At 49.9% G+C, this 109,308-nt stretch carries 129 protein-coding genes and 3 tRNA genes (2 of these 132 running past the window's edge); 66 read left to right on the forward strand and 66 right to left on the reverse strand.

The genetic code is table 11. From position 1 onward, the window contains the following. The 4 genes in view from QXG22_05680 to QXG22_05695 are tightly spaced (at most 2 nt apart) and all read right to left on the reverse strand, a layout consistent with a single transcriptional unit that may run on beyond the window. Window positions 1-415, reverse strand: partial view of an FAD-binding oxidoreductase gene (locus tag QXG22_05680; GenBank protein MEM0359474.1) — the 5' end (the start) only. The gene continues 1,058 nt to the left of window position 1, outside the view; the window shows 415 of its 1,473 coding nt (coding positions 1-415); the start codon lies at window positions 413-415; its stop codon lies off the left edge, out of view. Then, a complete protein-coding gene (locus tag QXG22_05685) occupies window positions 412-1,008 on the reverse strand; it encodes an indolepyruvate oxidoreductase subunit beta (GenBank protein ID MEM0359475.1) in 597 nt (198 codons plus the stop codon). The genes QXG22_05680 and QXG22_05685 overlap by 4 nt, the downstream gene beginning before the upstream one ends. Beyond that, on the reverse strand, window positions 1,005-2,927 hold the full coding sequence (locus QXG22_05690; protein MEM0359476.1) for a thiamine pyrophosphate-dependent enzyme: 1,923 nt from the start codon (window positions 2,925-2,927) through the stop codon (window positions 1,005-1,007). The genes QXG22_05685 and QXG22_05690 overlap by 4 nt, the downstream gene beginning before the upstream one ends. Window positions 2,928-2,929: 2 nt before the next feature. Beyond that, window positions 2,930-3,982: a Coenzyme F420 hydrogenase/dehydrogenase, beta subunit C-terminal domain gene (locus QXG22_05695; protein ID MEM0359477.1), complete on the reverse strand. Its 1,053-nt coding sequence runs from the start codon at window positions 3,980-3,982 to the stop codon at window positions 2,930-2,932. Window positions 3,983-4,053: 71 nt separating this feature from the next. On the opposite strand from QXG22_05695, the gene QXG22_05700 reads away from it, so the two are divergent. Further along, a complete protein-coding gene (locus tag QXG22_05700) occupies window positions 4,054-5,088 on the forward strand; it encodes a mechanosensitive ion channel family protein (protein ID MEM0359478.1) in 1,035 nt (344 codons plus the stop codon). Window positions 5,089-5,094: 6 nt separating this feature from the next. Here the strand turns inward: QXG22_05700 and QXG22_05705 are convergent, their stop codons facing one another. The 5 genes from QXG22_05705 to QXG22_05725 form a co-directional block, all read right to left on the reverse strand. After that, window positions 5,095-6,150 carry a 4Fe-4S binding protein gene (locus QXG22_05705; GenBank protein MEM0359479.1) on the reverse strand — a complete coding sequence of 352 codons (1,056 nt, stop codon included), beginning with the start codon at window positions 6,148-6,150 and terminating at the stop codon, window positions 5,095-5,097. 32 nt (window positions 6,151-6,182) lie between these two features. Beyond that, a complete protein-coding gene (locus QXG22_05710) occupies window positions 6,183-7,004 on the reverse strand; it encodes an alpha/beta hydrolase (protein ID MEM0359480.1) in 822 nt (273 codons plus the stop codon). Between the two features lie 29 nt (window positions 7,005-7,033). Then, complete coding sequence (locus QXG22_05715) at window positions 7,034-7,951, reverse strand: amidohydrolase family protein (GenBank protein MEM0359481.1); 918 nt, start codon at window positions 7,949-7,951, stop codon at window positions 7,034-7,036. A 44-nt stretch (window positions 7,952-7,995) separates the two neighbouring features. Beyond that, complete coding sequence (locus tag QXG22_05720; GenBank protein ID MEM0359482.1) at window positions 7,996-9,210, reverse strand: anion transporter; 1,215 nt, start codon at window positions 9,208-9,210, stop codon at window positions 7,996-7,998. Window positions 9,211-9,306: 96 nt separating this feature from the next. Next, window positions 9,307-9,378 (reverse strand) — tRNA-Cys (locus QXG22_05725). Window positions 9,379-9,449: 71 nt separating this feature from the next. On the opposite strand from QXG22_05725, the gene QXG22_05730 reads away from it, so the two are divergent. From QXG22_05730 to QXG22_05740, 3 genes are read left to right on the forward strand one after another with little or no spacing between them, the layout of a single operon-like run. Continuing rightward, the gene (locus QXG22_05730) at window positions 9,450-9,719 is read left to right on the forward strand and encodes a TIGR04076 family protein (protein MEM0359483.1); all 270 of its coding nucleotides are present in this window, start codon (window positions 9,450-9,452) and stop codon (window positions 9,717-9,719) included. 9 nt (window positions 9,720-9,728) lie between these two features. Continuing rightward, complete coding sequence (locus tag QXG22_05735) at window positions 9,729-10,220, forward strand: CBS domain-containing protein (GenBank protein ID MEM0359484.1); 492 nt, start codon at window positions 9,729-9,731, stop codon at window positions 10,218-10,220. Window positions 10,221-10,250: 30 nt separating this feature from the next. Then, window positions 10,251-11,462, forward strand: a complete 1,212-nt coding sequence (locus QXG22_05740; protein MEM0359485.1) for a cation:proton antiporter — start codon at window positions 10,251-10,253, stop codon at window positions 11,460-11,462. A gap of 4 nt (window positions 11,463-11,466) precedes the next feature. Here QXG22_05740 and QXG22_05745 read toward each other — a convergent pair. Continuing rightward, window positions 11,467-11,539: transfer RNA gene (locus QXG22_05745), tRNA-Val, on the reverse strand. Between the two features lie 60 nt (window positions 11,540-11,599). Here QXG22_05745 and QXG22_05750 point away from each other — a divergent pair. The 5 genes from QXG22_05750 (at window position 11,600) to QXG22_05770 (ending at window position 17,451) form a co-directional block, all read left to right on the forward strand. Beyond that, window positions 11,600-13,462 carry a GNAT family N-acetyltransferase gene (locus QXG22_05750; GenBank protein MEM0359486.1) on the forward strand — a complete coding sequence of 621 codons (1,863 nt, stop codon included), beginning with the start codon at window positions 11,600-11,602 and terminating at the stop codon, window positions 13,460-13,462. A 113-nt stretch (window positions 13,463-13,575) separates the two neighbouring features. Continuing rightward, entirely contained in the window at window positions 13,576-14,076 is a 501-nt protein-coding gene (locus QXG22_05755; protein MEM0359487.1) for a hypothetical protein, read from the forward strand. 1 nt (window position 14,077) lies between these two features. Next, a complete protein-coding gene (locus tag QXG22_05760) occupies window positions 14,078-15,511 on the forward strand; it encodes an ABC transporter substrate-binding protein (protein MEM0359488.1) in 1,434 nt (477 codons plus the stop codon). Window positions 15,512-15,547: 36 nt separating this feature from the next. Beyond that, on the forward strand, window positions 15,548-16,420 hold the full coding sequence (locus tag QXG22_05765) for a branched-chain amino acid ABC transporter permease (protein ID MEM0359489.1): 873 nt from the start codon (window positions 15,548-15,550) through the stop codon (window positions 16,418-16,420). A 98-nt stretch (window positions 16,421-16,518) separates the two neighbouring features. Then, a complete protein-coding gene (locus QXG22_05770; GenBank protein ID MEM0359490.1) occupies window positions 16,519-17,451 on the forward strand; it encodes a hypothetical protein in 933 nt (310 codons plus the stop codon). Here QXG22_05770 and QXG22_05775 read toward each other — a convergent pair. The 5 genes from QXG22_05775 to QXG22_05795 are packed head-to-tail and all read right to left on the reverse strand — an operon-like array spanning window position 17,448 to window position 22,244. Next, window positions 17,448-18,185: an ABC transporter ATP-binding protein gene (locus tag QXG22_05775; GenBank protein MEM0359491.1), complete on the reverse strand. Its 738-nt coding sequence runs from the start codon at window positions 18,183-18,185 to the stop codon at window positions 17,448-17,450. The genes QXG22_05770 and QXG22_05775 overlap by 4 nt on opposite strands. 12 nt (window positions 18,186-18,197) lie before the next feature. Next, window positions 18,198-18,959 carry an ABC transporter ATP-binding protein gene (locus QXG22_05780; protein MEM0359492.1) on the reverse strand — a complete coding sequence of 254 codons (762 nt, stop codon included), beginning with the start codon at window positions 18,957-18,959 and terminating at the stop codon, window positions 18,198-18,200. Further along, window positions 18,956-20,647, reverse strand: a complete 1,692-nt coding sequence (locus QXG22_05785; GenBank protein MEM0359493.1) for a long-chain fatty acid--CoA ligase — start codon at window positions 20,645-20,647, stop codon at window positions 18,956-18,958. The genes QXG22_05780 and QXG22_05785 overlap by 4 nt, the downstream gene beginning before the upstream one ends. A 41-nt stretch (window positions 20,648-20,688) precedes the next feature. After that, on the reverse strand, window positions 20,689-21,657 hold the full coding sequence (mvk, locus tag QXG22_05790) for a mevalonate kinase (protein ID MEM0359494.1): 969 nt from the start codon (window positions 21,655-21,657) through the stop codon (window positions 20,689-20,691). Beyond that, window positions 21,654-22,244, reverse strand: a complete 591-nt coding sequence (locus QXG22_05795; GenBank protein ID MEM0359495.1) for a DUF998 domain-containing protein — start codon at window positions 22,242-22,244, stop codon at window positions 21,654-21,656. Before QXG22_05795 ends, mvk begins: the two co-directional genes overlap by 4 nt. Window positions 22,245-22,297: 53 nt before the next feature. Here QXG22_05795 and QXG22_05800 point away from each other — a divergent pair, with 53 nt between their 5' ends. From QXG22_05800 to QXG22_05810, 3 genes are read left to right on the forward strand one after another with little or no spacing between them, the layout of a single operon-like run. Beyond that, the gene (locus QXG22_05800; protein MEM0359496.1) at window positions 22,298-22,684 is read left to right on the forward strand and encodes a CBS domain-containing protein; all 387 of its coding nucleotides are present in this window, start codon (window positions 22,298-22,300) and stop codon (window positions 22,682-22,684) included. A gap of 9 nt (window positions 22,685-22,693) precedes the next feature. Next, window positions 22,694-22,885 carry a hypothetical protein gene (locus QXG22_05805; GenBank protein ID MEM0359497.1) on the forward strand — a complete coding sequence of 64 codons (192 nt, stop codon included), beginning with the start codon at window positions 22,694-22,696 and terminating at the stop codon, window positions 22,883-22,885. Between the two features lie 4 nt (window positions 22,886-22,889). Next, complete coding sequence (locus tag QXG22_05810; protein ID MEM0359498.1) at window positions 22,890-23,615, forward strand: 6-hydroxymethylpterin diphosphokinase MptE-like protein; 726 nt, start codon at window positions 22,890-22,892, stop codon at window positions 23,613-23,615. A 6-nt stretch (window positions 23,616-23,621) separates the two neighbouring features. On the opposite strand, the gene QXG22_05815 is transcribed toward QXG22_05810, so the two are convergent. The 15 genes from QXG22_05815 to QXG22_05885 all read right to left on the reverse strand — a co-directional run bounded on the left by QXG22_05815 (window position 23,622) and on the right by QXG22_05885 (window position 36,484). Further along, window positions 23,622-24,179 (reverse strand): acetate uptake transporter, encoded by a 558-nt coding sequence (locus tag QXG22_05815; protein MEM0359499.1) that lies wholly within the window; start codon window positions 24,177-24,179, stop codon window positions 23,622-23,624. Between the two features lie 98 nt (window positions 24,180-24,277). Then, on the reverse strand, window positions 24,278-24,481 hold the full coding sequence (locus tag QXG22_05820; GenBank protein ID MEM0359500.1) for a hypothetical protein: 204 nt from the start codon (window positions 24,479-24,481) through the stop codon (window positions 24,278-24,280). Between the two features lie 67 nt (window positions 24,482-24,548). Further along, window positions 24,549-24,779 carry a hypothetical protein gene (locus QXG22_05825; GenBank protein MEM0359501.1) on the reverse strand — a complete coding sequence of 77 codons (231 nt, stop codon included), beginning with the start codon at window positions 24,777-24,779 and terminating at the stop codon, window positions 24,549-24,551. A gap of 352 nt (window positions 24,780-25,131) precedes the next feature. Continuing rightward, on the reverse strand, window positions 25,132-25,596 hold the full coding sequence (locus QXG22_05830; GenBank protein ID MEM0359502.1) for a winged helix-turn-helix domain-containing protein: 465 nt from the start codon (window positions 25,594-25,596) through the stop codon (window positions 25,132-25,134). A 199-nt stretch (window positions 25,597-25,795) separates the two neighbouring features. Further along, the gene (locus QXG22_05835; GenBank protein MEM0359503.1) at window positions 25,796-27,406 is read right to left on the reverse strand and encodes a CTP synthase; all 1,611 of its coding nucleotides are present in this window, start codon (window positions 27,404-27,406) and stop codon (window positions 25,796-25,798) included. Further along, window positions 27,403-28,308: a dihydroorotate dehydrogenase gene (locus QXG22_05840; protein MEM0359504.1), complete on the reverse strand. Its 906-nt coding sequence runs from the start codon at window positions 28,306-28,308 to the stop codon at window positions 27,403-27,405. The genes QXG22_05835 and QXG22_05840 overlap by 4 nt, the downstream gene beginning before the upstream one ends. Continuing rightward, window positions 28,265-29,518: a dihydroorotase family protein gene (locus QXG22_05845; GenBank protein MEM0359505.1), complete on the reverse strand. Its 1,254-nt coding sequence runs from the start codon at window positions 29,516-29,518 to the stop codon at window positions 28,265-28,267. The genes QXG22_05840 and QXG22_05845 overlap by 44 nt, the downstream gene beginning before the upstream one ends. 56 nt (window positions 29,519-29,574) lie before the next feature. Next, window positions 29,575-30,378, reverse strand: coding sequence for a dihydroorotate dehydrogenase electron transfer subunit (locus QXG22_05850; protein ID MEM0359506.1), 804 nt, complete (start codon window positions 30,376-30,378; stop codon window positions 29,575-29,577). A 4-nt stretch (window positions 30,379-30,382) separates the two neighbouring features. Next, the gene (gene pyrI / locus QXG22_05855; GenBank protein ID MEM0359507.1) at window positions 30,383-30,859 is read right to left on the reverse strand and encodes an aspartate carbamoyltransferase regulatory subunit; all 477 of its coding nucleotides are present in this window, start codon (window positions 30,857-30,859) and stop codon (window positions 30,383-30,385) included. After that, window positions 30,859-31,764, reverse strand: coding sequence for an aspartate carbamoyltransferase (gene pyrB / locus QXG22_05860; GenBank protein ID MEM0359508.1), 906 nt, complete (start codon window positions 31,762-31,764; stop codon window positions 30,859-30,861). Before pyrB ends, pyrI begins: the two co-directional genes overlap by 1 nt. Then, window positions 31,757-32,365 (reverse strand): orotate phosphoribosyltransferase, encoded by a 609-nt coding sequence (pyrE, locus tag QXG22_05865; GenBank protein MEM0359509.1) that lies wholly within the window; start codon window positions 32,363-32,365, stop codon window positions 31,757-31,759. Before pyrE ends, pyrB begins: the two co-directional genes overlap by 8 nt. Beyond that, window positions 32,347-33,066, reverse strand: coding sequence for an orotidine-5'-phosphate decarboxylase (gene pyrF, locus QXG22_05870; protein ID MEM0359510.1), 720 nt, complete (start codon window positions 33,064-33,066; stop codon window positions 32,347-32,349). The genes pyrE and pyrF overlap by 19 nt, the downstream gene beginning before the upstream one ends. Window positions 33,067-33,102: 36 nt before the next feature. Further along, window positions 33,103-34,533 carry an amidase gene (locus QXG22_05875; GenBank protein ID MEM0359511.1) on the reverse strand — a complete coding sequence of 477 codons (1,431 nt, stop codon included), beginning with the start codon at window positions 34,531-34,533 and terminating at the stop codon, window positions 33,103-33,105. Beyond that, a complete protein-coding gene (gene tuf / locus QXG22_05880) occupies window positions 34,530-35,771 on the reverse strand; it encodes a translation elongation factor EF-1 subunit alpha (GenBank protein MEM0359512.1) in 1,242 nt (413 codons plus the stop codon). Before tuf ends, QXG22_05875 begins: the two co-directional genes overlap by 4 nt. 11 nt (window positions 35,772-35,782) lie before the next feature. Next, on the reverse strand, window positions 35,783-36,484 hold the full coding sequence (locus tag QXG22_05885) for a hypothetical protein (GenBank protein ID MEM0359513.1): 702 nt from the start codon (window positions 36,482-36,484) through the stop codon (window positions 35,783-35,785). 44 nt (window positions 36,485-36,528) lie between these two features. On the opposite strand from QXG22_05885, the gene QXG22_05890 reads away from it, so the two are divergent. The 3 genes from QXG22_05890 to QXG22_05900 are packed head-to-tail and all read left to right on the forward strand — an operon-like array spanning window position 36,529 to window position 38,419. Then, a complete protein-coding gene (locus QXG22_05890) occupies window positions 36,529-37,296 on the forward strand; it encodes a phosphopantothenate/pantothenate synthetase (protein MEM0359514.1) in 768 nt (255 codons plus the stop codon). A gap of 23 nt (window positions 37,297-37,319) precedes the next feature. Continuing rightward, window positions 37,320-38,162, forward strand: a complete 843-nt coding sequence (panB, locus tag QXG22_05895) for a 3-methyl-2-oxobutanoate hydroxymethyltransferase (GenBank protein ID MEM0359515.1) — start codon at window positions 37,320-37,322, stop codon at window positions 38,160-38,162. A gap of 50 nt (window positions 38,163-38,212) precedes the next feature. Next, window positions 38,213-38,419, forward strand: a complete 207-nt coding sequence (locus QXG22_05900) for an NFYB/HAP3 family transcription factor subunit (protein ID MEM0359516.1) — start codon at window positions 38,213-38,215, stop codon at window positions 38,417-38,419. A gap of 42 nt (window positions 38,420-38,461) precedes the next feature. Here QXG22_05900 and QXG22_05905 read toward each other — a convergent pair whose 3' ends face one another. Both QXG22_05905 and QXG22_05910 read right to left on the reverse strand, forming a co-directional pair. Continuing rightward, entirely contained in the window at window positions 38,462-39,058 is a 597-nt protein-coding gene (locus tag QXG22_05905) for a hypothetical protein (protein ID MEM0359517.1), read from the reverse strand. Further along, window positions 39,058-39,480 (reverse strand): hypothetical protein, encoded by a 423-nt coding sequence (locus QXG22_05910; GenBank protein ID MEM0359518.1) that lies wholly within the window; start codon window positions 39,478-39,480, stop codon window positions 39,058-39,060. The genes QXG22_05905 and QXG22_05910 overlap by 1 nt, the downstream gene beginning before the upstream one ends. A 192-nt stretch (window positions 39,481-39,672) precedes the next feature. Between QXG22_05910 and QXG22_05915 the strand changes: the two genes are divergently transcribed. Then, entirely contained in the window at window positions 39,673-40,692 is a 1,020-nt protein-coding gene (locus QXG22_05915; protein ID MEM0359519.1) for a hypothetical protein, read from the forward strand. Between the two features lie 27 nt (window positions 40,693-40,719). Here the strand turns inward: QXG22_05915 and twy1 are convergent, their stop codons facing one another. Next, the gene (twy1, locus tag QXG22_05920; GenBank protein ID MEM0359520.1) at window positions 40,720-41,649 is read right to left on the reverse strand and encodes a 4-demethylwyosine synthase TYW1; all 930 of its coding nucleotides are present in this window, start codon (window positions 41,647-41,649) and stop codon (window positions 40,720-40,722) included. After that, window positions 41,649-42,503: a nitrogenase cofactor biosynthesis protein NifB gene (gene nifB / locus QXG22_05925; GenBank protein ID MEM0359521.1), complete on the reverse strand. Its 855-nt coding sequence runs from the start codon at window positions 42,501-42,503 to the stop codon at window positions 41,649-41,651. Before nifB ends, twy1 begins: the two co-directional genes overlap by 1 nt. A gap of 53 nt (window positions 42,504-42,556) precedes the next feature. Between nifB and QXG22_05930 the strand changes: the two genes are divergently transcribed. Together QXG22_05930 and QXG22_05935 are read left to right on the forward strand one after the other, a co-directional pair. Then, window positions 42,557-43,399 (forward strand): class I SAM-dependent methyltransferase family protein, encoded by an 843-nt coding sequence (locus tag QXG22_05930; protein ID MEM0359522.1) that lies wholly within the window; start codon window positions 42,557-42,559, stop codon window positions 43,397-43,399. 60 nt (window positions 43,400-43,459) lie between these two features. Continuing rightward, on the forward strand, window positions 43,460-43,663 hold the full coding sequence (locus QXG22_05935; protein MEM0359523.1) for an NFYB/HAP3 family transcription factor subunit: 204 nt from the start codon (window positions 43,460-43,462) through the stop codon (window positions 43,661-43,663). Here QXG22_05935 and QXG22_05940 read toward each other — a convergent pair. Further along, window positions 43,660-44,016 carry a thermonuclease family protein gene (locus tag QXG22_05940; GenBank protein MEM0359524.1) on the reverse strand — a complete coding sequence of 119 codons (357 nt, stop codon included), beginning with the start codon at window positions 44,014-44,016 and terminating at the stop codon, window positions 43,660-43,662. The two genes, QXG22_05935 and QXG22_05940, sit on opposite strands and share 4 nt — an antisense overlap. 165 nt (window positions 44,017-44,181) lie before the next feature. Between QXG22_05940 and QXG22_05945 the strand changes: the two genes are divergently transcribed. From QXG22_05945 to thpR, 3 genes are read left to right on the forward strand one after another with little or no spacing between them, the layout of a single operon-like run. Continuing rightward, entirely contained in the window at window positions 44,182-45,183 is a 1,002-nt protein-coding gene (locus QXG22_05945) for a deoxyhypusine synthase (GenBank protein MEM0359525.1), read from the forward strand. Window positions 45,184-45,214: 31 nt separating this feature from the next. Then, on the forward strand, window positions 45,215-48,832 hold the full coding sequence (locus QXG22_05950; protein MEM0359526.1) for a CDC48 family AAA ATPase: 3,618 nt from the start codon (window positions 45,215-45,217) through the stop codon (window positions 48,830-48,832). Window positions 48,833-48,837: 5 nt separating this feature from the next. After that, a complete protein-coding gene (gene thpR, locus QXG22_05955) occupies window positions 48,838-49,392 on the forward strand; it encodes an RNA 2',3'-cyclic phosphodiesterase (protein ID MEM0359527.1) in 555 nt (184 codons plus the stop codon). An 8-nt stretch (window positions 49,393-49,400) separates the two neighbouring features. Here the strand turns inward: thpR and QXG22_05960 are convergent. The 5 genes from QXG22_05960 to QXG22_05980 all read right to left on the reverse strand — a co-directional run bounded on the left by QXG22_05960 (window position 49,401) and on the right by QXG22_05980 (window position 51,888). Then, window positions 49,401-49,478, reverse strand: a tRNA-Ile gene (locus tag QXG22_05960). A gap of 31 nt (window positions 49,479-49,509) precedes the next feature. Beyond that, on the reverse strand, window positions 49,510-50,415 hold the full coding sequence (rbsK, locus tag QXG22_05965) for a ribokinase (protein MEM0359528.1): 906 nt from the start codon (window positions 50,413-50,415) through the stop codon (window positions 49,510-49,512). After that, window positions 50,412-51,353, reverse strand: a complete 942-nt coding sequence (locus QXG22_05970) for a nucleoside hydrolase (GenBank protein ID MEM0359529.1) — start codon at window positions 51,351-51,353, stop codon at window positions 50,412-50,414. The genes rbsK and QXG22_05970 overlap by 4 nt, the downstream gene beginning before the upstream one ends. 9 nt (window positions 51,354-51,362) lie before the next feature. Beyond that, window positions 51,363-51,542 (reverse strand): hypothetical protein, encoded by a 180-nt coding sequence (locus tag QXG22_05975; GenBank protein MEM0359530.1) that lies wholly within the window; start codon window positions 51,540-51,542, stop codon window positions 51,363-51,365. Then, window positions 51,526-51,888: a DUF1616 domain-containing protein gene (locus QXG22_05980; GenBank protein ID MEM0359531.1), complete on the reverse strand. Its 363-nt coding sequence runs from the start codon at window positions 51,886-51,888 to the stop codon at window positions 51,526-51,528. The genes QXG22_05975 and QXG22_05980 overlap by 17 nt, the downstream gene beginning before the upstream one ends. A 54-nt stretch (window positions 51,889-51,942) precedes the next feature. Here QXG22_05980 and QXG22_05985 point away from each other — a divergent pair, with 54 nt between their 5' ends. Next, complete coding sequence (locus tag QXG22_05985) at window positions 51,943-53,136, forward strand: NAD(P)/FAD-dependent oxidoreductase (protein ID MEM0359532.1); 1,194 nt, start codon at window positions 51,943-51,945, stop codon at window positions 53,134-53,136. On the opposite strand, the gene argF is transcribed toward QXG22_05985, so the two are convergent. Genes argF through QXG22_06015 form a run of 6 tightly spaced genes read right to left on the reverse strand, consistent with a single transcriptional unit; the run spans window position 53,099 to window position 59,584 of the window. Beyond that, entirely contained in the window at window positions 53,099-54,037 is a 939-nt protein-coding gene (gene argF / locus QXG22_05990; protein ID MEM0359533.1) for an ornithine carbamoyltransferase, read from the reverse strand. The genes QXG22_05985 and argF overlap by 38 nt on opposite strands. Continuing rightward, complete coding sequence (locus tag QXG22_05995) at window positions 54,034-55,221, reverse strand: acetylornithine transaminase (GenBank protein ID MEM0359534.1); 1,188 nt, start codon at window positions 55,219-55,221, stop codon at window positions 54,034-54,036. The genes argF and QXG22_05995 overlap by 4 nt, the downstream gene beginning before the upstream one ends. A 1-nt stretch (window position 55,222) precedes the next feature. Beyond that, entirely contained in the window at window positions 55,223-56,131 is a 909-nt protein-coding gene (gene argB / locus QXG22_06000; protein ID MEM0359535.1) for an acetylglutamate kinase, read from the reverse strand. Window positions 56,132-56,158: 27 nt separating this feature from the next. Then, window positions 56,159-57,385 carry a bifunctional ornithine acetyltransferase/N-acetylglutamate synthase gene (gene argJ, locus QXG22_06005; protein MEM0359536.1) on the reverse strand — a complete coding sequence of 409 codons (1,227 nt, stop codon included), beginning with the start codon at window positions 57,383-57,385 and terminating at the stop codon, window positions 56,159-56,161. Between the two features lie 4 nt (window positions 57,386-57,389). Continuing rightward, complete coding sequence (gene argC, locus QXG22_06010; GenBank protein MEM0359537.1) at window positions 57,390-58,418, reverse strand: N-acetyl-gamma-glutamyl-phosphate reductase; 1,029 nt, start codon at window positions 58,416-58,418, stop codon at window positions 57,390-57,392. Then, complete coding sequence (locus QXG22_06015) at window positions 58,415-59,584, reverse strand: argininosuccinate synthase (protein MEM0359538.1); 1,170 nt, start codon at window positions 59,582-59,584, stop codon at window positions 58,415-58,417. Before QXG22_06015 ends, argC begins: the two co-directional genes overlap by 4 nt. A gap of 156 nt (window positions 59,585-59,740) precedes the next feature. On the opposite strand from QXG22_06015, the gene QXG22_06020 reads away from it, so the two are divergent. The 3 genes from QXG22_06020 to QXG22_06030 are packed head-to-tail and all read left to right on the forward strand — an operon-like array spanning window position 59,741 to window position 61,009. Then, window positions 59,741-60,031 (forward strand): MoaD/ThiS family protein, encoded by a 291-nt coding sequence (locus tag QXG22_06020; protein MEM0359539.1) that lies wholly within the window; start codon window positions 59,741-59,743, stop codon window positions 60,029-60,031. Further along, window positions 60,028-60,609 (forward strand): AAA family ATPase, encoded by a 582-nt coding sequence (locus QXG22_06025; GenBank protein ID MEM0359540.1) that lies wholly within the window; start codon window positions 60,028-60,030, stop codon window positions 60,607-60,609. Before QXG22_06020 ends, QXG22_06025 begins: the two co-directional genes overlap by 4 nt. After that, window positions 60,587-61,009: an RNA-binding domain-containing protein gene (locus QXG22_06030; GenBank protein ID MEM0359541.1), complete on the forward strand. Its 423-nt coding sequence runs from the start codon at window positions 60,587-60,589 to the stop codon at window positions 61,007-61,009. Before QXG22_06025 ends, QXG22_06030 begins: the two co-directional genes overlap by 23 nt. On the opposite strand, the gene QXG22_06035 is transcribed toward QXG22_06030, so the two are convergent. The 4 genes from QXG22_06035 to QXG22_06050 are packed head-to-tail and all read right to left on the reverse strand — an operon-like array spanning window position 61,006 to window position 64,241. Then, a complete protein-coding gene (locus QXG22_06035) occupies window positions 61,006-61,332 on the reverse strand; it encodes a hypothetical protein (GenBank protein ID MEM0359542.1) in 327 nt (108 codons plus the stop codon). The genes QXG22_06030 and QXG22_06035 overlap by 4 nt on opposite strands. Window positions 61,333-61,386: 54 nt before the next feature. Continuing rightward, entirely contained in the window at window positions 61,387-62,307 is a 921-nt protein-coding gene (rnz, locus tag QXG22_06040) for a ribonuclease Z (GenBank protein ID MEM0359543.1), read from the reverse strand. A 4-nt stretch (window positions 62,308-62,311) separates the two neighbouring features. Beyond that, window positions 62,312-63,331 (reverse strand): methyltransferase domain-containing protein, encoded by a 1,020-nt coding sequence (locus QXG22_06045; protein ID MEM0359544.1) that lies wholly within the window; start codon window positions 63,329-63,331, stop codon window positions 62,312-62,314. Between the two features lie 28 nt (window positions 63,332-63,359). Then, on the reverse strand, window positions 63,360-64,241 hold the full coding sequence (locus QXG22_06050; GenBank protein ID MEM0359545.1) for a ribose-phosphate diphosphokinase: 882 nt from the start codon (window positions 64,239-64,241) through the stop codon (window positions 63,360-63,362). Between the two features lie 55 nt (window positions 64,242-64,296). Between QXG22_06050 and QXG22_06055 the strand changes: the two genes are divergently transcribed. Continuing rightward, the gene (locus QXG22_06055) at window positions 64,297-65,382 is read left to right on the forward strand and encodes a radical SAM protein (GenBank protein MEM0359546.1); all 1,086 of its coding nucleotides are present in this window, start codon (window positions 64,297-64,299) and stop codon (window positions 65,380-65,382) included. A gap of 43 nt (window positions 65,383-65,425) precedes the next feature. Beyond that, window positions 65,426-66,652, forward strand: coding sequence for a TrkA C-terminal domain-containing protein (locus tag QXG22_06060; GenBank protein ID MEM0359547.1), 1,227 nt, complete (start codon window positions 65,426-65,428; stop codon window positions 66,650-66,652). Here QXG22_06060 and cgi121 read toward each other — a convergent pair. Continuing rightward, the gene (cgi121, locus tag QXG22_06065) at window positions 66,588-67,151 is read right to left on the reverse strand and encodes a KEOPS complex subunit Cgi121 (GenBank protein ID MEM0359548.1); all 564 of its coding nucleotides are present in this window, start codon (window positions 67,149-67,151) and stop codon (window positions 66,588-66,590) included. The genes QXG22_06060 and cgi121 overlap by 65 nt on opposite strands. Window positions 67,152-67,179: 28 nt before the next feature. On the opposite strand from cgi121, the gene QXG22_06070 reads away from it, so the two are divergent. The 25 genes from QXG22_06070 (at window position 67,180) to QXG22_06190 (ending at window position 86,779) form a co-directional block, all read left to right on the forward strand. Next, window positions 67,180-67,863 (forward strand): OB-fold nucleic acid binding domain-containing protein, encoded by a 684-nt coding sequence (locus QXG22_06070; GenBank protein ID MEM0359549.1) that lies wholly within the window; start codon window positions 67,180-67,182, stop codon window positions 67,861-67,863. Further along, the gene (locus tag QXG22_06075; protein ID MEM0359550.1) at window positions 67,864-68,271 is read left to right on the forward strand and encodes a translation initiation factor IF-2 subunit beta; all 408 of its coding nucleotides are present in this window, start codon (window positions 67,864-67,866) and stop codon (window positions 68,269-68,271) included. After that, a complete protein-coding gene (locus QXG22_06080; GenBank protein ID MEM0359551.1) occupies window positions 68,271-68,561 on the forward strand; it encodes a DUF424 family protein in 291 nt (96 codons plus the stop codon). The genes QXG22_06075 and QXG22_06080 overlap by 1 nt, the downstream gene beginning before the upstream one ends. A 33-nt stretch (window positions 68,562-68,594) precedes the next feature. Beyond that, window positions 68,595-70,280 (forward strand): biosynthetic-type acetolactate synthase large subunit, encoded by a 1,686-nt coding sequence (gene ilvB, locus QXG22_06085; GenBank protein ID MEM0359552.1) that lies wholly within the window; start codon window positions 68,595-68,597, stop codon window positions 70,278-70,280. 1 nt (window position 70,281) lies between these two features. Further along, window positions 70,282-70,788, forward strand: coding sequence for an acetolactate synthase small subunit (ilvN, locus tag QXG22_06090; protein ID MEM0359553.1), 507 nt, complete (start codon window positions 70,282-70,284; stop codon window positions 70,786-70,788). A 25-nt stretch (window positions 70,789-70,813) separates the two neighbouring features. Then, a complete protein-coding gene (ilvC, locus tag QXG22_06095; protein ID MEM0359554.1) occupies window positions 70,814-71,800 on the forward strand; it encodes a ketol-acid reductoisomerase in 987 nt (328 codons plus the stop codon). Between the two features lie 43 nt (window positions 71,801-71,843). Beyond that, the gene (gene ilvD / locus QXG22_06100; protein MEM0359555.1) at window positions 71,844-73,493 is read left to right on the forward strand and encodes a dihydroxy-acid dehydratase; all 1,650 of its coding nucleotides are present in this window, start codon (window positions 71,844-71,846) and stop codon (window positions 73,491-73,493) included. A 4-nt stretch (window positions 73,494-73,497) separates the two neighbouring features. Then, entirely contained in the window at window positions 73,498-74,745 is a 1,248-nt protein-coding gene (locus tag QXG22_06105) for a 3-isopropylmalate dehydratase large subunit (protein MEM0359556.1), read from the forward strand. Then, on the forward strand, window positions 74,742-75,227 hold the full coding sequence (locus QXG22_06110) for a 3-isopropylmalate dehydratase small subunit (protein ID MEM0359557.1): 486 nt from the start codon (window positions 74,742-74,744) through the stop codon (window positions 75,225-75,227). Before QXG22_06105 ends, QXG22_06110 begins: the two co-directional genes overlap by 4 nt. A gap of 38 nt (window positions 75,228-75,265) precedes the next feature. Next, window positions 75,266-76,396 (forward strand): 3-isopropylmalate dehydrogenase, encoded by a 1,131-nt coding sequence (locus QXG22_06115; protein ID MEM0359558.1) that lies wholly within the window; start codon window positions 75,266-75,268, stop codon window positions 76,394-76,396. After that, on the forward strand, window positions 76,389-77,894 hold the full coding sequence (gene argH, locus QXG22_06120) for an argininosuccinate lyase (GenBank protein ID MEM0359559.1): 1,506 nt from the start codon (window positions 76,389-76,391) through the stop codon (window positions 77,892-77,894). The genes QXG22_06115 and argH overlap by 8 nt, the downstream gene beginning before the upstream one ends. Window position 77,895: 1 nt before the next feature. Next, window positions 77,896-79,077: an argininosuccinate synthase gene (gene argG, locus QXG22_06125; GenBank protein ID MEM0359560.1), complete on the forward strand. Its 1,182-nt coding sequence runs from the start codon at window positions 77,896-77,898 to the stop codon at window positions 79,075-79,077. A gap of 24 nt (window positions 79,078-79,101) precedes the next feature. Next, a complete protein-coding gene (locus QXG22_06130) occupies window positions 79,102-80,004 on the forward strand; it encodes a hydroxyacid dehydrogenase (protein ID MEM0359561.1) in 903 nt (300 codons plus the stop codon). After that, window positions 80,001-80,429 carry a 50S ribosomal protein L15e gene (locus QXG22_06135; GenBank protein ID MEM0359562.1) on the forward strand — a complete coding sequence of 143 codons (429 nt, stop codon included), beginning with the start codon at window positions 80,001-80,003 and terminating at the stop codon, window positions 80,427-80,429. The genes QXG22_06130 and QXG22_06135 overlap by 4 nt, the downstream gene beginning before the upstream one ends. A 20-nt stretch (window positions 80,430-80,449) precedes the next feature. Continuing rightward, window positions 80,450-80,896 (forward strand): RNA-binding domain-containing protein, encoded by a 447-nt coding sequence (locus tag QXG22_06140; protein MEM0359563.1) that lies wholly within the window; start codon window positions 80,450-80,452, stop codon window positions 80,894-80,896. Window positions 80,897-81,215: 319 nt separating this feature from the next. Then, on the forward strand, window positions 81,216-81,938 hold the full coding sequence (gene psmA, locus QXG22_06145; protein ID MEM0359564.1) for an archaeal proteasome endopeptidase complex subunit alpha: 723 nt from the start codon (window positions 81,216-81,218) through the stop codon (window positions 81,936-81,938). A 10-nt stretch (window positions 81,939-81,948) separates the two neighbouring features. Further along, on the forward strand, window positions 81,949-82,641 hold the full coding sequence (locus QXG22_06150; protein ID MEM0359565.1) for a ribosome assembly factor SBDS: 693 nt from the start codon (window positions 81,949-81,951) through the stop codon (window positions 82,639-82,641). Further along, window positions 82,641-83,321: an exosome complex RNA-binding protein Rrp4 gene (gene rrp4, locus QXG22_06155; GenBank protein ID MEM0359566.1), complete on the forward strand. Its 681-nt coding sequence runs from the start codon at window positions 82,641-82,643 to the stop codon at window positions 83,319-83,321. Before QXG22_06150 ends, rrp4 begins: the two co-directional genes overlap by 1 nt. Further along, window positions 83,321-84,049, forward strand: coding sequence for an exosome complex exonuclease Rrp41 (gene rrp41 / locus QXG22_06160; protein ID MEM0359567.1), 729 nt, complete (start codon window positions 83,321-83,323; stop codon window positions 84,047-84,049). Before rrp4 ends, rrp41 begins: the two co-directional genes overlap by 1 nt. Beyond that, window positions 84,046-84,807 (forward strand): exosome complex protein Rrp42, encoded by a 762-nt coding sequence (rrp42, locus tag QXG22_06165; GenBank protein ID MEM0359568.1) that lies wholly within the window; start codon window positions 84,046-84,048, stop codon window positions 84,805-84,807. The genes rrp41 and rrp42 overlap by 4 nt, the downstream gene beginning before the upstream one ends. A gap of 4 nt (window positions 84,808-84,811) precedes the next feature. Beyond that, window positions 84,812-85,048 carry a 50S ribosomal protein L37Ae gene (gene rpl37A, locus QXG22_06170; protein ID MEM0359569.1) on the forward strand — a complete coding sequence of 79 codons (237 nt, stop codon included), beginning with the start codon at window positions 84,812-84,814 and terminating at the stop codon, window positions 85,046-85,048. A 4-nt stretch (window positions 85,049-85,052) separates the two neighbouring features. Then, a complete protein-coding gene (locus QXG22_06175) occupies window positions 85,053-85,184 on the forward strand; it encodes a DNA-directed RNA polymerase subunit P (GenBank protein MEM0359570.1) in 132 nt (43 codons plus the stop codon). Window positions 85,185-85,188: 4 nt separating this feature from the next. Next, the gene (locus tag QXG22_06180) at window positions 85,189-85,470 is read left to right on the forward strand and encodes a KEOPS complex subunit Pcc1 (protein ID MEM0359571.1); all 282 of its coding nucleotides are present in this window, start codon (window positions 85,189-85,191) and stop codon (window positions 85,468-85,470) included. Continuing rightward, window positions 85,446-85,802, forward strand: coding sequence for a prefoldin subunit beta (locus tag QXG22_06185; GenBank protein MEM0359572.1), 357 nt, complete (start codon window positions 85,446-85,448; stop codon window positions 85,800-85,802). Before QXG22_06180 ends, QXG22_06185 begins: the two co-directional genes overlap by 25 nt. Then, window positions 85,799-86,779, forward strand: coding sequence for a DHH family phosphoesterase (locus tag QXG22_06190; GenBank protein MEM0359573.1), 981 nt, complete (start codon window positions 85,799-85,801; stop codon window positions 86,777-86,779). Before QXG22_06185 ends, QXG22_06190 begins: the two co-directional genes overlap by 4 nt. On the opposite strand, the gene QXG22_06195 is transcribed toward QXG22_06190, so the two are convergent. After that, window positions 86,776-87,696, reverse strand: coding sequence for a branched-chain amino acid transaminase (locus QXG22_06195; protein ID MEM0359574.1), 921 nt, complete (start codon window positions 87,694-87,696; stop codon window positions 86,776-86,778). The two genes, QXG22_06190 and QXG22_06195, sit on opposite strands and share 4 nt — an antisense overlap. Before the next feature lie 89 nt (window positions 87,697-87,785). Here QXG22_06195 and QXG22_06200 point away from each other — a divergent pair, with 89 nt between their 5' ends. Then, window positions 87,786-88,466, forward strand: a complete 681-nt coding sequence (locus tag QXG22_06200) for a hypothetical protein (protein MEM0359575.1) — start codon at window positions 87,786-87,788, stop codon at window positions 88,464-88,466. Here the strand turns inward: QXG22_06200 and QXG22_06205 are convergent. Next, window positions 88,453-89,151, reverse strand: coding sequence for a nucleotidyltransferase family protein (locus QXG22_06205; protein ID MEM0359576.1), 699 nt, complete (start codon window positions 89,149-89,151; stop codon window positions 88,453-88,455). The genes QXG22_06200 and QXG22_06205 overlap by 14 nt on opposite strands. Window positions 89,152-89,201: 50 nt before the next feature. On the opposite strand from QXG22_06205, the gene QXG22_06210 reads away from it, so the two are divergent. After that, on the forward strand, window positions 89,202-89,765 hold the full coding sequence (locus tag QXG22_06210; GenBank protein ID MEM0359577.1) for a DJ-1/PfpI family protein: 564 nt from the start codon (window positions 89,202-89,204) through the stop codon (window positions 89,763-89,765). A 3-nt stretch (window positions 89,766-89,768) separates the two neighbouring features. Here the strand turns inward: QXG22_06210 and QXG22_06215 are convergent, their stop codons facing one another. Beyond that, window positions 89,769-90,701 carry a 3-keto-5-aminohexanoate cleavage protein gene (locus tag QXG22_06215; protein ID MEM0359578.1) on the reverse strand — a complete coding sequence of 311 codons (933 nt, stop codon included), beginning with the start codon at window positions 90,699-90,701 and terminating at the stop codon, window positions 89,769-89,771. A gap of 49 nt (window positions 90,702-90,750) precedes the next feature. Between QXG22_06215 and QXG22_06220 the strand changes: the two genes are divergently transcribed. Continuing rightward, window positions 90,751-91,470 (forward strand): enoyl-CoA hydratase/isomerase family protein, encoded by a 720-nt coding sequence (locus tag QXG22_06220; GenBank protein MEM0359579.1) that lies wholly within the window; start codon window positions 90,751-90,753, stop codon window positions 91,468-91,470. Here the strand turns inward: QXG22_06220 and QXG22_06225 are convergent. From QXG22_06225 to QXG22_06235, 3 genes are read right to left on the reverse strand one after another with little or no spacing between them, the layout of a single operon-like run. Continuing rightward, entirely contained in the window at window positions 91,460-92,845 is a 1,386-nt protein-coding gene (locus QXG22_06225; protein ID MEM0359580.1) for an ATP-grasp domain-containing protein, read from the reverse strand. The two genes, QXG22_06220 and QXG22_06225, sit on opposite strands and share 11 nt — an antisense overlap. A 1-nt stretch (window position 92,846) precedes the next feature. Next, window positions 92,847-93,569, reverse strand: coding sequence for a formyltransferase family protein (locus QXG22_06230; protein ID MEM0359581.1), 723 nt, complete (start codon window positions 93,567-93,569; stop codon window positions 92,847-92,849). A gap of 43 nt (window positions 93,570-93,612) precedes the next feature. Next, window positions 93,613-94,452 carry a presenilin family intramembrane aspartyl protease gene (locus QXG22_06235; GenBank protein MEM0359582.1) on the reverse strand — a complete coding sequence of 280 codons (840 nt, stop codon included), beginning with the start codon at window positions 94,450-94,452 and terminating at the stop codon, window positions 93,613-93,615. A gap of 59 nt (window positions 94,453-94,511) precedes the next feature. Between QXG22_06235 and QXG22_06240 the strand changes: the two genes are divergently transcribed. Continuing rightward, window positions 94,512-95,033, forward strand: coding sequence for a DUF2148 domain-containing protein (locus tag QXG22_06240; protein MEM0359583.1), 522 nt, complete (start codon window positions 94,512-94,514; stop codon window positions 95,031-95,033). 38 nt (window positions 95,034-95,071) lie between these two features. Continuing rightward, window positions 95,072-95,194: a hypothetical protein gene (locus QXG22_06245; protein MEM0359584.1), complete on the forward strand. Its 123-nt coding sequence runs from the start codon at window positions 95,072-95,074 to the stop codon at window positions 95,192-95,194. 1 nt (window position 95,195) lies between these two features. Here the strand turns inward: QXG22_06245 and nikR are convergent, their stop codons facing one another. After that, window positions 95,196-95,606, reverse strand: a complete 411-nt coding sequence (gene nikR / locus QXG22_06250) for a nickel-responsive transcriptional regulator NikR (GenBank protein MEM0359585.1) — start codon at window positions 95,604-95,606, stop codon at window positions 95,196-95,198. Between the two features lie 147 nt (window positions 95,607-95,753). Here nikR and QXG22_06255 point away from each other — a divergent pair, with 147 nt between their 5' ends. From QXG22_06255 to QXG22_06265, 3 genes are read left to right on the forward strand one after another with little or no spacing between them, the layout of a single operon-like run. Then, a complete protein-coding gene (locus QXG22_06255; GenBank protein ID MEM0359586.1) occupies window positions 95,754-96,551 on the forward strand; it encodes an AAA family ATPase in 798 nt (265 codons plus the stop codon). Beyond that, complete coding sequence (locus tag QXG22_06260) at window positions 96,548-96,970, forward strand: NUDIX hydrolase (GenBank protein MEM0359587.1); 423 nt, start codon at window positions 96,548-96,550, stop codon at window positions 96,968-96,970. Before QXG22_06255 ends, QXG22_06260 begins: the two co-directional genes overlap by 4 nt. Then, window positions 96,967-97,614: an MBL fold metallo-hydrolase gene (locus QXG22_06265; protein MEM0359588.1), complete on the forward strand. Its 648-nt coding sequence runs from the start codon at window positions 96,967-96,969 to the stop codon at window positions 97,612-97,614. Before QXG22_06260 ends, QXG22_06265 begins: the two co-directional genes overlap by 4 nt. Here QXG22_06265 and QXG22_06270 read toward each other — a convergent pair. Continuing rightward, window positions 97,611-98,771, reverse strand: coding sequence for a glycosyltransferase family 4 protein (locus QXG22_06270; GenBank protein MEM0359589.1), 1,161 nt, complete (start codon window positions 98,769-98,771; stop codon window positions 97,611-97,613). The genes QXG22_06265 and QXG22_06270 overlap by 4 nt on opposite strands. A 40-nt stretch (window positions 98,772-98,811) precedes the next feature. After that, a complete protein-coding gene (locus QXG22_06275) occupies window positions 98,812-100,062 on the reverse strand; it encodes a glycosyltransferase family 4 protein (GenBank protein MEM0359590.1) in 1,251 nt (416 codons plus the stop codon). A 96-nt stretch (window positions 100,063-100,158) separates the two neighbouring features. Here QXG22_06275 and QXG22_06280 point away from each other — a divergent pair, with 96 nt between their 5' ends. From QXG22_06280 to QXG22_06290, 3 genes are read left to right on the forward strand one after another with little or no spacing between them, the layout of a single operon-like run. Then, window positions 100,159-100,779, forward strand: a complete 621-nt coding sequence (locus tag QXG22_06280; GenBank protein ID MEM0359591.1) for a metal-dependent transcriptional regulator — start codon at window positions 100,159-100,161, stop codon at window positions 100,777-100,779. Between the two features lie 4 nt (window positions 100,780-100,783). Further along, window positions 100,784-102,694 (forward strand): ferrous iron transport protein B, encoded by a 1,911-nt coding sequence (gene feoB, locus QXG22_06285; protein MEM0359592.1) that lies wholly within the window; start codon window positions 100,784-100,786, stop codon window positions 102,692-102,694. A gap of 49 nt (window positions 102,695-102,743) precedes the next feature. Further along, the gene (locus QXG22_06290; protein ID MEM0359593.1) at window positions 102,744-102,923 is read left to right on the forward strand and encodes a 4Fe-4S binding protein; all 180 of its coding nucleotides are present in this window, start codon (window positions 102,744-102,746) and stop codon (window positions 102,921-102,923) included. Window positions 102,924-102,925: 2 nt separating this feature from the next. Here QXG22_06290 and QXG22_06295 read toward each other — a convergent pair whose 3' ends face one another. Together QXG22_06295 and QXG22_06300 are read right to left on the reverse strand one after the other, a co-directional pair. After that, window positions 102,926-103,972 (reverse strand): radical SAM protein, encoded by a 1,047-nt coding sequence (locus QXG22_06295; protein ID MEM0359594.1) that lies wholly within the window; start codon window positions 103,970-103,972, stop codon window positions 102,926-102,928. After that, on the reverse strand, window positions 103,969-104,712 hold the full coding sequence (locus tag QXG22_06300) for a hypothetical protein (protein MEM0359595.1): 744 nt from the start codon (window positions 104,710-104,712) through the stop codon (window positions 103,969-103,971). The genes QXG22_06295 and QXG22_06300 overlap by 4 nt, the downstream gene beginning before the upstream one ends. Window positions 104,713-104,773: 61 nt before the next feature. Here QXG22_06300 and QXG22_06305 point away from each other — a divergent pair, with 61 nt between their 5' ends. Continuing rightward, on the forward strand, window positions 104,774-105,820 hold the full coding sequence (locus tag QXG22_06305) for a M42 family metallopeptidase (GenBank protein MEM0359596.1): 1,047 nt from the start codon (window positions 104,774-104,776) through the stop codon (window positions 105,818-105,820). Here QXG22_06305 and QXG22_06310 read toward each other — a convergent pair. From QXG22_06310 to QXG22_06325, 4 genes are all read right to left on the reverse strand, one after another. Then, entirely contained in the window at window positions 105,817-106,299 is a 483-nt protein-coding gene (locus QXG22_06310) for a hypothetical protein (protein MEM0359597.1), read from the reverse strand. The genes QXG22_06305 and QXG22_06310 overlap by 4 nt on opposite strands. Before the next feature lie 52 nt (window positions 106,300-106,351). Continuing rightward, entirely contained in the window at window positions 106,352-106,699 is a 348-nt protein-coding gene (locus QXG22_06315) for a hypothetical protein (GenBank protein ID MEM0359598.1), read from the reverse strand. Between the two features lie 185 nt (window positions 106,700-106,884). Continuing rightward, entirely contained in the window at window positions 106,885-107,895 is a 1,011-nt protein-coding gene (locus QXG22_06320) for a DUF6114 domain-containing protein (GenBank protein ID MEM0359599.1), read from the reverse strand. 14 nt (window positions 107,896-107,909) lie between these two features. Further along, window positions 107,910-108,239 (reverse strand): hypothetical protein, encoded by a 330-nt coding sequence (locus QXG22_06325; protein ID MEM0359600.1) that lies wholly within the window; start codon window positions 108,237-108,239, stop codon window positions 107,910-107,912. 162 nt (window positions 108,240-108,401) lie between these two features. Here QXG22_06325 and QXG22_06330 point away from each other — a divergent pair, with 162 nt between their 5' ends. Both QXG22_06330 and QXG22_06335 read left to right on the forward strand, forming a co-directional pair. Continuing rightward, the gene (locus QXG22_06330) at window positions 108,402-109,163 is read left to right on the forward strand and encodes an HD domain-containing protein (GenBank protein ID MEM0359601.1); all 762 of its coding nucleotides are present in this window, start codon (window positions 108,402-108,404) and stop codon (window positions 109,161-109,163) included. A 3-nt stretch (window positions 109,164-109,166) separates the two neighbouring features. After that, a protein-coding gene (locus QXG22_06335) for an N-acyl homoserine lactonase family protein (protein MEM0359602.1) crosses the window boundary here: on the forward strand, window positions 109,167-109,308 show its 5' portion. It continues 596 nt past the right edge of the window; the window shows 142 of its 738 coding nt (coding positions 1-142); it begins with the start codon at window positions 109,167-109,169; the stop codon falls past the right edge of the window.

Raw genomic sequence — 109,308 nt, forward strand, 5'->3', positions numbered from 1 at the left:
AGTACCCCCTGCGTTCCAGCTCCCTGTTGAGTTCTGCATATGTGGTCCCTGGCCCCGTCACCACCATGCGGTCTTCCACCCTGGGTTCTATTCTGTTCATTTTCTTCAGGTCAAGCACGATGCCCCCTTCCACCGGAATGAGCTGTCCTGCTAGACTGGTCCCTGCTCCCCTAGGGATGATGGGAATCCGATGGAGGGAGGCGAACCTGAGGATCCTGGAAACTTGGGAGGTCTCTGAGGGTGTAACCACGGCATCGGGGAGGAACTTGAAGTGGGGAAAATAGTACTGTAAACCCCTCAGGAAATGATCGGCGGAGTAGGGAAGGAGATCCACCTCGTCCGTAAAAACATTTTCCTTTCCCACCATCCTCGCCAGTTCCCTTTCCAGTTCCCCTTTCCCTAGCCTAGGGGTCATTTCTTCCCCTCTGCCATCCCCAATTCCAGAGCCCTCAGGTTAGGGCTGTTCTCCCCGAAAAGCTCTACCACCACTTTCCTGAAACTCTCCGGCCGGAGGGGAAGCCATCCGGAGGTCGCCAGGCATCCTACCATCACCACGTTTTGCATTCTCGCATCCCCAGCCCTTTTGGCCAGTTCGGTGGCTTCCACAACCACGACTTCCCCAGAGAGTTCCCTTATGGCTTCCAAGACCTTCCCCACCTCTGGATACTTGGTTTGACCAGAAAGCACCTCAAGCGGGTAGACGGGCCTGGGGTTTACCATCACTTTTATGTTCGGATTGCCGTAAGTTCCCAAGGCCCTCAGGGTTTCCACGGGCTCGAAGCCCAACAGTATATCTCCTACCCCCTCGGGCATGAGGGGACTGTAGGCTCTCCTTTTGGAGAGTCTCAGATGACTCATCACCGGTCCTCCCCTTTGGGTGGCGCCGTAGGTTTCCCCCACGGAAACGTAAAAGCCTTCTTCCGTGGCGGCGGAGCCTATCAGGAGGGAGGCCAACAGGTTCCCCTGTCCTCCCACTCCCACCACCAAAACGTTTAAAGGGTCCTTCATTTTTCTTCCTCCACTACGATGGCTCCGGCAGGGCAGAGCTTTGCACAAAGGCCACAACCCGTGCAGAGGACTTCGTCTATTTTGGCTTTCCCCTTGGAGTAGTCCCAGATATTGGCGGGACAACCCAATACCCTGCTGCAAAAGGCCATACAACCACATTCTTCCCCTATACACTTTTCTTGGTCCACGTAGACCCTAGGCTTCCTTTTCTTCTTCTCACTCTCGGTGAGGGGGCAGGGGTGTCTAAACACCAGAACCCTTGGTCCCCTTTCCTTGAGCATCTCGTAGAAAGTTTTGGTGGCTTCGTCCACCTCGAAGGGATCGCATACCTTCACTTCCACCCCTATGCCCTTGCATAGTTCTTCCACCCTGATGGGAGGGGAAGGTTCTCCGGAAGCCGTTATCCCAGAGCCCGGGTGGGGTTGGTGCCCCGTCATTCCCGTGGTGGAATTGTCAAGTACTACGTGCAGGAGATTGGAAGAGTTCCATTTGGCATTGATGAGGGCTGGAATGCAAGCGTGGTAAAAGGTGGAATCCCCAGAAACGGAAACCACGGGTTTGTCGAAACCGAATCTCTCCAGCTTTCCAAAGCCGCAAGCCGTTCCTATTCCGGCCCCCATACAGTGGAGGGTTTGTTCTACCGAGAAACCCGTGGGAAGGAGCCCCATGCTATAACATCCTATGTCCCCCGTCACCACGGCTTCCCTCCCCTCCCATTTGAGGGCCCTCTTCATCACCCAGAAGGAAGCGCGGTGGGGACAGCCGGGACAAAAGGCCATGGAGCGCCCTGGCACATAACCACCCACCAGTTCCTCCGCCCTGCTCGCGTATTCGCTTGGTCGGGGAGAATAGCTCACACCCGTTAGCCCACTCAGGGCTCTCAGGACCAGCTCCGTGTTGAGCTCCCCCACGGCGGGAAGGTGCCCACTTTTCTTTCCGTAGAACTTGGGGGGTTTCAGCCCCCTCGAGGCAAACTCCGCCGCCAGCATTTTCACGTTTTGCTCCAGAAAGGGATCTATCTCCTCCACGAAGAGTACCTCCTGAGCAAGGCGGAGATGTTTGAAGAGGAGTTCCTCGGGTAGGGGCCAAGTGGTACCCAGTTTCAGGATCCCCACCGAGTCCTGTAGACCAAGTAGCTCCACCGCCTCCGCGGAGTAGGTGTAGGAGGGTCCGGAGGTGATGAGGAGAAGGTTGGGGTGTTCTGGTCCCTCATATTTGTTGAAGGGAGAGGTCTCGAACTTTTCACTTGCCGTTTTCATTTTTTGGTGGAGCATATCGTGGAACATGCAAGCGAAGGTGGAGCTTCCCGAAGTCCAAGGAGGGGGTGCTGTGAATTCCGGTTTTCTTCTTTCCCTGGAGAGGACTCCCAGTTCCACCACCCCCCTAGAATGGGAAAGCCTGGTAACGCTCCTCACCATGCAGATCAATCCCAGCTCTTCCGAAAGTTCGAAGGCCCATTTGGTCATTTCCTTGGCCTCTTGGGGGGTGGAGGGTTCGAGAAGGGGAACATCGGCCATTCTGGCGTAGTTCCTAGTGTCGAGTTCGGTGGTGGTGGAATGAGCGGCTGGATCATCCCCGGTTACGAGCACGAAGCCACCCTTTGTTCCCGAGAGGTTCACCGTCATGAGGAAATCAGAACATACATCGACTCCAAGGTTCTTCATGGCCGTGAGGGAACGGAGCCCCGTGGCGGCAGCTGCCCCGGCCACTTCGAGGGCCACCATCTCGTTCGTGGACCATTCCACATAGAGATCGAAATCCCTCGAGACCTCCAGCAGGGCTTCCACCACTTCTGAAGCCGGATTACCCGGATAGCCGGAGCATACCTGTACTCCAGCTTCGAGTGCTCCCCTTGCTATGGCTTCGTTACCACTGAGTAACATCCTCCTTCCGGGTTGATCCACCCCTATTCTCCCCATCGTCACCCTCCCCTCAGATAGGAAGCTCCCAGTTTCTCCCTTTCCTCCGCACTCCTCTTCCTCTTGGTAAGACTTGCCTCTTTCAGATGCTCCAATCTCTCCCCCTCAAGAGGTGCCGTTTCCACCTCTCCTTCCCTTCTCGCTTCCTCGAAGAATTCTATCCCCCCAGCACTCCTGAGGATCACGGTGTTCCACCCTTCCTCCCCCTCCACCATTCCCACCGAGAGATCGGCAAGTTCCGCTGTCATGTCGAAGCAAATCCTGCATGAGGGTGGAATGAAGCTCCTTATTTCCTCCAGCGGAAATTCTATCCTTCCATTCTCCGTTTCCGCTACGAAGAGGTTGGCAGGAGGGGGAGGAATATCGAACTTCCTTACCTTCCTTCCCCTCAGCTTTGCCATGAGGAATTCACCGGCTTTGTGGGAGAGGGCCCAGGTACAGAAAAGTCCTATCACGAGTTTGATCCTCGATACTTCCCATTCCCTCTCATAGACTTGAAGTTTTCTAAGAGCCAGCACCTGGCAGGGTGTCCCTACAAAGGCGATTCTCCCTCCTTCCCCTTTCCTCAATAACCTCACCACCTCACCTACCGATGGGGAAAGGAGATACCTCGATCCGGTGCAGGACAATACTTCCTCCTCCGTTTTGGCTATCCTTGGTTCGGGATAGATCCCATCGGGTGAGCCCGTGAGGATGATGGAATCCACTTTTCCTTTCTTGAGGGCGTAGAGAAGGAGGGAGGAAACGGTTCCACCGTATTGGGCCCTCTTCCTTATTCCTTCCCTCCCTGCCCTGGCTTTTAAAACGGAGGAATAGAAACCCAAGGAGGGATCCCCTTCCCCGGTCTCAAAAATCCTCTCTCTAAGATACTGCAAATCCACTTCTGTTCTGGGGCAGAAGGTATAACATCTTCCTTCCTCTTTGCCACAAAATTCTAGAATCACAGCCCTTCCCTCCACAGCGTTCAAGTAAGGACAAATGGAAGTACAAGCCCCACAGCCCGTACAGAGACCAGAAGAAAGGACTTTGGAATGGAGTTCCGAAGGTCCACCCATCCCTTTTCTGAGTTCTCCAAAAATTTAACCACTTCTCAAAGGGGTTTAAGCACGAAAACCAAAGAGAGGGGATGGGCCCCCTCGAATGGTGGTGGCTGAGGGTTCTGCTCATCTTTGGGTCTTTCATGCTAGGGGGATTGCTGTTCAGAAAGTTTCTGAACTCTTACCTGCGCAGGCTCATGGCCAAAACCAGGTTGATCGAGGTACTTCCAGCCGTCCTCGGAATCCCCCTCCTGATAGTTTTTGTGGTAGTGGGCCTCAACTTTGCCCTTCCTGAAGTCCCCTTTATACCCTCCGCAGTAAAGGAATATCTTCCTCTCCTCTTCTCCCTTCTCCTGATCCTCCTCGGTGCTGTAATCATAGTGAGGGTAGGGAGAATCCTTTTGGAACATTATTGGGCCCCCCATACCGAGACGAGGAGTCTCATACCCATCTTTTCCAGGATCCTGAAGGCCCTCGTCTATTTCGTGGCTTTCCTCCTCATCCTCCATATCCTGGGTGTCAACATCACAGCCCTGGTGGCCGGTCTCGGTATAGCGGGGGTGGCCGTAGCCTTTGCCCTTCAAGAAACCCTCTCACAGTTCTTTGCCGGGCTTTACCTAATGTCCGAAAGACCCATCAGGGTTGGAGATTTCGTGGAATTGGAAGGAGGGCAGCAAGGATACGTGGTGGATGTGGGATGGAGGAGTACCAAGATAAGGGAACTCCCCAACAACATCATCGTGGTCCCTAACTCCAAGCTGGCAGGGATGGTGGTGAAAAACTATTCTCTCCCCGAGCCGGAGATGGCCTGCCTGGTGAACGTGGGGGTGAGTTATGACAGCGACCTGGAGAAGGTAGAAAGGGTCACCATAGAGGTAGCCAAAAATACCATGAAGAAACTGGGCATGGAGTTCCAGGGTTTCGAGCCCTTCATCCGCTATACCTCCTTTGGGGAATTCAGCGTTAACTTCACGGTCGTCATGAGGGTAAGGGAGTTCACCGATAAGTATCTGCTCACCCACCAGTTCATCAAGGAGCTGCACAAAAGGTACAGAGAGGAGGGAATAGTGATACCCTTCCCCATAAGGACGGTCTATCTGCGGAACGGTAGGAAGGAGGATTAGTCCAAATCAACCCGGTGGGATGTGCTCGGGAGGTCTGACCAGCCTGAACTTCATCGCCCCTTTCTCGCACCCCACCACGCAAACCCCGCAGCCGAAGCATTTCTCGGGGATCACCCTGGCCTTGTACTTTTTGCTCCCCTCCGGCCTCACCAGTTCCACCGCCTCGAAGGGGCACCTCTCCAGACAGGTCTGGCAGCCGGTGCACCTCTCTTGGTCCACGTAGGCCTCGAACCTGCTCTTGGCGGTGAGCTTCTCGGGAGGGATCCCGCCGTACCTGTAGAAGTTGAAGAACTCGCAGCAGTCCGGACAGCAGTTGCAGATGGTGTTGATGGTGAGCTTGGAGTGGTTGGGCCCCATGTGCACCAGCCCATCCCTTTCCGCCTTCTCCAAAACCTTCAGGGCCTCCTCCTTGTTCAGGGACTTACCCGATCCTCTCTTCACCACGTACTCCGCCCCCCTATGAAATTGGGTGCAGTGCCAGACTTCCTTTTCTTTGGTATATTTGCAGGGTTCTCCCACTCCTTCCTTCACAAGCCTACAGGAGCAAGGTACCACCGCGAGGTGGGTTTGGGAATTGACGATTTGCACAATATCCTCACATGGTAGCACTCCCTCCATCCCTTTGATGGCACCGCTGGCCGGTATGACCCTCCAGATGGGTTCCAAGAAGATGGAACCGAGGAGCTCACCCATCCCCTTGTAAAATTCCTTCCTTCCGAAGTCATACCAGAGCTGGAAATATTTTTTGTCCTTTTCGAGGTCTAACTGTTGGGTAGCTAGGGTAGCATCGTGAAGTTGTACCAGATCCCTCGCAAACCTGAAGAAATCCCTTCTGTCGAAATCCTTCGGAAAAACAAGACCTTTCTTCCACAAGTCTTCGAGGATTTCCCTAACCTTTTCTTCGGGCATTCCTAATTTTTGTGATACTTCCTGAACACTTCCCGGAAGGGAGGCGGCCACCTTTGCCTGTTCTGGGGTCATTAGGTATTCCAAGATTTGTCGGAGAAGGGAGGACTCAGGAAAACCCAAACTCTCCATCAGGTACAGGAAAGGATCCTCCATTCTTTTTTCCTTCGTCGGTCACTATAAAAGGATTAAGAGGAGAGAAGGAACTTCAACACCGTATCAGTTACCTTTTCTATCTCTTCCTGAAGCTCGTGGGCGGAATGTTCGAAGTAGACCAGCTTGGAGTTGGGAATGCGTTTTGCCATAATTTCCGCATTTTCCGGCGGAATGTATTTGTCCTTTCTTCCCGCCAAGATGAGGGTAGGAACTTTTATCTGGGGGAGACGGTCGCAAGCGTCGAAGCTAAGGATGGCGCCTACCTGCCTCACGATACCTTCTGGGGGAGTGGGAGCTACCAAGATGAGATCAATAGCCACTTCCACGATCCCAGGATTTTCCCTCATGAATTCTTCCGTAAAGATGAAAGGTAGGAGCTTGGAGGCCACTTCTCTGTCCCATTTCCCTTTCTGTGAGAGAAGCTCCATAATTTGGGTGACCATTTGAGCAGCCTCCCCAGGAATGGGTACCGCTTTGGATCCACCGCAAAAGGTGGATGCTAGTACCAATTTCTCCACTTTTTTTGGATGGTTGATAGCAAGCTCCTGTGCGATCATCCCTCCCATGGAAATCCCCAAGACGTGGGCCTTTTCTATACCCAGGGCATCCATGAGACCAGCCGTATCATCCGCCATCATCTGAATGGTGTACTCCTCTTTATCCGAGAGATCGGTTCTACCTGCACCTCTATTGTCAAATGTAATCACTTTGAAGTGCTCGGATAACCTGGGTATGAAGTAAACCGGATCCCAACAATCGGCATTTCCCATAAAACCCATAATGAGTACAAGAGGAAAACCCTCTCCTCTGATGTCATAATACATGTGGATATCGCCAACCTTTATCCTAGGCACATTCTCTTTTCCTCCTAGGAAATAAAAAATTATCCCAATACCCTGGCAGCATTTCTTCCCAAGATAGCTTCAATTTCTTCCGAAGTAAACTCTATTCCAGCGGCTTTCACCTGTGGAGGCGGATTCCTGAATTTGTCCACCCATTGGGCTTCACTCAAGAGAGGTTTGGGAGTTAAGGGCCAGTCACTACCGAAGAGAATCCTGTCACTTCCCACCATGTCACAAATGGTCCTGAGAACCCGATAAAAGTAAACGGAAGGTTCGCAATAGTTTCCCCATGCTGCCGTGTCCATGTAAACGTTGGGTTTCATCATGGCCACGAACATAGCTTCTTCCCACCATCCGAATCCCATGTGGGCCATGATGATTTTCAATTCCGGAAAATCTGCGGCAACATCGTCCACATACACGGGACGAGCAAACCTGCTCAATAGGGGAGGGAGTTCAGTTCCCGTGTGGATGAGTACTGGGGCTCCATATTCCTCACATTTTCGGTAGAGGGGATAGCAAATGGGATCGTTGGGAAAGAAGCCAGAAGTGGGATGGAGCTTGAGCCCTCTCATCTCCCACTTTCCCAGTCCCTTCTCCAGGAGTTCCACGGCATTTTTTCTTCTAGGATCCACCCCCACGAAGGCAATGAAGCGGTCGGGATAATTTTTGGCGATTTCCGCGAAAAGGCGGTTCAGTTCCTCCACGGAAACTTTTGGTTCCCCCGTTCTCAGCCCCCAATCCAAGGGAAGGATAACGGCTTTTTCTATTCCAGCTTCATCCATTTCCACGAGCAGTTCCTCCGGTGGGGCATGCCAAAAGGTGGGCATAACGTTTTCCCAGATCTCTTCCAACTTCATACTCGGTATCATGTGATGAATGAGGGAGGCCAGTCCCTTCCAAAAACTTTCGGATAACCACTCCCTTTCCCATAGATGGGTATGGGCATCTATGATCATGGTCCTATCCTTCTTCTCGGACCATCCTTTAACCCTACTGGAACCTAGAGAATGGAGAGGAAAATCCAATAAATGAGCAAGTTGATAAGAGTAAGAGGTACTCCTATCCTCACGAACTCCCAGAAAGTAAGTGTCTCCCCCCTCTTTTCGGCATTTTGAATGATGATAACATTGCTAGCCGCCCCTAGAATGGAGAGATTTCCTGCAATGGTGCTCCCAGCCGCTAAGGCCACCAGTTCCTTAGAGGATGCTCCGGCATGCTTCAGCATAGGAAGGTAGAGCGCAACGAGGGGAACATTCGAAAGAAACTGACTGAGGAGAACACTTATGGTTAAGATGGCTGGAAGGGAGAGAAGGTTGAGGTTGGTTTCTGCAATTTTGTTTTGGAAAAACCCCGTGTTCCAAACGCTTTTCATAAGCACGAACATGGAGGCAAAGAAAACCAGCGTGTGCCAATCCACTGCTCGGAGGACCCTCCTTCTTTTCGGACCAACTATGAGGATAAAGAGAGCTGGAACCAAGGCGATGTATGTGAGTCTGAAATCGAGAGAGGGAATAAACGAAACTAAAAAAACTTTCGCTGCCACCATTGTTATTACTAGGAAGAGGGAGGTTTTGGAAGTCCTAGCCAGCCTCCAGTTCCTTATTCGACCACTTGAATGGGAAAGGGGAAAAGAATGAAATTCCTTCCTGTAAAAAGATTTGAGGAGGAGATAGGCCAAAAACAAGTTTAGAAGGGTGGGTAGAAGGAGATATTTGGAAAAGGTGAGGAAAGGTCCGGGTATTTCGCCCCTCACGGCTATTAGGAGATTCTGCGGGTTCCCGATAGGACTCGTTACGCTTCCTATGGTGACAGCGAAGGCGAGGGTAAGGAGCATGAGTTTGGGGGAAAGGTGGTGCTGGCGGGCCAGTAGGAGGACTACAGGAGTTCCAATAATGGCGAGAGTATCGTTCATGAGGAGGGCAGAAAGGAACCCCACACCAAACAAAATTAACAGGATGAGGGAATCTACCGATTTAGCTTTCGAGAATATTCTATAGGAGAGGTGGGAGAGATATCCGCTCTCTTCAAGAGCTCCGCCTATCACAAACATACCGAAGAGAAAAAGCATGACATCGGGATCTATGGATATGAGGGCGTCTATGGGTGAGATCTGCCCGGTGAACAAAACGGCTAGAGCCCCAAATAGCATGATCTGCCAAATCTGGAATCTCAGGTTTCCTATCTGTCTTATCGCAACGAGTATGAAGACGGCCACCAATATTGCCAGCGGAAGAGCCATGTTTGATCTCTGGAGAAGAAAATTCAGAGCTTAAAACTCGTTGTAGGTCGGAAATCCATTTTATTTTTTCGAAGCCGGGGGCCGGAATCGAACCGGCGTAAAGCGGGTCTGCAGCCCACCGCCTAACCACTAGGCTACCCCGGCTCTATCTCCTTTTATTTCCCCGATAAATCCTTATTCGGAACCTTTTTAGTTTATTCTTCCCCTGTTTCTCGATGTATAGGGTAATCCTAGAGGTAAAGGAAGTGAAGGGCTTCTGTTCAGCTGGATATAAGCCAGGTGATAGATTGGTTATCCAAGAACCCTCCATTCTTTCCAAGGAGAGTGCGGATGTATGCTTGTATACCATAGGAGCTTTTCTACCCTATTTGACAGCCCTTTACAGGGATACCCCAGAAGAAGATTGGATTAACTCAGTACAGGAACTTCAATGTCCCGACGTTCATAACACCGTGACCTTTAGGGTGATTAGGGAAAAACTCTAAGGCTTTAAGGTGGGTGCGGGAAGAAAGAAGGGCAATATGGGAAGAGTTAACCGTGGAATTCTCAACTCTCGAGTTCTCCAGGGCCTTAAAGTGAAAGAAGTAATGAATCGAAAACCACCTACCGTTTCACCCGATGCTTCTCTTGAGGAACTTTTCGATCGCCTTCTTACCCAGACTGAGGACTTCTTACTAGTCGTGGACAAAAGGAAAAGACTCTTGGGAGTCATTACAGAGAGCGATGTACTCCAAGCCCTCCATCCACATCTTCCTGGGATGGCAGTTGGCTCCCTGTGGAGAGAAACAAGAAAAACAATGGCTAGGAGTGCGAGGGAAATTATGACCACCAATCCCATAACGGCCACTCCTGAGATGACTCTTCAGCAAGCTCTGGACTTGATGCGTGCGCACAAGGTTCGTCGCCTGCCAGTGGTCAAGGGAAGTAAACTTGTAGGGCAGCTTTCTGTGAAAAATCTTTTGGAAGTTTGCAAGTTCGTGAGGTAGGTGTAGGGCTTGGAAGTGGAATTTTCTCGGATGCTCCTGTACCTATCCCTTTGTCTCCTCGCTGCCAAGGTTGGAGGTGCCGTGGCCCTTAGGCTTAGGCAACCCACCGTCTTTGGGGAGTTGTTAATGGGTATCCTCCTTGGACCTTCCGTGGCGGGATGGATTGCAAAGGAGGTATGGGGGAACAGCTGGTGTTTGGATCCACAAAGCCAGGAAGGGATGTTAATTCATTCTTTGGCCGAGGTGGGCATCCTCACCCTCATGTTTCTGGCAGGTCTTTCCATAGATCTTGACGAATTCAGGAAGGTGGAGAGACCTGCCATTACAGTGGCGACTTTGGGAGTAATAGTAGCCTTTTTTTTCGGCTTTACTTTAGCCTTTGTCTACGGTTGGTCTTGGAAGGAGGCAGCCTTTGCCGGCGGTATTTTGGTAGCCACTAGTGTGGGAATCACGGTGAGGTCCCTGCTCGATCTCCATCGTCTCAGCACGAGGGCTGGAATGGTAATAGTGGGGGCGGCAGTCATAGACGACATCTTCGGCATCATCATCCTCAGCCTCCTCGTGGGTCTGGTATATGGAGGTATCTCGATTCTGGGGTTCTTCGAATCCCTAGCCCTCATAGTCGCTTTCTTTATTCTAGTGTTAGTGGGGGGGATGAGGGTAGGGCCCAAGATCCTCGACCGTGTTAGTCACTGGAGGGTAGAAGAAGCCACCCTTTCCGTGGGGATGGCCTTGGCTTTTTTGATAGCGGCTTTGGCGGAGACGGTGAATGTGGCAGCTATTACTGGGGCCTTTCTTATGGGACTCGTATTGAGCCGATCCACGGCAGTTGGATCTTTAAAAGAAAAGGTATCTGTTGTTGGTTACGGTTTCCTCATTCCCCTCTTTTTCGTAGACACGGGCATAAGAACAGATTTGGGAGCCTTGAGGGGATTGGGTTTTCTGGCCCTCCTCTTCCTGGTGATTTCGGTGGTGAGTAAAATCATGGGGTGTGGATTGGGGGGTTTGTTGGGGGGATTGGGGATGAAGGACTCCCTGAGGGTAGGGGTGGGGATGATACCGAGGGCAGAAGTAGCCCTCATCATAGCAGCCATAGGAAGGAGGGCAGGAGTGGTAGGGGGAAGCCTTTTTTCCCTTACGGTTTTGATGGTTCTTTTCACCACTCTCCTTACCCCACCGCTTTTGAAATGGGTCTTCTCTGAGCAGGGTGGAAAGGGACACTTAAAGAAATCGAGTGATTGAATAGTGGGCCCGCTGGGATTCGAACCCAGGATCTGCGGTGTGTGAGACCGCCGTCATAGCCGCTAGACCACGGGCCCATAAAAATTACCATTTCCCTTCCATAAAGCATTTACCGAAATTACATCCAGAGAAAAAGGATGGAGGAGTGGAGGAGAAAATATCCGGAAAAGTTTGTTCCCGAAGAGGAAATTTTTAGAAGAATACGCCGTGGAAGTAGAATCTTCGTGGGTACTGGGTGTGGTGAGCCCCAGCACCTCCTTACCTCCTTTGTGAAATGGGTGGAAGCCCACCCCAAGGCCCTTTTTGGGGCTGAGATTTTTCAAGTATGGTCTCTGGGAGTCTCCGCCTACACGGAACCAAAGTTCAAGGACAACTTTAGGGCCAACACTTTTTTTGTGGGTCCAAACACACGAAAGGCGGTAAACGAAGGTGAAGCCGATTATACCCCTATCTTTCTATCACAAGTGCCCAGGCTTCTTAGAGAAGGTATGGTCCCCTTGGATGTGGCTTTAATACAAACCTCTCCACCAGATTCCCACGGGTACTTGAGCTTGGGTATTAGTGTGGATATCACTAAAGCTGCAGTAGAAAGCGCGGATATGGTGGTGGCCCAAGTCAACCGTTACATGCCGAGAATTCATGGCGACGGTTTTCTGCACCTCGAAGAGGTAGATTTTCTGGTTCCCTGGGATGAACCCCTGTTGGAGTATGAAGAAGAGGTCCCCGATGAACTTGCACAGAGAATAGGAAAATACGTGGCGAGATTGGTAGAGGATGGAGATACCATTCAGGTGGGATATGGAAGCATACCCAATGCCATTCTTTCCAACTTGATGGACAAAAGGAACCTGGGAATACATTCGGAGCTTTTTACGGATGGAATGGTAGAGCTGATGAAAGCTGGTGTGGTAGATAATTCAAAAAAGAGAGTTGATAGGGGAAAAGCCGTGGCGAGTTTCTGCATGGGCAAAAGGAGTACCTATGAGTTTTTGAACGACAATCCGATGGTAGAATTCAGGACGGTAGACTACACCAACGATCCCATAGTTATAGCAAGGCAGCACCATATGGTGGCCATAAACAGTGCCTTGGAGATAGACCTCACCGGGCAGGCCACGGCAGAGTCCATAGGTGGCTTTTTCTACAGTGGACTGGGTGGACAGGCGGACTTCATGAGGGGTGCAGCACTGGCCAGACACGGCAAGCCCATTTTAGTCCTTCAATCCACCGCAGAGAAGGGAACGGTCTCACGTATAGTCCCACGCCTAAAAGAAGGGGCTGGAGTGACCCTCAACAGGGGGGATGTGCACTACGTGGTCACAGAATATGGTGTGGCTTACTTGCATGGGAAAAGCATAAGGGAAAGAGCCATGGAACTCATTCGTTTGGCACATCCTCATTTCCGACCTTGGCTCATAGAAGAGGCAAGGAGGTTGGGTCTTATTTTCAAGGACCAGCTATATGTTTCAGGGGAGTATCCTGAGGATCTTGAGACCTTCAAGAAAACTAAGACAGGTCTTGAGATTTTCTTGAGACCTATAAAGCTCAGCGACGAACCTCTCTTGAAGGAATTCTTTTACTCCCTCTCAGATGAAAGTCTTTATCGCAGGTTCGTTTCCCTAAGGAAGGATATGCCCCATGATCTCTTGCAGAAGTTCGTGGCCGTGGATTACAAGAAGCAAATGGTCCTCTTGGCCATTCTGAAGAGGGGGGAAAAGGAGGAGGTGGTAGGAATGGCCCAATACGTTCTTGACGAAGCCACCAACTTCGCGGAAGTGGCATTCGCCGTTAAAGATCAGTACCAAAATCAGGGAATAGGGAGAGAACTTCTAAAGCAACTGACGTACATAGCCAAGAGACGCGGTATTTTTGGTTTCACCGCCCAAGTCTTAGCCACCAATCGCCCCATGTTACGTCTTTTCGATAGCATGAATTTTTCCGTTGAAAAGAGAGTGGCAGAGGGAATGGTAGAACTTAAGATGAGGTTCAGAAGATCTTAAAAGCCTCTTCGAGGCAAAGGAGTGAAACGTAGTACATTTTCGGCTCTCTTTGAGAAGTCGAGAATCTTCTTAAGTCGCAACCTTTTTATACAATGGGTATAAAAAACTCTTGAATGGATACTAAATGGGGAATGGGGATTCTCGCCATCTTGGGTGGTATCCTGTTGTTAATAGGTCCTTTCCTACTTTCCTTCACTACCACTTGTGAAATAGGGGCCCTGGAGACGAAAGACGAGATGGTATGGGCTGAAGACTATTCTATTATTTACCTATGTGTTCTGGCTGGAATCTTGGCATTGATAGCTGCAGCACTCATCTTTTGGAAACCTGTGATTGGTAATGTTAGCAGGTTGCTTTTAGTTCTTTCCCTGATCTTTTCCGCCATAAGTTTCTCCATAGCACTCATGCAAGCAGGTGAAGATATTGGATTGAAGAGCGTGAAGGCAGGACTGAGTACGGGATACGGATTCGGCGAAGGGAGAATGCCTTTTGCCAATCTTCCCGTCCCTGTCTTTGATATAGTCCCAGAAATAGGTTCTTATTTCATAATGGCTGGGATAATTTTGATAGCCTTAGCCACTCCATGGTGTCTCCACAAAGGAAAGGGGGGATGAGATGGACTGGAAGCTTCCAGTTGTCATAGTCATTGCCATTGCCTTGATAGGAGCGGGGATATACGTAGCCACTAGACCTGCTCGCCCGTTTGTTCCTGGTTGGAGTGGTCCAGTGCCAGAGGAGAGAATAAAAATAGGTATTTTTGGCCCCATGGAGTTCTCCCAGGGGATCCATATGTGGCGTGGGGCCGTCATGGCAGCTGAAGTGATCAATTCAGCGGGTGGGGTCCAGTTGGGAGACAAAAAAGTACCCATTGAACTGGTTAAGGTGGATACAAATGAGATCCTTAGTGCTGCCGATGCAAGGGCGGCGGTGGAGAGGGCCATTACTGTCAACAAAGTGGATTTCTGTGTAGGAGGTTTCAGGACGGAATCCGTTTGGGGGATGCTTGAAACCGCCATGGACTACAAGAAGATTTGGCTCATTTGCGGTGCCGCCACCACGGAACTTTGTTCGGAGACCGTGCCAAAGAATTATGATAGGTACAAGTACATTTTCAGGGTTACCCCCATTAACTCCACCTATCTCTTCTACGTGAGCACCAAATTGTTGAAAATGGTAGTGGATGAAGTCAGGGAAAACCTAGGGGTAGCGAAACCAAAAGTTGCAGTGTTGGCGGAAAAGTTGGCGTGGGCGGACAGAATCGTGGATCTCGCCATCAACCCCTATCCGGCCTTCAAAGGAACGCCCTATGAAAACAAGAGCTTATTGGAGGTCTATTTAGGAGTGGAGATGGTGGGAGCTTGGAGACCTTCCCACGTAGCCACTGATTTGACTTCGGAACTTACCGCAATCAAAAACGCTGGTGCCCATGTGATCTTCACCGTCTTCTCCGGTCCAGTGGGGGTCACCTTTGGTAGGCAGTGGGGAGAATTACAGATTCCTGCTGCCGCAGTGGGAATAAACGTGGAGGCTCAGAAAAGAAGTTATTGGGAAGAAACGAAAGGATATTGTGCATATGAAGTGACCATGACCACCTATGTGCCAGGAGTGGAAATTGTGGAGAATCTAACAGTTCCTTGGGTGAATTCCTACATAGAAAGGTGGGGTGACTACCCAACCTATGAGGCAGGAACATACGATGCTATCTTTTTGATAGCAGAAACCGTCAACAGGCTCGGGACGAAGAATGCAGATAATGTAGTGGCAGAACTCGAGCAAACTGGAAGAAGAAACATCATGCAGACCTTCCGCAACTTCCCGGATGGGGTGGGTACGGCGGGCAAGCTCATCTTCGATAACAAGCATGACGTGGTATGGGGCCCAGGTCTGGTGACGGGTTTGGGTGCCCAATGGAGGGATGGGAGGCTGGTGGGAGTTCATCCCTACCAAGACACCGCTGGGCCATTACCCAATCTACCGGCCTTTGGAACTTACAAGGGCACTGAGAAATATAGGTTACCTCCCAGGGTAATAGAATACCATAGGAGATAGACAAGGTTAAAGGGAGAAACAGGAATTCTTTGAAGTATGATACAAGAAATCCTTATCAATGGAGCGGCAACTGGGGGGGTTTTCGCCCTCCTAGCAGTGGGCTTTTCTTTAATCTTTGGCGTGGCGAGGATCATAAACCTAGCCCACACCGCTTTTTGCATGCTCGCAGCTTATTCGGTTTATGCCTTTTCCACAATTTACGGGTTGAATTTCTATCTTTCCGTGGTTCTTGCCATTCTTTTAACAGTTTTCGTAGGAAGCTGTGCTTACAGGCTTTGTTTTCATCCCATAAGAGAGCACGAATTAGCTGTGATGGTGGTTTCGGTGGCTTTAGGAATCATCATTCAACAATTTATGGTTCTTATCTTTGGGGGAACTTTTCGGAGCATCCCAAGTTTTGCGGCGGGATATCTAGAGCTTCTGGGTGTTAGGATCCTGAAGGGGCATCTTCTGGTACTGGGAATAGCCTTATTCTCACTTTTCCTCGTATGGCTCATGTTAACCAAAACCAAACTTGGTATCGCCATAAGAGCCACTGCTCAAGATAGAGAAATGGCGAGCTTGGTGGGAATAAACGTTGGATGGATGTGTATGATAACCATGGCAATGGCGGTAGCTTTAGCGGCTTTAGCCGGTACCATGGTGGGACCCCTCATAACCCTTAGTCCTTGGATGTGGCTTCAGCTCTTAGTAGTGGTTTTGGCGGTGGTCATCTTGGGTGGACTAGGTAGCTTGAAGGGAAGCCTCCTGGCAGCCTTCTTGCTTGGGTACACGGAGACGGCAGTGGTCCACTTCGTTCCCATGGGTTCTTTCCTTCGGGGAGTGGCTTCCCTCATCGTGATGTTGATTGTACTTTTGGTGAGACCAGAGGGTCTCTTTGGGATTTCTTTTGAGGAGGAAAGATTATGAGGGTTGGGCTTGGAGGGGTCTACAAAAAGCTCAGAGAGGAAATATTTCCATTGCCTTCGAGAACTTTAGCTTTTTTAGCCATCATCTTTCTCTTAATCTTGCCTGTTTTTGTGAGAAACCCCTATCATTTACAAATCATTGTTTTAACCAATCTCTTCGCCCTCTATGCTGCAAGCTGGGACCTTCTTTCGGGCTATACGGGACAGGTGAGTTTTGGTCATGCCCTTTTCTTTGGGGTGGGGGGTTACTCGGCTGCTTTTTTGAACCTCAGGCTTGGATGGCCTCCCCTTCTCACCATTCCGGTGGGAGCCCTTGCCGCCGTCTTCACCGGAATGATAATAGGAATTCCGTGTCTTAGACTGAGGGGACCTTACTTAGCCCTCGCCACTTTGGCCTTTCCTATCATCCTCACGGGAATAATATACGCCTTTCCAGAGACCACCGGAGGGGAATTCGGGCTCTCTGGTCTAACGAGACTCACCCCTTCGCGCACACTCGACTACTATTTCTCTCTTCTCCTCATGATCTTTGGCGTTTTCATAATGTGGAAAATAACCGAGTCCAAGATAGGGGTAATCCTTCATTCCATTAGGGAGGACGAAATCGCGGCTAGAGCCTGCGGCATTAATACTGCCAGATATAAGCTCCTAGCCTATTCCCTGAGTGGTTTTTTCGCTGGGTTGGCAGGAAGCTCCTTTGCCCATTTCATGAGGACCGTGGGTCCCTTGGCCCTTGATGCCAGCATTTCCTTCCAAGCCGTGATTTGGACGGCTTTTGGAGGGATTGTATCCATTTACGGTGCCGTAGGGGGGGTCTACATTCTTTACCCCCTGATGGAGTTCCTGCGTGTAACTCCCCAAATTCGCATGCTTTCCTTCGCCATTATCGTCACGGTAATCCTCCTAATCATGCCTGAGGGGATGCTACGTTGGGTCAGGGACAAAATAGAGAAAGAATGTCCTAGATGTAAGAAGAGGAATGTGGTTACTAGGGAAACCTGTAGGATTTGCGGAGCGCCCCTCAAAGATTAAAGACCTAAGTAGCTTTTTCTAATCGTTTCATCTCTGAGAAGCTTACCTTTGGTTCCTTCGGCCACCACCTTCCCTTGGGAAAGAACATAATTTCTTTGGGTAAGGTTAAAGGCAAAGTTCACATCTTGTTCCGCGATAAGAATTTTTACCCCTTCTTTTTGGATTTCTTTTATTCCTTCCATCAGATTTTTCTTCATCTTTGGTGCCAAACCCAAGGAGGGTTCATCGATACAGAGGAGCTTGGGCTTGGACATGAGCGCCCTCCCCACAGCCAGCATTTGTTGTTCTCCTCCGGAGAGGGTACCCGCCACCTGGTTCTTTCTCTCCTTCAATACCGGAAAGAGCTCGTAGACTCTTTTCAGGTTTTCCTCTATTTCCTTCTGGTCTTTATAGGAGTAGGCGCCAGCTTTCAGATTCTCGAGTACAGTCATTTCCCTAAAGATCCTCCTCCTTTCTGGGCAGTGAATTAGACCCATCTTCACTATCTGATGGGGAAGAAGCCCATCTATTCTCTTTCCCTCAAATCTTATTTCTCCCTCCATCGTCACGTTTCCTTGCTTAGTTCCTTTCATCACCTCTCTTTGCCATTTCACCAAGCCCGTTATCGCCCTCAGGAGAGTGGATTTACCTGCCCCATTTGGTCCAAGGATTCCTACCGATTCCTTCTCCCCCACTTCTAGACTAACGCTGTTGAGGATGATGGCACTTTCATAACGAACGGTAAGATTCTTCACTTCCAACAACACTTAAATCTCCTCCCCCAGATAGGCTTCTATTACCTTTTTGTTCTTTACTATTTCTTTGGGAGTTCCCTCCGCGATGATTTCACCAAAGTTCAGTACGATTACCCTATCCACGATCTTCATGAGTTCCGCGAGCTTGTGCTCCACGATGAGCATGGCAGGTCCTTCGCTGTGAAGCCTGCCAAATCTTCCTCCCTCGTGTAGTCTCCTTATCGATTTCGCCAAGAGTTCGGTCTCAGCCGGGCTTAATCCGCCCAATGGTTCATCGAGGAGGAGGAGTTCTGGTTCTGTGGCTATGGCTTTGGCTATTTCCAGCCTTTTGAGATCCCCATGCGAAAGGGAAGATGCGGGTTCGAGTGCCATATCGGCTATTCCCACGAACTCCAAAGCATCCCTTGCTCTCGCTTCGGTAAGTTTGAGCCATTCCCCCCTTCTTGTTGCCCTGGGAGAAAGACAGGAAACCATTACGTTAGCTATTACGGGTAAACGGCGGAAAGGTCTAGCTCCCTGGAAAGTTATGGCGATCCCCCTATTGACTATCTCATAAGGCTTGAGACCAGTTATGTCTTCCCCCTTGAAAATTATTTTTCCGGAATCAGGCTTGAGGATTCCTCCTATGAGCTTGAGAAGAGTGGTTTTGCCTGCCCCATTGGGACCTATCAGTCCCACTATCTCGTCTCTTTCTATCTCAAAACTCACTTTGTTTACAGCTACTAATCCGCCGAATTTCTTGGTTAGCCTTTCGACCCTGAAGAAATCACTCATGCTTTCTTGACTTCCTCCCTTAGTTCCCTGTGAGAAATCTTTCCCACATCGGTTTTGGGGAGCTCCCCTCTGAACTCCACTATCTTAGGCACTTTATAGGGAGCCAGTTTCTTCTTACAATATTCTATGATATCTTCCTCAGAAACCTTTCCCCTAGCTTCGGTGTGTAGGACTACATAAGCTTTGACTATTTCTCCGAATTGGGGATGGGGAACCCCTATAACGGCAGCTTCTTTGATCTGTGGATGTTCGTAGAGAACATCTTCTATTTCCCTAGCGTAGATGGAAAAGCCCTTGTATTTAATTAGATCTTTCTTTCTTTCAAAGAAATAGAAGTAACCTTCCTCATCCATTTTAGCTAGGTCGCCCGTTCTTAGCCAAGTCTTCCCTTCTATCTTCACCAATACCTTTTTGGTTTCCTCAGGATTTTTCCAGTAGCCTTTCATGACTTGCGGTCCATGGATTACAACTTCCCCTATTTCTCCAACTTTTAGGAACTGGTTTTTCTCGGGGTGGGCTATGGCGGCCAGTGTGCTGGGAAGTGGAATCCCAAAGGAATCGGCTTTGACCTTATGGTAGGGGTTACTATGAGTAACGGTGCTGGTTTCGGTAAGACCATATCCCTGAATAATCCTCGCACCAGTTTTCTTTTCCCAGTCTTGATAAGTGGAAGGATGTAAAACATCTGCTCCTGAAGTAATGAGTTTGAGCCTCTTCCAGTTCACCTTAAGAGTCTTTTCATAATCCTTCAGGAACTCGAAAACCGTGGGGACCCCATTGAACACCGTGGCGTTGTATTTTTCGATAGCATCGAGTATTTCATCAGGGTCAAAGGTGGTGAAAAGGACAAGGGTAGAACCCCAACATAGTCCAAAGATGAGTGCCACCACTTGGCCATAGATGTGATAAAAGGGTAGAAAAGCTACCACCACCTCCTTTCCTTCCTCCAAGATGGGCCAGAAGGCCCTTATTTGGGCCATGTTGGCGACTATGTTGCGATGGGGTACCATCACGCCCTTCGGAATTCCCGTGGTACCTCCAGAATAGGGAAGTGTAGCTAAATCTTCGCTGGGGTTGATTTTCACTTTGGGAGGGTTGGGAGGATATTTCTTGAGCAGTTCTTGGAAGTGATAGATCCCCTCCCTTTTGGGAATTTTGGGTGAGGGGATCATAGCTTTCCTAAAGAGTTTTCCGAGAAGACTCTTTCCTATGAATTTTTTGAGGGAAGGCAAATATTCGCCGATGTTGGTGGTGATAATACGATCCAACTTCAGGCCTGTTTTCTCCACGTTTTCGAAAAGAGTATCTAGGCAAACGATGGTTTTAGCCTCGCTATCCTTTAGTTGATATGCTACCTCCTTCGAAACATATACGGGGCTTATGGGAGTTACCGTAGCCCCCGTCTTTAGGATGCCGAAGTAAGAAATAACGAATTGAGGACAATTGGGAAGATACAGGGCAACTCTCTCTCCTTTTTTCACCCCTAGGTCGTGGAGGGCAGTGGCAAATCTGTCGACATTTTCTCTCAGTTCACGGTAGCTTATCTTCCTTCCATAGAAAATCAAGGCAGTTTTGTCAGCGTATTTCTCTGAGGCTTCATCAAAAATCTCCGGTATGGATTTGTTCGGAACCTCGATTTCTGCGGGCACCCCTGGGGGATAGGATTTAAGCCAAGGTCTTTCAGCCATCCTTCTTTTTTTCCTTTCTCAGTTTAAAGTATTTTGGCGGATTACTCGCTTTCCACCAAGAGACCCTCACTACCCAAGCTCATGGGAAGGGGCTCACCACCGGCCCTTCGGATGGCTTTAGAGACCTCTTTTTCCTTACCGGGACAAAGGGCCAGCATACATCCTCCCCCTCCCCCACCCGTGAGTTTGGCTCCATAGGCCCCTGCTTCCCTACTTGCTTTGATGAGCCTTTCAAGGGCTGGGGAGCTCACCCCTAGAGCCGCTAAGCAGGCCTGATTTATATTCATCAAAGTTCCAGTTCTTTTTAAGTCCCCCTCCCTAAGGGAACTAAGCCCAGTATCGGCCAGTGTTCCTATGAGCCGAAAAAGGGCCTCCACTTCTTTTGGATGTTTTTCTCTCAGATTCCTAACTTTTCTTACCATAGGTCCAGTGGCGCTGAAAATCCCTGTATTTCCCACCACAAAACCCGGAACGTGGAGATCGGAGATTCTTTCCAAGTTCTTCCCCTCTATCCTGAGAAAGCCGCCATACGTGGCTACCGAAACTCCAGCTCTACTCGCCACAGTTTGGACCTCCAACTCAGTTCTGAAAGCCAGCTCCACTACTCTTTCTAGACTGACTTTTTCCCCCAAAAGGAGAAGGGTAGCCGCCACCGAAGCAACGCTGACAGCCGAAGAGCTGGAAAGTCCTGCTCCGATGGGCAGATCTGAAGAAATCTTTACTTCCAAACCGCACCCTTCGCCGATTTCCGAGAAAACCAATTCTATGGCCTTTACCACATAGGAAAATCTTTTTCCAGCCCTGATTTTGGGCCTTTCTTCCCTTATCACTCTCCCTTCTTCCCTTCCTAGGCCATTGGATTGGATCTCCAATCTATTGTCCTTCCTAGGTTTCATTTCCACCCTCACCCTCCCACTTACGGAAGCGTTCAAAGAAGGATATCCGTACACCACGGCGTGTTCACCGAAGAGGAAGACTGCCCCTGGAGCACTGGTTTTAACGGTACTCATTGTTCAACTCCCTCGGAGTGGTAAGGTGGTTTGCCCAAATAGAAAAGGAGGGAAAGTGCCATAACGTAGGCGGAAGCTATGCAGGAAGAGAGGGTTTCAGGGATGGCTAATCCCCTCCATCGATAGACCCAAGGTATCCCCGGAAGAAAAGAGAAGAAAAGGGAAAGAAGGGAACCCCTTTTCATCCCCTTCTTCCAAAAGAAAAGAGAGAAAGAGAGAGGAACAAAGGGGAAAAGGAGGAAGAAAAGTACGGATACCCAGAAATGAAGGTCTCCATAGCTTTCGGGGAAAAGTCCTATGCAGAAAAGGGCTAAAGAATCCAGTCCCAAAAGAAGGGAAGCAAATTGACCAGAAGATTCTCTAATCACGAAAAGAGAAGAAAGTGAAAAGATGAAAAGAAGCAAACCAGTTACCATGAGACCAAGATTGAAGAGGGGAGCTGTTTTTCCAACCCCCAAATCGCTTAGGGCATTTTCCATCCAGCCAAAAGAAGGGGAAAGATGAACGGAGAGGAAAATACAGGTAAAAGCGAGGGGTGGAGCTATCAGTCCACAAAGCCCCAATTTCCTGAGGTTTCGCGATGACATTCTCGTTTTCTTTCCGTGAAAGGAATTTATAGCCCTCGCTTCCTTTTCTTTTGATGAAAATAGGTGAAGTGGCTAACCGGAAACTGGTAAAGATGGACGGTGAAAAAAGTATCCTAGAGGCTTGTAAGGTAATGGGGAAAAAGAGAATAGGAAGCGTATTGGTTACCCTCCATGGACAACCATACGGCATCTTTACGGAAAGGGACCTTCTTTCTAAAGTACTGGCGAAAGGAGTGGATTTGAAAAGGGCCAAGCTCAAAGACTATTGCTCAAGACCACTCGTGATGGTGGATGAAAACTATACGGTCAAAGAATGTGCCAGGATCATGTCGGAAATGAAGGTGAGGAGATTGCTTGTTTCTTCCAAGGGTGAACTGGTGGGCATCTTCACCTCTTCCGATTTGGCGAAAGTCATCTCGAAGGCACCGCTTGACTTTTGAGGTGGAAAAATGCCAAAGTGTTCTTGCTGTGGGAGAGAATTGAAGGAAAAGGACAAAGAAAAGACATGGAGAGAATGCCGTTACTGCGGTTTGCCAGTATGTTTCAATTGTACCCACTATCTAGGAACCACCGTGCGTGATCTCTTTGGGGATCACATAGAAGTGGTCTGCGTTTGCGGTACTTGTAAACTCAGGAAGTGAAGGGATGCGCTGGGAAGCTTGGGAACCTTGGTATTTCAGGATAGTGGAAAGGCTGAAACTGGATCCTAAGGAGGATGAAAGGGCAACCCTTTTACTTTCCCATCTTTTTCCTCCACCCGATCTTCATGGACTCAGAAAGTTAATAAGGGGGAGAAATTGTTTGGTCTTGGGAGCCGGACCTTCTCTGGAGGAAGATCTTCATAGGTTAGAAAGGTCCGGAAAACTGGGGATGACCCTTCTTGCTGCGGATGGTGCTACTTCGGCGGTAATGAAGTTCAGGGTACCGGAAATAGTGGTTACCGACTTGGATGGGAAGGTGGAAGACCAGGAAAAGGCCTGGAGAGAGGGGGCCTGGTTGGTTATTCATGTGCATGGTGATAACTATCATAGAGTAAGGGAATTCCTGAAAGGAAGAGAGCCCGTAAGGTTGTTGGGAACTACCCAGTTAAAACCTATGGGAAACCTCCTCAACTTCGGTGGTTTCACGGATGGGGATCGAGCAGCCTTCTTAGCTTGGGAGCTCGGAGCCGAAAAAATTTTTCTGGCTGGAATGGATCTTGGGGAAAAAGTGGGAAAATACTCCGGAAAAGGGGAGAGCGAGAGGAAGAAGGAAAAATTGAGGATCTGTGGAGAACTTTTGGGATGGTTGGCGGGAGAACTTGGTGCCCCCCTCGTGAACCTCACTTCTAGAGGTGTGGAAATCCCCAATATTCCGAGAGAAAATCCTTAAGTTTCTTCAGAGGGGGAGGACCCTCCTTCCATAGATGGAGTTCAAAATCACACCGGCAGAAGTATACAGTGCACTAAATCCGCAGAATACGCCTTCGGCCCCCGCTATCTTTAGAAGGAGGTCTTCACCCGTAGCAAAAGCGCCGGAAAGGAGGAAGAAAAGGATGGTGAGCGTAATGAAGACCGTTTGAAGGGCCCTTCCCCCTACCTTAAAGGACCCCACCGTCATATAGAGAGTAAAGATCCCCCAAATGGCCATCCAAGCTGCAATTTCGTTGGGATCCCCTGCTACTAGGCCCTCCCACTCGAAGAGTTTGAAAAGGGAGAGTCCTATCCAGAAAAGGCCATAGGAAGTAAAAGCCGTTCCACCGAAAAGATTGCCTCTTTTGAAGTCTATAATTCCTGCTATGACTTGAGCCATTCCCCCGAAGAAAAACCCATAAGCAAAGGTGAGGGTGGCAGTTATCAGGCCCAAGTTGTGGAGGTTGAGAAGGATAGTAGTGGCTCCAAAAGCTACAAGACCGAGGGCTGCCGGATCGGCTAGGAGAGATTCCTTTTCGCTCATGGAGGTTCTTTTCTTTTAAATTACGGTTTCCTTTTAAGTTTTTCAGAGACCCTTCTTGTGGTCCCAACCGAGAGACCGAGAACAGGTTAATTATAGGGCTAGGTTTGGGATTCTTTTTTCTTGAGGATTTCCAGGTAAAGATTGCGGAGCTCTTCCTCTTTTTTCTTTTGTTCTTCAGGACTAGCTTTGGGTAACTCTAAACTTTCACCGTATTCCGCCAGCATTTGCTTGTATTTAGCGAGCTTGGCTTCCCTAGCCAATTGCCTTGCTTTTAGGGCCTTTTGTCCGGTTTTTTTGGTCATTCCCCCCACCCCACCTTAAGTCCTTCTTTTCTTTTCCCTTAATGGCTTCAAAAAAAGTTTTCGGAGTCTAGGAAGTCTTCTCTTTTTCCTCTTCTTTGAGCCAGAATTCGGCTTCTTTCCGAAGCTCCTTCAGGTATTGGGAGAAACCATCGTAGCTGAGATGGTAAAAGGTCTTACCCCCCATCCTCCTCGTAGAGATCATACCCTTTTCTCGGAGGGGCTTCAGCAGGATATAGAAGTGCTTGCGATGGGCTCCAGAAAGAGGATCCAGACCCAGCTCTTTCATTAGCTCCTCCATCCCCTTCGGCCCTTCTCGCAGGGACCTCAGTACCCTTCTCCCTTCTGGTTTTAGGGAGGTACTCTTAGGATGGTTGCCATACGCTAAGTCCAGAAGTCTTTCTGCACCCCCTTCCATCTTTTCACCTTCCATGAGTTATTTTTCCTTTATGATAAGTAACTAAGCTTTTTAATCCTTTTTCATGAGTATTCTAGAGAGCTTTCAAGGGGGTTTTCGTTTGTCAACCTTTTTCTCGTCCCTTTTCCTAGTTACCCTTTGAAAGGTAACTAGCCCATTCTATCCGGATGTTTTGGTCTCATTTTTCCTTTTTCTTGAAAGAAGTCCTTTCGGTAGATTACTCTTCATAAGTACTTCATCCCTCCCCAACCACTAATCCCTTCACTTCTCTCTCCACTTCCTCTACCTTCTCCAAGAACTTTCTAGCCCCTTTTCCCACTTCGTCTTCTCTCTGGGCCAAACTACCCATCCTTTCCCGGAGTTCCCCCAGCCTCTTGACCACTTTTTCTTTGTTTATCTCCTCTCTCAGTTTTCCTTTCACCTCTTGGGAATAAGTCTCCTCCAACTCAATGTAGGCGTCTATTACTTCCGTTATCCCTTTCAGTTTTTCCAACAAAATCGCTAACTCTTCCCCTCTCTCTGTTAACCTTACCAGTCTTTTCCTTCCCTTCTCTTCGGAAATGATCAACCCCATTCTTTCCAATTTCGATAGAATATTGAAAGCATGGGCAAAGGTAGTTTCCACTTTTTTGGCTATGGCAGAGGGATAAGTCTCCCCTGTTCTTAGGGCTAATAGGATCTCAGTGGGTTTTTCTTGCACCAAGAATTTCCACGTTTTCATCTATTTAATTTTGTATACTTGTACATATATATTTTTCGGTAAATTTCCTTCCAATTTTTTCTACGATATTTTATATTTTAAAGTGTTTATATAATTAATTGAACATACTAAAAAATATATAGTAAAGGAGAAGATGAATTACATATGTGTGAGGTCATGGGGCTTGAGAACTAAGGGTTTAAGCGTGGAGAGCCCGGCAAAGAGCAGCCTTTATGAAGGCGTCGAAGACGGGAGAGGGACGGGTAGGCCGGGATTTAAACTCTGGGTGAAATTGTGTTCCTATAAAGAAGGGATGATCTGGAAGTTCTAATATTTCCATCCTTTTGCCATCCGGACTTTTTCCAGAAAAGACGAGATTCTTCTCCACCAGCAGAGGGAGATACTCGGGATTTACTTCGTATCTGTGTCGATGTCTCTCTGAAATCCTTTCTTGACGATAAATCTGGAAAGCCTTGGTTCCCTTCTCTAGCACTACCTCCAAAGCACCCAGTCTCATGGTTCCTCCCAATTCCTTGAGACCCCTTTGTTCCGGAAGTAGATCTATAACGGGATGTGGGGTGAAGGGATCTATTTCAGTACTGTTGGCTCCTTCCAAACCTACCACATTTCTTGCAAATTCTACTACTGCAAGTTGAAAACCGAAGCAAAGCCCCAAAAAGGGGACAAGATTTTCTCTGGCCCATTTTATCGCAAGAATTTTGCCCTCGGCCCCTCTGGGACCAAAGCCTCCAGGAACAATCACCCCGTGACATTCTGAAAGTTCTCGAAGGGAAGATTCCGTTACTTTTTCTAATCTCTCAGCGTTTATCCACTTTATCTCCAACTTGGCATCGTTTTTTGCGGCAGCATGTCTTAAGGCCTCATGGATGCTGAGATAGGTATCTGTGAATCTTATGTACTTCCCTACTATTGCTATCTTCACGGGTTTGCTTGCGTTATCCATCCTCGAGACTATTTCTATCCATTCCCCCAAATCTAGATCCCCAGGTCTGAGACCAAGCTTCTGCAATACGATGGAACTGAGATTCTCATGTTCCAGAACCAACGGAAGCTCATAAATATTCTTTACATCTACTGCACTTATGACTTCATTTTCCCACACATTGCAGAAGAGGGAAATCTTCCTCCTAGCTTCCGTCGTTAAGGGGGTTGCGGAACGGCAGATGATAATATCGGGAGAGATTCCTAACTGTCTTAGTTCTTTTACACTGTGCTGGGTAGGTTTAGTTTTCTGTTCTCCCACTGGGCCCGAAGTGGGAACGAGTGTGACGTGAATGAAAAGAGTGTTGGTTGGCCCTTCTTCCAATCTCATCTGCCTGGCGGCCTCGAGGAAAGGCATACTCTCCATATCTCCCACCGTTCCTCCTATTTCCACCAAACAAACATCGGCACCGCTCTTTAGGGCCGCCTGTCTTATCCTTCTCTTTATTTCGTCCACCACGTGTGGTATGATCTGCACCGTGCGGCCGAGATACTCACCCCTTCTCTCCTTTGAAATCACTTCGTAGTAAATTTGCCCAGTGGTAATATTGTGATCCTTCGTGAGATTTATGTCTAGAAATCTCTCGTAATGTCCCATGTCTAGGTCTATTTCCCCTCCATCTTCTGTAACGAAGATTTCTCCGTGTTCAAAGGGATTCATAGTGCCAGCATCCATGTTGAGATAGGGATCTATTTTGATAGCGGTGACCTTTAGCCCTCTAGCCTGAAGGAGCTTCCCCAGGCTGGCGGTGGTAAGCCCCTTCCCTAGACCGCTCATTACCCCTCCTGTTACCATGATGTACTTCATTCCCGCAGTCCCCCCACCAAATTATTTACGTTTTGGACACCTTCCCTTTTTAAATAATTCGAAAGTCCTTTGCAGATTTCGGCAAAAATCCCCAGTCCCCTTGTAATCACCGCAGATCCTACCTGTACGGCCGTAGCCCCAGCGAGAATGAATTCCATCGCACTTTTCCAATCCTCCACCCCACCACATCCTATGATGGGTATGGAGAGGTTTCTATGGAGCTCGTATACGCATCGAAGGGCTACAGGTCGAATGGCAGGACCCGAGAGACCGCCCACAATATTTGAGAGAACGGCCCTTTTGCTATAAACGTCAACTACCATCGCAGGAAGGGTGTTGATGGCGACTATTCCATCTGCCTCCTCCCGCTCAGCGGAAAGAGCGGAAGCTACGAGCTTATCCGAAAATCCAAGTTTCACGAAAAGGGGAATGGAAAGACATTCTCTAGTCTTTTTCACAACTTCCCGAACGAGTTTGGGATCCTTGCCTATCTCTAATCCATGACTTTTTACATGGGGACAGGAGAGGTTAAGTTCTATGGCGTCTGCCCCTGCCTCCTCGGCTTTGGATGCTATAAGTGCGAACTCTTCACTTTTTTCTCCAGCCACGCTCACGATGACTGGCCCACCCCCTCTTTTTGCCTTGGGAAGTTCTTCCCTCAGATATTCTTCATAGCCTGGATTGGTTAAACCCACCGCATTCACCAATCCTCCTTCCACTCCTACCACCACAGGGGTCTTGTATCCCTCCCGTCTTTCCAACGTTAGGCTCTTCGTTACCACTCCTCCTGCACCTTCCCTCAGGGCACGACAAAGAAGGGACCCAGCGGAAAGAACCCCGGAAGCCAGAATAGTGGGGTTAGGCAGTTTCAGTTTTCCCAACCTCACCATAAGTCTTGACATTTTTTCCACCCAAATCCTCCATTATTTCTCCATCTAAAAACACGGGTCTCCCTCTTACGATGGTACAGACAGGGGCTCCCACCACCATCCTTCCCTCGAAGGGACTGTGTTTGGCCTTACTTTCGAACTCGGAAGGATTTATCTTGAAGCTCTTTTTTAAATCCACTACTGTGAGGTTGCCCACGTAGCCACGTTCTATTCTTCCTGCAGGTAGTTTCAGAAGGGAAGCAGGTGCCTCACTACACGCCCTTACTACCTCCCTCAGTCCTAATTTACCCTTTTTAACTAGGGTGAGAAGGAGAGGAAGTTCCGTTTCTAATCCCGGGAAACCTCCAGGACCGGCCGGGTCCTCCTTTTCCTCCAGCAGATGGGGGGCATGATCCGAAGTAACGGCTTCTATTCTCCCCGTTCTCAGTGCCAAGAGAAGAGCGATTCTGTCCTCTTCAAGGCGAAGAGGGGGAAAAACCCTGAAAAGGGGATGCTCCTTACGGGTTAAAAGAAGATAGTGCGGACAAGTATCGGCAGAGACTTTTATCTTTTCCCTCCACTTTTCCAATTCTCCGAGACCTGCCGAAGAAGAGAGGTGAGTGATATGAAGTCTGAAGTGGTGTTTCAAGGAGAGCTCCGCCATCTTCCTTATTCCCATCACTTCTGCTTCTACAGGTCTCTCTCCATCTCTGAAGAAGGCAGGATCCTCGGCATGTGATATTACCAATAGTCTTTCCTTGGCTGCGAATCGGAGAGTTTCTTCTAGGATTTCCTTCTCACCATCTTCCGGTAGGTAAACCTTGATGCCAAGACATCTTCTTTTTACTTCTTTTCCGAGTTCACTTCTTTTCTCTGGTACTCCAAAGTACAAACCGAAGTCCACCACAGCCTTCCTTTTCCCCAGTTCCTCCCTTTTCCTCAACACCGAGATTTTGTTGACTTTGGGAAGGGTGTTGGGCATGTCCACGACTACAGTATACCCTCCCCTAGCGGCAGCCCGGGTCCCCGTTCTGAAGTCTTCTTTGTAGGAGAGTCTAAAGTCCCTTAGATGTACGTGCATATCGATCAGACCCGGAAGAATTATTTTTCCTCTGAAGTCCAACATTTCTCCACTGGGAGAAATCTTTTCGCCAACTTCCTCTATTCTTCCCCCCGAAATCCTGACGCTTCCCTCCTTTATTCCGGTGGGAGTGAAGATTTTTCCCTTTACCGTTAGCTCCAAGTCTCCCCCTCTTTAATTATAGGGGGGGATAGGAAAAAAGGGAAATGCTGAGGGGTTTAAATTATTGGAAGTCTTCGACCCGCGGGATCCCTCACGAACTTTCCAAAGTCGGTGTTGAGCAATTTTTTTCCATCGAATACTGGGCCTTCCGTGCATACCCTCCATCCTACTGGATCGAGTACACATGAACCACATGCACCTACACCGCACCTCATGTACCTCTCCAGCGAAACCTGTACTTTTCTCCCTTTCCTCACGCATTCTTTAACGATCCTCACCAGCATTTTCTCTGGACCGCAAGCTAAGATCTTCCAAGTTCTTTTGGAAAGTTCTCTCTCGAATAACTTCGTTACCAATCCTTTCTCACCTTTTGAACCATCTTCCGTGGTGACTTCTACTTCCGCCCCCATCTTTTCAGCCTCTTCAACGAAAAGGAGTTCGGAACTCGTTTTTGCCCCTATCAGCATCTTTACCTCTTCCCCTCTTTTCCGGAGCTTTTCGCAAGCAAAAATAAGGGGTGCCACTCCCGTCCCCCCTCCTACTAGTAGATACGGTCCCTTTTCCAAGTGGAATCCCTTACCCAACGGTCCTTTTATTCCCAAGTATTCTCCCTTTCCTATTTTTTGTAACTTGGAAGTGGTTTCACCCACTTTAGCCACTGAAATTCTGAATCTCCTTCCATACCACCCTGAGACGCTCATGGGAATCTCCTCTTCTCCAGGCAACCATACCATGACGAATTGTCCGGGCACGGGTTCATGAGGGAAAGGGGAAGAAAGGTGAATGGAAACGACTTCCGGAGTCTCACGCACCACCTTCTCCACCCTGGTCGGGTACATTCCGAGTTCTTCAAACTTCAAGCTCCTACCCCGTGAACTGCTTTACTATCTCTTCTTGGGAAATCCTGTTTCCACAATACTCGCAAAGGAGAAGGAGGGGAGAACGTGAATAGACCTTGAAGGTAGGAACCACGGGTTCTCTTGGCTTGTTGGTGATACAACTGGGATTGGTACATCTCACTATACCTTGGACACGTTCAGGAAGCTTCACCTTGTTTTTCTTCACCACTTTGTACTCTTGGATCACGTTGATGGTGGCTTCTGGAGCAACGAGTGCTATTCTGTTCACTTCTACGGGAGAAAGTTCCTTGCCCTCTACTTTTACTATATCTTTCCTTCCATATTTTTTACTATCCACGTTCATTACCACGGCAACTGTATGTTTTCCCCCTCCTACTCCTAAAATCTTTATCACGTTGAGGGCCTGACCCGCCGGGATATGGTCTATCACCGTGCCCTTCTCTATTTTCCTCACGACCAGTTCTTGTGAACTTCCCGACATCATTCCACTCCCAACAGGAGAGAAAGTAAAGCCATTCTCACTGGCACAGCATAGGCAGCTTGTTGGAAATACCTAGCACGTTTATTCTCATCCACCTTTAGGTCTATTTCATCTACCTTGGGTAGGGGATGGAGGATGATGGCATCCTCTCTCATTTTTTCCACCAATTCTGATGTAAGCCTATAGCTTCCTTTTACTTTTTCGAACTCAGAAGGATCCGGAAACCTTTCTTTTTGGATCCTCGTGATATAAAGTACTTCTATCTCTCCAATTACCTTGTCCAAATCTTGGGTGAGTTCAAATTCCGTTCCAGAGGCTTTCAAAAAGTCCAGTACCTCTTCCCTAGGCTTGAGGGGTGGAGGAGATACCAGAAAAAGTTTTTCCACTCCGAACTTGCATATTCCGTAGAGGAAAGAGGTAACGGCTCTTCCGTATCTCAAATCCCCCACCGCCGCTATGGTTAGATTTTCTATCTTCCCCATCTCCTTTTTTATGGTGTAGAGATCCACCATAGCCTGAGTAGGATGATGTTGTTTTCCATCCCCCCCGTTTATCACGGGAACTTCTGCTACCTCCGCCGCCAACTTGGCCGCACCTTCCAAGGGATGCCTGATCACTATCACGTCAGCATAGGAATCCAACATTCTCACAGTATCCGCTAGGTTTTCCCCCTTTGCCAGGGAAGTAGCTTCCTCCCCTCCCACCCCTATTACACTTCCCCCCAACTTCAGCATGGCGGTTTCAAAACTCAACCTCGTACGAGTACTTGGTTCAAAGAAAGCCGTGGCAAGGATTTTTCCCCTGAGTTTTTCCCCCGGTTTGATGGCAGAGGCCTTTTTAAAGAGTTGTTCCAATTCTGAAGCAGAAAAATCTAGAATAGAAAGCACATCCCTTCCTTTAAACATTCTTTCTTCCCTCCATGTATCTCATGATCTCTCCATACTCTTTCTCTGTAATCTTTTTGCAAGTATAAAGCTCTTGAAAGATTTCTCTTGCTGTCATCACGGAAAGAAGCTTTACTCCTTCCCTCTTCAGGAGTTCTTTGGCCCCTTGTTCTCTATCCACAAGTACCGCCGCTGCTTCCACCCTTCCTCCCTCTCCCCTTACCACTTGTACGGCCCGTTTGAGACTTCCTCCAGTGGTAGCCACATCGTCCACAAGCAAAACCCTCTCCCCTTCCCTCAATTCACCTTCCAATAGACGCTCAGTTCCATGGGTTTTACTTTCCATACGGAGATAAAGGAAGGGTTTACCTAGTTCGTGGGCTACTAACACACCTAGGGGTATACCTGCTGTGGGGACACCGAGCACCCTCTCGAATTCCACTCTTTCTTCTCTCAAGAGGATCAGGTAAGCTCTCACCACTTCTCGAAAAAGTTGGGGAAAGGAAGGAACCATGCGCAAATCTATGTAATAGGGACTGAAGCTGCCAGAGGTGAGCTTATAATGTCCCACCTTAATGCATCCACAATCCATTAGGGCTTGGGCTAATGCTCTTTTATCCATACTTTCATCTCTTTCTTTATCTCTTCTGCCTTTTCTCTGGGAGAGGAAGAAAGAACAATGGATCTTCCTACTATTTCGAAATCAGCTCCAGCTTTGAGTGCGGAACCAAAGGGTGAACCTTGTGCCCCAACGCCTGGGGAGAGGATGAGGATTTCTGGATATCTTTTTCTAGCCTCTCCCAAGAGTTCTGGAAAAGTGGCCGGTAGAATGAAACCATCTACACCTGCTAGACGAGAAGCCTCCATTAATTCTAGGTAATGTTTGTTCAGATATTCCTCCGCACCCCTATGACTCATCGCACAAACGGCTAGTACTCCCTTTCTTTTTTCCCTTGCCAATCTCACCACTTCTTCCAAACCTTCTTTTACCCCCACGAAAGCATGGGCAATGAGGGCTTCAAATCCTAAATCGAAGACTTCTTCTGCCACCATCCTGTTGACATAGCCTATGTCTGCCATCTTCAAATCGCAAATAAAAGGACCTTCCACCTCCTGTAAAAGCTTCTCCAACCCCTTGGGACCGTAGATGAGGAGGGAGGGAAGACCAAGCTTCACCCCCGCTACCTCGTCCGAGAGTAAATGAAGAAGATCCGTGGCTTTTTCCAATTTTCGATATTCTCCGATGGGGTCAAAGGCTAAGATAATCCTTGAAGCCGTTTTTCGGGCTTTTTCCCACAGTTTGGAGGCAAAGTCTTTCAACAAGCCTTACTCTTTTTCCCATGTTTCACAAAAACTTTTCTACTCCAATGGTGGTAAGCGATGGGTCCAAGGCCTCAGGTTTTCAAAAGCGAGACAGACTTTGAGGATAAGCTTTTCCGAAAAACGCTTACCAATCACCTGCATCCCTATCGGAAGTCCTTCCACCCATCCACATGGAACGGAAGCAGCGGGGTGTCCGGTGAGGTTGAAAGGATAGGTAAGAATCCATCCCAGGAGAGGATTTACTTCTTTGCCATTTATCTCGGTAGGGCCAAGTTGGTTCACCGGAAAGGGAGGAACCGCCAAGGTGGGGGTGAGAAGGAAATCGAATTCTTTGAAGAGTTCTTGGATGCCAAGCCAGACTTTTCCCCTAGTCATCTCTGCGCGCTTGTACTCTACGGCCGAGATCCCCTTTCCCAATTCTGAAAGCGCTTGAACTTCTGGAGTCAGTTTTTCCTTCTCTTCCTTTGAAAGATCGCCAAGTATGGAACTAAAAGCCACTACCCAAAGTGTTTGGAAGGCCCCTTCTATTTCCTCTTTGTTGGGAAGGACGGGGTTCTTTTCTACCACCTCCATTCCAAGCTCTTCAAAAGACCAAGCAGCTTCCTCCACTACCTTTCTTACCCTTTCATCCACCTCAAAGTATCCCAAGTTGGGGCTGTAAGCAATCTTCAAGCCTTTTACTTCACCTTCGAGTTCTGTATAATCCTTTTCGGGAGAAGGAAGGCTAAAGGGATCCACGTCATGGTAGCCTACCATGACCGAAAGGAGAAGGGCCGCATCCTTCACGCTCCTAGCGATAGGGCCATGGGTTATAAAAGGGGAAACATGACCGAAGGGTCCCGGACCTAACTCCACCATGAGGTCCATGGGAATGAGCCCGGAGGTGGGCTTCAGACCGAAAACACCACAGGCGCTTGAAGGTATTCTAATGGAACCACCCCCATCACTTCCCTCCGCGAAGGGAGCCATTCCTGCAGCCACGGCAGCCGCTGATCCACCACTGGATCCTCCAGCCGTTCTTTCCAGATTCCAAGGATTGCGGGTAGCCCCAAAAAGGGCATTCACCGTATTTCCCATCCAGCCGAACTCCGGAGTATTGGTCTTTCCTAGGGGAATGGCTCCAGCTTTTTTCAACCTTTCTACTACCACGGCATCTCTTGATGGAACAAAGTTCTCGAAAAGCCTGGATCCAAAGGTGGTCTTTACTCCATGCATGGGGGTGAGGTCCTTAATGGCTATAGGTATTCCGTGTAGAGGTCCTAACTTTTTTCCCTCCTTCAAGGCTCTTTCTGCTTCTTCTGCCTTCTTTCTAGCCTCTTTTTCCAAAACCAAACAGTAGGCATTTACTTTTGGGTTAAGTCTTCTTATCCTCTCCAAAAAGGTCTCCACCACTTCCACGGGAGAAAGAACTCCATCTCTGATTCTGGAAGAAAGTTCTGTAACGGGCAAAAAGCATAGCTCCTTCATTCTCTCTTAACCACCTCTACGCACACCCCAGCCCCTATGGTTTGTCCCCCGTGTCTCATCGCAAACCTTGAAAGATGGGGGATATCCACCGCTCTTTCTATTACGAGGGGCTTGAGAGGTTCTACTTCTATTACTCCGACTTCTCCCTTCTTCAGTCCTTCTGGACTTTCCTCCAAAGTTTCCCCCGTTCTGGGATCCACCTTTTTAAGCACGGAAAGGATTTTGCCGGGAACACTGGCGGTATGGCAGTGAAAGGTGGGAACAAAACCTGGCTTTAGTTGGTGAGGGACATTGAGAACCACTACTTTGGCGGTGAACCTCTGGGCAACACTGGGCGGATGGTCTGGATGACCTACCACATCTCCTCTTTTTATCTCGTCTTTAGAAACACCCCTTACGTTGAAACCTATGTTATCCCCGGGTAAGGCCCTTTCTACAGGCTGATGATGGACTTCTATGGATCTCACCTCTCCCTTCTTACCAGACGGTTCAAAAACAACGGTATCTCCCACTTTGAGGATCCCTGTTTCCACCTTCCCTATGGGCACAGTTCCCACTCCCGTTATGGAAAAAACGTTCTGGAGGGGGATGCGTAGGGGTTTGTCTATGGGTTTTTCCCCTTCCTGTAAAGAATCTAAGGCTTCGAGCAGGGTAGGTCCTTTGTACCAGGGCATCTTAGGGCTCGGTTTGATGATGTTTTCTCCAAGCCAGGCCGAAACGGGCACGTAATGAAAGGTAGAACTGGGGTATCCCAAGCTTTTCAGGAGAGAGGAGACTTCCTGTTTTAGCTTAAGATAAGTTTTCTCATCGAATCCCACCAAGTCCATCTTGTTTATGGCTACCACTAGCTGGTTTACTCCCAGCGTGAAGGCCAAGGCCGCATGTTCTTTGGTCTGGGGCATGATTCCATCGTCTGCCGCTACCACCAATACCGCAGCATCGGCCTGACTTGCTCCCGTGATCATGTTTTTCACAAAATCCCTATGTCCTGGGGCATCGATGATGGTTAGGATGGTATTGGGTGTCTCTATTTTCTGATAGGAGATTTCTATGGTTACCCCTCTTTCCCTTTCTTCCTTAAGTTTGTCCATGAGCCAAGCGAATTTGAAGCTTCCAGCTTCCGAGGGCAAATCCTTTTCCGATACTATCCCGAGGTCGAAAAGGGTTCTCCCCACCAGGGTGGATTTTCCGTGATCCACATGTCCCATGAAAAGCAGATTTATGTGTTTTTTAGACAGAACGGACCCTCCTAACTAGAAGGAGCCGTGCTTCCTCCTGTGGAGGAGAGGAGGAAAAGGCGTACATAACTTTCAGTGTTGGATTTGAGCTCCCTCAAATCCCTCACCATCCTATCCGTGGCCCTTCTCAAAGGAAGAAGATAGGCCTCGCCAACTCCCCGCTTGGCCAAAGAAATCCCTTCCAAGTCCCTGAGAATGGTTTCAGCCATGGTAGCCGCCCTTTCCACGGAGGATACCAGACTCATTAAGATTTCTTGGGATGGCTTTTCTGAGAGGCTTACAATAACTCCCTTCAAAAAGTTTGAAAGTTCTTTGGCACGGGCTTCGAGCTTAAACTTAACCAAATCTTGAAGTTCTGGCTTAGCAAGTGCTATGGAAAGCCTAGAGCTGAGGAGATCGGCGTTGGAAACGATGGATCCCAAATCGGCTCTAAGTATCATCGTAGCCAAGGAAAGATCAGAAGGACCAAGCTTCTGGAGTTCCTTGGCCGGTTCCCCCGCGTCCACCCAAAGGGAGAAGTCTTCTATGGGCACTTCCAACGGTCGGTGGGGAGAGGAAGTAAGGTAAAGAGTTAAAACGGAAAGGGCTACAAGGCAAGCAGAAGCAGAAATAAAAATCATCCAAGGAGTTGTCCCTCCTATGTCAAGACCCACCAAAAGAAGGGCTACAATAGAGGCCAAGAGGGAAAGGACGGGTAAAGGATGGATTCTCATCAAGGGAAATGGTTTTATCCACCAAAAAGCCTTTCGGAAAAGGCATGGACGAGATTTTCCCCAACCACCCTAGGGCCGAATCCCTCCGGATAAGGAAAAGGCTTGCCGAGGGGATGAAGATGGGACTGGTGGTACCGGAAGGATTGGCAGCCCATGGGAGGGGCGAAGCCTTTGACTATTTGTTGGGAGAGAGGACTACAGAAGTGGCTAGGGAGGCCATCGAAGCCGCCTCTGCAGCCCTTCTCTTGGCTTCCTATCCCGTAATTTCCGTAAACGGTAATACTGCCTGTCTAGTTCCCGAGGCTATAGCAGAACTTTCGGAAATTACTGGGGCTAAGGTGGAAGTGAACTTATTTCATAGGATACCTGGACGTGAACTCCTCATAGCTGAATACCTGAGAAAACATGGATGCAAGGAAATTCTGGGAACGAGGGAAGAAGATGCTGTCAAAATTCCAGAGGTTCAGAGCGAGAGGAGAAGGGTAGACAAAAGGGGTATCTTCTCCGCCGATGTAGTCTTGGTACCTCTGGAAGATGGTGACAGGACGGAAGCCCTTCGTGCTTTGGGAAAAATGGTGGTAGCCATAGACCTCAATCCCCTTTCGAGGACGGCTAGGGCAGCCCATATTACCGTGGTGGACAACGTGGTGCGTGCTCTTCCCTTACTGGTACAAGAATGCAAGAGGATGAAGGGAAAATCTAGAGAGGAACTCAAGAAAAAGGTGGAGGAATTCGATAACCTCAAAAACCTCAGAGAGAGTTTGAGAATCATGTGTGAACGTCTCGACGAGCTAGGTAGGGGAGTTATTTAAGCGGAGTGGGAAAAAGAAAAATAGTGGAGGGCAAAATAACCACCGTTACGCTTGCAGAAATGAAGGCCCGCGGAGAAAAAATTTGCATGCTTACCGCCTATGATTTTCCTACCGCGCGTCTGCTAGATGAAGCCGGCGTGGAAGTTATTTTGGTGGGGGACTCGGTAGGTAATGTCCTGTTGGGCTATCCCAGTACCCTTCCCGTTACTATGGAAGAAATGTTGCACCATACTAGGGCTGTGGCTAGGGGGGTGAAAAGGGCTCTGGTGGTGGGGGACATGCCTTTTCTTTCCTACCAACCAAGCAACTCTGAAGGGGTACTCAACGCAGGAAAATTCATCAAGGCCGGGGCGGAGGCCGTGAAGGTGGAGGGCGGAACCTCCATGATGGAAAGGATTGAGGCTATGCTGGATGCCGGCATTCCGGTGATGGGACATCTAGGACTCACCCCCCAGTGGATTCACCAGTTCGGGGGATACAGGGTTAGAGCCAAAACGGCAGAGGCTGCCAAGCTCCTCCTAAGGGAAGCCAAGGAGCTGGAAAAGCTAGGAGTTTTCAGCCTAGTGTTGGAGGGGATACCTTGGCAAGTGGCTAAGCTGATCACGGAAAGGTTAAAAATACCCACCATAGGTATAGGTGCCGGGCCCTATTGCGATGGACAAGTTCTGGTCCTCCACGATATGCTTGGAATATCGGAACGCGTCCCCAAGTTCGTGAAGAGGTATGCGAGGTTGGGGGAGGAAATGAGGAGGGCCGTTCTAGAGTTCTGTAAGGAGGTGAAAGAGGGGAAGTTCCCAACCCTTGAGTTCAGCTATGAAATGCCCAAAGAGGAGGAGGAAAAGCTGGGAAAAGCGGAGGATTTTTAAGTTTATAAACTGGGTATTGTTGGTCAAAAAGGAAAAAAGGAGGTGAAGAAATGGGAGATGTTAAGACCAAGTTGCCTAAAGCCACCATTATAAGACTTTTCAAGGACGCTGGTGCTGAAAGGGTTTCGGCTGACGTGGCAGACGCTGTCAATAAAATCCTCTTGGAGATAGCGAAAGGTGCTGTGAAAGCAGCCAAAGCCGAAGGAAAGAAAACGGTGTCCGCTGATAACCTCAAGATGGTGGTAGTGGTAACCTGAAGGAGAAAAACTCATCCTAATTTTAAAATTGAATTTTTGCTTTCATCCGTGTTTAGAGAGGATAAGCTCCCCCCTAGTCCTTTCTATGAGACCTCTTACCACATCTTGTTTTCTCTTCATCCCTGGGAGAACTGCATCTGGATAGTCGAATTCCACTAAAAATTCGTAAACCCTTTCCATGAGGGAAAAAAGCTCTTCGGCGGGTTTGAGTTCTCCTCTCCTTAGGAGATCCAGAACCGCTCTCCTGAGTTCACCCACCGCGTCCGCCAGTCCCAGAAGATAGGGCTCGTATGGAATTCCCACCTCTTCCGGTTCGGGTAACCTCCTCTCCTCCAAAAGGGTCCTTGTCAGGAAGGCCTCTCCATATTCTTGCTGTGCGGACTTAATTACTCCGGAAGCCTCGAGAGTAGGATTTCCCCGACAAAGGGAAAGCATTTCTCCAAGAAGCTTTTTGGCCTCTTCCAGCAATTCTTTAGCCTTTTCTCCTTCTTCTCTATGAAGGGCGAAAATGGATCTGGCAGAAAGTCTCACCACCTCCCTTGAGAGCTTCGAGAGCCTTTCCCTAAGCTCCATTTCCCTATCGAGATGATCTCTCAGTCTTTCCAACAACTCCTTTTCCTTCGATGTTGGAAAGGACATCAAGAAAATTCTTTGGTTGGGCGTAAAAGGTTAGTCTTGTGGTGTCTTATCTTTAATATCATCCCCTTCTTTTCCAAATTATTCACCAGGGCACTAAGCTTGGCTTTGGAGAAATCCATTCTCCTACGGAGATCGTCCTGCCTTATTTCCTTGCATCTCAGGATTTCTTCGAACACCTTTCTTTCATCATCTGTAAGGCTCATCATGGCGACCTTCATGGTTCTTTCCCTAGCATACTTCCTGAAAAGGAAAGCGAGCACCGTAGATATAGATCCTGCAACCGTCACCATGATGAGCACGGCTAGAAAGAGGGAAGAGAATTCAAAGTATCTGGTCGGGGAAAGAAGGACGAGCAGGACGGCCAATGTGAGTTGTAAGATGAGGGTTAGAAGGATGAGACCAAACATCTCTTTCAGCGTCATTCAAAAAAAGAAGAAAACTGGTCTTAAAAAATTATTCGTCAAAAGAAAAAAATTTTGAACGATTAGGAGCTCAAAAAAAAGCCTTTTTTTTAAAGAAAAAGAAAAATTTTTCCCTTTTTCTTTTTCAGTTGAACCGTTTTGGGAGAATTTTCAAATATTACTTTTGGGTGAAGAAAAATTGGAGGTGATAAAATGGAAAGCCGTGGAATAGCCCCTCTAATAGCAGTGGCGGTGATAGTGACAGCCTTAGGGACTTCAACCGCGATACCAGTGGCTGCCTCAGTCGCTAACGTAGATCCTGACCACCCCCTGTATTCTCTGAAAAGGATAGGGGAAAGAATAAGGGGGCTCAGCGATGTTGAGCAAATGAAGCTGAGATGGCAGGAATATCAAAAAATGGTGGAAAAGGGCAAGGGGCTTCAATACCAATCAATCCTGAGGGAATTCGTGGATAAGCTGAACTCGGTGGCGCCTTACGACGTGAAGACCAAGCAGGAAATCATAGCTTGGATGCAGCAGCAAATGCCTGGTATAGGAGAGATCAGGCTTAAATTGGCAGAAAAAATCGCGGCAGAAAATGAGCAATGGGATAACGAGGTAAGACAAATAAGGGCTTGCTGGGAAAGAGAAAGAGACTTGGGGAGTCTGAATGCAGGAATGCTTCATTTGAGGGAAAGAATAAGAGAAAGGGAAAGAGTAATGGAACGGTACTTGAAGACAGAAAACTTATTGGAGAATCTCTGCTTGAGGATAAGAGTACATGAAAACTTGGCTCTTACTTGGCAAGAGGCTAGAGAGAAAGGAGAAAACATTCTACGCACAAAGTTCAACCAACTGTTGGGATTCTTTGAGAACAAATATCCAGAAGTGGAAGCCATGTTAATGATTGCCCCTGAGAACTCTCCTGGGAAAAAAGCAGCACAAAGACTTGTGGACCTAGCTTTGAGGGAAAACAAGTTGGCTCTGTACGCTTACGATGAAAATTTGCTCGGTAGGGCAGTAGGACTCATGACTTCGGCAGTGATGCATCTCAGAAATGCGGAACATATCCTAGAACACGCACAGGAATGGGAACCCCAATACGTCCAGCAATGGTACCAATGGCGGGAAAGGTGGATGGAACTCAAGGAAGAGTTCAAAGAATTGTGGGAAAACGTGCAGCAAAACCTAGAACAGTTCAGAAACCGTATAAAGGAGAGATGGGGGAAATAATTTTTCCTTCTTTTTCTTTTTAGAGAATTACCTTTTCATCAAAACCACGGAGCTCACAGGTACTTCGTCTGCGATCCTATAATTTGTTAATTTTTCGAGTTCCTCGGCGAAAGATCTTATTTCCTGGTGGGTGGGCATTAGGGAGGGCCCCAACCTCTGTCTGGAATATCCTACCGGAAAGTACCCTTTGGGTTCTACGTAATCAGGGCTTGCTTTTTCTATCAACTTGGCATAACCTTCAGGATCTTTTAAATTCAGACCCCTCACGAGGGTTAGTCTCAGTACTTTTCTACAAGAAAAAGAAGAAAGTAACTCTAGGCTCAAATTAAGTTTTTTCCATCCATCGGGTATTCTGGGTCTACAAACCATCGAATAGGTGGCTTCGTCTGGGGCGGGAAGGGTTAGATAGAGTTGGGTGGGTTCTACTCCCAACTCTTTTAATCTTTCAGGCATAGTCCCGTTACTTACCAGAAAAGTGGTAAAGCCCCTTCGATGGAATTCTTCCAGTAGGGGGGTGAGTAGGGGATAGAGGGTAGGCTCCCCTGCCAAGCTTATAGCAGCGTGCCTTGGGAGTTGTGCTTCCTCCCACTTGGAAAGGTTCACTTTTGGATTACCCTTGAAACCACTCAGAAGTTCCCTCTGGGCTAGGATAGCCCTCTCCACAACTTCTCTTGGATCGTCTGGAGGAAGCTCTTCGTGCGGCTCGAGGGTAGCTTCCACCTTTCTCCAGCAAAAGAGGCACTGATGGGTGCAGTGGAAGAGGGAGGGGGTAAACTGAAGACAGCGCCAAGAAGAAATGCCGTAAAACTTGGACTTATAACATTCGCCTTTTCCCAGCAGGCTCTTTTTGGTCCACAAACAAATCTTCACGGCAGAATTCCTGCCTACGAGCCTGTAACCCTGCCTCAGATAGAGCTCTTCAAACCTTTTGAGCCTTTCCTGCAGGGATCCCTGCATCACTTCATGTAGCACTTCAAGTCTTTTCCAAGTTTTCCTACCGCGTCTGCCCTGCATTGTCTACAATGGATCATTTGATCCACATACCTAGAGCAGAGCTTCTGCAGCCTGGCTTTCTCCTGTGGAGAAGGAGGGGAGAGATGGGAGAATTTGAATTGTGGGATGAGGGGGATGAGGTTCTGCTTATAGACACCCATCCTCCCTATCCTTTTGGCCACTTCCATTACATGCTGGTCGTTCACGGTAGGAATGATGACCGTGTTCACCTTTACCACTATCCCGTTTTTCACGGCTTCCTCCACCCCTTTGAGCTGATTCCTTATGAGCAACCTAGCACCCTCTTCTCCAGTATATTTCTTGCCCTCGTACAGTACCCAGGCGTAAATCTCCGCCCCTATCTTGGGATCTAAGGCGTTGATGGTCACGGTGAGGGTCCCTATCCCCACCTCCATCAGATCCCCCATCCTATCGGGCAGAAGAAGACCATTCGTGCTGAGGCAACGATGTAAGCGTGGGAACCTTCTTTTCACCAATCTGAAGGTCTTGAAGGTTTCCTCGTTGAAAAGGGGTTCCCCTGGCCCTGCTATCGCCACCACCTTTATCCAGGGATGCCTCTTAACCACCTCCTCCAATCTTTGAAGGGCCTGTCTGGGGGTGAGTACTTTACTCGCTACTCCTGGCCTTGATTCGTTGACACAATCGAACTCCCTTACACAGTAGTTACATTGTATGTTACATCTGGGTGCCACGGGGAGATGGATTCTCCCGAAAAGGTGAAGGGCCTCCTTGCTGAAACAAGGATGCTCCTTGATCCTGCGTAGCTGGGATGGATCCCAGGAGACCTTTTCCCCCATCCTCCCCCTTCCACCTCCCCTTTTTTTAGCCTTCCCCGTCCACGGGCTAGGAGATGGGTAGCCTAAGGGAGGAGTTGAGGGAAATCCTCACGGAAGAAGAATTGGCGAAGCTCAGGGCTTTCGACTTGGTGGGAGACATCGGGATCCTCAGGTTACCTCCCGAACTCCTTCCAAAGAAAAGGGAAATAGGGGAGGCCCTCTTGAGGGTTCACCGTCATCTGAAAACAGTGCTTCTCCAGGTCTCTCCCGTCAGGGGAGAGTTTAGGACCAGGAGGCTAGAAGTGATTGCCGGGGAGCCCAAGACGGAGACCGTATACAGGGAGAGTGGATGCATCTTCAAGGTGGACTTGGACAAGGTTTACTTTTCTCCCCGCTTGGCATACGAAAGGATGAGGATAGCCAAACAGGTGAGGGAAGGAGAAGAAGTAACCAATCTTTTCGCCGGAGTGGGATGTTATTCTATCGTCATCGCGAAACACTCCGGTGCGAGGAGGATATATTCCATAGATAAGAATCCTGAGGCCTTCAAGCTCATGTGTGAGAACATCAGAATGAATAGGGTTGGGGAAAAAGTCCTCCCCTTCCTCGGGGATGCCAGGGAAGTGGTTTCCTCGCATCTTCGGAGGAGGGCCGATAGGGTGCTCATGCCCTTGCCCGAGGGTGCCAGGGGGTTCTTGGATACGGCCTTGGAGGCCCTGAAGGAAGAAGGGGGGATCGTTCATTTCTATGACATGGGAGAGGAACCCGATCCCTTCTCCCCTTCCCTCAAGTTCTTGGAGGAAGAGGTGGGAAAAAGGGGGTGGGAGTTGGAAGTACTTGACAAGCGCCGGATAAGATCCTATGGGGTAAGACTCTACCATGTGGTCTTGGACCTCCTCCTTCGCCCGAAGAGATAAAATTCTGGGTTTTTTGGGAAAAAAGAAGGTTAATAAAGGGAGAAATAGAAATAAAAACGTATGGAAATTCCCCTAGCCACGGCTGACAGACTGATAAGGAAGGCGGGAGCAAAAAGGGTAAGTGAGGAGGCTGCCAAAGCCTTGGCGGAGGTTTTGGAGGAATACGCCCTTTCGGTGGCCTCCGAGGCCGTTAAGTTGGCTGAGCATGCGGGTAGGAGAACCGTGAGAGATGAGGATATCCGCCTGGCAAGCAGGCGCGCCTAGGTCCATCTCCTGGCTAGCCCCCTTTTCAATAATTCTTCTTGGACATCTATCCACTTCCCCTCCCGGCGGAGGTAAACATAGGCTAGGAGTCTTCCATAGGAGTCGCGGGCCCTCCTCCCCTTCCTGCAGTAAATCCTCTCACCCGGGGGACAGAGGGAATCCAAAAAGGCCTTGGCTAGGACTCCCCTACTTTCGTGAAGTTCGAAGGCGTCGATTCCAGCTAGCCTAAGTTTTTCCAGCCTTCCCACTTCCGGCCAACCATGGCTTTCCAAGATCCTGACTTCCATGGTGTCCCCGTCGATAGTTCTTATCACCTCGGCGGAGAAATGGAAGCGATTCTCTTCTGGGAACAAAAAGAGTGGCAGGAGAAGGAATAAGAACACCAATGGCCAAACCCTCATTTCCTCTTTCTGGGAGAGAAGGAATTGATAAGGGGAAAAGAGATTCGAGGAAGATTTCACGTTTGAAACCGGCAAACTGGAAAAAACTTTTTTATATTTTTCACTGTGAAAAAAGTGATGCGCAAAACTCCCTATTTCAAAGAAAAACTCGAGACCATAGAGGTAAAGAAGAAGAGTCTCTCCCAACTGCTCCAAGAAATGGCCAAAACAGGTTTTCAAGGGAGGAAATTGGGGGAAGCTGCGCTCCTGTGGGAAGAAATGTTGAAAGAGAAGGACCTGGCCATTTTCTTCGGATATACCGGTTCCATGAGCACCACTGGGATGTGGAAAATCGTATGCTGGCTCATAGAGAAAAGATTCATAGATGTTCTCGTTTCCACTGGAGCCAACATTTCCGAAGACCTCCTAGAGGCCATGGGCGGGACCTATTGGAGGGGAACGGATTTGGTAGACGATGCCGACCTTTTGAAGCATAAAATCGACAGGTTTTATGATGTTTATGTCGACGAATTGGAATACAGAAAAATGGAAGGGTTAATAGCGGAATTCATCGAAACGCTGGATGAAAACCACTCTTATTCTTCCAGAGAGTTCTTATGGGAGTTTGGCAAGTGGTTGAACAAAAAGGGAATAAATTGTATCGTTTCAACCGCCTACAGGAAAAAAGTTCCCATTTTTTGCCCAGCTATAGTGGACAGCGGTTATGGAATAGCATACCTCCAAGCAAAGAAGAAAATTTGCTTGGATCAGGGAAAAGACTTCGTCGAGCTCCTCGAGATAGGGGAGAAGCTGGGAAGAAGGGGGGTAATCTACATTGGAGGGGGAGTACCCAAGGATTTCGTCCAGCTCCTGGCAGTAGCCATCGATCTCATGAAGGGGGGAGAAAAACCTTACCCGCACGAGTATGCCATCCAGATTACCACCGATCAACCCGTCTGGGGGGGACTCAGTGGATGCACCCTTAGGGAGGCCATCAGCTGGGGTAAGATTTCTGCCAAAGGTAAATACGTGACTTGCTACTGTGACGCCACCATAGCCCTTCCACTTCTTTCCCACTACCTGAACGAGAGGATAGAAAGCAGGAAGAATTATCCGGACTTCTCTTGGCTCTTGAAGTAGATTTTTATCTTCCCTTAGGGAAATGAAAAAGATGCCAGAGAGGGAGGTAAAACTAACGGTAGCCGAAAATTCCCATCAACCAGATGTTGGGAGAGGACTCGCCCGTATCCCGGACCACGTGGCCGAGAGGCTTGGGATAAGCCCGGGAGATGTGGTGGAAATCCAAGGAACGAAGACCACTGGTGTAATTGCCATGAAAGGTTTTGCAGAAGACAGAGGGCTGGATATCATAAGGATAGACGGTATTATCAGGCACAATGCCGGGACTTCCATAGGAGAGAAGGTTCTGGTTAGGAAAGCGGAAGTGAAGGAGGCCAAAAAGGTTACCTTGGCCCCGGCCAGCCCAGGTATAAGAATTTCCGTTCCTGGGGAGGTGATGAGACGCAACCTGCTCGGAAGGCCCCTCACGAGGGGGGATCTCATCACCACGGCTTCCATGAGGAGAGGGTTCGGTGAACCCTTCATCGAACAGATTTTCGGTTCTTTCTTGGAGGAGACCCCTCTGGGTTTGGGAGAGATGAGGTTCATCGTGGTCTCCACCATTCCCCTAGGAATAGTTTTGGTGGTGGATTCCACCGAAATAGAAGTGCTTCCTGAAGCCGTAGCGGTTAAGGAAACCAGAGTACCTGCCGTGACTTATGAGGACATCGGTGGTTTGAAGGAAGAATTGAAGAGGGTGAGGGAGATGATCGAACTTCCCCTCAAACATCCTGAGCTTTTCGACAGGCTTGGCATAGAACCTCCCAAAGGAGTATTGCTCTACGGACCGCCTGGAACCGGAAAAACCCTCATAGCGAAGGCAGTGGCCAACGAATCGGGGGCCAATTTCATTTCCATCAATGGGCCCGAGGTCATGAGCAAATGGTATGGAGAATCGGAGGCACGTCTGAGGAAAATCTTTGAGGACGCGGAAAAGAATGCTCCCTCCATCGTGTTCATAGACGAGCTGGACGCCATAGCACCTAAGAGAGAAGAGGTGACGGGAGAAGTGGAGAGAAGGGTAGTGGCCACTCTGTGTACAGCTTTGGATGGTTTGAAGTCGAGGGGAAGGGTTATCGTAATAGGGGCCACTAACCGTCCCAATGCGCTGGATCCCGCCATAAGAAGGCCGGGAAGATTCGATAGGGAAATCGAGATAGGAGTACCGGACAGGGAAGGGAGGAAGGAAATCCTGCAAATACACACCAGGGGCATGCCTCTGGCCAAAGATGTGGATTTGGATCGTCTTGCGGATATTACCCATGGCTTTGTGGGCGCAGACCTAGAGGCCCTGTGCAAGGAGGCCGCCATGAGTGCCCTCAGGAGGATTCTTCCCAAAATCAACTTGGAGGAAAAGACCATTCCGCCAGAAATCCTAGAAGAGCTCCAGGTCACCAAAGAGGACTTCGAGAATGCCCTAAAGGTAGTGGAGCCTTCGGCCATGAGGGAAGTGATGTTGGAGGTTCCCAATGTTCATTGGTCTGACATAGGGGGTTTGGAGGAGGCCAAGAGGGAGCTGAGGGAAGCCGTGGAATGGCCCCTGAAGTATCCAGACGCTTTCAAGAGGATGGGGATCGAGCCCCCAAAGGGTATCCTGCTTTTCGGCCCTCCAGGGACAGGGAAGACCCTCCTTGCTAGGGCGGTAGCCACGGAGAGTGAGGCCAACTTCATTGCAGTGAAGGGACCAGAGCTCCTCTGTATCTCGGGTGAAACCCCCGTTCTAACGAGCTTCTGCGGACTCATGCCCGTGAAGGAACTCTATGAAAACCTGATGCCGTTCACTCAGTTGGAGTTCAGGAAAGAGGGGATGGAAAGCAGAAGGCTTACGGTTCCCGTGTATACCTTCGCCTTGGGTGATGGGGGCAAGATGGTAAAGACCAGGATACAGCGAATTTACAAGCTATATGTAAGGGAGGCCTACAGGCTGAAGTTCTCGAATGGGGTGGAAATGTGTGTTTCCGCCAACCAGCCCTTCTTGGTCCTGAGGGGGGATGGAGTAGAGTGGGTCAAAACCTCCTCCCTAAGGACAGGGGAGTATGTGGCTGTGCCGGCACGCACCGGAACCTTCGATATGGAAATCCCGATAGGACTTCCCAAGAACCGCTATCTCAAGCTCGTTTCCGAAGACGGGGAAGCCTACACGGTGAGGATTTTCAACACGAAGATCTCGACGCGCCTGCCTAAGCGGATGACCCCCGAGCTGGCGGAATTCCTGGGCTGGTTCGCGGCGGAGGGCTGCATCTCCAGGGAGGGGGTGACCCTGTGTGACTCGGACTCAGAAAAGAGGAAGAGGATAGTGGAGCTCTTCCAGCTCTTCGTTTCGAGGGAGAGGATCTCGGAAAGCAAGGACGGGATGAGGATTACCGTCTCTTCCACCCCCCTGATGCTCTATCTCCAAGACCTGTTTGGGATGTCCCTTTGCAAGAAGTCTCATTCTATTGGGGTTCCTCCGCTGATCTTCAAATCCTCCCCGAGGGTGATGGCAGGCTTCCTCCGGGGGCTTTACGAGGGAGATGGAAACATGGACGACAAGAAAATCGAGTACGGCACCATGAACAGAAAGCTTGCGGAGGGAGTATCTTACCTTCTCACGGCCCTGGGTATAAAGCACAGGTTCTGGAGGAGGAAGGACGGGATGTACCTCCTGACGGTCTCCGGGAGGCTGGAGATGCAAAAGTTCATGCGGGTGGTTTATGGGGAAACCCAGGCAGGGGAAATCAGGCACCTCTACAACGGCAGTCTTCCAGACCTTTCCGGTTTACTCAAGAGAACCAAGGAGACCCTTCACCTCCGGTACGGTAAGGAACTCCCCGAGGGACTCTTCAAGGGGGTGAGCGGGAGGATAAGGTTGCAGCGCGTGCTCGAGTACATAGAGGAATACGCCCCAGAGTTCAAGGCATCCACCCTTTACCAGACCCTCAGAATACTGGCTGGGGGAGACCTGAGCTGGGTGAGGGTGGAGGAGAAGAAACGTGCGAGCCCCAGGTGGATGTACGACCTAGAGACGGAACACTCCTCCTTCGTAGGTGGGAACCTGCCCATGCTCCTCCACAACTCGAAGTGGGTGGGAGAATCCGAAAAAGGTGTGAGGGAGGTCTTCAGGAGGGCCAAAACCGCAGCCCCCGCCATCATCTTCTTCGATGAGCTCGATGCCTTGGTACCGAGAAGGGGGTCGGGCTTCGGTGACGCCCATGTAACGGAGAGGGTGATAAGCCAGCTCTTAACGGAGATGGATGGATTGGAAAAGCTGGAAAATGTGGTGGTAATAGGGGCCACCAACCGTCCCGACTTAATAGATCCTGCTCTCCTACGTCCCGGAAGGTTCGATAGGTTGGTTTATGTGCCCCCGCCGGACGAAAAGGCTAGATTGGAAATCCTAAAGATTCACACCAGGAAGATGCCTTTGGCCAAGGATGTAGATCTAGAGCAACTGGCCAAGGAAACGGAGGGCTATTCCGGTTCTGACCTAGCGGCCCTCTGCAGGGAAGCTGCCATGCTTGCCCTCAGGGAAGATATCAACGCAAAAGAGGTGACCATGAAACACTTCCGTGAAACCATGAAAAAGATCAGACCCTCCATACTCCCGGAAATGGAGGAGGCCTATCGCTCCTTCCTCTCCCGCTCCAAGAGCGAGGTGAAGAAGGAGATCACACCCAGAATCTTCTATTGAGGAAGATGAGAACCTTCTTGGCCTTGGAAATAAACGAAGAGGTGCGAGAGAGGTTGGTGAAGTTCCAGCGAAAACTCTTGCAGGGATGGGCCTCTTTGAAGCTCGTGGAACCGGAGAACCTACACCTAACCCTGAAGTTTCTTGGGGAGGTGGAGGAGGGAAGACTGGGGGAAATAGAGGAAGCGGTGCGTAAGGGTTGCGCCGGCTCTTCCCCCTTTATCATGGAAGTGAAGGGAACGGGAGTTTTTCCCAATCCTCACTATGTAAGGGTAGTATGGGCGGGGGTGGGGGAGGGTTGGGAAAAGGTTTCGTCCCTTCAGAGGAATGTGGATAGGGAACTGGGAAGGTTGGGTTTTCCCAGGGAAACCGAGTTCGTTCCCCACCTTACGCTGGCGAGGGTGAAGAGTGTGAGGGATAGGGAAAGGTTCCTGAAGGTGGTGGAGGAAGGGAGAGGGGAGGAGTTCGGAAAAACGGAGGTAAGGGAAGTACATTTGAAGAAGAGCCTGCTGACCCCCAAAGGCCCCATTTATGAGGACCTTAGGGTTTTGCCCCTGAAGTAGTTTTTGAATGGTGGGCCCGCTGGGATTTGAACCCAGGACCTCCCGGTTATCAGCCGAGCGCTCTAACCATGCTAAGCTACGGGCCCCATCTTTCCTCTTCTTTTTCCCTTAAATTTTTCACCCAAGGATTCTCCTGAAGAGGTTTTCCACTTCCTCACGTGAGGGCATGGCTTCTTGAGCTCCCACCCTAGTGGTGGCCAAGGCACCTGCACAGTTGGCCCAAAGAACGGCCTCTTCCAGAGGTCTTTGGGAAGCCAGTGCCACCGCCAAGGCCCCGCAAAAAGCATCCCCAGCCCCAGTTGTATCCTTCACCGCCACCCTCACTCCCCTTATCCTCTTCCCCACCCTTTCCGTCTTCACATAAGCCCCCTTACTTCCCAGGGTGATAACAACCGTCTTTGGACCCTTTCTCAGGAGTCTCTCCGCTACTCCTTCTATACCTCCCTCCCCCACCGCCTGGCAGGCCTCTCTCTCGTTGGCCACGAGGACCCAAGTCCTCCATGCGGCTGGAGAAAGGGGCTTGAAAGGAGCGAGGTTCAGCATCGTTTTTGTTCCTTCCTCCTTTGCCATCTTCAAAGCCGCTTCTACCGTCCGTGAGGGAAGCTCGAGCTGGGTAAGGAGCAAATCTGCTCCCCTCACCACTCCCCTCGCCCTTTCCACATCCTCCTCACTACACTTTTCATCCGCCCCGGAATACACTCCTATCAAATTCTCGCCTTCCTCATCCACGAAGATGAAAGCCTTTCCCGAGGGTGTTTCGTCCCATCTCAGATAAGAAGTGTTTATTCCCTCCCTTTTCAGCGCCTCCACCATTTTTCTTCCATACTCATCCTTTCCCACCCTCCCCACCATCCAAACCTTTGCTCCCAGTCTGGCGGCGGCCACGGCCTGATTCGCCCCCTTTCCCCCCATTCCCACCCTGAGTTCCTTTCCCAACACCGTCTCCCCCCTCTCGGGCAACCTTTTCGTCTTTAGTAGAAAATCCACGTGGAGACTTCCAACCACCACTATCTTGGGGATCATTCCAACAACCTCTCCAGGAAAAACCTGAGAAAACCCTCCCCATCCACACCCTCGCAAATCCTTATTTCCCTACCTTTCCATTCCTCGCCGGGCAGGATGAAAGGTCTCCTATCCACCACTACTTGTCCCCTCGTGAGTTCCCCTTTGGTCTCCACCCTCACATGATATCTACCGATTTTGAAGAGTTCAGGTTTCAAAAGGGAAACCAGGGCCATGGGGTCATGGAGGGCCACCTTTCCAAACCTTTCCAAAAGGGGTTTCACGAGCTCAGCCGCCAATCTTGCCTCTTTCGTCCTGCCTTTCCTTAATTCTTCGTATTCTTCTTTCGAGAGCATGGCGGTAGGATCCATGGTTACATCCAGTCCCACCGCGAGCAAAGGTAGACCTGAATCCACGACCATCTCGGCCGCCTCCGGATCCACGTAAAAGTTATACTCAGCCACGGGGGTGATGTTCCCATGTCCATAAGGGGTGAGACCATACGCTCCCCCCATCACTATCACTCCTTCCACCTTTCCCATCGTCTCCGGATAATCCCTCAGAGCGGAGGCAAGGTTGGTAAGGGGACCTGTGCACACGAACACGATCCTACCGCCGCTCCTCTCAACCTCTTCCACCATCACCTCCACAGCATGTTTGGTCAAAGGATGGAGCTTAGGTTCGGGGAGAAAAAGACCACCCAATCCATCCTCTCCATGTATGTGTTTGGCCGTACAGAGCTCCCTGAAAAGGGGTTTGGAACATCCCATGGCTACCGGGGGGGTCTTCAAACCCAAGAATTCTAAGACCTTCAGGGCATTTTTAGCGGTCTTCTCCACCTCCACATTCCCCGCCACCGTGGTAATGGCCCTGATCTCCAATTCAGGAGAACGCAGGGCCAAGAGGAGGGCGAGGGCATCATCTATCCCCGGATCCATGTCCAAAAGGACCCTTCTCACTCCTATCCCCTACTTCTTGCCGCAATACCTGAGGAACTCTTCCCAAATTTCCTTTCTCTTTTCTTCCCCCAGCTGCTCGTAATCTTCTATCGTTAATCCGTACTTCTCCCTCAGAAACCTGGAGAATCTCACCCCCTGAAGAACTTGGTAGATGAGATGGCTCCTGTAACTCTCAGGTATGCCTGCCACTCGCTTCCCCTCCTTTGGATCCTTCTCCTTGCGCGGGAACTTTCTTTTTGATCCAAAAGAACCTAAAGGATGAAAAGGGATAGGCACCACGCACCCATGCTACCAAGCTCAAGCCCAGACATAGAAGGAGGGAAGAAAGGAGAAAAGGAGAGAGGGAGAGGAGGTCCACCCTAGCTAAGAAAAAACCTATGTATAGCTGGAGGAGGATACCCAGCCCAAAGCTCACCATCAGCCTAGAGGAGAGCTCCAACTGGTCTTTTTTGGGATAAACCACTAGACTCAATAGAAAGCCTGGAAGGAACAGGATCATAAAGCCAAACAGGCCGTAGAGGATGGCTCCTATCACATCCTTCCTCCCTCCGAGTTCCTTCTTAAGGTTTGGGGTTGAAAAAACGATGAGATGAGGAAGGATTTGGTGGTGGTGGGTGGTGGACCCTCGGGCTGTTTTCTGGCCCAGAGAGTGGCCCAAAGGGGTTTCGAGGTACTTTTGGTAGAGGAACACCCGCAGATAGGGAAGCCAGTCTCCTGTGCTGGGGTGGTAGGGGTGAAGGGGATGAAGGAAGTGGGGGTGAAAGCTGAGAAATTTGCACTCAACAAGGTTAGGAGGGGGTTGGTCTTCTCCCCCTCTGGAGAGGTCTTGGAGCTAGAGAGGGGAAGGACAGAGGCCCTCGTACTAGATCGGGAAGCCTTCGACAAACATTTGGCGGAGCTAGCCGTTGAGGAGGGGGTGGAGCTCCGGCTCCAAACGAGGTGTGTGGAGGTAAGAAACACGAAGAGACCTACCACCCTCCTAACGGGAAAGGGGGAGGGGGAAATCAAGACGAGAATGTTGGTAGGGGCCGACGGACCCACTTCGCTCGTGGCAAGGAAGAGCGGAATGATGGGAAGGAGGAGGTTCATCAGGTGCGTACAGGCTGAAGTGAAAACAGAGGTGGAACCCGATACGGTAGAGGTCTATCTGGGAAGCTCCAGCATAGGGCTTTTCGGATGGGTAGTCCCAGCGGGAGAAGTGGCTAGGATAGGGATAGGGACCCTCAAGGGGGATCCGGGGGAAGGTCTACGTTCCCTCCTCAAGTTCCTCTCCCCGCGCCTTAGAGGGGAACCAAAAAAGCTCTCCTTCGGTCTCATTCCCTATGACCCTCCCAGACACTTAGTTAAGGGCTCGGTCCTTTTGGTGGGTGACGCCGCCTGTCAAGTCAAACCCCTCACTGGGGGAGGAATCTATTTGGGGCTTTCCTGTGCCCTAAAGGCCTCGGAAGCTCTCTTCCATTCCTTAGAAAGGGAAGACCCAACTTTCTTGAAACTTTACCCCAAGGAGGTGAAAAGAACCTTTGGAAGGGAACTCATGCTGGGTAGAAAGCTGAGGGAATTCATGTCTGTCCTCTCGGATGAGGAACTGGATGCCTTGGTCAAATGCCTCAACGAACCCAAGCTCAGGGAAGAAATTCTCAAAAAAGCCGATTTCGATCACCACTCCAGTCTCTTGGAGGTTATCTTTTCCAATCTTCCCCGTCTACTAACTTCCCTCGGGCCCAGGGCATTGACGAGAATGGCCCTTAAGGGGATGGTCGGACTCGACCTGAGAGGAATTTGAAAAGCACGGCCTTTTGGGCGTGCAACCTGTTCTCCGCCTGATCGAAAACCACGGAATGTGGCCCATCGATGACTTCATCGGTGACCTCTTCCCCCCTATGGGCAGGTAGACAGTGCATGAAAATCACTCCTTCATCCGCCAGGGAAAGGAGCTGAGAAGTCACTTGGAAATTCTTGAAGTCCTTCTTCCTTTTCTCCCTTTCCTCTTCCATACCCATCGAGACGAAAACATCAGTGTATACCACTTCTGCTCCCGAAACCGCTTCCTTAGGATCATGTCCTATCTCCACCTTACCACCACTCTTTTCGGCTCTCTCCCTCGCCAACTTCACCAAGTCTTTCGGGGGTTCGTAACCAGGGGGAACAGCTATGCGGATATGGCTGCCCATCGTGGCACATCCAAGCATGAGGGAAGTGCACACGTTGTTGCCATCTCCCACCCAGGCCACCCTAAGACCCTCCAGTTTCCCTTTGTATTCCTTCATGGTCAGCAAATCCGCAAGGGTTTGACATGGATGCTGGAGGGGACTCAAAGCGTTGATCACGGGAACGGTGCTGTATTTGGCCAGCTCCACCAAGTTGGGATGGGAAGAGACCCTCGCCACTATTCCATGAACATAGCGACTCAAGGTTCTAGCCGTGTCCGCCACCGTCTCCCCCCTGCTGAGCTGGAGTTCTTGGGAACTCAGGAAGAGGGGATTTCCACCCATCTCGTGGATGGCCACCTCGAAGGAGACCCTCGTCCTGGTGGAAGGTCTTTCGAAAATCAAGGCAACCGTTTTGTTTCTGAGTTCGGAAGAAGTTTTCCTGCCTCTTTCCTTTTTATATTTGGAGGCTAGCCTCAAGAGTTCTTCTATTTCCTTTCTACTCAGGTCCTCTATCCCCAGCAAATCCTTCTTCATCCCTCCACCTTCCTGAGCAATCCATCCAACGTGGAGACCAGGGCATCTATATGGGCTTCCTCCACCACCAAGGGGGGTAGGAATCTAAGCACCTTACCAGCCGTAACGTTGATGAGGAACCCTTCCTCTAAGGCCCCCATGACCACCTTCTCCGCCTTATCCTCCCCGTCTAATTCCATGCCCAACATGAGACCCTTTCCCCTCACCTCCCTAACCGAGGGATGATCCCTTTTCAGTTCTTCCAGCGCTTTCATGAAATACTTCCCCCTCCTTTCCGCTTTTTTCACCAATCCCCTTTTCCTTATCTCCCTTATGACGGTAAGGGCGGCTACACAGGCAAGCGGATTACCCCCAAAGGTAGCCCCATGATCTCCGGGCTGGAAGCTTTCCATGACTTCAGGTCTGGCCCCCGTACATCCTATGGGTATCCCTCCCCCCAGGGCTTTGGCCAACGTGATGATATCGGGTTCCACCCCCCAGTGTTCACTGGCAAACCATTTTCCCGTCCTTCCCATTCCCGTTTGTATCTCATCGATGATGAGAAGAGCACCCCTCTCTTCACAAAGTTCTTTCAACCCTTTCAAGAACTCCTGCGAAGCTACCCTCACCCCTCCTTCTCCTTGGATGGGCTCCAATATCACCGCTGCCGTATCCTCATCTACCGCCTTCTCCGCTGAGGAAAGATCGTTGAAAGGAATGAACTGAACATTGGAAAGGAGGAAGGACTGGAAGGGTTCTCTGTAAGAAGGTTTCCAAGTAGCGGAGAGGGCCCCCAAGGTCCTTCCATGAAAGGAATGTTCCATGGCCACGATCTTCTTTCTCCCCGTGTGCTTTATGGAAAGCTTTAGGGCGGCCTCTACACTTTCTGCTCCAGAGTTGGAGAAGAAGAACTTGTTTATCTTCCCCGGCGTTATGCGTGCCAGCTCTCTAGCCAACTCCACCTGTTCTTTGATATACACCAGGTTGGTCATGTGGATGAGCTTGCCAGCCTGTTTTGAGAGGGCTTTGCGGAGCTCGGGGTCGGCATGACCGAGCACACTCACGGCTACCCCTGCCACAAAATCCAGGTATCTCTTTCCCTCAAGATCCCAGAGGAAGATTCCCTTTCCTCTACTGAAGACCACGGGAAGTCTCCGATAGGTTTGGGCCAGATATTTTTTGTCCAGCCTGAAAATTTCCTCCATCTCACTTCCCTTTCTCTATCATTGTTCCCGCTCCCTTGTCCGTGAGGAGCTCTAGGAGAAGGGCGTGGGGCATCGTTCCCTGGAGGATGTGTGCCCTCTCCACTCCCCCTTCCACCGCCCTGATACAGGCTTTCAACTTGGGAATCATACCTCCACTGACCACCCCTGAGGCCAGGAGTGTCTTCGCCTCCTCGACCGTGAGCTGAGAGATCAGCGTACTCTCGTCCTTGGGATCCCTGAGCACCCCTTTCACATTGGTGAGAACAATGAGCTTTTTAGCCCCCATCACGATGGCCAATTCTGCCGCCACCGTGTCAGCGTTTAGGTTGAGGCTCCTTCCCTCCTCGTCAACCCCCAAGGGTGAGAGGACGGGAATGTATCCATTGGAGAGGAGGAAGCTCACCATGTGGGGATCTATCCTCTCGATCTCTCCCACGAACCCCAAATCCACATGCAGTTTTTCCCCATTGGGCGTAGTTACTTCTCTTATCTTTTTGGCCAAGATAATTTTTCCATCCACTCCTGAAATCCCCACCGCCCTTCCCCCGTACTTGTTTATACCCAGCACGATCTCGGTGTTGAGTTTTCCTACCAGATACTTATGCAGGATTTCTATGGTTTCCTTATCGGTCACGCGCAACCCAGCCACAAATTCGGGTTCCTTGCCCGCCTTTTTCATCTCCCTCGTGATTTCCGGTCCCCCCCCATGTACCAAGACAGGTTTCATCCCCACATAGTGGAGGAGTACCACATCCTGGAGGAGGGAATCGAGGGTTTTCTTCTTCTCTATCACTTCCCCCCCAAGCTTGATTACCATGGTCTGACCATGAAACTTCCTGATGTAAGGAAGGGCCTCAAGCAAAACACTTGCCGGTTCCTGCAGTTCATCACCCGGTTTTCCTCTACTCATTTTCCCATATTTAACTCCATCGAAAGACTAAGTTCTATATCTAGAATTGATCCTTACGTAATCGTAACTCAAATCACAACCCCACGCCGTGGCCTCGTCCCTTCCTTCCCCCAAATCTATTTCAAAGAGGATCTCATCAGCCTTCATAATTTCTGCTGCCTCCGGTAGGTCGGGTCCTCCGATGGGTCTCCCCCTTTCCACAAGTGTGACCTCCCCCCTCTCGCTTTTCACCTTGAGTGTGAGCCTTCTCGGATCGAAGCGTGCGCCCGAATACCCGAGGGCGGCGATTATCCTTCCCCAGTTGGGGTCTCCCCCAAAAAGTGCTGCCTTGAGCAGGTTGGAACCGGCTACGGCCAGGGCCGCTTTCTTGGCCTCCCCTTCCCTAGCGTTTTTTACCTTCACCTCCATCATGCGGGTAGCCCCTTCCGCCCCCTTCACGATCATCTTAGCCAGCTCCGTGAGAACGAAATCCAAGCCGTGTTGGAAACCTGCATCCTTCTTGAGCTCCTCGTTTTCCGCCTTACCACTTGCCATCATCAAAACCATATCGTTAGTGCTGGTATCGTTGTCCACCGTGATCATGTTGAGGGTCCTGTCCACAGAGGCCTGTAGGGAGGTCTTGAGGGAGAGGGGATCCACCCTGGCATCGGTTGTTAGAAAGACGAGCATGGTAGCCGTCTTTAGCCTGGGACGGATCATACCAGCCCCCTTGGCCATTCCGGCAATGGTTATTGGTGTTCCCTCCTCCGTTTCCACTCTTACGGCCACCTCTTTTGGAAAGCGATCCGTGGTGAGGATGGCTTGGGCAGCCAAATGGGAGGCCCGCCTAGAAGGGGAGAGTTTTTTCACGGCTTCCCTTATCCCCGCTTCTACCTTCTCCATGGGAAGATAGGTTCCTATCATGCCTGTGGAGGCCACGCCCACCTGATGGGTCTTGAGGCCCAGTAGTTCTGCCGTGAGTTCTGCCATCCTCTTGGCATCCCTCATCCCCCTCTCACCGGTAAAGGAGTTGGCACAGCCTGAGTTGGCCACTATGGCCCCGAGCCTCCTTTCCTTGCGTAGATGCCTCATCGTGAGGATTACGGGAGGAGCCCTAGTCCTACTGGTGGTGAAGGCCCCTGCAGCAGGAACAGGTCCTTCTTCACAGCTCAGGAGGGCGAGGTCTAGACCCTTGGAGCGTATCCCGGCCCTCACCCCGGCCGCAAGAAAACCTTCAGGTTCCGTTATTCCCCCCTTCAATCTTTTCAGTTCCATCCTCTCACGGACGCATGGGGAGGACTTCCAATCCCATCGTCTCTTTTAGCCCGAACCTGAGGTTCATGTTTTGAACCGCTTGTCCGGAACCCCCTTTGAGGAGGTTATCGATAGCAGAAACTATCACTACCCATTTTCCGTCCTCCGAGACTTCGAGACCGATATCGCAGTAGTTGGAGCCAACTACGTAGTTTAGCTCGGGAAGCCCTTCTACCACTCTAACGAAAGGCTCTCCCGAATAGAATCTTTTGTAAACGCTGAGGAGTTCCTCCTTCGACCTTTCTTCCCTCAGGAAAGCGTGGGCCGTGCAGAGGATCCCCCTGACCACTGGGATTAGGTGTGGAGTGAAATAAAGACCAACTTTCCCATTCGCCAGCCTTTCCAATTCCTGTTTTATCTCAGGGAGGTGCCTGTGCGTGGTGACGGAATAGGCACTGGCATTCTCGCCACAAACGGGATGATGCAGACCCTCCCTCAATCCCCTGCCAGCCCCCGAAGTGCCACTCAGAGCGTCCACCACTAGCCGATCCAATTCCACCAGTCTTTCTTTTACGAGAGGGGCTAGAGCCAGGATGGCGGCGGTGGGATAACAACCGGGGTTGGCAATCAGGGTGGCCTTTTTTATTTCTTCCCTGTAGAGCTCCGGAAGACCATAGACTCCCTGGATGTGTGGACTTTCGTGTTTGGTGTAATATTTCTCGTACACCCTTACATCTTTAAACCTGTAGTCCGCGCTGAGATCCACTACCTTTGCTCCTCCCTCCAAAATCTTGGGAACAGCTTTCATCGCCACACCGTTGGGAGTAGCCATGAAGACTACATCGGACTCCGAGCCTATCTTTCCATAATCTGGTTTTTCCACCCTTCTTTCTCCCACCACTCCAGAAAGCTGAGGATGAAGGGAAGCAAGGCGGGCACCTACATGCTCTTCCCCGAAAATTCCCACTACCTCTGTCTCCGGATGTCTTAGTAGAATTCTGAGGAGTTCTCCCCCAGTGTAACCTGCCACGCCCACGATGGAAACCTTAATCATCCTCTCATTCCTACTAACCTACCGTCCAAACCGTAGAACTTGGTTAGAGAGGCGGACATCCTTTGATCGAAGCCCCTCAAATGGAAGGAAACTATTTCCCTCTCATAGAGGGAGTAAGGTGAGGACCTACCCACCACCATGGCCCTTCCTGGTAAGAATTCCATTTTCACTTCTCCGGTAACCCTCTTTTGGGTGGCGTCGATGAAAGCCTCCAAATCTTCCCTCAGCGGATCGAACCATCTTCCCACATATACCATCTCGCTCCACTTTCTGTCTATCCTCTCCTTAACCATCAGCTCCTCCCGTGTAAGGACCAAGGCCTCCAAGGCTTTATGGGCCTCAAGGAGGACCGTGGCGGCTGGAGCTTCGTAAACCTCCCTGACCTTGAGGCCCAAAACCCTATCTTCCATTATATCTATGCGTCCTATCCCATATTTTCCGGCCAATTGGTTGAGTTCCCTTATCAACTTCACCCCATCCATGTACTCCCCGTTCATGGAAACGGGGATTCCCTCCTCGAACCCCAAGGAAACGATCAGGGGTTCCCTTGGGGCTTTCAGAGGACTTTGGGTGAGCTGAAAGGCCTCCTCGGGAGGGGATTGGAGGGGATCCTCTAACTCCCTGCCTTCGATCGATCTTCCCCATAGGTTCTCATCCACGCTATAGGGGGTGGAGGAAAAAGTGATGCCATGTTTGGCCAGGTATTCTATTTCTTCCTCCCTGGTTAGACTGAACTCCCTTATGGGGGCGATGATACGTAAATGCGGAACCTTGGCGGAAAGGGTTAGGTCAAACCTGAACTGATCGTTGCCCTTTCCCGTGCATCCATGGGCCACGGCTTCTGCCCCTTCTTCCATGGCTATTTTCGCTAGCCAACTGGCGGTGGGATACCTGGCGAGGGAAATGGAGAGGGGATAACCTTCATAGCATCCGTTAGCCTTCACGCTCCTGAAAATATATTCTTTGACGAACTCCTCCTTCGCATCCACGTAGATATGTTTGGAAGCCCCGAGCCTTCTCGCCCTCTCCTCCGCTATGCGGAACTGGTCTGGTCTTTGCCCCACATCCACCATAACGGTGATGACCTCCGCTCCGTACTTCTCCTGTAGGAGCTTCAGACAGGTACAGGTATCGAGTCCTCCGCTGAACCCCAGCACCACTTTCATGTAAATGAAATTTTTGGTCGTTCCCTCATATAGGTTTTGGGGATATCCTGAAAGGTTTTTATGGCTCGGAAAATTACTCTCAACTGTACAAAAAATCGAAAAGGGAGTGTCTAGACGAAAAAGCGTTCCAAAATCACGGGCGACAAGATGTATGTGATGGTTAACCTGCAGGGAGATCTCGGCAAGAGAGCTGGAACTGGAAGTGTGAGGGTACCCATCGAAGAAGAAGAAACGCTGGACTCCCTTTTCATGAAGCTGAGCAGGAGACATCCCCAGGTGGTGGAGAGCATTTTGGATCCCACGACCGGTGAACTAAGCGAGAACTGTCAAGTGCTACTAAACAATAGACCCGTGAAACGCACGTTGGGGATCCACACCAAACTCAAACACAAGGACGAAATAACGATTTTACCCCTTGAGAAGGAGCAGGATCCACAAGTCGTGTGAGGATCTTGAAAGTGGTGGGTCTGGTAGGATTACAAGGTGCTGGGAAAACTGAGGTGGCGAAAGTGGCCCTTTCCTTGGGCATTCCCTGTATTAGGATGGGGGAGGTGGTGCTCACAGAAATCAGAAAAAGGGGGTTGGAGATCAACGAAGAAAATGTGGGAAAGGTAGCCAACGAACTGAGAGAGAAGGGTGGGAAGGGAATAGTGGCCCGTCTCTGTCTTCCCCTCATCAGGGAAAAACTGGAGGAAAAAGGGATGGTGGTCGTGGATGGTATCAGGGCGATGGAAGAGGTGGAAGAACTCAGAAAAGCCTTTGGGAAGGATGTGGTAATCGTGGGGATTTGGGCTAGCCCTTCCCTGAGGTATTCGAGAATAGCCTCGAGGAGGAGGGAAGATGATGCAGAAGATTACGAGGGTTTTATACGGAAGGAAAAAAGGGAGTTGGAATGGGGGGTGGGCAATGCCCTTTCCCTCGCCGACTTTCTCCTCATCAACGAGGGAACTTTGGAAGAACTGAGGGAAAAAGCCATGGAATTTTTCAGGAGGTTGATGAGGGATGAGGGTTTGGGTAGAAGCTGAAGTAAAGCCGAGCGAGGATCCACAGAAGGTAGAAAAAGCCGTGAAGAATCTTTTCCCCCTTCTTTTCCTGAAAAGGGAGAGCGGAAAGGTAGAAGGTACCTCAGAGGACCCGGAAGTTCTCTCCCGCTTGAGGGACCTCCTACGCCTTCAAGCCATCAGGGATGCTGCCAGGAATCAGCTCCTTAGGGGTAAAGGGGAGGGGAAGTTGGAGTTTTGGCTCAATAAGCAGGCGGCTTTCATGGGGAAGGTCAGCTTCACAGAGGGTGAAGCCCCTTTAGGACCCATCAAGGTAGTAGTGGAAACTAGGGATCCCGATCTCCTCCTCGATTTTTTGGCCCCCAAGACCAAAGAAGGTAAAGCCCTTAGAGAAGTTTCCCTTGAAGAAATAAAGAGAGTTTAGAGAATGCCCAGCATTGCACCGAACATGAAATATCCCAGCGCGTTATAACCTTCGAGCAAAAAGACCTCCATCAACAACCCTTTCCCTTTTCCGCGCAGGAAATGCCAAGGGGCTTTACCCCTGCTCATCAATAGGACTTCCAGGGGTCCCGCAAGGAGCATGGCGAGGAGGAAAATGGAAAAAGCCTTGAGGGGCCCCAACCACCTCCCGAGCAAGAAACCCGCTGGTAAGTAGCCAGCCCATCTTTCGAAGGTGGCCAAGAAGACATGGGAGCGGGGAATGAAGATCCCCTTTCCGGCATAGTATTCCAGAATCTTTCCCATGGCAATTAAATCCACGAGGGGAAGAAACCAGAAGAGAAGACGACCTTTTGACAACTAACCACCGGCTAAGGGAACCTCCAGCACCATGAGATCTTCGGCTACTACGGTATTGGGGAAAATTTTCCTAGCCTGTTCCAAAAGGGTAGAAACTTCCCGATACCTTGGACTGAGATGGGTGAGGACCAAAAGTTTTACTCCTGCCTCCTTCGCCACCCAAGCTGCTTCCGATGAGGTGGAATGTCCTCCTTCCTTGGCCCTTTCGAGAAGCTCCTCTCCGAACATGGAATCATGGATCAAAACATCTGCTCCTTGGGCTAAGGCAATGATTTCTTCACAGGGTCTTGTGTCCACCGCGTATACCACTTTCCTTCCAGGAAGGGGAGGACCCAACACTTCCTCTGGCCTTACCTCTCTACCTCCAGGAAGGAAAATCGGTTGACCAGCTTTGAGAAGAGAGAAGGCCGGTCCTGGTGTTACTCCCAATCCGACCGCCTTCTCCGGGTCCAGTTTCCCAGGTCTGGGAAATTCCTCTAGGGAAAAGGCCAAACCCACTACCCCATGTTTGGTGGAAGAAGTGAGGATTCTATAGCCCGTCCTTTCCACTTTTTCTCCTCCCTTCAATCCCCTTACCTTTACTTCGAATTCTAGAGTATAGTGGGGGAGTCGAAGAAGGGTCTCAATTTTTTCTTCCTCTCCCACTGGAACATAGACTTCCAGCGGACGGGTTCTACCAAAGAGGGACATCGTTTGTACCAATCCTGCCAGACCCAGGAAGTGATCTCCATGGAGATGGGAGATGAAAACGGCATCTACCTTGAGGGGGCTGAGACCGACCCTTACCATTTGCCCCTGTGTTCCCTCACCACAATCGAAGAGGAGGAGTTCTCCACCCCTCTTGATGGCCAAAGAAGGAAGGGATCTAGAGGGGGAGGGAATGCTTCCTCCTGTTCCCAAAAAAGTTAGCGTGAGGTTCAGCTTCTCAACCCCTGAAAACGTAAATCCTTCTAGTTAAGCTCCGGTGGACCCTCTGCTCGTATCTCTCCCTCTCCTCCAGTCCCACCTCTGCTGCCATTTCCCCCAAGTCGACTTCTGAGGGGGAAGTCAAACACATGTATTTTCCCCTTTTGAGAGCCCTCACCAGCGAAGGAAGGGCCCTTCTATAGAGTTCCTCTTTTGACCTCTTCCAAGTACTGGCCTGTCTTCCATAAGGAGGATCGGTGACTATAGCGTCCACCCTTCTACCCTTCCATTGACAGGCATCACCTACTTCCAGTCTGAAGTTTTCTATTCCATAGTTTTCTAAGTTGATTCTAGCCCTTTCCACCATCTTGGGATCCAAATCTATTCCCCACACTTTCATTCCCATTAGTCCCGCTTCTATGAGAATTCCCCCCACGCCACAGAAGGGATCCAGAATAGTTCCTCCTCTGGGTGCTCTAGCGAGGTTTACCATGCATCTTGCTAGGGAAGGGAAAAGGGTACTGGGATGAAAGGCCTTGCGGAACTTTGGTCTGCGGCTTCCCATCTCTTTTCTGGCAGTATCGCCCACTTTCATTCCCACTATTCCCATTCCATCCGTGAGGGCTATGCAGACTTCCACCTCTGGTTTCTCCAGATCGACCTCAAACTTCACTTCTCCCCTTATCAGGTCTGCTATTCTCTTCGAAAGTTCTTCTCTTTTTATCTCAGGTGAATATCTCTTTATACGCACCGTTCTAACCGCGAAAGTTTTTCCATGCGGTATCAGGTCCACCACATCGGTACTCCCCACGGCTTCCAAGAGCTCTTCCACCCTAGAAGTACAAAGATGGGTCCAAACCTCGTGTGACATGCCAAGCCTAGAGGCTAGGAGAGAAGGATTCACTTCGGTTTCCACCACCAGTACTTGATCGAACTCCTCCAATACCTTCCCCGTACCCCCTTCGGCTTGGATGGCTGCCAAAACTTCTGCCCTGGGAAGATAAGGATGTTCCCCTGAAAGAAGGAAGACCAGCCTCACATTCTATCCATGGATAGCCAATTAAAATTTATAAAAGGACGGACTGCCTGAGCCCCTCCACGATAACTGGGGCCACGGAAACCAAACTATGGGAATTCTCTATGGTATTGGTCCCCACCACCCCCTCTACACCAGCTGCCTTCATTTTTTCAAGGGCGTTTCCAGAAAGCACGGGATGCGTACATGCAGCAAAGATTCTTCTTGCCCCTTCCTTCTTGAGGATTTTGGCTGCTTCCGCTATAGTTCCACCCGTGCTTATGATATCATCGATGATCACGGCATCCCTATCCTTCACCCTTAGTTCCTTACTCGAAGTTACCACGAGTTCTGGAGTAATCCTTTCCTTTTCCAGAGAATCGAAGGAAGCGCCCAATTCCTTCGCAGCCCTACTGGCCTGCTGGGCGGCTTTTTCATCCGGGCCCAAGAAGAGAGGATCTTTAAGCCCCATTCCCTTGAAGTATCTACCCAAAAGAGGGGCTGCCGTGACGTTTTTCACAGGTATAGAGAAATAAGAAAGGGATTCTCTTTCGTGGATGTCCACTACCACCAACTCCTCCGCCCCCGCCTCTTCTATGAAGGAAGAAATGAGTTTGAGGCTCAGGGCTTCCCCTTTCTTAAAGATTTTGTCCTGGCGTGCATATGCCAAGTAGGGAACCACGGCTTTGAGGCTCTTAGGTCCTTGTTCAGAGGCCGCCTCCAAAAGTAAAAAGAGCTCCATGAGATTTTCATTCTGGGGAGGGGGAGTGGATTGAACTATTACCACCTCTTCCCCAGAAAGGTCATCCGGTATCCTCACGTAAAGTTCTCCATCTGGAAAGGATTTAACCTCCGGTTGAGAAAACTTACAGTTCAGTTCTTTGGCAATTTCCCAAGATAGCTTGCGGGAAGCAGAACCCCCTATTACTATCATTTTTCTCCCGAAGTTTTTTCTTGAGGAGGATTTTATAATGTTTTGGTAGGATGAAATGTGGAGGATTCTAAGACCAGATGCTTTCACGGTGCTAGGGAATGAAAGGGCCAAAAAATCCTTTGCTAGGTATTTCAGGGTCCTGAGGGGGGAAGTACCGCCCAGGTTCCAAATCTGTAAAAGGATACCCGCATCCTTCGAGCCTTCCTGGGAAACGGAGGAACTCTGGAAAATCCACGACCTCTCCTTGAGGGAGTTCAAAAAGACCTTGGAACTGGTAGACAAGGGAAAAATGAAACTGGACGAGCTTGAAAAACCTAAATCCTCCCTGCTGGACCTCAAGATAGAACTGGCCCGTCGCCTCCTTTCTTCCTGCCAACTCTGCGAACACAAGTGCGGTGTTAACAGGTTAAAGGGGGAAAAGGGCTTCTGCAGGGTGGGAAAGACGAAGGTAGCTTCCGAATTCATGCATTATGGGGAGGAAAGCGTGCTCGTTCCCTCCTATACCGTCTTTTTTTCGGGCTGTTCCTTCAAGTGTTGTTTTTGCCAGAATTGGGACATCTCACAATTCCCTGACGAAGGAGAAGAATTCTCCCCAGCGGAACTCTCTTTCCTCATCTCCGAAGCCGAAAAACACGGGGCCAGGAATGTGAACTTTGTGGGTGGAAACCCAGACCCGCACCTTCTCTTCATCCTCGAGACCCTCAGGGAATATGGTGGACGCCTTAGCTCTGTTTGGAACTCCAACATGTACTACAGCTCCTCGAGTGCGGAGCTCCTCAAGGGAACCCAAGATATTTATCTAACAGATTTCAAGTGGGGGAACGACAGATGCGCCCGAAAATATTCAGGTATCTCGAGATACTGGGAAACCGTAACGAGAAATCATCTCACAGCCTTCTCGGATGCAGAGCTCATCATCCGCCATTTGGTAATGCCGGGTCATCTCGAGTGCTGTACCTTCCCTGTGCTCCGGTGGATAGCCGAAAACCTTGGAGAAAAAGTATGGGTGAACGTGATGGCGCAATATCGTCCATGCTATAGAGCTGCGGAATATCCTGAGATAAACCGTGCCCTTTCTCCACAAGAATTCAGAAAAGCCTTGGAGGAAGCTGAGAGACTTGGGCTGAGCTTGGAACCTTAGCCTTCGAAACGCTTATTTTTTCCTGAAGGAATTTTTAATGAATATGGCAGAAAGCAAAGAACCACGTAATGTTAGAGAGCTACTCACCGAGATGAAGAACACTTCCGATTGGATGATGGATCTTGCACGTGTCTCTCTACTCTTCGAAAACAAAGAGTTGGCAAAAAAGGTTAGGGAACTCGAACTAAAGATGGATCACCTCATGTATGAAATTTGGACTGTGGCTGTCCTAGCCGCACGCAGCGAGGAAGATGCAAGAAAAATTGCAGGGGTGCTCCAAATAGCGAGTGCGGCTGAAGCCATTTCAAACTCCACGGGAGACATGGTGGACCTAGTCCTGAGAGGAATGGAAATACATCCTCTGGTGAAAAATGCCCTTCTCAGATGTGAAGAGAAGCTCACCCAGCTGAGAGTGGGTGAGGGCTCAGCCCTTTTGCACAAAAGATTGGAGGAGCTGGAACTTCCCTCCAGAATTGGCGTAAAGATCCTAGCTATAAGAAGGGATAAGGAATGGATAGTTCCTCCCTCTTCGAGTACGGAGCTGAGGGAAGGGGATCTGCTCGTGGTGAGGGGACCGGAGGAAGGGATTTCGGTCTTGCATAAATTAACAGGTTCAAATGTGGAGGAAGGGAGGGAGAAAAAACCCTCCAAGCTAGAGCTGGAGTTGGCCCAAATGTACGATTTGAGCAGCATGATGGTCGATCTCGCTTACTCCTCCGTTCTCTTGGCCTCAAAGGAGCTGGGAAAAGAGGTGAGGAGATTGGAGGAGAAGTTCGACAAGCTGAATTATCAACTCTGGCTGGAAACTCTAAAAGCGAGCAGGGAGGAAGAAGATCCAAGAAAGCTGAACAGCCTTTTGCAAGTCGTGAAATGTCTAGAAAAGATTTCGGATGCTGCAGACACCATTGCAGATGTAATATTGAGGGGTGAGGAGCTACATCCTGTCTTTGCAGAGGCTCTTTCAAAGGCGGATGAACAAGTAGCAAGGATCAAAGTAGAAGCGGGCTCGACATTAGAAGGTAAAACTCTCGAGCAGCTCAATCTTGAAACAAGTGTTGGAGTGGATGTGATGGTAATAGAGCGCAGGGGAAAATTCTTCTTCGAGCCAAACCGAGGGAAAAAGATCATGGGGGGAGATCGGTTGGTGGTGAGGGGAACCTATCGGGCTCTCCGCAAGTTGGCACAAATGTGTAAGTCCAAAAAAGTCACTTCTCAAGAGCCAGAAGGGCTATCCTCTCCAGTACCAGCTTCTGAACCCCAAGCTTCCTGACCATCTTTTTGGGAAGATAGAACTTTTCTAGGAGTAGCCTTGCCTTGGAAGGTGAAAGATTCAGCACTTCATCCTCCCTTTCTATTTCCGTTTCCCTTAGAATTTCCTCCAACGCTCTTTCCACCGTTTTCTTTTCCTCCCCCACTGAAACGAGCCCTATAGCCACTGAGTCTTCTTTCAAACCCATCTTTTCCAATGCCCTAGAAATCTGCCTCTCCGCTGCCGCCCAACAAATCAACTCCAAAGCCAGGGAATCTGCAAACCCCATTCCTCTGGAATGGGCGAGAAGGGCCAGCCTGCTGGCATGCGCGAGGTGAGCCTTTCCAGCCACCAACCTCGCGTCGAAGGCTTGGGTGGTTGTCCCCATTTTCTGATCCACCCTTCTTATCCTTTCCAGTATCTCCCCCACTCCCAGCTTACCTTTCCTCTTTCCTCCTGTAAGCCCTACCCACTTCTGGAGCTCCGGAAGTTCGAAAAGGACAGGGGCCATCACAAACATCAAATATAGCCTCGCAGATGGTTTAAGAATGGCAGCGGCCCGTAAAGTAAAAGTAGAGGAACTCCTTCAGGGCGAATACCTTCTTTCCGAAGAGGGTTTTCCTTATCTGATTACTCCTTGGGGAGAGAAGGTTTCGAGGGTTAGGGTGATGGGTACGGTGGTTGAGAAATGGCTGAGGGAAGATGGAGAATATTGCACTGTTTACCTAGATGACGGCACTGGTGTCATCTCCTTGAGGGGGTGGAGAGAAGGGGCAAAGGAGCTGAATGAGTTGAAAGTGGGGGATCTAATAGACGTGATAGGAAGAATGAGGGAATACCTAGGGGAAAGGTATCTAGTGCCCCAGCTTATCTTGAGGATAAAAGATCCGAATTGGGAAGTGGTGAGGGAGTTGGAAATCCTCTTGGCCAAAAAAAAGGCCTTAGCCAAGGGTATTCGACCCAAGAGGTTTATGGAAGTAAAAGCCGAGACCCCACCCGAAGAGGTGGAGATAGAGGTGGAGGAATTGGAGCTCCCACAGGTTCCGGAGGAACTCAAAAGGAGGGCTTTGCTGGTTTTCGAGAAACTTGACAGGGGAGAAGGGGTCAGGGAAGAAGAGCTGGCAAGGGAATTGGGGCTGGGAAAGAAAGAAGTAGAAGACCTCCTACTCGTCTTGATGGACGAAGGAGAAATATTTGAAGCAAAAACGGGAAGGTATCGGAGAGTGAGATGAATGGAAAAATACCAAGAATGGTTGGAAAAGGCTTTACAAGTTTTGCCCAAGGTGGAATCGGATCGTGAAAGACTAAAAGTACCGGAACCAGAAGTGGTAACCGCGGGAAACCGGACCGTGCTCAAGAACCTCAAGGCCATTGCTTCTGCCCTCAATAGGGATCCCCAGCACCTCATGAAATTCTTGCTGAGAGAGCTAGGGGCGGCGGGGAGTTCCGACGGTTCCCAGGCTTTCTTTCAAGGAAGATTCACTCCTTCGGTGATAAAGGGAAGGATAGACAGGTACATGGAAGAGTTTGTGAAATGCAAGAGCTGTAACAGACCTGATACCAAACTCGTAAAACAAGGGAGGATCTATATGATGAGATGCGAAGCCTGTGGAGCTAGATCCTCCGTGAGGAATATCTGATGCTTGAACTTAGAGTAAGGAGGGTGGGAGAAGAAGTACTGGTTACGGTATGTGATACCGAGCTACTCGGAAAGGAGTTTAAAGAGGGAGAGATAAAACTAAAAGTGAGTGAGGAATTCTATCGAGGGAAAAAAGCTACCATTCCGGAGTGTTTGCAGGCTATGAGAGAGGCTACTATAGCTAACCTGGTGGGTTCCATCGTAGAGGAGGCAATAAAGGAAGGCCTCATCGACCCCAGTTGTGTGCTCAGAATACAGGGGGTTCCCCACGCTCAATTCGTAAGGATGTAAAAATTAATAACCAGCTATCTGGGGGATAGAAGCATGGAGGAAATAACTGGCGCGGCTGCTCTCGTTTCAGCCCTCAAGAAAGAAGGAGTGAGGCACATCTTTGGAATTCCTGGAGGAGCCATCATTCCCGTTTACGATGTACTTTACGAAGAACCTTCCATAAAGCATATCCTCGTAAGGCATGAACAGGCTGCCGCTCATGCTGCCGATGGATACGCTAGGGCTTTAGGAAGACCAGGTGTGTGCATGGCTACCTCAGGACCTGGGGCATGCAACTTGGTGACGGGGATTCTCAATGCCTATATGGATAGCTCACCCGTAATAGCCATCACGGGACAGGTCTCCACCTCTCTCCTGGGTACTGATGCTTTCCAAGAAGCAGATTTGTTGAGTATCATGCTCCCCATCACAAAACATAACTTCCTAGTCAAGAACGTGAAGGAACTGGTTGAGGCGGTCAGGAAGGCCTTTGTCATAGCCATGGCTGGAAGACCTGGACCCGTTCATATAGACATTCCCAGGGACGTACAGATTTCCAAGGCCAAGGTTAAGATACCTGCAGAAATCGTGAGAAGAGAAAAGGAAAGGTATGATCCAGATCCAAGAAGAATAGAAGAAGCCGTAAAACTTATCGAAGAAGCAGAACGTCCTGTCCTGTTTGCTGGAGGAGGAGTAATTTGGTCTGGAGCTTCCCCTGAACTGATCGAACTGGCAGAACTCCTAGGAGCTCCGGTAGTGACTTCCTTGATGGGGAAGGGAAGCATACCGGAAGATCATCCCCTTTCTCTGGGGATGCTTGGAATGCATGGAAGAAAGGCTGCCAACTTGGCCGTAACGGAATGCGATCTCCTTATAGGAGTGGGGGTAAGATTCAGCGACAGATCGACCGGTGACGCCCGGTACTTCGCTCCCAAAGCCAAGATCATCCACATAGACATCGATCCCGTAGAGATAGGAAAACTGGTTAGGGTAGATGTTCCCATTGTAGGGGATGCCAAGCGCTCCCTTCAACAGATCCTGAGAGCACTGAAGGAAAGAAGCAGGAGAGGGGTAAGATCGGAGTGGAAGGAGAGAGTCCTACAGATGCGTAAAGACTTTGCCCCGAAAATGGATTACGACGACATTCCCTTGAAGCCTCAAAGAGTAATAAAAGAGATAATGGAAGTATTGGATGACGACTCCATCGTGGTAACGGAAGTAGGACAGTGTCAAATGTGGGCGGCCCATTATTGTACCATCAAAGGTCCTAGGAGGTTCATTTCCTCTGGAGGATTGGGAACCATGGGGTTCGGTTTTCCCGCTTCTTTGGGAGTAAAAACTGCCCTACCGGATAAAAAGGTGATAGACATAGCTGGGGATGGTAGTTTCCTCATGAATTCCCAAGAATTGGCTACTGCAGTGGAAAATGGAATAGAGGTAGTCTGTTGTATCTTTAATAATTCTTATCTGGGGATGGTGAAGCAGTGGCAGGATCTCTTTTATGGCGGGAGGAGATCCCAAACCTATCTCGGAAAGAGTCCCGATTTCGTCAAACTTGCAGAAGCTTATGGGGCATGGGGAGACAGAGTTACCAGACCAGGTGAAATGGCACCCAAGCTGAGGGAAGCCTTGAAGTGTGGAAAACCAGCCGTCTTGGACGTAGTTATAGACCCGGAGGAACATGTGTTGCCCATGGTCCCTGCTGGAGGAAAATTGGACCAAATGATCACGGGGGATTAGAATGAAAACCAGAATTTTCTCCGTGCTTTGCGAAAACGTGGCAGGAGTAATGATGAGAGTCTCTAGGTGCTTCACGCGAAGACAAATCAACATGGACTCCATTACCGTGGGTATAGAACCCTCGGGTTTGGCTAGGATGATCATCCTCTTTCAGGCAGACGACAAAATGGCCTCCTTCATGAGGAAGGTTCTCCTCAGACTCGAACCCATCGTGGAGGTACAGATGTTAGAGCCTGAAAACAGTATAGCCAGAGAGATTTGTCTTTTCAGGACTAGGAAGCTCAAGGAAGAGGAAATGTCCGAGACCATAAGGCTCATTCAATCTGCGGGGGGAAAGGTACTGGAAGTGCGGGAGGGTACTCTCATAGGAGAAATAGGGGGAAGTCACGAAGAGGTAGAACATCTCCTTTCCTCGCTGGGTCCGGATCTTCTGAAGGAAGTAGCACGGTCAGGACAGGTTTATCTTTCCAAGAACAAAGGGCCAGACCAGGCTTCCGGTGGTATTTAAAACTTTGCCATCCTAAAACTATGACATGGCAAAAGTTTACTTGGACAAGGATGCCGATCTCTCTTGGGTAAAGGATAGAACTATAGCCGTGATAGGATACGGAAACCAAGGTCATGCCCAAGCACAGAATTTACGGGATTCTGGATGCAAGGTCATTATCGGAGCCAGAAAGGGGCCGAGCTGGGAGAGAGCGGAAAGGGATGGGTTCGAGGTTTATGAAGTGGGAGAAGCCTCCAAAAGGGCAGAAATCCTTCATATCCTCGTACCCGATGAACAACAAGCCTTCCTCTATCGAGAAGCCATTTCATCCCATCTAAGGGAAGGCAAAACCCTAGGTTTCAGCCATGGTTTTAACATCCACTTCAAGCAAATCGTTCCGCCGCCCTATGTGGATGTCATCTTGGTAGCGCCAAAAGCCCCGGGAGCCATGCTCAGGAAGATGTATCTTCAGGGGTCCGGGACCCCGGGTTTGGTGGCGGTCTTTCAAGATGCCTCTGGGAGAGCTTTGGAAACGGCTCTTGGTATGGCGAAAGGAATAGGACTCACCAGAGTGGGAGTCCTCCAAACTACCTTCAAAGAGGAAACGGAGACCGACCTTTTCGGAGAACAGGCCGTGTTGGTTGGAGGAGTTTCCGAGCTAATCAAAGCTGGATTTGAGACCCTTGTGGAAGCAGGATATCAACCAGAAAATGCATACTTCGAATGCTTGCACGAGCTGAAACTCATCGTGGATCTCATCTATGAAAGGGGAATAGAGGGTATGATGGCTGCTGTAAGCAATACTGCAGAGTACGGGGGAAGGACCAGGGGACCAAGACTGATAGGGGAAGAGACAAGAAAAGTCATGAAAGAGCTTCTTCGAGACATCCAAAACGGAAGTTTTGCGAGGGAATGGATAGAAGAAAACCGAAAGGGGCTTCCACACCTCAAAGAAATGAGGGAGAAGGGAAAGGAACACCTTATAGAAAAGGTGGGAAGGGAACTCAGGAAGTGGGCGGGGATAGAAAAGTAGTGGTGAAGGTTTTAAGTCACTAAAAGAACCTTTGTAGACCTCGATGAAACTCAGGAGCCGAGAGGTGGTGGGGGGGATAGAGGGCCTGCCCAAAAGAGCCCTTCTGAAAGCCTGTGGATACAACGATACAGATCTCAACCGTCCCTTCATTGCCATTGCCAATTCTTGGAGTAAGATAGTACCTGGACACGTTCATCTGAGAACAATCGCCGAGGCTGTGGCCGAGGGGATAAGGTCTGCAGGAGGAACTCCGATGGAGTTTAACACCATTGCCATCTGCGATGGGATTTGCATGGGTACCGATGGTATGCGTTATTCCTTACCTTCTCGAGAACTCATAGCCGATAGTCTCGAACTCATGCTCAGGGCTTATCCCTTCGATGCCGTTGTAGCCATCGCCAGCTGCGATAAGATAGAACCAGGCATGCTTATGGGTTTGGCAAGAGTGGATCTTCCTTCCATCATGTTCACGGGTGGTCCCATGCTCCCGGGAGAGTGGAAGGGAAAAAGGGTGGACATCATCACGGCCTTCGAAGCCATAGGTGAGGTGAAGAGCGGGAGACTGAAAGAGCATGAAGCTCTAGAGATAGAAGACAGGTGTTGCCCTACCCCTGGTTCCTGTGCCGGCATGTTCACTGCCAATACCATGGCCTGTCTCATAGAAGCTCTGGGAATGTCCCTTCCGAGGGTATCCACCTGTCCGGCCGTCAGCTCCGAGAAACTTAAGTTGGCAAGAAAAACAGGAGAGCAAATAGTAGAGTTGCTCAGGAGGGGGATAAGGCCGAGCAAAATCCTAACCAGAAGTGCCTTCGAAAACGCGATCGTGGTGGACATGGCCTTGGGAGGTTCCACCAACACCATACTCCACCTTCCAGCCATTGCTAGAGAGGTGGGGATCAATCTCCCTCTAGAAGTTTTCGATAGGCTGAGTAAGAAAGTTCCACAACTCTGCAGTCTTAGGCCAGGCGGTGAACATATGGTAGTTGACTTACACGAAGCTGGCGGAATTCCTGCTTTGATGAAACAACTGGGGAAGTTGATAAAGGGAACTCCCCTCACCGTGACGGGAAAGACGGTGGCTTCCAACTTGAAGGGTGTGAGGGTAATAGAGAGCGAGGTGATAAGACCTCTTTCCCGACCTTATAGGAAAAAGGGAGGAATAGCGATACTCTACGGAAATCTCGCTCCGGAAGGTGCCGTCTTGAAAATAGCGGGAATAAAGAGCCTAAAGTTCTTGGGTAAAGCAAGGGTTTTCGACGGGGAAGAAGCTGCAGTGAGGGCTATCTCCGAAGGGAGGATCAGAAAGGGTGAAGTGGTGGTAATAAGGTACGAAGGTCCTAAAGGTGGTCCTGGTATGAGGGAGATGCTTTCTGCCACTTCCCTGCTCGCCGGTATGAACATGCTGGAAGAAGTAGCCTTGGTGACCGATGGTAGGTTCTCTGGAGGTACGAGGGGGATATGTGTGGGACATGTTTCTCCTGAAGCGGCGGAGGGAGGACCCATAGCGTTTGTTGAGGATGGAGATAAAATTCTTATCGACGCAAGAGAGGGCAAGCTCGAATTGCTCGTGGAAAAAGAAGTGTTGGAAGAAAGAAAAAAGAGTTTCAAGCCCAGAAGATTACCCCTTTCCGGCTATCTGAAGTTCTACGCCGAACATGCCAGTTCGGCTGCCACCGGTGCCGTGAGAAGGTGAGAACTTGGGAAAGTGTTTAGCGGAGAAATTGTTGGCCAAAAAAGCGGGGAAGGAAAGGGTAGAACCTGGAGAAATCGTGGAAGCTAGGGTGGATGTGGTAATGATGAACGATATCACGGGTCCGCTCGCCATAGAGAGCTTCAGGGAGATAGCTGATAGAGTATGGGATCCCAAAAGGGTCGTGATGATCCTCGACCATCAAATGCCTCCGAATTCCATAGAAATAGCCCGAGACCACGTCATGATGAGGAATTTCGCAAAAGAACAGGGGATAGAAAACTTTTTTGCGGAAGGGGTTTGCCATCAGGTACTTCCGGAAAAGGGCTTCGCCCTTCCTGGTTTCCTGATTTTGGGAGCAGATTCCCACACCTGTACCTACGGGGCCTTCGGAAGTTTCGCTACGGGAATTGGATCCACGGATTTAGCTGCCGCCATGGCTTTTGGAAAGCTTTGGTTGAGAGTCCCCGAAAGCGTGAAGATAGTGCTGGAGGGAAGACTAGGGAGAAGAGTATATCCTAAGGACGTTATCCTGTACTTGGTAGGGGAAATTGGAGCAGATGGGGCTACTTACCAAGCTCTGGAATTTCATGGAGAAATAGTGAAGAAAATGAGCATTGGGGGCAGAATGACCCTTTGCAACATGGGAGTGGAAATGGGGGCCAAGACGGCCATAGTTCCTCCCGATACCTTGACTAGGAAATACGTGGAAGGGAGAGCCAGATTCCCCTTCGAAGAGATAAGAAGCGACCCGGACGCTGAATACGCGGAGGAAAGGATTTATTCCCTATCGAAGTTGGAACCACAAGTGGCCTGTCCTCACAGGGTGGACAACGTAAAACCCGTAAGGGAAGTGGAGGGAAAAGAAATAGATCAAGCTTTCCTGGGAAGCTGTACCAACGGTAGGACCGAAGACCTATTAGAAGCAGCCAAAATTCTCAAGGGAAGAAAAATCCACCCGCGCGTGAGGATGCTGGTCGTTCCCGCATCCAGGGAAACCTATCTGGAAGCCTTGAAATTGGGAATAATAGAGAGGTTGGTTAAAGCAGGAGCCATCCTTGGTCCACCGGGTTGCGGGGCTTGTATGGGGAGCTACATAGGAGTGTTGGGTCCAGGAGAAGTCTGCGTGTCGTCCTCCAATCGCAACTTCTTGGGCAGGATGGGAAGTCCTGAGGCCGAAATTTATTTGGCCTCCCCTGCCACCGTTGCCGCTTCCGCCTTGAAGGGCAGACTGACCGATCCGAGGGATGTATGATGGCTAGGGCCTGGGTATTGGGAGATAACATATCCACAGATGATATCATTCCTGGCAGATATCTGGTCAAAAGGGATCCGCATGAGCTTGGAAAGCACGTTTTCGAGAACCTCATACCTGGATTTTCCTCTAAGGTCAGAAAGGGAGATGTCATCATAGCGGGTAAGAACTTCGGTTGCGGTTCTAGCAGGGAACAAGCCCCCTTGGCCTTAAAAGGAGCAGGAATAGGAGCGGTAATAGCCGAATCCTTCGCCCGAATCTTCTTCAGGAATGCCGTGAACCAAGGCCTTCCCGTGATGGTTTGCAAGGGTGTGAGGACTTCCTTTTCCACCGGAGAAGAAGTGGAATACGATTTGGCCAAGGGAGTGGTAAGGAACCTTACCAGGAACCTGGAAATGAAGGCCGAACCCCTCCCAGACTTCATTCTTTCCATCCTTCAAGCTGGTGGTCTCCTATCCTACCTCAAATCCAAGGGGAAATAAAGGAGTTATAATGGAGTCTCACCAAATAATTGAGACCCATGGGATACAAGATTGCCGTTATACCGGGCGATGGCATAGGGCCAGAGGTAATAAGAGAGGGGATAAAGGTCCTCCAAGCCGTTTCGGAACTGAAGGGGATAGAACTTTCCTTCGAAGAGTTTCCCTATGGTGGAGAATACTATCTCAAGACGGGGAAGTTATTGGAGGAAGAGGATCTGAAGGAACTTTCCAAGTTCGATGCCATCTATTTGGGAGCGGTAGGAGATCCCAGAATCCCCCCGGGAGTGTTGGAAAAGGGTCTCCTCCTCACTCTGAGGTTTTATTTTGATCAATATATCAATCTCAGACCCGTCAAGCTTTATCCGGGTGTTCCTTGTCCCCTCAGGGACAAAAAACCGGAGGATATAGACTTCTATGTAGTAAGGGAGAACACCGAAGATTTCTACGTGGGACTGGGGGGGAGGGGAAGGGGAAAATGGAGAGAAGAACATCTGATGGTGAGGGAACTCTACCAACTCAAGCTTGGAATAGACTTAGAAAGTGACGAAGAGGAAATAGCCTATCAACTTGGAGTGATGAGCCGGAGAGGGGCGGAAAGGGTCATAAGGTATGCCTTCGAGCTGGCCAGGAAGGAAAAGAGAAAAAGGGTAACGGCGGTGGATAAAGCCAACGTCCTCACCCATCTGTATGGTCTCTGGAGGGAGGTCTTTCAGAAGGTGGCTGAAGATTATAAGGAAATAGAAACGGAAATGGCTTTCGTAGATGCCATGACCATGTGGATGGTGAAGAATCCCGAGTGGTACGAAGTGATAGTGACACCCAACATGTTCGGTGATATCATAACTGATTTGGGTGCCATGCTGCAGGGAGGAATGGGCTTGGCACCGGGAGGGAACCTGAATCCAGAGGGAATAAGCATGTTCGAACCCATCCACGGATCCGCCCCCAAGTATGCTGGAAAGGGAGTTGCCAATCCCCTGGCCACCATCTTGGCCGGAAAAATGATGTTGGAAGAACTGGGAGAGGAAGAGGCTTCTCGTGCCGTGGAAGAGGCGGTGAAGGAAGTGCTTAGGGAAGGAAAATGTTTGACCTACGATCTGGGTGGTAGCTCCAAAACCCATGAGGTAGGGGATGCGGTGGTAAGAAAGTTGAGGGAACTACATGGATGAAAAGGGGATTTACAGGGCCAGGGTATCCAGAGGACTTCCCGAAGAAGTATGGAGGTTCGTCTCTTCATTGAAAGAGGATGAAAGAATAGTGGAAGAGGATATTGATGGAACGGAAGCCCACGAAATCATGCTCTACGAGAAGGGAATTCTCTCCGCAGAAGAGCTGGGGAAGATCCTTTCTTCCTTGGAGAAGATAAGGAAGGAATACAGGGAAGGAAAGTTGAGGATAGAGGGCAAGTTCGAAGACATCCACGAGTTCTTGGAAAGCAGGGTAATAGCAGAGGTTGGGATGGAAATAGGGGGAAAACTCCATACGGGAAGGTCTAGAAACGATCAGGTGGCCTTAGATTTACGGCTAAGGCTAAGAAAGGAACTGAACTTCCTTTCCTCCCATCTTCTGGACCTTATGGAAGTCCTTTTGAAAAGGGCTGAAGAAAACTTGGAGACCCCCATCATCTTCCTCACGCATACTCAACATGCCCAGGTAGGAACCTTCGGGCATTACCTCTTAGCCCAACTTGATGCCCTCCTGAGAGATTTCGATAGAATAGAGGAGTGTTATCATCGGGTGAACCTTTCCCCGCTGGGAGGAGGAGCGGTAGGTGGTTCCACCTTTCCCCTCGATAGGAAGAGGACCGCTTCCCTGTTGGGCTTTGAAGGGCTCGTAGAGAATTCTCTGGATGCTGTGAGCTCCAGGGATGTGGTGATAGAAGCTGTCGCCTGCATGAGCCTCCTGATGGTCCATCTGAGCAGGATGGCGGAAGATCTCATCCTTTGGTCCACGAAAGAGTTTGGGTATGTGGAACTTTCCGATGAATACTCTTCCACCTCCAGCGCCATGCCCCAGAAAAAGAATCCATGTACCCTAGAACTCATAAGGGGAAAGGTCGGAGAAGTCCATGGAGCCCTTCTTTCCCTCCTGACCCTCTTAAAGGGTATACCCAGTGGGTACAACAGGGATTTGCAGCAGGTAAAACCTCCTCTGTGGAGAAGCCTGGACGAAACAAGGGAGTGTCTGAGGATCATGAAGGGTGTAATAGGGACGATGAAGGTAAAGGAGGAAATGGTTTCCTCAACTTCCTCCAGCTGGGCCTTGGCTTGGGATCTGGCCGAAGGTCTGGTAAGGGAAGCCAGGCTCTCCTTCAGGCAGGCCCATGCGGTGGTGGGAGAGGCGGTAAGGGAAGCCCTCTCCTCCGGACTCACCGTAAGGGAACTCTCCAAGGATTTGTTGGAAAAAGCTGCCGAAAGGGTGCTGGGCAAAAAGATAGAAATCGACCCCCAGCTCCTCAGATATCTGGATCCTCTCTTTTCCCTGAAGATGAGGAGGACCCTGGGAAGTCCCTCCCCCAGAGAGACCGCTAGGATGTTGAGGAATAGGAAGCGAGAAGTGAGAAAAAGGAGGGCCCTGCTGAAAAGAAGGGAGAAAAAGGTGGAGGAAGCCCACAGAAAGTTGGTCGAGCTGGTAAAGGCTTATATATCGAAAGTGGAAAAAGGGTAAAATGTCCGCCAAAAAAGTAGCCTTGGCCTATTCCGGTGGCTTGGATTCCACCCTTCTCATTCCCCTCCTGAGGGAAAGGTATGGGTACGATGAAGTTATCCCCGTGCTAGTTGATGTGGGGCAGGGAGAAGAGGAAATAAAGCTGGGCTTTGAAAGGGCGGAAAAACTTGGGGCCAAGGTAAGGTTTATCGACGCCAAAAGGGAATTCGTTACCGAGTACATCCATAGGTGTATCAAGGCCAATGGAAGTTATGAGGGATACCCCATAGGCACTTCGATGAGCAGGGTATTGATAGCCACCAAGGTAGCCGAAGTGGCGAAAAAGGAAGGTGCAGAGGCGGTGGCTCATGGGTGTACGGGGAAGGGCAACGACCAGTTTAGGGTGGAATCCGTTTTCAGATATTATCTCCCTAACACCAGGGTCATCGCTCCTGTGAGGGAACTCAATCTTTCAAGGGCTGAGGAGGAAGAAATGTTAAGGAAATATGGGGTGGAGCCCAAAAGACCCAAAGGAAAGCTGGGTGGGGACATCAACATGTGGTCCCATTCCATAGGGAGCGGACAGGTTGAGGATCTGGTTTCACAATTCCCGGAGGACTATCTTTGGGTGGTACCACCAGAAAAGGCCCCTGACAAGCCCACGTTGGTTACCATTACCTATGAAAGGGGAGTCCCGGTGGAAGTGGATGGAATAAAGGATCCCGTAGAAATGATTTTCTATCTCAACGAAGTGGGCGGAAAGAATGGCATAGGAATCATCGACATTCTAGAAGACGGCATGTTGGGACTAAAATCTAGAGAACTTTACGAAGCCCCCGCTGCGACCATCCTCCTCTACACTCATGCGGATTTGGAGCACCTTACCCTAACCAAAGAGCAGTTGAGGGTGAAGAGGGAAATAGACAAGCTTTGGGCCGACCTAGTTTATCATGCTTCTTGGTTGCATCCCCTGAAAAAAGATCTGGATGCCTTCATCGATTCCACTCAAAGAAATGTAAACGGTACAATCCAAGTAGAACTTTACAAGGGAGGAATGAGGATAGTGAAGAGAGAGTCCCCCTCTTCCCTCTTCTTGCCCCAGCTCAGATCGGTGAAACAGAAAGGTCTAGATCAAAGGGAAGCTGAAGGAATGGTCAGGCTCTTCACCCTCCAATATCAAATCTTTGGAGAAAGAGGTCTCTGAAGGTGAGCAACTCTGAAAATTCTAATCACCGATCACGTTTCTGAGGAATTTTTGAAAGAAATAGAAAAATTGGGAGAGATAGTAGTCAAGCCAGGACTCTCTGAAGAAGAGCTCTGCAGGGAGATTGAAGACTATGAAGTTTTGATAGTGAGGAGTGCTACCAAGGTAACAAGGAAAGTGATCGAAGCGGGAAAGAAACTCAAAATCGTGGCGAGGGCAGGAGTAGGAATAGACAACATCGACGTGAAAGCTGCAGAGGAAAAAGGTGTCAGGGTGATTTACGCCCCAGAAGCCTCCAAAACTGCCGTGGCCGAACTGGTGATAGGCCTCATGCTCTGCTGGGCTAGGAAGATTCCTCAAGCCTACAAGGAAATGAAGGAAGGAAAATGGGATAGAGAGAAATTCATAGGCACTGAGCTGAAGGGAAAAACCCTTGGAGTGATAGGGGTGGGAAGGATAGGGGGGGAAGTGGCCTTGAAGGCTTTAGCTTTTGGCATGAGGGTCTTGGGATACGACTTGGTGAGAAGAGAAGAAATGGAAAGAGCTGGGGTAAGATATGTGGATCTTCCCACCCTCCTCAAAGAAGCAGACTTTGTGAGCATTCACGTACCCCTGAATTCACAAACGGAAAGGATGATAGGAGAAAAAGAGCTTTCCCTCATGAAACCCACTGCTGTTCTGATAAATACCTCGAGAGGGAAAATCGTGGATGAAAGGGCCTTGGTCAAAGCCCTCAAGGAAAGAAAGATTGCAGGAGCTTGCTTGGACGTTTTCGAAGAAGAACCCACCAAAAACCTCGAGCTCCTTTCCCTTGAGCAGGTAATCCCCACCCCCCATTTGGGAGCCTCTACGGTTGAATCCCAAAGGAATATAGCTCTTATCCTCTCTCAGAAACTAAAGGAGTTGATGGGGGTAGAAAGGGGATGAAAGAAAAAGAGCCTTCAGTGGTAAGACTTCGCAAGCCTACCAAGATAAAAAGGGCTAGGGCCTTGGGCTATAAGGCCAAACAGGGTGTGATAGTAGTCAGGGTAAGGGTAAGAAAGGGAGGAAGGAGGAAACCCCGACCCTCCAGGGGTAGGAAGCCCAGTAAGATGGGAGTTCTAAAATTCACTCCACGCAAAAGCCTTCAATGGATAGCCGAGGAAAGAGCAGCCAGAAAATACCCCAACTTGGAGGTCCTCAACTCCTATTGGGTGGATTCCGATGGAAAGAACGAGTATTTCGAGGTGATATTGATCGATCCCCACCATCCTGCAATTAAAAGCGATCCACAACTCTCACAGATAAAAGCTAGGGGAAGAGTCTTCAGAGGACTTACCGCGGCAGGGAGGAAGGCTAGGGGACTCCTTTGAAAGGGATCAGTAGGGATGGGATGAAGCCTCCCATTAGGGAAGTGACCGTAAAGGTACTGGTACATGCCACGGAAGACGAAAACAAAATCATGGAAGCCTTGAAGAACTTTCTTCCCGCCAAGATAAGGGTGGAGAGGGTCGAATTGGAAGGGCATTATGGTAATCCCTTGGTGCTTCTGAAGGCTAGGGTGAAGGGGAAGGAGATGGAGGAGGTATTATCCTTCTTCTTGGATAAGATCGAAAATCTAGCTTCCCTCTTTCCTAAGTTTGACCAACACTTGGATAAGGAGGGAAACCTCTACCTGAGGCTGGACAAACAGGAAGCCTGTAGGGGAAGGTGGGTACTAAAGGGGGGAGATGAGGTAATACACTTGACTTTGAAAAGCGGAAGTTTGAAGAAAAAGGAGCTTTTGGAGTTTCTCAGGACCAAGGGAGGAAAATGGAAAGGGTCAGGAGAAGATACATAGTTTTGGAACTAAAGAATCAGGGGGAAAAATCTTGGCATGAAGGATGGAGGATCCTACTGGAAAAAAACCCCAGCTTAAAGCATCCCCTTCTAAAACTGATCCCCATTCATCCACGCTGGGTACTCCTGCGTTGTGGTCATAAGCAGGTGGGGGAACTCAAACGACTTCTGGCCTCTTGGGAAGGGGTGAAAGTATTGGGGGTTTCAGGCACTATGAAGAGTGCGAAGAGAAAGTTCCTACGAGATAAGGGATATTCATGAGCGCTAAACGTGGGACGATGGGGTTAAATATGAACTCATCTGATTAAATAAGACCTGATATGGTTTTCCCACCCCCAGGAGCGGGATACGACCGGGCCATAACGGTCTTCAGCCCCGACGGAAAGCTCTTCCAAGTGCAGTATGCCCAAGAAGCCGTAAAGAAGGGATTAACCGCCCTCGGGATAAAAGCCAAGGATGGGATCGTTTTGGCGGCGGAAAGAAGGCTGAGGAACAAACTTGCCGAGGAATATTCCATCGAGAAGATCTTTCAAATAGACGAACACGTGGGGGCGGCAGCCTCCGGTCTGATAGCAGATGCCAGGGTCCTTATCGAAAATGCGAGAATAGAAGCCCAAATAAATAGACTGAGGTACGATGAACCTATCAGTGTACAGTCCATAGCCAAACATATAGGGGACTTAAAGCAGCTCTACACCCAACACGGAGGAGTAAGACCTTTCGGGGTCAGGCTTCTCATAGGTGGAATAGATAGGGATGGCCCCCACCTTTTTGAAACGGATCCAAGTGGCGTGGTGGCAGCTTACAAGGCCCAAGCCATAGGAGGGGGTGCACCAACCGTCTTGGAATTCCTGGAAAAGGAATACGTAGAAAAAATTAGTTTGGAAGAAGCGGTGCTTTTAGCCTTTAGAGCCCTTCGGCTAGTGGTGGAAGGAGAGCTTGAGCCTTCCAAGCTAGAAGCCGCCATCATCCCCCTCAAAACCAGGAAATTCCAAAAGCTCACCAATGAAGAGATTGCCGAATATCTCTCCAAGTTGAAGTAGTGGGGAGAAAATGGTAAAGCTGGAAGAAGCCGTCGTGGCCAGACTTTCCATTCAAGGGATGAATTTTGAGATACTAGTGGATCCAAGGTTGGTGGAGGTCTTCAAGGAGGGTAAACCCGTGGAAATGAGTGAGCTTTTGGCCGTGGAAAAGGTCTTTAAAGATGCCAGTAAAGGGGAAACGGCTTCGAGAGAGGCTCTGCTGAAGGCTTTCGGAACCGACGATGTGAGAAAAATAACTGAACAAATCCTCCAGAAGGGAAAGATCCAGCTCACCACCGAACAAAGGAAGAAAATGAGGGAGGAAAAATTGAAGCAAATAGCTTCCATCATCGCCAAGAGGGCCATCAATCCACAAACGGGTCTCCCCCATCCACCTACAAGGGTAGAAGAGGCCATAAGGCAAGCTAAGGTGGGGATAGACGAGTTCAAAAAAGCTGAGGATCAACTTCCCGCCGTGTTGAAAGCCATTCAATCCATTCTTCCCCTTAAGTTCGAGACGAGAAGAATAGCTATCAAAATCCCACCAGCCTATGCGGGTAAGTCTTTACATGCCATCAGAAACATGGCTGAGGTGAAGAAGGAGGAATGGCTCTCCGATGGTTCTTTGGTACTACTGGTGGAAATTCCAGCAGGTTTCCAACCAGAGTTTTTCGACAGACTGAACGATCTCACCAGGGGAGAAGCCCAGACTAAGGTGTTGTGATGCTCTTTGTAAGTAACCGTGAATTGGTAGTTCCAGGCAAGCTACTGGCCGACGAGGAATACCAAGCTGGGGAAGGTACCTTCATAGAAAATGGGAAGATTTTCTCTGCCGTGGTGGGGTTAGCAGAAGTGAGGGATAAAAGCGTTGGTGTGATCTCCCTCCAAGGTAGGTACATACCCAGACAGGGTGATAAGGTGATTGGTATTGTCATAGACACCCATCCCTTTGGGTGGATTGTGGACCTGAACTCCCCTTATACGGGCAACCTCATGGTATCCGACTTGGTGGGAAGGAAAGTGGATGTCTTCAAAGAAGACCTGGGGAAGTTCTTGAAGATTGGTGATGCCGTAATAGCTGAGGTGAGAAAAGTGGACGAAAGATGGAGGGTACAGCTAATTGCCTCAGAAAGAGGACTGGGAAAAATAAGGGGGGGAAGACTGGTAGAAATAAGCCCTGCTAAGGTCCCAAGGGTAATAGGAAGGAGAGGTTCTATGCTCAAGGTATTGGAAGAAACCACGGGTTGCAAGTTGGAGGTGGGGCTCAACGGGAGGATATTGGTTAGGGGAAAGGATCCCAAAAAAATCAACTCGGTGGTGGAAGCTATATTGTTAATAGAAAGAGAAGCACATTTATCTGGACTTACGGATAGAATAAAAGCCAAACTGGAGAAGGAAAGATGATGACGGGAAAACCCGAAAGGCTAATAGTGGATGGAAGGAGGCTAGACGGGAGGTTACCCGACGAGCTTAGACCACTACGCATTAAAGCAGGGATTTTGAAGCGTGCCGATGGCTCAGCGTACATAGAACTGGGAAAAAACAAGATCTTAGCCGCCGTTTATGGTCCCAAAGAAATGCATCCAAGACACCTTCAACAGGCTGACGTGGCCGTACTCCGTTGCAGGTATAACATGGCACCTTTCTCCGTAGAGGAGAGGAAAAGGCCAGGACCTGATAGGAGGTCCATGGAAATCTCCAAAGTGATAAGGGAGGCCCTAGAGCCAGTACTCTTCCTTCACCTCTATCCCAGGGCGGTGATAGACGTCTTTATCGAAATCCTCCAGGCAGATGCTGGAACCAGAACGGCAGGGATCACTGCTGCCTCGGTTGCCCTTGCCGATGCGGGTATTCCCATGAGGGATTTAGTAGCGGGGATTTCAGCCGGAAAGGTGGATGGCGTGGTGGTTTTGGATTTGATGAAAGAGGAGGACCAATGGGGAGAGGCCGATATGCCTATAGCGGTAATGCCCAGGAGAAAGCAGATCACTCTCCTTCAAATGGATGGAAACTTGACCCCAGAAGAATTCAGGCAGGCACTGGATCTTGCCTTCAAAGGAATAGAAAAGATTTACGAGGTGCAAAAGGAGGCCTTGAAGGAAAAATACCTGCCCATGGAGGAAGAAAGATGAAGGAACTTATAGCGAGTGTGAAGAGGGAATATCTGGCGGAGCTCGCCAGTCAAGGGAAGAGAATAGATGGAAGGGCCCTAGACCAATACAGGGAAATCAAGATAGAGAGGGGAGTGATAGGAACCGCACAAGGTTCAGCACTGGTCAAGCTGGGTAATACCCAAGTGATGGTGGGAGTAAAATTGGAAAAGGGGGAACCCTTCCCGGACACTCCCAATGCCGGCATTCTGGTAGTAAATGCTGAACTACTCCCGTTGGCCTCGCCTACCTTTGAACCCGGTCCACCCAACGAGAATGCCATAGAACTAGCCAGGGTAGTGGATAGAACGATAAGGGAATCCCAGATGATAGACCTGGAAAAGCTCTGTATCAAGGAGGGTGAGGAAGTCTGGGCGGTCTTCGTGGATATCTACGTTCTCGATCATGATGGAAATCTCATAGATGCCTCCGTGCTTGCGAGTGTGGCGGCCCTTTACGACGTTAAACCTCCAACCTCAGAAGAATGGACCCTCCCCGCCTTCCCCGTAAGGGGCAAACCCGTTGCGGTAACTGTGGTAAAACTCAATGGAGTAATGATGGTAGATGCCGGACTTGAGGAAGAAAACACGGCAGATGCCCGTCTGACCATTTCAACCCTAGAGAACGGAAACATTTGTGCCATGCAAAAGGGGGGGAGTGGATTCTTCAGCAGGGAAGAGGTAGAAAGGGCCTATGAGCTTGCAAGAAAATGTGGAGAAGAACTGAGGAGGAAGCTGTGAGAGGATGGGAAGGACGAAAAAGGTGGGAGCGGCCGGGAAATACGGTCCCAGGTATGGGTTGAAGGACAGAAGGCTTGTGGCGAAGATAGAGGCTGAAAAAGCTGGAAGGAAGGTCTGTCCCTCATGTGGAGCCAAAAAGCTTAAGAGAACCAGTACTGGTATTTGGGAATGTTTTAAATGCGGGAGTAAATTTGCCGGTCAAGCCTATCGCCCACCCTCAACGGGGGGCACCGGAGGATGAGGAGATGTACAAGTGCTATAGGTGTGGCGAAATCATAGAAATACAAAAACTTGAAAGGATAGTTTGTCCGCACTGCGGTTTCAGGATTTTCTATAAGGTACGTCAACCCGTAGTGCGTAGGGTAAAGGCTAGGTGAAGAAATGACGGTTTATTCCAAAGCAGAGGTGGAAATGTTGTTTTCCTCCCCAAGCTTAGCAGAGAAGGCTTATGTAGCCCTGAAACCTGAAGAAGCTTTACCTGGAAAGGAAAGGAGCATAGTCAAGTTCCTGAGGAGGGGGAGGATTCTAAAACTGGAAATTAGGGCAAGGGATACACCCTCCTTGCGTGCAGCCCTGAACTCCCTCCTCAGATTGGTGGCGGTAGTGCGTGATATGATAGAACTAAAGGAGGAAGAAAGATGGAGGAACTCCCCCCGCAATTGAAACACATGGTAGCACAATACCAGCAGGCCCAGCAACATGCGCAAGCATTGGCTGCACAGAGACAGCAGTTGGAATTGCTATTGCTGGAGACCAAAAAGGCGGTAGAAGAATTGGAAAAGAGTCCCCAAGACGCGGCTGTTTATAAAGGTGTGGGACCCCTTCTGATTAGGGCCAACAAGGAAGAACTCAAAAAGGAACTCGAAGAGCAACGGGAAACCTTGGAGTTGAGGGTAAAAACTCTGGAACGACAAGAAGAAAGGGTAACGGAAAGACTGAGAGAGTTACAACAGAAATTGGAGGAGGCTCTTAAAACCAGAAGGACTGAAGCTTGACTCCTCAGAGAAAGGTCGCAGAACTCCTGCTGGCCCAGGCAAAGAAAGGTGGGAGAATCCTCTTTCTCTCCCACCAACAGGCAGATCCGGATGGGGTAGCAAGCGCCATCGTTCTTTCAGAGGTTTTGGAATCCCTGGGAGCAAAGACGGAAGTGGTGATCCCTGAAGGTATGAACAAGCTTGCCCAGCTCTTGCTAGAAAAATATGGTAGGGAGGTGAGTACTTCAACCTCCCTCGAAGCTGACTTGGTGGTGATAGTCGATGCCTCCAGCTTCCAGCACGTTGGGAAAATGGGGGAGGAAATAAGGGGAAAACCTATCCTTCTAATAGACCACCATTCCGAGGTTGAGGGCATGAAGGAGGAAGTAGAATGCTCTTGGGTGGAGGAGAAAATCACCTCCTCTGCGGAGATGGTCCTGCTCCTCCTCAAGGAAATGGGAAAACCCCCTTCCGCTGATCAGGCCAATCTCCTCTTAGCGGGAATCCTCACCGACACTGCTGGACTGAAGTTGGCCTGTAACTCCACGCTGGAAACCGTTTGTGAGCTGATAAAACATGGTGCCGATTATAGGAAGCTGCTGGAGCTCCTGAAGTTACCGGAAGATAGATCCAAACGCATAGCCATGCTCAAAGCCGCACAAAGGATGGAACTCAAGGCCTTCAACGATTATTTGGTGGTTTTTTCTGAACTCAGCGCTTTCGAGGCAGATGCGGCCTCCGCCCTCCTCAGACTGGGAGCAGATCTCAGCTTCGTGGGTTCGGAGGAAAAGGGGGAATTCAGAATTTCTGGGAGGGCTACGCCAGAGATCTGCGAGACCAAGGGACTTCATTTGGGTATGCTCATGCAAGAGGTGGCAAAAACTTTTGAGGGTTCTGGAGGGGGACATGCAGGAGCTGCCAGCGCTACGGGAAAAGGAAATCTTGGGGAAGTCAAGAAATTCATTCTGAAACGTTTGCAGGAAATCTTGGGATCTTAGACCCAATCCAACCAATGCTCAAAACCCTTTTCCTCTCCCCTCACCACCCTGAAATACAACTCCTGTAGCCTGGCCGTTATTTCCCCCCTTATTCCCTTGCCTATGGGATGACCCTCTACTTCCCTTATGGGTGTGACTTCAGCTGCCGTACCCGTGAAAAAGGCTTCATCTGCTTTGTACAGCCTTTCCAGGGAGATGGGTTCTTCCTTGGCGGGTATACCCTCCCTCATCGCCAGTTGGAGGACGGAGTCCCTAGTGATGCCAGGTAAAGCACATTCCGAAATTGGAGGGGTAATCAACACCCCCCTTTCCACTATGAAGATGTTCTCGCCAGGCCCCTCCGAGATATTGCCGGAAAGATTGAGCATGAGGGCCTCATCATATCCATTATCCAACGCATCCAGCTTGGCCAGGATGGAGTTGGCATAGTTTGCCACCAGCTTGGCGTGGGGGGGAAGGATGGAGGGGTGAATCCTGCGGTAGGGGGAAATCTTCACCCTCACCCCGTTCTTGAGTCCTTCTTCACCCAGGTAGGTTCCCCATCGCCAAGCCGCTATCGCCACCCTCACCGGGGCTCCTCTAGGACTCAAACCCATGACCCCGTATCCGCAATAGGCGATGGGTCTTATGTAACACTCCTCCAGCCCGTTCTCCCTAACCACGAGTTTGGCAGCTTCTATCAGCTCTTCCACCGAATAAGGAAGCTTCATTCCCACTATTTCTGCAGAGCGTCTAAGTCTTTCCATGTGATCCTTGAGTCTGAAGATGGCCGGACCTCTAGAAGTCCTGTAACATCTTATTCCCTCAAAAACCCCATAACCGTAGTGGAGGGTATGGGTGAGGAGATGTACTTTAGCTTCTTCCCAGGGCACCAGCTCTCCATCCATCCAAATGAACTTGGTTGGATTGATACTCATTCAATTTTCCTAAAAAATTTTGGCTAAAAGAGGTTTTTGGGAAAGCCTACACCTCTATAAGGACTCACCCTCCAAATTATAAGACGGGCATGAAACAGGCGAGAATCTTAGCATTGGGCTCTATAGGAATTACTGCTCTAGCGGTTTTCCTCTTCACTTTTTTTCCTTCCTCCCCAGAGATAGCCTTTATCTTCGCGGTGGGTGTAGCTTTTGTTATACTCCTCTTGGTGGCCCTTCCCCTTTTAGGAAGGGGAGAGGAATCTCCTTTCCCAGAAGAAGAGAGGAAGGAAATAGCTTCCAAGCTCAAAGAGGCCTTGGAAGAAGAAAAGGAGACCAAGCCTCAAGAAGCTGTAGAAGAAAAACCTCAGCCCAACCTCCTCTCCTGCCTCAGGGAGATTTCCCTTGAAGGATGGAAAATGGTGAGCGAAGGGGGAGTAAAAGAGGAAACCTTGTTGGGAACGCCAGGGAAAGGGGAAGGATTTTTTAGGATTTGGGAAGGCGAAAAAGGGAGGAGGCTTGCCCTTTACACCCTTCTCTTTCCCTCACCGGAAGAAGCCAAAAATTGTTTGCAGGAAATCTTGGCTAGGCTCGGTGATTGGCTCTACGAAAGCTATCCGGGAAGGGGTCACTTCTACTTGGAAAGGGAAAACATGGATGGAGCCGTGTGGAAGAAAGAAGAGGTATTGGTCCTCCTCTTACTCGGAGAAGCCAAGAGGGGAGAAGCTTCCGCCTTTTTGACCCTTCTTCCAGAAGCCCTTAAACCGCTCTGAGTTCTTCCAGTTTTTTCCTAGCTTCTTCCAAATCCTTGAAGGTATCCACTGGAATCCAAAGGGGGAGCTCTGCCTTATAGCATCTCAACTTTCCTTCCCTGGCCAGTTCAGGAAAAAGAGTTTGTTCCACGTTTCCCTTTTTGAATTTCTCCATCTTGGGAAGGAGGAGAGGACTGAGACAATAAACTCCTCCATTGACATAGTGGGGAAGTAGGGGTTTCTCCACGAAAGAAACAATTTTCTTCCCCCTCAGGCGCAGGATCCCGTAAGGACTTCTCATCCTTACCGCCAAAAGGGAAGCTAGGGCCCCAGATTTCTTGAAGTCTTCCCACATCCCCTTAAAGTCCATCTCCATTACCACGTCCCCATTGCTCACTACCGCTTCCTTTCTGGCCTTCCTCATCCCAAGTCTAAGGGCGTTGAGGGTTCCAAGGGGCTTTCTTTCCACAACGTATTCCAGCTCCATTCCCTCCCAACTCCTTCCATATCTTTTCTCGATCTCCTCGGCCTTGTACCCAGCCAAAAGGTATACCTTCCTTATGCCAGCCTTGCGGTAGAGGGAGAGCTGGTGGTCGAGGATGGTATATCCCCTTTTCAGTTCCAGCAAGACCTTAGGTATGGCTTGGGTGAGGGGAAAGAGCCTCTTACCGTAACCTCCACAAAGGATCATCCCTACCGCTTCCATCCCTCTCCTTTACCCACTCATTTTTAAAACTCCCCCGAGGAAAAAAAATGATGAAGGCCCTCGTCTTCCTAGCTCCGGGTTTCGAGGAAATAGAGGCCATGACCATAGTGGATCTCCTCAGGCGGGGTGGAGTGGAAGTGGTAACAGCTGGCTTGGAAACACCCGTAGAGGGATCCCATGGGGTAAAGGTACTACCAGACAAAAAACTGGAAGAGGTCAGGGTCGAGGACTTCGATGCCGTGATTTGTCCTGGTGGCTATCCGGGATACGAGAACCTGAAGAAAAACCAAAGGGTACTGGAAATGGTTAAAGAAGCCGCCCAAAAGAACAAGATAGTGGCCGCCATTTGCGGTGCTCCTTCCGTCCTCGCAGAGGCCGGAGTGTTGAAGGGTAAGAAAAGCACCATTTATCCAGGAATGGAGGCCGAACTGAAGAAAGCGGGAGGAAAACCTTCCAAGGGATTGGTGGTAGTGGATGGAAAGGTGATTACCAGCATGGGTCCTGCCACTGCTTTTGCCTTTGCACTGGAACTCCTGAAGCGCTTGGCGGGAAGAAAAAAGGCTGAGGAGGTAAAAAAGGCCACCCTCGCCCACTTGGGGGCAAAACTCAGATAAACGTCAAGCTCTAGGTCTAAGACCAAGGATCCTTCTGGCCTCATCGGGGGAGGCTACTTCCCTTCCCAGCTCCCTTGCCAGCCTAACCACCTTTTCCACCAGTTCCGCATTGCTCTTGGCCAAGACCCCCCTTTCCAAATAGATGTTGTCCTCCATTCCCACCCTCACGTGTCCTCCCAGAATGATGGCCAAAGCCGCCATGGGCATCTCATACCTTCCCGGAGCGCATACCGACCAAGTCCAACTCTCCGGTATGGCCTTAACACAATACAGAAGGGTCTCTGGAGCGGGGGACATACAGGAAAGCCCACCCATCATCACGAATTGAACGTGCAGTGGCTCTTTCAGTTTTCCCTCCCTCACGAGAACCTTCGCAGTGTTGATCTGACCCGTGTCATAGATTTCCAGTTCAGGTTTCACACCATTCTTGTACATGTACTCCGCCCACCTCTCGATCCTGGCCACAGGATTTTCGAAAATTTCCTCCCTCAGGGAGGGAATACCCATGTCCTCCCACAAGTTGATGGAACCCATGTTTAGAGAACTCATTTCCTGTCCAAAGGTCATCCTCTCTTCCATTACCTTATCCAGGGTCCTTCGGTATTCTTCCTGGGTCATCTCCACTTTCCTTCCAAGCATTTCAGCGAGAGGACCAGGCAAAGGCCTTCCCCCTCCAGTCGTGAGATTGATGATGATATCCGAGGCCTCGCTTTCCCTTATCCTTCTGATGTATTCAGGAAAAATGGAGTTGGGATTGGGATGGGGAAGTCCCGTTTCAGGATCCTTGGCATGGAGATGCACTACGGATGCACCAGCCTTTCTGCACCTAACCACTTCTTCCACGATTTCTTCCACCGTACATGGGACGTAGGGAGTCTGCATCTTGGAAACGTATTCCCCTCCGGTAGGTGCTACCGTGATGATCAGTTTCTCCATCTTTCTTCTTCGTTTTCAAACCTTTTTATTCCTAAGGAAAAGGAAAAAGATGCCTGAAAAAGTAGAAGTGGTGCTCGGAGAGATTTCTAGGATAAACTTGAATCGACCGGAAAGGAAGAACGCGCTCGATTTACAAATGTTGGAGGAACTGGACGAGGTTCTAGAGGAAGTAAAGGAGTATAAACCAAGGGTACTGGTTCTGGGGGGGAAGGGGGACACCTTTTGCTCAGGTCTGGATACCTCGGTGCTAGCAGAACTGGCTGGTTGGGAAGAAGAGAGACTCCTCCCCATCATAGACCTTGCCCAAAGGGTAATAGCAAAACTCAGGAGAATGGACTGTCCTGTGATAGCGGCTTGTCAGAGGTATGCCATAGGAGGGGGGATGCAGCTCGCCCTAGCGGCCGATTTGAGACTTGCCACTCCAGGAACCACCTTCTACTTAAGGGAACCGGAATTCGGTATCCTTCCAGACATGGGAGCCCTTTATCTCTTACCCAGGATAGTGGGGGAAGGCCTGGCTAGGGATCTCATCTTGACCGGAAGAAGGATGACGGCGGAGGAAGGTGAGAAAGTGGGATTGGTGAATGGGATTTTCCCCTCTCTAGAGGAAGGAATAAAACTGTATGTGGAGAGAATTCTCTCCCTACATCACACCCCACTCCGCGAGTCCAAGAGAATACTGGAGGCCTGTTGGGAAGAGGGATTTGACTCAAACATGGCAAAGGCCAAAGAAGCGCAACTCAGATGTTTGAGGGAACTTAAGACCTAAGGGCCCTCATGTGCTCAATGCTCCTTTTCACATGCTCCCTGAGGGCTATGTCTTCCCTATGTCTGAGCGGACCATCCACTCTCCTTATGGCCTCGAGTGCTATCTCCCTAGCCCTTTCCAAATCATCCCCTATCCCCACGGCAGCCACGGTCCTGGAACTTAGGGCCCAAAGTTCTCCATTTTCCCTGACTTCCAGAGAACCGGGATAAAGCCTCAGGTCCTCCCCGTATTTTGCCTTCAGGGCTTCCGCTTCCTCCAGCTTCACTCTCCTGGGCCCCGAGTACTTCCTGTAACCCCCGTATTCCAAAGGAACGGCATAGATCACCACGCTGGCCCTCCTTTTAAACCTCATTCCCCTCAGCTCACCATCCAAACAGCGAAAACAGATTTCCACGAAGTCGTCCTCCAACAAAGGCATCAGGTTCATTACCTCTGGATCCCCCCACCTGCTATTCACTTCCAGCACCTTAACCCCCTCCCGTGTGAGAATGTATCCCATGTACATTACTCCCATCAACTTCGGATTCCTTCCCTCTCCCTTGAGTCTCCGGTGGAGACGTTCGGCTATTTCTATCGCCTGCTCCCAATCCCTTCTCTCCATGAAGGGAAGGAGCTCATCCACATCCTTATAGGATCCCATCCCTCCCGTGTTGGGCCCCTGATCCCAGTCAAAGGCCCTCTTGTAATCCCTTACGCATGGAGTAGGGATCAAATGTTCTCCATCCGAAAGGAACTGGAGAGAAAATTCCTCCCCCTCCAGCTTTTCTTCCACGATTACAGGCCCCTTAGAAAAAGAAGGAAGGAAGTACTCGTAAAACATTTCCTCTCTCGTCCTGAAATGATCCCCCCACACCCCTACTCCCTTTCCTGTGGCCGGGGCATCCGGTTTTACGGCCACCTTCTCGCCCACTTCATCCAACCAGCGATAGACCTCTTCCTTCACCTTCTCCTTGGGTATCTCGGCGGGATCGAAAACCTTAAACCTGGGATTGGCTTCGGGAGCCACTTCTTCCAGCAACTTCCTCTGCTTCACCTTACTCTTCTCTATGAAGTACTCCAAACTGGGACAAATCATCTTTATTCCCGTTTCCTTCTCCAACACATCCCTTATCCCCTGAATACCCGGTCCTTCCGGTCCCAAGATCCCAAAGGAGATTTCCTTCGCATGTTTCTTCGCAAACTTCACGATATCCCTCACGTTCAAATCGGGAATTACCACATGTTCTCCTCCCGTCTCTTGGGCCTTCTTCAGGTTGAAGGGATTCCTTTGTCTATCGGCTATGAACAACTTGACCATATGCCAGCTTCGACAAAGGGTATCGGCCAAACAGGCAAACCTGCTTCCGTAACTCACCCCGAGCACACCTACTGGCATTCTATTCCTCCATCCTCACGTAACCTTCTTTCCATTCACCATTCGTCCTAACGTAAACTTTTCCCCTCTCGTCCAAGGCGAATTTTCCTTGCGAAAGGAGCCTGAGGGCCTCTCTATAAGCAGGACCATCGCATTTCACCTTCATGAGCTCCTGCTGTTCTTCTGGGCTTCTACCCTCCACGGGGAGAGGGGGAGAAATAACTAGGATGGGGCCCTGATCCGCCTCTTCGATCATGATGTGAACCGTAGACCTCGTCACCTTTTCCCCCGCTTCCAACTGGGCCCTGACGGCACCCAATCCCGTATATTTCCTTCTTCCCCCTTCCTCTATGGAAAGATCAGCGGGATGAACGTTCAGAACACGGTAAGGAAACCTGCTTAGGAAGAGGGGTGTGAGGATATACATGTAACCTGAACAAGCCACTATGTCCGGCTCCCATCCCCTTCTCTCTATTACTGAGAGAAGCTCCTTTTCGTATTCCTCCCTCACCTTCATGTCCCTGATGGGTCTGCCCGCGTAGAAGTCGTAGATATCCACTACCTCCACCGGTATCCCAAAGGTCTGGAACTTGGCAATTCCAGGAGCTTTCTTATTGGAAGAAATTCCTCCTATGACCTCGTAGCCTTCTCCTCCCACCATAAAGGGAAGGGCACTTGCCCCGCCTGAAAAGAGAACCAAGACTTTCATCTTCCTTCCTTCCTTGGGCTCGTAGATGGGCTTCATGCTAAAAAAATGCGCGGGCCTTCCCTTATCTATTTCGGTGGACTCAGAGCAACTCGGAGAGCAAGAATCCCAATAGGCAACCAGCGGAGAGGAAGGGAAGACCGGGAAAGATCCTTCCAGGCTTCCTATGAAGGAGGAGCAAAAGGAAGAGGAGGAAAAGGGCGGAGGAGAAGGAGACGAGAAGGAAGGAAAGAAGGCCTTCACAGGCAAAAACGGAGGACGAGAAAAGGAGGGGCAGGATGAGATCCCCTCCTCCCAGATAGAAAATTTTTCCCTTTCCTCTTCCGACGGGTTTTCCTTCTTCAAGGAATTCTCCAAGATTCTTCGGAACCGACAGAAGAAGGGAGCTGGAAGAAGGGACGAGCCTTTCGGCCATGAAAACCATGTGCTTGCTGACGAATACGGAAAAATAATCATAAACGGAGAAAAGGGCCAGGAGTAGGATACCGGGAAGGGGACTCAGAGAGACCCCCAGCACCGCTCCCACCCCTGCTGAAGAGAGGATTAGAACAAGGTCCCTGTTGAGATGACTGGGTCTAATCATTCTCCATCCCACTAGCAGAAGGGAGAGGAAAAATCCCAGAGGAAACCAGCCAAACTTTGCCCCAATCAGTAAATCCAGCGTAAGCCAACAACAGAAAAAGATCACCATGACTTCGAAAATCCTGAACCATCTGGCCTTGAACTTCAGTAAAAAAAGAACGAAAAGGGTAAGGGGAAGGAGGACGGCGAAGAGGTAGAGAGAATTCCAAACACTTTGTGGATTGGAAAAAAGGAGTTCCGCTTCCTTTTTTTCCACTAACTCGAGATATCTGTCACTCACCATCAAACCCAAGAACTGCACCGTCAGAAAGAAAAGGAGCAAAACTATCGCTGCCTTCATCCTCTATCCTTGGCCTAGAAGAAAAAAACTGTTTTTTACCTCCTTTCCCACAACAAAAGATGGAAGAAAAAGAAGGATTGCTGGAAGTGGCCAGACTCATGGCCCTTTCAGCTAGAACCGCTCCAAAGGCAAGGGGTAGGGATCACCTCAGGATAAGGATCCTGACTATTCCCGAAAAAGAAAAACTGGCGGAGAAGATGGAGGAGATGGCGAATCAATACGAGTTCTTCCGCAGGGATGCCAAAAACATCAGAACTGCCAATACCGTTTTGCTCATAGGACTGGTGGGAGAACCCATGGACCTAAATTGCGGGGCCTGCGGCAGGAGCTGCGAGGAAATCAGAAAGGAGGGTAAGAAAGAGGGGAGGGGATGCGCTGGACCCATATGTGTAGTGGATGCCCTCAATTTGGGTATAGCCCTGGGTTCTGCCGCCAAAACGGCCTCGCTACTCAATGTGGATAACAGAATGATGTTTTCTGCCGGGGTGGCCGCCAGGAAAGCCGGACTAATGGAAGCCGATGTGGTGATTGCCCTCCCCCTCTCTGCCACGGGAAAGAACCCCTTCTTCGATAGGGGATAACCTCTTATGGAGGAAAGGGAGAAGAAAAAGGTGGTCCAATGGCGTGTGGAGGGGCTGAGGTAAGCGCCACCGTGGAGGAAGAAAAGCTCTTGAAGAAAAAGGCTGAGGCCCTAAAGGAGTGGGAAGAGTTCAAAAAGATGAGCAAGAAAAAAATCAAGTAAGTCAAGTGCCTGCCACTACAAGCTTAACCTGTTTCACTCCCCTGAGGGCTCCTAGCCTATCCACCAATTTTTTTATTTCTCCCGCCGTTCCTCTGACCAAAAGGGTTTCCATGCAATTCTTCTCATCTAAGTGAAGATGTTGGGAAGAACGGATGATCCCTTCACTTCTATGCTGTATTTCTAGGATCTCTTCCGTCAAACCTCTAACCTCATGATCGTAAACCATCACCACCACCCCCAAGAGCTCCCCCTCCAATTCGCTGCGCCATTTGTAATTGGTGAGGAAATCCCTGATGGCATCTCTAATGGCCTCAGAGCGACTTACATAGTTCTGCGATTTAAGAGAACGATCTAGTTCATGCAAAAGATCCTCGGGAAGGGTAATGCTTATCCTAGTTATTTTCTCTCCCATCTTCAACCTTAAGCCTCAGGTTCTTTAATCCTACCGGAGACCCAAATTAGAAATGTTTAAATTGTTTCCTCCAGGGTGTAGGATACGTGAAAGATGGGCTGGTAACGGCTCAAGAGATAACCTTTTACAACTCCCAAAACCCGAAACTTGGGTGAGAACCTGAAGATAGCGATAACAGGGAAGGGAGGGGTGGGAAAAACCACCATAGCAGCTGGACTGGCTAGGGCCTTTGGCAGGAGGGGAAAGAAAGTGGTGGCCCTAGACTTGGATCCTTCCCCCAACCTCCTCTTCACGTTGGGAACGGAGGGAGAAGTGGCGAAAGAAAAGCTGATACCCCTGATGGAGAGGTCTTCTCTCATCCAAGAGAGAACTGGAGCACCACCGGAGGGATATGGTCTGGTCTTCAAACTCAACCCCAAGGTAGACGACCTTCTCGATAGATTCGGTATAAAATGCAGGGATGGAGTGAAGTTACTGGTAGTGGGGAAAATCAGGAAGGGTGGACAGGGTTGTTTCTGTCCCGCCAATGCCCTTGCCAGGAGACTCATTGAGTATCTTTCTAGAGTGGCCGAAGTCCTCGTCCTAGACATGGAAGCGGGAGTGGAACATCTGGGGAGGGGAACCACGCAGGCTACGGAGGTAATGATCGTGGTGGTAGAACCAAGTCTAAAATCCCTCGAAACCGCCAAACAGATCAAAAAGCTTGGAGAAGATTTGGGGATAAACAAGATTTTCTCCGTGCTCAACAAGTTCAGGGAGGGAAGTGAGGGATTGATGAGAAAATTGGAAGAGGAAGGCATGCCCGTTCTGGCCGTTATTCCCTATACGGAAGCGGTGGCAAGAGCGGAGTTACTCGGAGAATCCGTTTTCGATTCTGAGGAAGGAAAGAATCTTTTTTCCAAATTCATGGAGCTCAGCTTGGAGCTGGAGGAAAGGATCAGATGAAGAAGGTCTTTCCGAGACTGGGCGCCTCCGTACTGGTGGAAAGGGGAGATAAGATCTTGCTGGTAAAGAGGGGTTCTGAGCCTGGAAAGGGAAGATGGGCGTTACCTGGAGGACTGGTGGAAGTTGGTGAAGGAATAAGAAAAGCTGCAGTGAGAGAAGTGAAGGAAGAGACGGGAATAAAGATAAGACTCAAGGGGTTGGTGGGTGTCTACGATATCTTGGAAAAGAATGGAAAGGGAGTGCTCCAATACCATTACGTTACCGTCTGCTTTTTGGGAGAAGCCCTCTCCACCGAAGTGAGGAAGGGGGGTGAAGTGCTGGATGCGGGATGGTTCGGGAGGGAAGAACTGGGGAAGAAAAAACTCACTAAAACCACCCGGAGGATTTTAAAGGAAAGGGGTTGGCTGGTGAAAGGTTGAGACTGGTAAAAAACGTATATTGGTATCCCGAGAAGGGATTGGGGGATTGTAACGTTTATGTGGTGGAAGGAAACCCCACCATCCTCATAGATCCAGGCAATCCTAGGTATCTGGAGAGACGTTTGAAGGAAATGAGGGAAGATGGGCTGGAACCGGAGGAAATAGAAATAATTGTAAACACACACAGTCATCCCGACCATTGTGGTGCCAACCGTCCCCTTCAAGAACTTTCTGGAGCCAAAATCATGATCCACAGGGAGGAAGAAGAACATCTCAAGTTCAGCATAGAATTCGGGAGATACTTCGGGATGGAAGTACCGAGGTTCGAAGTGGACTCTTACTTGGGAAACAAAATAGGAGAGGAGGAAACAGAACTCTTGGTCCTCCATACACCCGGTCATTCTCCTGGAAGTGTGAGCCTATATCACCCCAAATTGAAACTCCTTCTTTGCGGGGACCTGGTGTTCGAAGGTGGGGTGGGAAGGACCGATTTTCCTGGTGGAAGTTCGAAAGAACTTGCAACTTCTATAGAAAAGGTTTCCGTTCTCAACCTACAGTATCTTCTTCCTGGCCATGGAGGGATCCTGAAAGGTGAAGAAAGGATAAGGAGAAACTTCGAGTTCGTTAAGGAATACTTCCTTTAGCCCAAGGTCTTCTTGTAAACTTCCAGCAGCTTGTCCGCGGATTTCTTCCAACTGAAATTCCTCACTTTCTCCCTTGCATTCTTCACCATCCTTTCCCTCTCAGAAGGCGAGTCCAATAGATAGTTGATTCCCCAAGCTATGGCCTCTGGCTGGGGTTGAACCTTTATTCCTTCCACCAGGTTTTCCATGTTTTCATCCAGTCCTCCCACACCCGCGGCCACCACAGGTTTTCCGGCGGCCCAAGCCTCGAGCAAGACGATGCCAAAGGGTTCGTTGCGACTGGGGATACAGACGATGTCACTGGCTCTGAGGATTTCGATATACTTCCTCAAGGGCAAGAATCCCAAGAACTTAACAACGTGTCCTACCCCGAGTTCCCTCGCCCTACGCTCCAGTTCCTCCCTCATGCTTCCCGTACCAGTAAACACGAACCTCACCCTTTGCCCCTTCTCCAAAACTTTGGGGATGGCTTCTATCAAGAGATCGGGTCCCTTTTGGTACTCCAAGCGACCAGGAAAGAGTACTACAGGGTCCGAAGACAGACCATACTCCCTCTTTATCTCCTCCGGATTCACCTCTACTCCGAAATCCTCCGCATCTACGGCATTGGGTACCACCTCCACTTTTTCTTCTGGAAGATGGTATAGCCAGCAAACCTCCCTTTTCATGTAATTGGAAACGGTGGTAACCATGTCCGCCAAATAACCTCCATACCACTCCTTTCCTGAAATCTCCCTGAACTCCCACCAATCTCCAAACTTGTTTCCGTTCCTTCCGTATTCGGTGGAATGATAGGTAAAAACCAAGCGCCTCCCTTCCTGTTTCAGGAGATGTAAGGCTTCAACCACATGCCAGTCATGGCCGTGCACCAGGTCAAATCTCCCTTCCCTCCTTTCTACCCACTTCAGGGCGGACACCATCGCATGGGACATGTTCCTAGTGAGGGAAAAGAGATCAAAACCTGGATCGAACTTACACCTGTGGTAGTAAACCCCCTCCAGTCTCTCGTGCTCCTCTTGACCCTCCACCCATCTGGTAAAGAGGTGAACTTCATGGCCCCTCTTGGAAAGCTCGGCGGAAAGCTTGCTCACCACTACTCCCAATCCCCCTATCCAGATGGAATGCAGGGATTCCCAAGCAAGCATCGCCACCCTCATCCATACTACCTCCTAAAGTCTTCGCTAAAATAGGCAAAGGTTAGGGAAGATGGTTTTGCAACACTGCTTCGTATAGCTTGAGGGTGTTATCCGCTGCTTGATCGAAGGTAAACTTCTCCAGCACGCGCTTCCTAGCATTCTTGCCCAGTTCCTTCCTCAGCTTTTCATCCTTGAGGAGTTCTATCGTAAATTTGGCTACATCATAGGGATCATCGGGATTCACATGGCTCCCGCACCTTTCGGGACCCTGATGGATCACCTGTTCTCTAAAACCAGAAACCCCTTTAGCACCCACCACCACCGGCTTACCCATACTCATGGCTTCTGTGGCCACTATTCCAAAGGGCTCGTACTTGGAGGGGAAGACTGCCACGTCCGCAGCTGCATAGTGTAAAATTCTCTCCCTTTCATTCACGTACTGGAACTCCGTGATCACGCTCTTCTCCACCCCGAGTTGCCTTATCAGATCCCTCAGCATTTTCTCCTGCTCTCCTTTTCCTAAGATGACTAACTTGGCATTCGGCACCTCCGCTAGGATGAGGGGCATGGCCCTCACGAGCGTGTCTGCCCCCTTCACCCAGGACAACCTTCCTATGAAGAGGATCATGGGGTCTGTGCCCACCCCTAGCTTCTCCCTGAATTCAAGTATTTCCTCCTCTTTTACCGTCGAGGGATCGTATTTTTTTTCGTCCACACCGTTGTAGATCACCCGAATTTTCCTCTCCTCGTATCCCAAGGAAATGAGATGATCCCTCATGGCATAACTTACCGTCACTACCACTTCGGCCGTTCTTGCAGCCAACCTCTCCAGGTTCTTTATGGTGGGGGAACCATCGCCCACCCTTCCCTCTTCCACGGAATGAAGATGGAAAACGAAGGGTTTTTTCAGGTCCTTTTTACAGGTAATTCCGGCTATCCCAGAAATCCAATCATGGGCCACGATCAAGTCGAACTGTCTCTGATCGGCCCTCACCAACTGGTTGCAAACTTTAGTGGAAGAGAGGATGTTGTAAATGAAGGCATCGGCAAAGTATTGCTGGGCATGAAGGGGCCAATGCTTCACATCTTCCGGGACGATGAGAGGGAGGAGATCCGTTGCATCCACCGTCATAGGTCTATGGATCTCCACTCCTTCCTCCAGATCGGAAGTGGGTAAGTTTCCAGGATTCTTGGCAAAAACCGTTACGCTGTGCCCCCTCCTGGCAAAACGTCTAGTCATCTCATAGGCGTACGTACCCAAGCCCCCGACGAAGAAAGGGGGATACTCAAAAGAGAAGTACAGGATCCTCACCCTTCCACCGCTGATAACTTACTCTAAGGGGTATTAAGCGTTACTAAAATTAAAACACGCCGCTTCATTTAAATTTTAGGTGAGCCTAAATTTTAGATGGTCACCGAGAGTTCCGAGGAATATCTGGAGGCCCTCTACCGCCTAAAGGAGAGGGGGGAGAAAACCACCACCACGAAAGTGGCAAAGGAGTTGGGGGTGGCTCCCTCCAGTGCAACCCTCATGCTCAAAAAACTAGCTAAGGAAGGATATTTGCAACACCATCCCTACAGGGGGGTAATCCTCACCCAAAAAGGGGAAGAAACGGGAAGGGGCATCCTGAGAAAACACAGGATAATGGAGAGGTTCCTGAGCAGCCTGGGCCTTTCCCCCTCCAAGGCCCATGAAAAAGCCTGCGAACTCGAACATCATATACCCGAAGAGGTGGAGACCGCCATCCATCGAAAAATGGAGACGGAACGCCTCCTCCCCAAAGGGGTACCACCAGGTTCCCTCCCCCTCACGGGCTTACTGGAGGGACAGAAAGGGATAGTCTCCCATCTTTCTGGTGGAACTTCCGCCTGCCGTCGCCTGGCCGATATGGGCATTACTCCCGGAGTGGAAGTAGAGGTCCTGAAGTCCGCTCTCTTTCGCGGACCCTTGTTGGTGAAGGTAAGGGGAACCACGTTGGCGGTGGGTAGGGGTTTGGCCTCGAGGGTCTTCGTAAAACCCCTCGGGTGAAGGAATGGAGAAGATCAGGATAGCCCTAGCCGGCAACGCCAACGTTGGAAAGTCGGTGATTTTCAATTACTTCACCGGTCTCCACCAACACATTGGAAATTGGCCGGGGAAAACCGTGGAAAAGGCCGAAGGTACCCTATACTTCAAAGGAAAGCTCATCGACATGATAGATTTACCGGGCATTTACTCCCTCACCACTTTTTCCCTGGAAGAGAGAATTTCCAGAGAATACATTGCCAAGGAAAAACCAGATGTCGTAATAAACGTGGTGGATGCTTCCGCCCTCGAGAGAAACCTCTTCTTCACCCTTCAGCTGTTGGAGCTTGAACCCAAGATAGTGATAGCCCTTAACCAAATGGATGTGGCGGCGAGGAAAGGAATAAAGGTGGATCCCAGGCGGCTGGAAAGACAGCTGGGAGTCCCGGTGGTACCCACCGTGGCTGTGAGGGGAAAGGGGATGCATTCCCTCCTGGAAAAAGCCGTGGGGATGGCGGAAGGAAGGATCAAGCTCAAGCCCTTCAAGCCTTCCTATGGAAGGGAGATCGAAAGGAGAATCCATCTCCTTCTCCCCCTCTTGGAAAAGGAGAATTTCGGTTACCCCCCACGATGGTTGGCCCTAAAACTTCTGGAAGGGGATGAAGAGATCAGAAAGCTGGTGGGTAGGATTTCTCCACGCGCGGTTGAAGTGGCGGAAAAGTATTCCAAGGAACTCGAAGAACTCTACGGGGAAGAGGCTTCAACCCTTCTCACCTCCCTCAGATACAGTTTAGCCCACAGGATAGCCAGCAAGAGCCAGAAGATCTCTCCCAAACCCTTCCCAGCCGAAAGACTCGATGCACTCACCACCCATCCCATCCTGGGCTATTTCTTTTTGATCGGGATTCTCCTCTCCCTTTTCCTCACGGTTTTTTGGGTAGGGAGCATGCTGGAAGGGGGCCTGGAAAGGATCGCCAGGCCGATGGTGAAATGGACCTCGGAGAGGTTTGGAAGCTTGGTCGGGGAGGGAGTGGTGGAGGGAATGGTGGCGGGCTTGACCATCGTCCTCCCCTTCGTGCTACCCTTCTACATCCTCCTTACCCTGCTCGAAGACTCTGGATACCTCGCCAGAGGTGCCTTCTTGATGGACGGTTTGATGCACAGGCTGGGAATACATGGAAAGGCCTTCATTCCCATCCTGTTGGGATATGGCTGCAACGTCCCGGCTTGCTTGGGATGCAGAATCATGGAAACGGAGAGGGAAAAACTGCTCTCCGTTTTCCTCTCCACCTTGGTGCCCTGTGCAGCCAGGACGGTGGTGATTCTTGGGCTGGTGGGAAAATTCGTGGGAATAGGCTGGGCCATCGGGCTCTACCTGCTGGATCTGGCGGTGCTTTTCCTCTTGGGTAGGCTGGCCTTCAAGATCCTGCCCGGTGAGCCCATGGGACTGATCATGGAAATACCGCCCTACCGCAAACCCCATCTATCAACCGTACTCCGTCAGAGCTGGAACCGGACCAAGGATTTCATCTATGTGGCCTTTCCCTTCATCGTGGGGGGTAGTTTAATCCTAACGGCCCTGAGGATGGGTGGCCTCTTGAATCCCCTTTCGGATTTCCTAAAGCCACTCACGGTAGGCTGGTTGGGTCTTCCAGCAGTGGCAGGGGTAGCCCTCTTCTTCGGCATCCTGAGGAAGGAGCTCACCCTCATCATGCTCACCATGCTGCTCGGACAAGATCTCTCCCTCCATCTTACCCATGTCCAGATGATCGTCTTCGCCACCGTGACCATGTTTTACTTCCCGTGTGTGGCTACCCTGGCGGCCCTAATCAGAGAGGCGGGATGGAGGAGAGCCCTGTACATTGCAACAGCGGAAATCCTCTTCGCGCTCTGGCTGGGGGGAATAATGTATAGGCTTCTCCTGCTAGGGGGTATTTAGCTCTCCACCCTCGGATAAAGTTTAAATACAACAGGAATTACGAAAAAGGATGCCGCCCAAGATAGACACCGAAAAGTGCACTGGTTGCGGGGAATGCGTCAACGCCTGCCCCGTGAACGTGTTGGAAGTGAATAACAAGAAAGCCAAGGTAGCGAAACCCGAGGACTGCGTGGATTGCCGGGCTTGTGAGGCCGTCTGCACCACAGGCGCCATCACCTTCCCAGAATGAAGTCAGAGGGTCTCCAACGCTGACAAACTTGCCGAGCTAACGTAGAGAGCTTCCTCCCTCTCCAATCCTTCTTCTATCTTTTTCAGCACCTCGTCCTTCTCTCCAGGAAAGCGATAGCCCTCATAGCTCTGGTCAAAGATCCAACGGGGGCCGGCGGAAGTTAGATAAAAGGGATTGGCAAAGTGGTCAAAACAAAGTCTACCAGTAAACTCCAGCTCTTCCACCAGGAGTTTCAGTTCCCTTAACTCCCCATGGGGGGTTTGAAGCCTGAAGTCTCCTCTCCTCCATTCCTCGAAGAGGGGGGTACCCTTGAGGGGGACTAGTCTCCTTACCCTCACGAATTCGGGATTCACCTCGTTGAGAACCCTCGCCGTGTTCCTAGCGTGTTCTTTCCATCCGTCCTGTCCTCCCAATCCCAGGATGTAGTAGAGGGAAAGCTCCAGTCCAGCCTCTTTCGCCTTCCTCCCACCTTCCACCATTTCCTGGGGGGTCAATCCTTTGTTCATCCTCCTGAGCACCTCTTCATCCCCGCTCTCCAGTCCCACATGAAGCCTGGAGAGTCCCGCCTCCCTGAGGGTCCTCAACTCTTCCACCTTCTTCTTGAAGAGGGTTCTCCCCCTCGTGTAACAAGTGATCCTTTCCATCTCCCCCAACCTTTTCCTCACTTCCTCCAGGATTTCCACCAGCTTTGGGGTAGGCATGAATAGAACGTCTGCATCCTGGAGGAAAACCGTCCTACTCCCCGAGAAAAACCACATAAGGAAGTTGTGCAGACCATCTCCGTTCTCTAAAGAAAACCCCTCCCATATCTTCCCCCTCTCCAGCATCTCCACCATTTTCTCCATGCTAAGTATTTCCTCCTTCACCTCCTCCACCGTCCTCAAAGAAAATTTCCCCCTGCCATAGGGTTTACCATAACAAAACTTGCAAAGGGACCAAGGACAATTCCTCACCACCCTCAAAAGGAGAGAACAACTTCCCCCTTCTGAAGGCGGACGGATGGGGCCAAGCTCATGGCGAAAACCCTTGGGTTCTTTCCATTGCTTCATTTGAAACCCTCCAGGAAAGCCCTGACGTTCTTCCCCAACACCGAATGGTTGTACCCTCCCTCCAGCACCCCGTACCTTTTTCCCCCGCACTTTTCTTCGGCCGCTTCCCTTATCATCCTACCGATTTCTCGGTAGTCTGAGGTGGTGAGGGTTCCGCCCCAATCTTCTTCATGATTGTCGAAGCCCGCGGAAACCCCTACCAAATCGTAATCCCTTTTGGCTAGAAAAGAGGCTATGCCGTGCAAAATGTCTTCCCTACTTCCCTCAGCGTGATGGTAGAAGACCTTCTTGGAACCGGAAAAGATGGCGGCCGTACCGTCCCCATAATGAAGATCGAAGTCTACGATCACGGCTTTTTCTATTTTGCCTGTCACCAGTAACTTTTGAAGGGAAAGGGCCAAGTTGTTGAAATAACAGAAACCCCAAAAACTGTTTGGTCCAGCATGATGACCCGGAGGTCTGATGAGGGCAAAGGAGGGTTCACCCTGAAAAGCCAAAGCAGAGGCTTTCAAGGCCCCTCCGGCTGCCAAAAGGGCCAAGGAATAAACTGAAGGTATGGCCTTCACCCTTTCAAGATGAGAGGGTGTGTGAACGAGGAGGATATCCTCCTCCCTAGCTCGCTCGGGCTCCAAGAACTCAAAGTCCTTCAGCTCTTTTAGAATGGCCTCCATCCTACCAGGGGCAGAGGCAGGATCGGAGGAATAAACTGTCTTGAAGTCTTCACTGTAGACAATTTTCATTCCATATAATTCATCGCCAAAAGGAAAAAGTTTTTTGAGGTTGTGGAAAAAAGAAAAAGATATGTCCGGAATAGGGGAGCTTTTGGAAAGACTGTCCAACGCCGTGGGTGTTTCGGGTAGGGAGGAAGAAGTGGCCGAACTCGTAAAAGCCGAGCTCCAACCCTTCGTGGATGAGATAAGGAGAGATACCATGGGTAACCTGATAGGGATAAAAAGGGGCTCCGAACCTTCCTGCATGCTGGCCGCCCACATGGATGAAATAGGCCTGATGGTCAAACACATCGATGAAAGGGGGTTTATAAGGTTCGTCCCCTTGGGTGGTTGGTTCGATCAAAGCCTTCTCAACGAGAGGGTGGTCTTCAAAACGAAGAAAGGTCCCGTCTATGGTGTAATAGGGTCCAAACCCCCCCATCTGTTGGAAGAGGAGGAGAGGAAGAAACCCGTGAAGATAGAAAACATGTTCATAGACATAGGAGCCAAGAGTGAAGCGGAAGTGAAGGAGGCGGGTATAAGGATAGGCTCCGTGGCCGCCTTAGACCGGCAAGTAAGGATTCTCCTCAACGGAAGGGTTACGGGCAAAGCCTTCGACAACAGGGCTGGACTGGCGGTGATGATCGAGGCCCTGAAGAACACCAAAACCACCTCCACAGTTTACGCCGTGGGGACCGTACAGGAGGAGGTGGGGCTGAAGGGAGCCAGGACCTCCGCTTTTGGTCTAGAACCAACCGTGGCCATAGCCCTAGATGTATCCCTGCCGGGAGATTATCCAGGAATGGAAAAAAAGGACTCCGCGTTGGAAATGGGCAAGGGACCCTCCATTACGGTTACAGACGCCAGCGGACGTGGAATCATCGTTTCGGAGAAGGTCCTCCACTGGCTTACAGAAACTGCTGAGAAATACGGAATTCCCTATCAGCTGGATGTGGCCAAGGGAGGAACCACCGATGCCACCGCCATTTCCCTCACGAAGGCTGGCATACCCACCGGTGTGATAAGTGTTCCTACCCGTTATCTCCACTCCGGGGTGGAAACTCTGGATCTCTCGGATCTCAAATACGCAAGTGAACTCGTGGCTAGAGCCTTGGAAACGGCCAAGGACTACTTTTAGAGCTTGATCTTGACGTTGTCGGAAACTAAGCTGAGCTTAAGTTCCTCAGCCACAATATAGGTATTCCGCATCTGGACCAACCAAGTTAAGGGTGGGTACATGTGCGAGTTGACCCTCTCACCCGTTTGGAGGCCCACCAATCCTCCCAGGAGGGGTATTCCCTGCTCTACGTAGGCTCCATTTATTATGATTTGGCTCAAGGGTAGCAAGTTCAAGACTAGGATATCCGTTTTCATGTACTTTGCTTTGAGATAGAAGTTCTCTGCATCAACCTCTTTCAATTCCATCCACATACCGTTCACATATATCCTTACGTTTTCAAAGCGAATGGAAGGGGAAGTGATTACCGTAACATTTTCGTTTTCATAGCCTACCATATGGAGTTCGCTGTAAGTATAGGAATAGAGAGCCCAGATCTCGAAGGTTTTGGGGGAATTGCCTGAAAGGGGGAGAGCTAGGGAAAGAGAAAGCAAGAGCAATACACTTACCACTATCCCAAGCTTGAAAAAAGAGAAAGGCTGGCGTCTGTTTTTAGGACGTCTCAAGCCTCACCACCATGTTGCCGAGGTCTAGGGAGCCCACTACCATCTCCGTTACCCAAGCACTAACGTCATTCACCTTGATGGTGTCGGCAGTCACTGCGAAGCTCCTGCCACCATAGGGACCCACTCTCTGGTTGGTGGCCTTCATGCTTCCGGCTGAGAAGGTATCACACTTCATCAGTACTCCTGTCGAAACAGCCTGTGGACTTTCTATAATAGCTCTGATCTTCAAGCCGCCCAGGCTCATCTCCTTTACTATTTGGAGATTGGAGATCGTGGCACTACCCAATTCCTGGAAGATCTTTCCTCCATAGTTGTCCATAGTGCCCACGTACATGTTGAGATTGCTCCCGTCGATACTGCCTGCTTTGAGTTCAAAGTCGTCCATGGGCAAAGCCAAACCCACTCCAGTCACCGCAGAGAAAACTACGACGCCCACCACAGACGCCAGCCCAGCCGCCGCCATTTTCCCGAACCCTTCCATTTCTCTTCCCTCCTTTTCATTTTGTCATAGGAATTTTCCTATGACCCTGAAAGAGGCCTCCATGCATATGCATGACCCCCAGCTGCTACACATAGGAGGGAGCCCAGAAAGGCTCCTCCCAACGTTCCTACCCAGGAAAGGGCAGCCATGATTACTAGGAAAAGACCCACTATTTTACAGGACTCCCTCCTTGGAAACATGAGCATGATGGCAGCCATAGCCAAGCACGAGCTCCCCAAAAACATTCCCCAGAAAACAAGAGAGGTATACATGTATATGGGGAAGAACTTTAGAGGCACATACAGAATGGCCAGACCTCCCAACACTGCACAATAAATGGCCCAGAAGGGATACCTTTCCCTTAAGGAATCCCAACGTGGTTTGAGCTTGGGTAAATGACCCAACAGGGGAGGAAGGAAAAGGGCCAGAACTACATATGGGAGGAGGGGGATGGCCCACATGATAGACAACAAGATAATGAGGGGAGGAGCGGGCAAGAATCCCCCTATCGAGAAATCCAGATAGAAGAGGAAGGCTAAGAGGAGGGAAATACCTATGAGGGTTTGAGTTACCACCCTACCGGTGGAAGCCAAGTCCTTTTGGATATAATCCATCACCACCAAGCCGATGAAAGCCAAGAGAAGGGTGGTCAGAAGAAAAGTCACGGCAAGGGTGAAGGAAAGGAGGGAATGGGTAATGTTATGATACCAAACGGTTATCGCACAACCGGCCAGGAGGATGGGAAAGATCAAATGCTTTTTGTTCCAGAAATTGAGGAAGCCCATACCTATTGTAATGGCCACGGAATTCCATTTCTCCTTCAGGTCTAGATGTGGGAGATGAAGATGGGGAAGGGAGGGAAGGCGGAGACGCCTTCCCCCAGCGTGCTCAGGGGTTGGGAGGCCCTCTGGGGAGGAGGGAGAAGCCTCTACGGTGGAACTTTCTATTCCCGGTTCGGATGTTTTCTCCACACTGGGGATTCCGCCGTCGCGATCGGTTCCACCACTCAACAGGGTTTTGAGAGATTCCGTTGCTTCCAGGATTCCCACCCGGATCCCCCCCTTTATTTGGAGGCTCCTTCCAACAACTTCTTTATCTCTTCCACGCTCCTGTCAAGTGCCGAGAGGAGTGCCCCACTGACGTCTTGGGGAGTCGTTTTTTCAAGGGTTTCCTCTATCATTTTCTCCAATTTCTCTTCCATCCTCTTCTTCGTCCTCTGGACTACCGAGGCCTTCAGTTCACCCATCTTGAGTTTGTCCAGTCCCTCCAAGATCGATTGCCTCAAAGTGGGCTCTATCAGCCCCTTCAGTTCTTCGGAAAGGCTTTGTTGTAGCTCCTTCCTTATTAATTCCGAGAGTTCGTCTTTCTCCATTTTCGTTCTAAGCTCTTCCACTTCCCCCCCATTTTTTTCTTTTTCAGGATACCCTAATATAAAGTTATGGTTTCAGGAAGAAAAAAAGGATACACAGTGTAACGATTTCGTAACACAGTGGAATTTTTAAAAACAGTCCATTTGGAGGGAAAATTAATACTCCATGCATCTCAAAGAAAATGGATGAAGCTAAACATTCCTACCGAAAACGAGAGACTCAAAAAGCTCATTCAGAGAGTGGAAGAGGACAAAGAACTGGAAGAACTTTGGAGATGCTCTAACGTAAATGCCATAGACCGCCTAGGTTTCACCGATCACGGTCCCGTCCACGTAAAAATCGTTGCAAATGCAGCCCTCCGCCTCTCCCATTTATTGGAAGGGGTGGAAAAACCTGGAATAGTAAAGGATCACCATCTCCCGCAGGAGTATTCTGAAATCGTGGTTTTCCTAGCGGCTGTCCTACACGATTTGGGGATGGTGGTCCAAAGGGAAGAACACGAAAAATATAGTGTGGTGCTAGCTTATCATTTCCTTCAAAAACTTCTTTACGACTATCCTCCAGAAGAGAGAGCCATTATCTCCTCCGAGGTCCTCCATGCCATCACCTCCCATTATTCTGGGGTCTGCCTCACCAAAGAAGCGGGAATCCTCTGCATAGCCGATGCACTGGATATGGAAAAAGGGAGGGCTAGAATCCCCTTCGATGCCGGAAAGGTCGACATCCACTCAGTTTCGGCCTTGGCCATAGAAAACGTGGAAGTCCTGAGGGGTGAGAAGAAACCTGTGGTCATAAGGATAAAGATGTCCAACTCGGCCGGCATCTTCCAAGTGGATCAACTTCTGAGGGAAAGGATAAGGAAATCTGGATTGCAGGACTACATCGAGGTGATAGCGGAGATTTCCGAAACGGAGAAAAAAATTCTCCACCGCTTTGAGCTGAGGTGAGGGATGTACATCTTGGTTCCTCTCAAGCAAGCGGAAATTGTTGCCCCCATGGGAATAGGCATGCTAATGGGGGATATGACTCAGCGAGTGACGGCACCGGTCTATATCTGGTACGTGGAAGGTAGCGAGAGAAAAATTATAGTGG

This window comes from Candidatus Hadarchaeales archaeon, from assembly GCA_038736355.1.
Taxonomy (GTDB): domain Archaea; phylum Hadarchaeota; class Hadarchaeia; order Hadarchaeales; family WYZ-LMO6; genus WYZ-LMO6.

Coding starts and splice junctions, on each gene's coding strand:
- QXG22_05755 (MEM0359487.1), top strand. CDS start 13,576: ATGGATACTAAATGGGGAATGGGGATTCTCGCCATCTTGGGTGGTATC.
- QXG22_05805 (MEM0359497.1), top strand. CDS start 22,694: ATGCCAAAGTGTTCTTGCTGTGGGAGAGAATTGAAGGAAAAGGACAAA.
- ilvD (MEM0359555.1), top strand. CDS start 71,844: ATGAAACTCAGGAGCCGAGAGGTGGTGGGGGGGATAGAGGGCCTGCCC.
- QXG22_06295 (MEM0359594.1), bottom strand. CDS start 103,972: ATGAAGCAATGGAAAGAACCCAAGGGTTTTCGCCATGAGCTTGGCCCC.
- QXG22_06245 (MEM0359584.1), top strand. CDS start 95,072: ATGGCGTGTGGAGGGGCTGAGGTAAGCGCCACCGTGGAGGAAGAAAAG.
- QXG22_06330 (MEM0359601.1), top strand. CDS start 108,402: ATGAAGCTAAACATTCCTACCGAAAACGAGAGACTCAAAAAGCTCATT.
- QXG22_05750 (MEM0359486.1), top strand. CDS start 11,600: ATGGAGGAGTGGAGGAGAAAATATCCGGAAAAGTTTGTTCCCGAAGAG.
- QXG22_06260 (MEM0359587.1), top strand. CDS start 96,548: ATGAAGAAGGTCTTTCCGAGACTGGGCGCCTCCGTACTGGTGGAAAGG.
- QXG22_06015 (MEM0359538.1), bottom strand. CDS start 59,584: ATGAAAGTGGTGCTGGGGTTCAGCGGAGGACTCGATACCTGTACCTGT.
- QXG22_06115 (MEM0359558.1), top strand. CDS start 75,266: ATGGGATACAAGATTGCCGTTATACCGGGCGATGGCATAGGGCCAGAG.
- pyrB (MEM0359508.1), bottom strand. CDS start 31,764: ATGTTTAAAGGAAGGGATGTGCTTTCTATTCTAGATTTTTCTGCTTCA.
- ilvN (MEM0359553.1), top strand. CDS start 70,282: ATGAAAACCAGAATTTTCTCCGTGCTTTGCGAAAACGTGGCAGGAGTA.
- argB (MEM0359535.1), bottom strand. CDS start 56,131: ATGAGTAGAGGAAAACCGGGTGATGAACTGCAGGAACCGGCAAGTGTT.
- QXG22_05840 (MEM0359504.1), bottom strand. CDS start 28,308: ATGTCAAGACTTATGGTGAGGTTGGGAAAACTGAAACTGCCTAACCCC.
- rrp41 (MEM0359567.1), top strand. CDS start 83,321: ATGACGGGAAAACCCGAAAGGCTAATAGTGGATGGAAGGAGGCTAGAC.
- QXG22_05715 (MEM0359481.1), bottom strand. CDS start 7,951: ATGATCATAGATGCCCATACCCATCTATGGGAAAGGGAGTGGTTATCC.
- psmA (MEM0359564.1), top strand. CDS start 81,216: ATGGTTTTCCCACCCCCAGGAGCGGGATACGACCGGGCCATAACGGTC.
- cgi121 (MEM0359548.1), bottom strand. CDS start 67,151: ATGTTTGTGATGGCCCCTGTCCTTTTCGAACTTCCGGAGCTCCAGAAG.
- feoB (MEM0359592.1), top strand. CDS start 100,784: ATGGAGAAGATCAGGATAGCCCTAGCCGGCAACGCCAACGTTGGAAAG.
- QXG22_05685 (MEM0359475.1), bottom strand. CDS start 1,008: ATGAAGGACCCTTTAAACGTTTTGGTGGTGGGAGTGGGAGGACAGGGG.
- QXG22_05780 (MEM0359492.1), bottom strand. CDS start 18,959: ATGAGTGATTTCTTCAGGGTCGAAAGGCTAACCAAGAAATTCGGCGGA.
- QXG22_05785 (MEM0359493.1), bottom strand. CDS start 20,647: ATGGCTGAAAGACCTTGGCTTAAATCCTATCCCCCAGGGGTGCCCGCA.
- QXG22_05950 (MEM0359526.1), top strand. CDS start 45,215: ATGCCAGAGAGGGAGGTAAAACTAACGGTAGCCGAAAATTCCCATCAA.
- QXG22_06215 (MEM0359578.1), bottom strand. CDS start 90,701: ATGGAGAAACTGATCATCACGGTAGCACCTACCGGAGGGGAATACGTT.
- QXG22_05730 (MEM0359483.1), top strand. CDS start 9,450: ATGTATAGGGTAATCCTAGAGGTAAAGGAAGTGAAGGGCTTCTGTTCA.
- QXG22_05695 (MEM0359477.1), bottom strand. CDS start 3,982: ATGGGTGGACCTTCGGAACTCCATTCCAAAGTCCTTTCTTCTGGTCTC.
- nifB (MEM0359521.1), bottom strand. CDS start 42,503: ATGGGGGAAAAGGTCTCCTGGGATCCATCCCAGCTACGCAGGATCAAG.
- QXG22_06070 (MEM0359549.1), top strand. CDS start 67,180: ATGGCAGCGGCCCGTAAAGTAAAAGTAGAGGAACTCCTTCAGGGCGAA.
- QXG22_06220 (MEM0359579.1), top strand. CDS start 90,751: ATGCCTGAAAAAGTAGAAGTGGTGCTCGGAGAGATTTCTAGGATAAAC.
- QXG22_05800 (MEM0359496.1), top strand. CDS start 22,298: ATGAAAATAGGTGAAGTGGCTAACCGGAAACTGGTAAAGATGGACGGT.
- mvk (MEM0359494.1), bottom strand. CDS start 21,657: ATGAGTACCGTTAAAACCAGTGCTCCAGGGGCAGTCTTCCTCTTCGGT.
- QXG22_05690 (MEM0359476.1), bottom strand. CDS start 2,927: ATGGGGAGAATAGGGGTGGATCAACCCGGAAGGAGGATGTTACTCAGT.
- QXG22_05700 (MEM0359478.1), top strand. CDS start 4,054: ATGGGCCCCCTCGAATGGTGGTGGCTGAGGGTTCTGCTCATCTTTGGG.
- QXG22_06075 (MEM0359550.1), top strand. CDS start 67,864: ATGGAAAAATACCAAGAATGGTTGGAAAAGGCTTTACAAGTTTTGCCC.
- QXG22_06205 (MEM0359576.1), bottom strand. CDS start 89,151: ATGGAAGCGGTAGGGATGATCCTTTGTGGAGGTTACGGTAAGAGGCTC.
- argF (MEM0359533.1), bottom strand. CDS start 54,037: ATGAAGAAGGATTTGCTGGGGATAGAGGACCTGAGTAGAAAGGAAATA.
- rrp42 (MEM0359568.1), top strand. CDS start 84,046: ATGAAGGAACTTATAGCGAGTGTGAAGAGGGAATATCTGGCGGAGCTC.
- QXG22_05995 (MEM0359534.1), bottom strand. CDS start 55,221: ATGGAGGAAATTTTCAGGCTGGACAAAAAATATCTGGCCCAAACCTAT.
- QXG22_06035 (MEM0359542.1), bottom strand. CDS start 61,332: ATGGGAAAGATTCTGGAATACTATGCCGGAAAGGGGATCTTCATTCCC.
- QXG22_05915 (MEM0359519.1), top strand. CDS start 39,673: ATGGAAAGCCGTGGAATAGCCCCTCTAATAGCAGTGGCGGTGATAGTG.
- QXG22_06020 (MEM0359539.1), top strand. CDS start 59,741: ATGGTTAACCTGCAGGGAGATCTCGGCAAGAGAGCTGGAACTGGAAGT.
- QXG22_05905 (MEM0359517.1), bottom strand. CDS start 39,058: ATGTCCTTTCCAACATCGAAGGAAAAGGAGTTGTTGGAAAGACTGAGA.
- QXG22_05795 (MEM0359495.1), bottom strand. CDS start 22,244: ATGTCATCGCGAAACCTCAGGAAATTGGGGCTTTGTGGACTGATAGCT.
- QXG22_06300 (MEM0359595.1), bottom strand. CDS start 104,712: ATGAAAATTGTCTACAGTGAAGACTTCAAGACAGTTTATTCCTCCGAT.
- pyrI (MEM0359507.1), bottom strand. CDS start 30,859: ATGTCGGGAAGTTCACAAGAACTGGTCGTGAGGAAAATAGAGAAGGGC.
- QXG22_06280 (MEM0359591.1), top strand. CDS start 100,159: ATGGTCACCGAGAGTTCCGAGGAATATCTGGAGGCCCTCTACCGCCTA.
- QXG22_05935 (MEM0359523.1), top strand. CDS start 43,460: ATGGAAATTCCCCTAGCCACGGCTGACAGACTGATAAGGAAGGCGGGA.
- QXG22_06210 (MEM0359577.1), top strand. CDS start 89,202: ATGAAGGCCCTCGTCTTCCTAGCTCCGGGTTTCGAGGAAATAGAGGCC.
- QXG22_05740 (MEM0359485.1), top strand. CDS start 10,251: ATGCTCCTGTACCTATCCCTTTGTCTCCTCGCTGCCAAGGTTGGAGGT.
- QXG22_05890 (MEM0359514.1), top strand. CDS start 36,529: ATGGACGAGATTTTCCCCAACCACCCTAGGGCCGAATCCCTCCGGATA.
- QXG22_06315 (MEM0359598.1), bottom strand. CDS start 106,699: ATGTACGTGGGCACTATGGACAACTATGGAGGAAAGATCTTCCAGGAA.
- ilvB (MEM0359552.1), top strand. CDS start 68,595: ATGGAGGAAATAACTGGCGCGGCTGCTCTCGTTTCAGCCCTCAAGAAA.
- QXG22_06030 (MEM0359541.1), top strand. CDS start 60,587: ATGAGGGTTTGGGTAGAAGCTGAAGTAAAGCCGAGCGAGGATCCACAG.
- nikR (MEM0359585.1), bottom strand. CDS start 95,606: ATGGGAGAGAAAATAACTAGGATAAGCATTACCCTTCCCGAGGATCTT.
- rbsK (MEM0359528.1), bottom strand. CDS start 50,415: ATGATCCCCAAGATAGTGGTGGTTGGAAGTCTCCACGTGGATTTTCTA.
- QXG22_06055 (MEM0359546.1), top strand. CDS start 64,297: ATGTGGAGGATTCTAAGACCAGATGCTTTCACGGTGCTAGGGAATGAA.
- pyrE (MEM0359509.1), bottom strand. CDS start 32,365: ATGGATAAAAGAGCATTAGCCCAAGCCCTAATGGATTGTGGATGCATT.
- QXG22_06235 (MEM0359582.1), bottom strand. CDS start 94,452: ATGAAGGCAGCGATAGTTTTGCTCCTTTTCTTTCTGACGGTGCAGTTC.
- argG (MEM0359560.1), top strand. CDS start 77,896: ATGTCCGCCAAAAAAGTAGCCTTGGCCTATTCCGGTGGCTTGGATTCC.
- QXG22_06230 (MEM0359581.1), bottom strand. CDS start 93,569: ATGAAGCCCATCTACGAGCCCAAGGAAGGAAGGAAGATGAAAGTCTTG.
- QXG22_06225 (MEM0359580.1), bottom strand. CDS start 92,845: ATGCCAGTAGGTGTGCTCGGGGTGAGTTACGGAAGCAGGTTTGCCTGT.
- QXG22_05815 (MEM0359499.1), bottom strand. CDS start 24,179: ATGAGCGAAAAGGAATCTCTCCTAGCCGATCCGGCAGCCCTCGGTCTT.
- twy1 (MEM0359520.1), bottom strand. CDS start 41,649: ATGCAGGGATCCCTGCAGGAAAGGCTCAAAAGGTTTGAAGAGCTCTAT.
- QXG22_05945 (MEM0359525.1), top strand. CDS start 44,182: ATGCGCAAAACTCCCTATTTCAAAGAAAAACTCGAGACCATAGAGGTA.
- QXG22_06135 (MEM0359562.1), top strand. CDS start 80,001: ATGAAAGAAAAAGAGCCTTCAGTGGTAAGACTTCGCAAGCCTACCAAG.
- QXG22_05930 (MEM0359522.1), top strand. CDS start 42,557: ATGGGTAGCCTAAGGGAGGAGTTGAGGGAAATCCTCACGGAAGAAGAA.
- QXG22_06110 (MEM0359557.1), top strand. CDS start 74,742: ATGATGGCTAGGGCCTGGGTATTGGGAGATAACATATCCACAGATGAT.
- QXG22_06290 (MEM0359593.1), top strand. CDS start 102,744: ATGCCGCCCAAGATAGACACCGAAAAGTGCACTGGTTGCGGGGAATGC.
- QXG22_06140 (MEM0359563.1), top strand. CDS start 80,450: ATGAAGCCTCCCATTAGGGAAGTGACCGTAAAGGTACTGGTACATGCC.
- QXG22_06240 (MEM0359583.1), top strand. CDS start 94,512: ATGGAAGAAAAAGAAGGATTGCTGGAAGTGGCCAGACTCATGGCCCTT.
- QXG22_05760 (MEM0359488.1), top strand. CDS start 14,078: ATGGACTGGAAGCTTCCAGTTGTCATAGTCATTGCCATTGCCTTGATA.
- QXG22_05885 (MEM0359513.1), bottom strand. CDS start 36,484: ATGAGAATCCATCCTTTACCCGTCCTTTCCCTCTTGGCCTCTATTGTA.
- QXG22_06270 (MEM0359589.1), bottom strand. CDS start 98,771: ATGAGGGTGGCGATGCTTGCTTGGGAATCCCTGCATTCCATCTGGATA.
- QXG22_06150 (MEM0359565.1), top strand. CDS start 81,949: ATGGTAAAGCTGGAAGAAGCCGTCGTGGCCAGACTTTCCATTCAAGGG.
- QXG22_06175 (MEM0359570.1), top strand. CDS start 85,053: ATGTACAAGTGCTATAGGTGTGGCGAAATCATAGAAATACAAAAACTT.
- QXG22_05765 (MEM0359489.1), top strand. CDS start 15,548: ATGATACAAGAAATCCTTATCAATGGAGCGGCAACTGGGGGGGTTTTC.
- argH (MEM0359559.1), top strand. CDS start 76,389: ATGGATGAAAAGGGGATTTACAGGGCCAGGGTATCCAGAGGACTTCCC.
- QXG22_05825 (MEM0359501.1), bottom strand. CDS start 24,779: ATGGAGGAGCTAATGAAAGAGCTGGGTCTGGATCCTCTTTCTGGAGCC.
- QXG22_06200 (MEM0359575.1), top strand. CDS start 87,786: ATGAAACAGGCGAGAATCTTAGCATTGGGCTCTATAGGAATTACTGCT.
- QXG22_06185 (MEM0359572.1), top strand. CDS start 85,446: ATGGAGGAACTCCCCCCGCAATTGAAACACATGGTAGCACAATACCAG.
- argJ (MEM0359536.1), bottom strand. CDS start 57,385: ATGGAACTGAAAAGATTGAAGGGGGGAATAACGGAACCTGAAGGTTTT.
- rrp4 (MEM0359566.1), top strand. CDS start 82,641: ATGCTCTTTGTAAGTAACCGTGAATTGGTAGTTCCAGGCAAGCTACTG.
- QXG22_05875 (MEM0359511.1), bottom strand. CDS start 34,533: ATGAAGGAGCTATGCTTTTTGCCCGTTACAGAACTTTCTTCCAGAATC.
- QXG22_05910 (MEM0359518.1), bottom strand. CDS start 39,480: ATGACGCTGAAAGAGATGTTTGGTCTCATCCTTCTAACCCTCATCTTA.
- QXG22_06060 (MEM0359547.1), top strand. CDS start 65,426: ATGGCAGAAAGCAAAGAACCACGTAATGTTAGAGAGCTACTCACCGAG.
- QXG22_05835 (MEM0359503.1), bottom strand. CDS start 27,406: ATGAAGTACATCATGGTAACAGGAGGGGTAATGAGCGGTCTAGGGAAG.
- ilvC (MEM0359554.1), top strand. CDS start 70,814: ATGGCAAAAGTTTACTTGGACAAGGATGCCGATCTCTCTTGGGTAAAG.
- argC (MEM0359537.1), bottom strand. CDS start 58,418: ATGATTAAGGTTTCCATCGTGGGCGTGGCAGGTTACACTGGGGGAGAA.
- QXG22_06180 (MEM0359571.1), top strand. CDS start 85,189: ATGACGGTTTATTCCAAAGCAGAGGTGGAAATGTTGTTTTCCTCCCCA.
- QXG22_05810 (MEM0359498.1), top strand. CDS start 22,890: ATGCGCTGGGAAGCTTGGGAACCTTGGTATTTCAGGATAGTGGAAAGG.
- thpR (MEM0359527.1), top strand. CDS start 48,838: ATGAGAACCTTCTTGGCCTTGGAAATAAACGAAGAGGTGCGAGAGAGG.
- QXG22_06050 (MEM0359545.1), bottom strand. CDS start 64,241: ATGATAGTAATAGGGGGTTCTGCTTCCCGCAAGCTATCTTGGGAAATT.
- QXG22_06195 (MEM0359574.1), bottom strand. CDS start 87,696: ATGAGTATCAATCCAACCAAGTTCATTTGGATGGATGGAGAGCTGGTG.
- QXG22_05985 (MEM0359532.1), top strand. CDS start 51,943: ATGAGGAAGGATTTGGTGGTGGTGGGTGGTGGACCCTCGGGCTGTTTT.
- rpl37A (MEM0359569.1), top strand. CDS start 84,812: ATGGGAAGGACGAAAAAGGTGGGAGCGGCCGGGAAATACGGTCCCAGG.
- QXG22_06080 (MEM0359551.1), top strand. CDS start 68,271: ATGCTTGAACTTAGAGTAAGGAGGGTGGGAGAAGAAGTACTGGTTACG.
- QXG22_05900 (MEM0359516.1), top strand. CDS start 38,213: ATGGGAGATGTTAAGACCAAGTTGCCTAAAGCCACCATTATAAGACTT.
- QXG22_05705 (MEM0359479.1), bottom strand. CDS start 6,150: ATGGAGGATCCTTTCCTGTACCTGATGGAGAGTTTGGGTTTTCCTGAG.
- QXG22_05820 (MEM0359500.1), bottom strand. CDS start 24,481: ATGACCAAAAAAACCGGACAAAAGGCCCTAAAAGCAAGGCAATTGGCT.
- QXG22_06305 (MEM0359596.1), top strand. CDS start 104,774: ATGTCCGGAATAGGGGAGCTTTTGGAAAGACTGTCCAACGCCGTGGGT.